Genomic DNA, 115,343 nt, shown 5'->3' on the forward strand with positions numbered 1-115,343 from the left:
GTAATAAGGTGTATCAGATAATGATACTTGTGATTGGCGAGATTGAGTCATAATAAACTACCTCCTAAATGCAAAAACACGCATTTATAAAAGATAGTTTAACGATGGCAATTATTCAAATAGATGGCTGTCCAGATCTTCTTCTAACCGTAGTTTAAAGATGAAAAGAAAAGGCTCACGCCAACCAGAATGAAACCAGCAAAGGACACGAACTTATAGTTCGCTTGGTTGTATTTTTTATCATTGGTATTCTGGTTCGCAACTCATCAGGAGCATGGTTTTAATCCATAGCTCGAATATATGTCAGAACGGTTTATTCAATAAACCCATTGAGTCAGTCATCGCAAGCGAGTTAATGAGGAGTATTTAAGGTTATAAAGTCTGACGAATATGAAACTATTTTCGTGTTCTGTATTAACTCGTCTTGACTACGAGAGAGCGTCCATATATGTCCAGATCTTACTTATATATCCAGTTTCACTCCATTGAGAAATATTAAGAAAAAGTCAAATCACCTAGTAAATGTACCTTACCTCCTAAATTTTTAAATTGAGTAACAGAAATAACATTGACCTGAAAAGCTTCTTCAAACGGTTCGAATATATCTTCATATACAGCAATTGGCTTTGCAAAATCTTTTAGAAAAGCCTGAAACCCCATTTTCACATCAATTTTTTTTTCTTCAAACCTAAGTATCTTAAGAATAATTAGATCTGTAACTCCTGTTTGAATAACCGCTCTTTTTTTTACAGCATCAACAAGTAGTGTATTTTTAGATATTTCACATTCTTTGTCATTCATTTCTATAATAAATAAATTTTTTGGATTACTACGTTGAACAAAACAAAACAGTCCATAGGTATCTTCATCTGATTCTCCAACAAATTCAAAATCAAAAAAAATGTTAGAGTTTAGTTTAGATTCTATCTTACGGATTTCACCATCTATTATTTTCATATCAATATTTTACCAGGTTTGGATTAAATAAGATCACATTTACACCGCCATCAGCTTGAGTTGCAGGTGCAATAATACCATTATAACCACTTTTTTCAGCATATATCCCAAGAGGATTAGTGACTTCATACCTCCACTCGACGGTCCCCCCTGTTCTAACTAAATCATCTAACGAGACGCCTAATTCATTCCGAACTAAAGGATTTGTTAAATCTAATAACCCATCAATTTTCACATCATAATAATTATTTACTAAACCTTCAATTGAAGAGCCATTTCCGATAAACTCAGAATTTACGATTCGTTGAGATGAGCCCAAATATAATCCGCCTTGACCAGCACCTGTGTATCGGTGAACAGCCTTTTCGACATTAAAAATGGGGTGAATTTCAAGAGGGTCTCTTCCTAGCGGCACAGAGCGATATAATCCACCTTCAAAAGTCGAAATAGTTTTACTTAAACTTCTAGCAGGTAATGAAGCAACACCACCAACCCCGGCTAAAACATAATCACTACCAACCTCTCCTGCTTTAACAAATTCATTTACATCAGCAGTTTCCCATGCATTTGATAATAATTCATTATGTTGAGCCCAATCGCTACTTACTCCGTCTGCTACCCCATTAATCCGAGCGTTCATTTCACCCGCTGAACCTATACTTATGCCAAGTGGTGTTAGTATTAATGCATCTGGGAAGTAATTAACAGCATCAACAACCACATCAAATGCACTTCCTATTGCACTATCTACGGCATATAAAGCCTGTTGAGGATTAGCAATTGAATATTCAACTGCCCCCGTAATAGTATCACCCGCTTTTTTAGTGACGCCTCCGATATATCCAAACGATGCGTATAACCTATCACCTGCAGTAACATCTTCTTTAGCGCACAACCCTAAAGGATCGACCCAGTTCACTGGGTTTGGTGCATATTGGTAATGATTTATCCCACCTGCTAATCCAATTGGATCTTGATGGATAAATCGTCCTTGTTTCGGGCAGTAATATCTAAAATGGTTATAGTGTAAACCTGACTCGCTATCAAAGTATTGACCCTGAAAGCGTAATGGGTTTTCTATATTATTTTTCTTTTCTGGCTCAAGGCTATCTTGCTCTGTTTTAGCTTTAGCTTCATCACCAAACAAGTCACCTTGGTTTTTCCAAACTATCTGTTCGTTTTTATCAGTTAAACAAACTGGCGTGCCTAATTGGTCAAGGTGGTAATAATAGATCTCATTACCTTTGATTAAAGCGACAGGTAAGAAACTATTGGGTAAGTAGATATACCAAGTGTATTCACCGTTACTGACTTCACCAATAAGTTGATTACCATCCCAAATAAAATCAGTACGGCCTGTCTCGGTTATTTTAGCGCTACGTCTTCCTAGTGCATCGTATTGGTACTGGTAGAGCTTATCATTACTGTTAATTTGACGTAGTTGGTTCAATCCATCAAAACTACGTTTTTGAATCAGGCCAGTAGCAATACTGCTAATTTGGTTGCCTGATTTGTCATAGCGATAATCAACACCTGCGGAACATAATAGGCGATCATTTTCTATGCGCGTATCACGCTCTGCTTTTGCAACGGTTTGATCCACTTCTGGGTTACCAAAAGCATCCCATTTATAGTGTTCTGTTTGTTGTTTTGAAGGTTGTGAGGATTCACATACACTACCGACTAGCTGACTTAATTTATTATAAGTAAACGTACGCACGGTTTGCGGTGCGGTTTTCTGTTCAGTGTTAGTATCCAGCTCACTCTGAGTGTGTTGTGCTTTTTCATTGCACTGCGCACTTTCATCAGACTGTGTACTTTCATTACATTTAATTAACTGGTTTTGTTTATCGTATTGATAATCGCGCTGTTGCTGATAACCCTTTTTACCAACCCAAGACTGTCGTGTTAATCGCGACTGTACATCATAGTGTTGCTCAAGTGTTATGCCATTACCTAGCGCTTGTTGAGTTATTTGGCCCACTGCGCTGTATTCTAATGCAAGTAATGCAGTTTCCTGTGACTCACTTTGTACGTTTAAATGGCTGAGTTGCCCTAACTCGTTATATTGATAATCAAGCTGCTTACCATCAGGTAAGGTTAATTGGCTACGCTGCCCTTTATTATTGAACTGATAATCAAGGATCCAATCACCTTGCTTGCTTTGACTCACCTGTCCATTAAGGTGGTATTGCTGTTGCACAACGCGGTCACTGTTATGCGCTAATGTAATGCGTCCGATAGCATCATATTGGTAAAAATTGTGGCTATTAAAATTGAGTTGTTTGTTGCCATGCGTGGTAAAGCTATGTTGGTCTACAATGTTGCCTAAGCTATCACGTTTAAGCTGAATGATACGTTCGTCAGCATCATTCACTGCAATCAGTTTATCGTTATTATCATATTGATAAGTTTGTGCTCTTCCATCGAACCCAACGAGCTTAGTCGGTTTCTCAGTGGGACTGTATTCAATTTTGTAAGTCGCTTCATCGCTGCGTTCAATACCGATTAAATTACGCTCTTTATCGTATTGATAGTTTAACCAACTACCATCAGCAAAGGTTTTTTTAGTGGGTTGAGCAAGGCCACCGTAACCATAATGGGTACTGTCACCATTTGGGCTCACGATACTTGTTAAACGACCGGCATTGTCGTAAACATAACGCGTAATAACCGCACTGTCGGGGAAGGTTTTAGCCGCTGTTGCTTCTGCTTGTGGGTAAGACAATTGTTGCGTGATTTGCCCTTGTTCATTACGTTGGTATTCTGTAATTAAATCTTGTGCATCACAAATGGCATTGAGGTGACCCAGTTTGTCATAACTGTAACGAGTTAAAGCTTCGCCTGTTTTCTCAGCCAATAATTCGCCGCTATCATTCCACTGATATAAGGTGCGTTGACCATCAGGCATTATTTTTTCACTAAGATGCCCTTTGTCATTATATTTATATTCGGTGATTTGACCGTCAGGTTCAGTTTCACTCAGTAAACGCCCCGTTGCATTAAAGTGGCGTTTAAATTGGCGACCAAGCGCATCAATAGTAACAATTCGTTTACCGAAGGCATTATAAATATATCGAGTGATACTATCATCGGCAGCAATCTGTTGGACGAGTTGTCCCGCTTGATTGTAACCAAAGGCCATCGTTTGTCCCATGGCATCAGTAGTACTCACTTTTCGGCCTAAGTGATCGTATTGATGCTCCGTTTTATTGCCGTTAGCATCAATGAATAACGTTAATAGTTTTTGCTCATTATGAAAATACTGCTCTGTATTGCCTAGGCTATCAGTACTGGTGCTTTTATTGCTTTCAAACGTAAAGTGATAATCATAAGTGTCGTCATCACCCCATTGGCGGCAACATTTTGCATGTTCATCATCACCATTCCAATCAAAGTAATGGCTAAAGCCTGAAGCTCTAATACGTTGCTTTAACAATGCGCAAGCGGTGTATTTATATTGTTCAGCTAGTCCGTTGTTATCAATAGCAGCAATTAAGGATTGTTGATCATTATATTGATAGCTAGCTAACACCTTGGATTGAACCGATAACTTACCTTCGGCCCCCATTAAATAAGGGACTATTTTAGTAATATTGTTATCACTGTTGTAGCGTATCATCACCCCTCTTTCAGGCGTGATCATGATACTAATTAAACGTTTTTTATGATCGTAAACAAGACTGAGACCATGCCCGAACTCATTATTAATACTGGTTAGTAGCCACACATCATCTTCTTTAGTAAAACACCAATGGCTCCCATCAGGACGAATTAATATTTGTTTTAACTCACCATCATGCAGTAATGCAAGGCCAGCACTTGGCTGATAACTGGTTTGTCCTCTTTTTACTTTATTGAAGTGATGGGTCGTTCCCTCTTCATCAACCAGCTCAAACCAATAGGTGCCTGGTTGTTTTGGTCCAACTTTAGGGGGAGCTTGATAACAATCAATTAACTGCAAACTAAAACTATGTCGCCAACCGTAACCAAGTCCTGTATTTACTTTTATTTTTGAAGAGCGGTATAAACGTCGCCAAATTAATGGGAATAAACCTGGTAATTCAACATCTTGTAAAGACAGAATCTCTTCACCCGATAACATGGAAACTGGGTCACCACAGGTTGCATGCCCTTCTGTTGGTACATCAGATGTTTCTTTGCTGACAGCATTACCTTCAACTTTTTTTTCTTCTGTTTCTTTACCTTCATTGGATACACCAGCAGCAGCCACCATAGCGGCTCCAACTATTTGGCTCCAAGTATCAGTTGACTGAGGCGTATTATCTTTTGCAATCTCTTTAAACACGGTAATATTTTTTTGTTTAATAGCACTTTGTAATGCCCCACCCAACACCCTCATTTCAACGGGGTAAGGCATATTAACCAATGACTTTGCATAGCTCAGTAAACTAGGTGATGCATAGAGAGGAGCAACCAAGCTTTCGACAAGTGCTTTTATATCGCTATCACTGGTTAATGATAAAGCGCTATAACCATTAGGAACTGCGCTGCCTTTTAAGTTTAAAAGATAGCGACCATTGCCTACGATATTAAATATATTCATTTGAGCCATTAATGTTTAATCCTTGCCTGTCCATGAATACAAATTAACTGCTTGGTACAACCTTTCTGAGATTGTGAGCTGTAATGTATTGCCAGTGATATAGCCATGCTGATAAGCATGATAAAGGTGCATAAAATGATAAAGACCGGAGACACAGCCGACTTCTCCAGAAAGTAATCCAATTTGCTTTAATTGTGTTGTTCGTGACATGTGGCCTGAAAGCCGGCCGTACGCGTCAATCCAAGCGTCTGAAGTATTATCTAAACCATTTGAAGGTGTATAAAATTGATTAATAACACCATTATTCATGCTCGATTTTAAATAATTAGCAATATCATAAAATAATGCGTCCACCGATTTATTCAATTGCCAAACGGTAGCGCGATCGCTTTTAGCATATTCAATATTGAGACCTTGTGAAGATTGACTAATGCAAGTGAGAGCAACAGCCTCAGAAGGCATTATTCCTCTTCCTGTTTCAGGTGTAATACATACATTACTTTCTAATAAAGTATCAAGTTCATGAAAGTAACTGTCTACCGCTATAAAGCACACTGTAGTGACATCAGATGACGCAATTATCGTTTGCATTGCGCCAAGCGCCATCACGATGGCACTGCTGCCAAAGGGGAAAAACTGTGTTTTTGCGTGACCAAATAATTCAGGGAAATGCGTTTTTAACTGACCTGCCCACTCAATTAACTGTTGGTTATCTTCAATCGCGAGCTCAGGTAATAACCAAAATATGGGCGTGATATTAAAATCGATCTTAGATTCAGCTAATATTTGTTCGATAACAGGTTTGAGTAGCTTAATAATGCGATCTAATTTGTTATCGCTTTGCAGCTCAGCAAAAGCGGCAGGGATCTGCAAACCACTTTCGGTAGTGTAAATAGGTAAACTAATCGGTAGCAAGTCAATAGCAAGTGCACTATCACTGTCTGGCGTTATGCCAAGCTTTAATACCGAATGAGACAAAACAAAACTCACAATACCACCTCAGGTTGCGCATAATATTCAACATTATTATGTAGAAGTAATTGATTTTTACTTTGTGGTTCTTGATGAGTAAAGTGCAATGATGCAACACGGCGATGTACTTGGCTACCAAAATGAAATACATGCGCTAAGTGACGTTCGCTGATACTTTGTCCCATTAAAATTCGGGAACCAAGTGAATTGATAAGCGATGACTCATAAAGGTGCAGTATTTTAGCGCCATAATAGGTTAAGTCCTCAATACGCTCAGATTGGTTACTATTAGATTCAACTTTATCAGGGATAATCAACGCTAATTGGTCGCCTAATAAAATGTTCAAACTCTTATACGCATCTTCTGTATAGTTTTTATCTTGTAAATAACGGGCTAACAATGGAATAAATTGACTATAACCACTCAACGCCATCACCTTTATGATTAATTTAGTATGCTGAGTATCAACTGATAATAACTCAACGACCTTTCCAATCTGTTCAACAGACAAACGCACTACATATAATTCAAATAACTCGCTGTTCAGATAATCTAATTTGATAAAATCAGTAATAAAGTCAGTCGTCAGTTGACTCTCATTTTGCAGCGTTTCCTGTAATACAGCGATATAAAGCTGAGTAAGCGAAGATACTTTATTATTAGATATTTGAAAGCGATGAAGTGTTGGCCACTGTTGTCGGTAATAACAAGTAAGCAATTGATTATTAAGTGTTAACTCAGAGTGTTCAAGACTTAAGGGTAGATCATCCACTTTCATGAGCAATGCAAATTTAGAGGCCAATGGGTGAAATTCGCTTGTTTCACATTGATATAACCACTCAAGAGTTAGCCCTGCGTTATTATGAATAGTCGCATTCAACTGCAACAGTAAAAACAGTTGATTAATGGAATATGAATTATCTTGTTGCAGTGCTAACAATGCAGTTTTTGGTTGAGCCTCAGCAAAGAATGCATGATTTTTTTTAGCAAGCAAACGCGCACAGGCTAATAACTGTAATCGGTTTTTATCAACGTTACTTTTGTATGCATAATCGGCGTTAATATATTGCTCACGTTGCGCAAGCAATTCAGTTAATAAGCTCATTGAAAGCACATCCAAACAACAGGCGTCCAACAAATAGAGGTATGTTGGGAGGTATCAGTAGTCATCATTTAGCTTAACCCACCAATACGGTTGGATTGCCTTCCATTATTTTACCGCCATGTACAGTGGCATCACCTAAACGCGCGATGCCTTTACCATTAACAGTGACAGTGGCTGAGCCTGCAGCAATTGCATCAGGGGGTCCTTCACATAAACATTTATCGCCAATTAATGCCACTGGTAAACCACCAATGAATACATTAGCCGCCCCCGCGACAATAGGCCCACCGACATGCGGCTTTTTAGCCGTTTTGTTGGGGCACATGTGATAACTTGAAATAGTTGCTGCTGGTTTACCCATTATTATCAACTCCTTGCTTCATGTATTTATGCTCATAAAGCATTTTAAATAGCCAAATTTCTTATATTAAAATAAAGCCAAATCATTATTGAAAAATAGGTTCATCTTGTACATATTCAACATCACTAGGAAGCCTATCAATGACAATTTGAATGATTTGTTCAAAATTTTCTTTAGTACAGAATAACGCGCAAGTGAAAGCAGGGTGGTATGCTTTTAAATATACAATCCGGCGTTTTTTACAAATATTGACTTTAGTTATATGTCGCTCATCATCTGCTCTATCGTCATGCCAATAAAAAGGTCTATACAGTACCTTTTCACCGTCATCGACCCAGGGCTTCATGAAACTTAAAAGCAATACAGAGCCAGCACCCAAAAGATATAAAGGGTTAATGACAAGAGCAACAATCACTAAAATAACCGCAATGACTCTCATAAAGGCCATAAATTTTCTCGGATCTTGTCTACCATAACGAAAGCGAGGATAAACTTTTAAATTATCGCTTAGAATACCGGATTTAGTTAATTTATATGCCACATGATGATATTGACTGCGAGAGATATAATAAATCGGGGCAAACATCATAAAAGCAAAGATCGAAAAGCTTAACGTCATAAAGCTAAAACCAGTACAAAGAATAATAAATATAGGGACTGCTAATATTTTAAGATGAAAAGCCCAAGGCCCAGTTTTCCACATAAAAGCGTTTTTAACTTCCCATTGTGCCAATGCCTCTTCTGACTCTAACTTATCAACATCTTCTTGGGTCCATTGACCATAAGCTAAAAAATCATCATAGCTTATATAGTCAGGGCGGTTAATTATTTTACTCATTTAATACCTTTTAAAATCACACTAAAATTACGTAGGCAATGTAGCGTTCATACTTATGACAAACATTGCCTTATGTTACTAAACTATGCTAATAAATTATGTTAATAATCTATGCTAATAATCCATCGTAAAAAAACGTAGAATCACTCTCTTCGATGATATCGCTAACTGAAGGTAATATCCTAATAGGGTTGATAGCTTTGTTCCAGGAAGTGTTTTTCCCGCTGTAACCACATTCAATATTTTTACCTAACGAACTTGCAGGTAAATCGATATCAAAACTCCAGCACATATTTTTATCTGGATTGATAATTTTAAGCCTAAATTTTGCAAGACTCGTTGAATATTTGGCTAATGGTAGAGGTAATAATCCCATAAGCGATGCTTGGGGGTGTTGTTTAGCCGAATTGTTCTCTATATTTTCTAAAAATTTAGCATCCTTTTTATTAGGTAGGCCTTGTTCTAGCAGAGTGTTGTAATCAGCGCTACTTAACCAAATTACATCTATATCTTCCAATTGTTCATTTACTTTTTGGTGTGGAAGGTACCCCATCGTATCGGATATTTGAGCGACTTCGACGCTACAATCAAGTTGTGGTAACTTAATTAAGAGGTAATATCCCGTTACACGTTTATAAATTGATGGTGTGTTAAAATTTATCACCTCTTCTTCAATAAACGTTGGTCTAGCAAAAACATTAGGAGCATACAGTAAAAATAAAAGTTGCTGATATTCCTCGTCGACACTCCAACCTTTTGAGCTGTCTCCGTAGCGACTATAGTCGAGCCATATTTCAATATCACTTCGTCGAAAATAATCTAATGCAATCGTACTTACTATATAAACAGCACCTAACACAGCAAATACAGGCACAGCCCAAGCAAACCCAGCTATTGCACCTACACCTAATAGCGTCGAATAAATACCACTAACAGTAGATGCTGCAAGTGTTGAAATTTTAATAACGGAAAGTGTTTTCTCAAGTTTATTAAGCTTTTCACTCCTCCCGCCAAATGTATCATGCCAAAGTGGCACAAACTCAGTCATGGTTGCGATGATGGTAAAAACACCTAAGACGGAATAAAATATTTTAGTGCGTTGTAACAAGGTAGTTAACTTCTTATTGTTAAAATATTCTTTAGCATCGGCTGTGGAGATTTGAAGTATTCCTCTAGTGTTTACACCCACAGATAACCTGATTTTATTGAAATAAGTTTCATTCTTAGGGTTAAAAACCTTTGAGTCCATCACTAAATCAACTAATTGACTGCTTGAAGAAGCCATTAATAAACTTAATGCTTGCCCTAAATAAGCCACTGCGCTTATACCTGCGTAGGTGGCGCGTACGCTATCAGTATCTTTAGTTAAAGATAACTCTAACTCTTCTGGTAAACAGCTTAAAAAATATTCTGTATTAATAATATTTAGTATAATGAAACCGACTGTTAAGCCTTTTCCAATTTTTCTTACAGAAGCTTCGTCCATTTTACTTGTAATCAATTTTTGAGTGGCTGCTTGAACAGCAGCGTTATTGTCTGATTTACTAGGTAAATATCTCGCAGGAAGAAAACCTAACAGAGCCATTCTTTTATCTTGGAAAGCATTGACTTTGAGGCTAAAGCGTCGATATCTCTTACCCTCAGCCTTTATTTTTTCATGAAGTTCTTTTTTACTCGGAGCAGCCTCAGAAACTTCAGTCCAATGACTCTTCATTTGAGCCTCATATGCCTTTATGTTTTCTAAAACCTCTAGCTTTAAGTTTTTATATTTATTAATATTATTAGTTATTGCCTGTCTTTTTGAGAGCCATCTATTCATTTGTTTATAAAATTTACTATTTTGATTTAATCCTTTCGAGTCAATCATTGCATTGAGTAAATATAATTTTTTAGTGGCAAATATATCTGTGCTGGATCCTGTCTGAATGGCTATACCTTGTAATAAAGATAATCCAAGAGATTTCCACTGTTTATTAGCCGAAAGTAATGCTTTATGTACAAGACTACCTCTACTAGTCAATTTAGAATGCCAATCATTAATAAGTTTTTTGGCTTCCCCAGCTGCTTCCATTGCATCATTAGTGACTAATAACACATCAGCAGAACCTTTTATGAATTGACTTTGTTTTACTTCTGATGTTGATTTATCTGTCTCTTTTATTTTATTTGATATTTCATTTTTATGTATTAACGCTTCATCATCTATTAATTTTTGGTGAGTTTCTAATTGTTCATTTAAAACACTTCTCAGTTCCAGCTCAAACCCTGTTAAAAATACAGACAATATACAAACAGGTGAATAATTAAGAGCGAAAATTTCCTTCTTAAGTAGACTCATTTTTTTTGTATCTAAATGTGGAAGGACAACCTCAAAACAATTATTAAAGCATTGAGTAGCTAGATATTGATCAAAAGCAATAGTGGTATCAAGTCCAAACTTTACGATTCCATCGACTGGAATGGCAAAGAGGCTGTTGTATAATTCATTAACTCTGGGTTCAATTAAGTCAATTAAAAATTGATCATGCTGCAGGTGTTCCGCAAGTTCTTTTTGTGCCCTGTTTCTGTCTGCATAACGTCTTGCATTTGCGTTTAGAGAGCTCTGACTTGCCCACTTTTCGTAAGCAGTTTGATCACGGAAAAACTTTCTTTCAAACATTTCTTCTTTTTCTTTGCTTAGCTGACTGCTATATTTTTCACCATTTGGTAAACGAAGATATTTTTCCATGAAAAACTGTTCTTGTGCTTCAAAAATACCAGTAATAAATTTTATGTTAGCTAATTGATCTTTCTCGTCTGCGTGTGAAAGTTCAAAGTTTTTCTTACCGGATATGTAATTCTTTTTGTTTGAATAGTAATTAGTTAAATCTTTATTAAATTCTTGAACTAATACGTCGTTCCCACGGATATGCTCAGGAAGTAAAGTATCATCTACGGTGCCGCTACAAAAATCAATAACCGCTTGAGCTGTCGCCCTCCATTCCATTTCACCTTCTAGTGTTGTTTCATAAAGGTGTGACTCTAAATATTTAATTTGAGATGTCATATCATTGATATCAGACCAAATATCATCTAATGCGACGACTCTTACCGTTTCAGTTTCTGCAAGCTTGTCTAAATAGCTTGCTGTAGATTTAATTGGTTGGCCAATGATGGATACGTCACCTGCGACACGCGTTTTAACTGAGGGTGTAGCTAAAGGGAATAAAGCTTTATCTTTATCGCCAATATCAGCAACAGATTCTAAAACCTCGGTAGCTAATCCAGTATCAGAACCGGTAAGTGTTGAACAAGTAACTTTACGTGCACCTACTACCTCTCGTCGTTTTTTACCTGATTTAGTATTCCCTCTAAACTCTTCAAGTAATCGCCAACTCCAGCGAACTTGTGAAAACATTAAATGTAGTACAGAGCTTTTAGGAAACTCTATATAAGGTAATGGAGAAGTTGGTTCTCCTCGATCTTCATTGGCTTTTTCAGCTACTTTACTGCCAAATATATAACGTATGAACTGACTACCTTTAACTTCATATTCATACATTGTTTCTCCAACTTCATCCCAAACGTATAACCAACCATCCGTTAATTGTCTTAAAGTGTAACTATTTTCTGATAATGCTTTTTTAAAATAGCCACCATTGAAGTTACCACTTGTAGGTAGGTTATGTTTATCTTTACATTCTCCTTCATTTTTTACTAATGAATGCTCTGTATCACCTTTTTTAAGCATCAATTGAAATTCATCTAATGCGTATCTTACGGGGATTAACTGTACTAAATCAGGAATATCGTCATCTGTTATTTGCTTTGATAACACTAAGACAGAGCTTTTAACCTCCTGTAATTTTTTTACTGCAGGATTATTAAAAACTCTAATTTGGGACACGAGCAAAGAACTCATCTCTAATGATACTGCAATAGTGTCCATCATATCAGTTGGTGACACACAAGTTGGGTGGTCATTAACGTAGGAATATAATCTTTCTATTGTCCCATCATCTAAACCTTCTACAAACTGATCTCCAGTACTACTATTTGGCCTAAAATCTTTTAATGGAGGTTCTAAAAACGGGTCATCCGGTTTATGCTCTGCTTTATAAACGAGATAATACTGTCCTCCTTTATATAGAATAAGGCCTCGACAACTATTTCCGGATTGATTAACACCTTTAAGATTAAAAAAATCCATCATTAATTCAACGAAATAGCGGCGGCTTTTAGCGAAATAGCCGTGCCGTTAACAGTGATATTAGTGCCTTTAATATCAATAGCACCACTACTGCTCATGGTTATAGATGCACCACCTGCTGTTAACACAATTTCTGTGCCTGCTGTAATATTGAGTGTTTTACCTACATCAATCGTTTGATTATTAGCAATGGTTGAAGTGTCATCATTATTAACTTGCGTAATGCGGTTGTTACCGACTGTATCGGTCTGGTTATTTTTAACGTTTAGTTCGTGATCTTTTTCTGCTTGAAAAAATAGCAGCTCTTTGCCTTTTTCATCTTCAAAACGTAATTCATTAAAGTTACTCGCCGCACCTTGTTTAGTGCTATGCGATTTGATGCCACTTTGTGTTTTTTTATCAGGCAGCGTATAAGGAGGCATTAAATCCGCATTGTAAATTGCACCACTAATGATAGGTTGATCTGGGTCGCCATTAATAAAATCAACTAAGACTTCTTGGCCGACTCTCGGGAAGAAGAAAGCGCCCCATTTATTACCAGCCCAGTTTTGCGCTACACGTATCCAACAAGAACTTTTAGAGTCATTTTGACCTTCTCTATCCCAGTGAAACTGTACTTTTACGCGACCGTATTTGTCGACGAGAATTTCATCACCCGCATCACCCGTCACAACAGCAGTTTGTACGCCGTTAATAAGAGGTTTATTTCTTAATGCGGTTGGTCTGTATGGTGTATCGCTAGGTACACATTCAAAACTGTTACGGTAGACATCACCACCAAACTGGCTCGCACCCGTTTGATTTGATTGTGTTGCTTCTGTTCGCATTCCTGTAATGAGGAAGCTTTGTCCTATGTAGCGGGAATCTTCATGCTTAGTAAACGTAAAAGTTTTACCGACGCCAAAACTTCTACAGTCACTTTGGCCTGAGGATTTGAGCATATCTTTTTGTAATGCTTCTAAGCGTATGTCGGCAGCAGGTTTTGCACGTTTATTATATTCTGATTCACCAATGTAATCGTAAATTTCATATTTTTCTTGCGATGGCATTGATGCTTTTGCATTGTCACCAGACGGGAATTTTTTGGGTTGTTTAAAGTCATAACCTTTTTGTAAGAAAGCACCATTGACCATACTTAACCCACCTTGCCAGCTAGCGACATGTGGAACAGACAAAGAACCTGAATTGCACTCTACTAAACTCTGCTCACATTTTTCGTAAGCTGTTGCAGAGTCGACCAATAATAAGGTATGAGAAGCGTCAGTATGTTCAAAATAATAGAAGATGCCTTCGAGTTGTAATAATCGACTTACAAAATCGAGGTCTGACTCTTGATATTGAACACAGTAATCATATTTAGGATAAGAAGAAGTCGTTAAATCTTTGAATTCAACGTTATGTTGACCGAATAAATCAGTCACAATTTCAATCACAGATTTATTTTGGTAAATACGACAGTTACTGCGTTTTTTCATAAAAGCAGCAGTCGGTTGAATCGTTAAGTAGTAATCTAGGTAATCTTCATCATCGCCAGCCGCCGCGGTACGAGCACCACTACACTCAACATAACTCACTACACCGTGAAAATATCTATCTGATAATGAAAACAGTAGTCCTTCTCCACCTTTCAGTTTAATACTGACAGGTTGACCAATAAGGTCATCTAAAGAAATTCGGGTACCGATGGTGTACATGGAGGCAGAAATAGAAAACAGTTGAGAGATTGCTTCCTGAGCTGAAAAACGAGTTAAATAAAGTACATCTTCACCGAGTGGTGTTGAGATGCTGATGGTATTGTTTAATTGTGTCGCTTTTTGCATTCTTGGCCCTAACGATAAAAATCTGACAAGTCTCTAAGAGCAACAATAGTGTTGCTCTTAGAGTCTTAAATCAACAAAATTACATTTGTTGACCTTTAACACCGCTGTAACCGTAAACTAACGGTGCAGTAATGTTATTTTGATCGTCTGTTGGAGTAACAGTCATCATCATTTCAGTGTAGCTGATTGTGATGTGTTCAACTGGACGGTCGCCTTGAACAGATACGCTGTAGCTTGAAATCATTGCATCTGTTAATTCGATTTTCATGATTTCTTCAATTTTATCACCTTGTTTAGTGATATGAAAAACAGCTGATTTACCTTTACCAATTGTTGCTTCTTTAAAAAGGTCTGGTGACGCACTGTCTTGTAGTTTAGTGATTGTTACATCGCCTAAACGAGTAGAACTTGCTTCACGGTCTTGTGCAGTACCAGTGAATGAAGATAGTTCACGGCTAACATTCCAATCTAAAGAAAGAACAGTAATTAAATCTGCATATTCCTCAGCAGTTGTTTCGCCTTTGATTCCTTCATAATTTAAATAAGTATTTGCTTGCATTCAAATGTCCCTTATACATAGGTTTTATAAAATATTTTAAAGAAGTAGTTGAGTACATTTAAAGCATAAATTTACTGTAAATGTTTTAACAACAAATGACTTCAAACAAAAACATTAACGTCTAGTTTGAAGAGCAAACAGTATACAAAAACAGCAAAAAATGACAATGAAATTTTGAATTAAATTTGATATTTAATGCAATATAATCATTATAAAAACAATGTATTAACATATTCCATGAAAGTCATCCCTTCAACTACTCTCAATTAGTTAGACGCTTTTTGATTACACTTTAAAAGTAAATTCATCTTTGCTAACACCTACTTTAATAGCGGTTATCTTTTTACCTTCTGATAACTTTTCAAGTGTTTTAACAGACAGTTGTGGCAATAAAGACTTTTGTAAAATGTTATAAATATTTCTTGCACCTGATCCACTATCGTCACACATCGATGTTATTTTTTCTACCACTTTTTCTGAATACTCAAATTTTGCTTGATAATTTTTATCAAATCTCTTTCCTATTCTTTCGAGTTGCAATCTTGCTATTTCATTGATAACTTCTTTAGATAAAGGAAGATAAGGCACAACATTAACTCGGCCTAAAAACGCAGGCTTAAATATATCTAAAAGATCATTTTTTAATGCTTTTTGCAACCCTAAGAAAGAAGGTGCTGTTTCTTCATCTTCAAATAACTCCATGGTTGTGTCCGTGCCTACATTAGATGTCATAATGATAATGGTATTTTTGAAATCAATATCTCGGCCTTCGCCGTCTTTAATAATTCCTTTATCAAAAACTTGATAAAATACATCTTGTACGCCAGGGTGTGCTTTTTCCATTTCATCTAGCAAAATAACACTATAAGGTTTACGACGAACGGCTTCTGTTAATACGCCGCCTTCTCCATAACCAACATAACCAGGAGGAGCACCAACTAACATTGATACTTTATGCTCTTCTTTAAACTCTGACATGTTAATAACGGTGACATTCTCTTCACTACCATAAACTTGTTCAGCTAGCGTTAATGCGGTTTCTGTTTTACCCACTCCACTTGGACCTGTTAGTAAAAAGATTCCATTTGGTCTTGTTTCGTCACTTAAATGTGCACGAGATGTTTGTACTGTTTTAGCAATGATATCTAATGCATCGTTTTGGCCAATAATGCGTTTAGCCATTGTTTCTTGTAGTGATAAAATATTTTTTATTTCATCACTTTTCATTTTACCTACCGGGATACCAGTCCAATCAGCAATGACTTCTGCCACTAATTGTTCATCCACTTCCCAATGCACCATTGGAGATGGATTACTTAGCATCTCTTTTTTGATTTTTGTTAATTCTTCAAGTTTTTCTTTTTGGTCTTCAACTTTATCTTGTTGTAGTGCGGTAATTAATACTGAAATTTGTTTTACAAGCTGTAACTCTTTTTGCCATTGCTCGTTTAATGGGATGAGTTCTTTCTGAGCTTGCTTCAATGTTTTGTTTAACGCGAGTAATTGTTTTTTATGAATAACGCCTGTTTTTTGCTCGTTTTCTAACAGTTTTATTTGAGCCGTCACTTGTTGCTCTTTGCGTTGCAATGCTTCTACTGCACCTGGTGTTGAAGCTTGGCTCATTGCAACTCGAGCACATGCTGTATCTAATAAACTCACTGCTTTGTCTGGCAGTTGTCGACCATTAATATAACGTTTAGACAATGAAACAGATGCTTTTAATGCTTGATCTGAAATAAGTACATTATGATGATTTGCCATGATAGGTAATAAACCACGCATCATGATAATAGCGGTTTCTTCGCTTGGTTCTTCCACTTTCACAACTTGAAAGCGACGAGCTAAAGCCGCATCTTTTTCGAAGTATTTTTTATATTCAGCCCACGTTGTTGCAGCTATTGTACGAAGCTCTCCACGAGCTAAAGCTGGCTTTAATAGATTAGCGGCATCATTTTGCCCTGCCTGACCACCGCTGCCGATCATGGTGTGCGCTTCATCGATAAATAAGATGATTGGGTTGATTGATGCTTTTATTTCATTTATTAATGCTTTTAAGCGATTTTCAAATTCCCCTTTCATGCCTGCACCAGCTTGCAATAACGCTAAATCAAGTACTCGTACTGATACATTTTGAAGCACTAAAGGGACATCTTTTTCTACAATTCTTAATGCTAACCCTTCAACGACTGCGGTTTTACCTACGCCAGCTTCACCCGTTAAGATTGGATTGTTTTGACGACGGCGCGTTAATATATCAATCATTTGACGTATTTCGTTATCACGCCCTAAAATTGGGTCTAATTTATTTGCTCTCGCTTGAGCGGTTAAGTCTTGTGTGAATTGGTCAAGGCTAGGTGTTTTGGTTATTGCACCGCTAGTTTGTGTAGCTGCTTCACTTTCATTTGAAGCCGATCCTGGCTGCTCTTGAGATTGTGCTGAGATTTGTGGCCATGCATGCAAGAGTTGTGAAGCATCAATTTCTAATAATTGTTTAGCTGAACGAGAGATAAGTGAACACAATGACTCATCTTTCAATAATGTGTAAATAATATAAGCCGATCGTATTTTAGCGTCGTTAAATTCAATTGTTGTATTTAACCAAGTTTGACGTAATAAATTAACAATATGCGGAGATAAACTTGGTGATGCACTATTACCTGTTTTTAGTTTTTCTAAACCGATGCGTAATTCAGAGATGAGTTGGTCACTATCTAAATCAAATGTTGATGCAATAAGCTTTAAATCACCAATGTCATTTTCTAACATTGCTTGTAACCAATGTTCAATTTCAACTGTAAATTGACTTCTTCCATTACAAATAGACGCTGCTTTTTCTAATGATTCTTTACATTCGGCATTGAGTTTTTCAACTAGTTTATTCAGAGTCATTGCTGACATATCGTTATCCTTTGATTTATTAACTTATTCATATTTACAGATATATTATTGTTTTTTTCTTTAAATTTTTTCTGTGAATTGCAAGTCCTCCACCTTTACCTAGTGGTATTGCATTTTTAGACAATTGCGAAATGGCGACCTGCTCATTAAGCAACTCAAGTTGTAATTTGTGTTGGATAGATGTGCCTAAATATTTGTTAATGATGTCTTTAACACCATGATTAATACTGCCGCCATTTAAAAAGTCTTTCACGTTCGATTTAGAATTAACTTTAATAGTAATATTGATACTTGAATTGATATCCCATACTTTACTGCCAATACATGAATCATGCCCTAAACAAGCAAACTGGCCTTCGGGTTGTGAACGTTTACCTAATCTAGTTTGATCTGCTTCTGCCAGTTGTTGCCATTTCCCTTGAAATTGTGCAATTTCAATTTCACAACCAGTAAAGTCATTAAGGACTTGCTTTAGCCCTTGCACATTACGAATTTTACGATTGAAAAAACCTGCGTAATATTTACCTGAGCTAGATGTATTACCGGTAAGTTGATTTAGTACGTTTGAGAAAGCATCAGGTTTATCTTCGCTATAATTTTCAAAGCCTATTGGAAAGCGATACTTTTCCCATGCGCGATAATATAATGATAGTAAGCGGTGATTAAACAGATCAAAAAAGTCACGCATGCCAGTGTCTTTGTATCTAACTCTCTCTAGTACTAACTCTGTATAATGCTGAGGTAAGACGCCATTTGAGCCAGTAACTCCCATAAAAGAAACGTGCATATCATAAGCAGTATTATTTTTAGAAGCAGTACGCTGTTCTACTTTGCTTAGTGGCGCCCCCGGAAAACCTAACGTTTGATCTGATTTAAAACGGATCAATTCATTTTTAGGAATGCTGTCGTGACCAACTTTTTGTTGTTGATCTTTACCTACCGCTAACTGTCTCTCAATGGTATACACCGCTTGAAAAAAATCGTATTCCGTTGGATTATCTAGGAGATCTTTTATGTTCATAGCAATTTAATATTTCCCGCACGGCTAGGCCACTGATGATAAATATTATCTTGCCCTTTAAATTTAATACTTAAGCGAGTGAAGCTATTAATGGCTGCAAATTGTGAGAAGAAATGATCTAGAATTGCGGAGAAGAAGAAAATACCACTACCAGCAAAGTGATCTGTAGCGAAGGTTAATAATATTTCAGTGCCACTACAAAAGCTAATACGTCCTTTTTGATTAACTCTCGCGGTAGCGCTTTTCAGCTCAATACCTTCGATGTTTTCAATCAATGTTTTATTTTCTGGCGTATTTTTGAAGTCGTATAGTTTTAAAGTCTCTTTTAACGTTGAAAGCGCATTATCACCGTGGAAATGATCAAGCGTTAAATGATTAATCAACTGCCAACGTGTCGCGTCACCTAATTCAGCTCTAACCGGTGTTGTTGGTGTTAATAAACATTTTACCTGGGTGATAATATCGGCATGTTCAGCAACGGTCATTGCAACCTGATCACTACCAAATGGAAGGTAGGTAGGTAAATTACGATTACTACATAATGCTGAAGTACGTAAAATCCATCGGCTATACTCATCTTCTAAATGGAAACCTTTAAATTCATGATCAATTAACGATAAATAAAGCTCTGTTCCATTTTCAGCACTGCCACCTGCCCAACTAGATGCTTCTCTTCGAGCATGCCAAAAAGCTCTGTCTTGGTCTTCATACGATGGATGTGTTTCTCCATAGAATGGCGTCACTTTAATTGAGTTCTGTTTCTGATCGTATGCTTCTACTTTCTTTATTTGAATGATTTCAGAGACATCAGAATCCATATATTTAACGGCTAATTTGTATTCATGCTGAGAAGGCTCAATACGAATAGGCTCTAACTCTTGCTCAAATAAATTGATAATGGGTGTGCACCCAAGCATGAATGTTTCAGCCGTCACTTGTTTTTCTAGATCTTCAGAGACTTGATCTAGGTAAATGTAAATATCGAATTTATCCTCAATATTTGGCCATTTTTGGTTAAAGTTTTCTATTTCAAAAAATAAAAACTTTTCAGGAAAAACAAAATTTTCAATCAGTGTTTGATAAGCTGAAAAAGAGCGCTTGCTATAGGGAACGACTTGTTGATCATCGTCAAATCCTAGAGGTTTTATATTTCTAGGCTCTAAATATTGTATATTGTTAAATTCACCAGGTTTACAGATACCTAACCCAATACAATGAGCAGAAAGTAACTCGTATAACAAAAAAGATTGTTGAGGTTGACCATGTAAATAAAAACGTAGTTTATCAATACCGAGTGTTGGCATGCTTACATCTTTAAAATCAGTGCTAAAGCTTAATTTAATAACAGACCGTGCTGGCTGACTCCATATTGACTTAGGTGCATTAAAAGGCGCATTTTGAAACTTACCGTCAGTAATACTTAAAGGCCATAATTTTGTGTCATAGCACGTTTGAAAATAACAGGTTTTAAGACCTTGTGCTTGACTCTCAACTTTTGTTCCACGAGGTAGTACAACACCAGTAGTAGAAACATTTTCAGTTTCCATTTTTATCACTGACATCGATGGAATTGGGGCTTGATAGTCTGGGTATAGTTGACCTAATAATGCATCGGTTAATTCTGGAAAACTATCATCAAGCTTCTGCCTAACTTGGGCTGTCAACAAAGAAAAAGCTTCAATCAACCTTGAAACATGAGGATCCTCAATATTTTCTTCACTTAGTTTTAAGCGTCCGGCCAGCTTAGGGTAGTTTTTTGCAAACTCCGCTCCCATGTTTCTAATGAAAGACAGCTCTTTGTTGTAATATCTTAATAGTTCATCATTCATTATAAAGACTCCACTACTTTCATTCCTAAGTGAACAGGTTCAACTTCAGAATCAAAAGCAATAAACTCAGAATCGTTATGAAGAAGTGCGTTAATACGTAGGTTTAAGATTCTGTCTAAAGGTTGGTCGTTATCAACCGTTTCGACATATACCTCAACAAAGCGAGGTTCAAAGCGTTTTATAGACTCAGTTACTTTGTCACACAGTAACTGACGACCTTCCATGCTGCCAATCGCCATGCTTGAAAAGTCGGACATACCGTAATTAGCCAAAGATTGGTCTAATTCTTTATAATAATCAGGCCAAGTATTCCATTGCACTTTTGCATTAAGTAAGTTCTCAAGATCTCTTGCTACATAGCGGCGCAATTTAGATAAACTAATACCTCGGTAACTTTCAGTTTCATATCTATCCTGAGGAGAGTCATCGATTAGCTTATCGAGCAAAGAAGCATTATTCCTAGTCTGTTTAGTAACTTTCATCTCAACCTATCTATAATTAACTAGCTGATTCTAAGCGAATAAAGTCAGAAAATGGTACTGCAGCATCATCAACAAACCACATTTTTTGACCCACTCCAACCATAAAATCAGTGCTGAATTCTTTCCAATCCGTTTCACGCCCTAACTTTTCAGCATCAGTTTCACTTTGTGCATAAACAAGCGGAATATGCGCTTCGCCTGAAGGCCCATCTTTAATACTTAAGTCAACACGACGCCATACTTGTTCAATAATTGATTCAGCAGGTTTAAATGTAATAAAGTCAATTTGTGATAACTCAGCAAGATAGAACTTTCCATCAGTACCAAATATTTCGATAAAACCACCTAATGTATCGTCAAGGTCTCGCATTTCGGCAACAACATTATCATTAAGTTTTATCGATAATTCAGGACGAATTTCTTCTAAACTTTCAGCTTTTAATTTCATTGAGGCAGCATCGCCGTTATGCAACTCAACACTTAATTGTAATAAGGCTTCACTGTGTGGTGTCGTACCATTAAATAACTCAGGCACAGACACTCCATTAGCAAAGTCTTTCCTTGCTTGTTCTGCGCGAATTAATTGGCGTAAATTAGTTGCGCCAATGATAAAATCAGGATGTTTTTGTACCATTAAATTTAATTGTTTATCTGCACGTTCAAGATCACCTTTAATACATAACAATTCAATTAACGAGCTGCGATATTCGACATTCATTGGATCATCTTTTAACTGAGTTTCTAAAAATTGAATCGCTTCAGTTAACTTTCCTGCTTGTAACATTTCTTTAATTTTTTTCATCTCTCTTCCATTAATGTTGAGGTGTAAATTCTGTAACCAACCTGATACTTGAAATCATCTGATCTAGTTGAAAATGTGGTTGTAATTGGATAATTGAATAATAAGAACCAGGCTTACTCGCTATCTCTTTAACTTTGACCTGACCACTATATAAAGGGTATTTACAACGCACTGAATCAGATGTTGAATCACCACTTGCTGTGTATTGGTGTAGCCATTTTTGTAAGTCACGCTCACAAAGTTCAGCTGAACTATAAGTACCTAACTTTTCACGCCCTAGTATTTTGAGATAATGGGCAAAACGAGAAACACAAAAAATATACTGCAACATAGTCGATAATTTAGAATTCACTGTTGCAGCTAATGAATTATATTGTTTCGCTTTTTGAACTGATGCGTTACTGAAAAAGACTAAATGTTCACAGCCTTTCACTGGAATAATTGGAATAAAACCATTATCAGAGAGTATTTTTTCTGATTTATCACCAATCTGCAGATTAACTGATGGTTTGCTATTTTTTTGGTATTTTTCATTCTCAAATTGAGCGGCTGGTAAATCACACACTAACCCTTTGGTCCTAAAGCCAGGCTCCATCCCTCTGATTTGCCCAAACCAACCTGATTCAGAAAATGCGCGCAATAAAACACCAGAGAAAGCATAAGCGGCATTTCCCCACAAATGATCTTTTTGTGGATCTTTGATTGATTCTTTAAATTTGAAACCTTCTTTTCTTGTGCCATCTTCTTTATAAGGCTTTCGCATTAATATATTGGGTACGGTGATGCCAATAAAACGGGATTCATCCATATCTCTTAGAGCACGCCACTTACTGTATTCAGGCTGTTCAAAGTTTTTAGACCAATTGATATAAGAGCCTAAACCAGAATAATCATCAACGGAAAAAAGTGATGAATCAGCAGAGGTAATAAATGGAGAAAAAGAGGCAGCCGCAACACGTGAGATATCTTTTAAGGTATCGATATCATTTGTTTTTAGCCCTTTTTGCGGCTTATGTGAGACTTGGTAATCACCAATAATAACGCCAAATGGTTCACCGCCAGAAGTATCGTATTCATTGCTGTGTACTAGCTTATAAAAAGCACTTTGATCAAACTCAATTGACTTATCAAAGTCTTTACTGAGTGTTTTCCAGCTACAATTAAGGACTTTTATTTTTGATTTGTCCTCTTTATCTTGCGTTTCCTTTTGATCAATTATGTAAGCTAAACCACGCCAGCTTGCCTCTAATGCTTGGAATTGTTTGTGATGCAATATGGAATTGATCTGCTTTTCAATCATGACATCAAGCTCGCTAATTGTTTTTAATAATAACGGCTCAAGGCTTTTTCGTGTGAGGTTTTTATTTGGAATCGAGAAGTTTTCTAGCCAAAGTAAAATCGATTTAACATCGTCAGACTCATAGAGAAAACGTTCCATCTTTGCACGTTTGCTTAGCGACTTTTTTACAGAAGTGTCCGAAGGAATCGACACATTTTCCTGCTGAACAAATAATGTTTCTGTATCTAAAAAAGATACTTCGCTGAACAATGACAAATTCGATCCTTTTTTAATTTGCTTATAAAAATAAAAAATAGTGGAAAATGCGTTTTGCCCATCGCTGATGCAAAACGTATATCCCACTGATGTTTATTGGATAAATAAAACAATAATTTTTTCTAGCCAATACGCATAGAAAAAAAGGTTTAATTAACCAATCGTTGGTATTTTTGCAACCAAACGTAAAGATGATGTTAATTCTTCCATTTGTAACCATGGCTTTAACCATGCAATTGCGTTGTATGCACCTGGCTGACCGGGAATCTCTTTAACTTGTACTTTAGCGTCAGCTAATGGGTATTTAGCACGTATTTCTTGACCACCACCTTCAGCTGCATTTACATAAGACAGGATCCAACGGTTTAACCACGTTTCAACATCTTCAGCTTCCATGAAAGAACCAATTTTATCGCGCGCCATTACTTTTAAGTAATGAGCAAAACGTGAAGTGGCCATCATGTAAGGCAGTCTTGCTGAAATGGCTGCATTGGCAGTCGCATCTGGATTGTCATAAATTCTTGGTTGTTGACATGTTTGACCACCAAAGAACACTGCAAAATCAGTATTTTTATAATGACATAACGGTAAGAAACCTAATTTACTTAGCTCTGCTTCACGACGGTCTGTGATGCCAATTTCTGTAGGGCATTTAATATCTGGATCGCCATCATCACTAGTAAACACATGAGTCGGTAAACCTTCAACTTTACCGCCGCCTTCAGCACCGCGAATTGCAGTACAAAAACCGTAAGAAGCAAACGCTTTCGCCATGTTTGTCGCCATTGGATATGCAGCATTCATCCAGCAGTATTCGTCTGAAGAGGTTGTTGCTGAGCGCATGCCTTTTTCATCTAATTCGAATTCTTCATAACTAAACGCTTCTACAGGTTTAGTTGCTTCACCGTAAGGTAAGCGTGCTAATACACGAGGCATTGTTAGCGTTACAAAACGAGAATCATCGCTTTCACGGAATGAATTCCATTTTGTGTATTCTAATGATTCGAATACTTTTTCTAGGTCACGCGGCTTAGTTAACTCTTCCCAGTTTTCAAAACCAAAAAGTGATGGTGAAGAAGCTGAAATAAACGGACAGAAACCCGCAGCTGCTACATTTGACATTAATGATAATGTTTCGATATCAGCAGGGTGATTAGTAAACTCATAATCACCGACTAATGCGCCATAAGGTTCACCACCTGGTGTACCAAATTCAGCTTCATAGATTTTTTTGAAGGTTTGGCTTTGGTCAAACTCAACGGCTTTACTTAGATCTTTATGCAGTTCAGATTTGCTTAAACTCATAATTCTAATTTTTAACGTTTTGCTTGTTTCACAGTTGTTCACCATGTGGTGAACACCACGCCAACTCCCTTCTAACTTCTGTAGTTCTTTATTGTGCATGATCACAGAAAGTTGTTTAGAAATAGTCATATCAAGTGCAGCAATGGCTTCTCTAAATGTAACCGTTAAGTTTTTGTTCCATTTAACGGTTCCTTTTAATGCTTCTTCAGTTAATGAACGGATCAACTCTTCAGAACGTGAGCTTTCAGTTTGCTTAGTGGCACCAATCGCTTGTTCTAAAATAGATAAACTAACCGTTTCTTCTGCTGCGGCATTCTCTAAAATTTGCTCTTCAGTACTCATTATTGATTTCCTTCAATTTTTAGTTCCGATGCTAATTTATCTAGACTTGATGTATTATTAAGTACTTCTTCTAAGATGTTTTCAAGATCTTCTGAGCGATCCACTTTAGTCATCAAATCACGTAATTTATTACGTGTTTCCATTAATTGCTTTAATGGTTCAACTTGATTCACTATCGCAGCAGGCTCAAAGTCATCTAATGATTTAAATGATAAATTAACCGCAATTTCAGAATCGTCATCTGATAATGTATTCTCAACTTGGATATCTAATTTCGGATTCATACGTTTTAAAATGTCGTTGTAATTATCACGATCAATTTGAATAAAACGACGATCTTTAAGCGGTTTTAAGTCTTGTGTATTGTGCCCAGAAAAGTCACCTGTTACACCGATTACAAAAGGTAGTTCTTTTTTTACTGCTGCCCCTTCTGTTTCTACGTCATAGGTAATATGAACTCTAGGCTTTCTTACTTTTTTTAATTTACTATGTATACTCAAGTTAAACTCCTTAACATTGAAAATGACGCATTTAAATAAAGGGATTATTTAGATGCGTCTTCAGTTTTTATACCCGATAACTTAAAGAAACCATTTCGAGCATCTCCATCAACAATAAGCTCCTGAAGTAATTCAGGTAAACTTAATTCGCTCCAACGAACAACTTGCTCAATGGCATAGGACATAGGTGAATGAGGCTCAGTTTTTCTAAAAAAACTAGCAATTTCATCCAACTTACGTAGTGCTTGTTCGCGAGTTTCTACTTGTGCCTGCAAAGCAGACTCAGGTAATTCATTCACTTCCTGTTCAACTTCTTCAGGAATAGCTTCTTGTTCTTCTTCAATTGCTTTTTTTTCAATTAAAATATCTTTGGCAACATGACTAACCGTATGTAAACAAGACTCTAATGCCTTACGTACATAACTTGTTGGTTGCGGATCCCCTTTCATTGCTTTATCCATCGCTTCAGATAACAATAAAAAAGCATTTAAAGCGGATTCAACATCATTATGTAATTCGATATAAAAAGAGTTGGTACTTTCTTTAATACTTTGTGTTACATCTTCAAATGAAATCGCACCACCCGATATTTTCTTTTGTTGCTTATCAGAATCTAACCGTTGAATTTCACATGCTTGCTCGTATTGCCAAGTTGAGAAAACATCTATGCCATCAGTGATTGCAATAGATTTTATAGGAGCAACCAAGGCTCCAGGACCGTCAATACCATTAAGGCCGATTAACGGTGCTATACGCTCTTGCATATCACCGTCATCAGGCATTGGATAAATATCATCCCAATATAGTTCAATGAGTTTTGTTGTTAATTCAAAACCAAAGGCCAGTCCTTTAAATCCAAACTTGCGACATAGTGCTTCTATGTACCAAGCGATGTATTCTAAATCTTTACTATCTTCAATTAAGATTTTTGGTAATTGATCAAGTATTGGTTGCCATTCAATGACAACAGATCCCATGCTTTCTTCATCTATTAATGCTTTACGCTCACTGGTGCGCGCATTATTACGTACGTCTTTCAGTAAGTAGTAAGTCGACGTTGGAGAAATATCTGATCTTGGATCGGCGCCTGTTGTTGATTCTTCTGATATAGGCAAACACAGTTCTTCAACTGTAAAATCAAATAAACTCATATAAACTCATGTCTCTTACGTATCTAGGTGACGACTTTATGTGTAAAGTCACTATAAAAATTCACTAAAAAATAACATCGAAAAATAAAATAAAAATAAAGTGAAATATATTCTAAAGCCAACAAACATGTCAATACCAAGTTCGGATAGCTTTTTAAGTAAACACTAAATATCTTTATTACTTTAAATAATTAATCGTTAGCTTAAGGCCCTAAAAAAGGGAATCGTAATATCATCATTTATCAACGGTGTTGTTACTAGTTGTTGTTTTTGTTGATGCTTAATCAAAACACAAGTGACATTATCACGCGCATTACGCACTAAAGAGGTATGGAGTAATGCCATGCCAGAGTCAATAATTGAACTCGATTGTAATGCTTGCTCTATTTCTGTATCACTTACTTCTTTATTTAAGCCATCACTGCAAAGTAAAAAAACATCATTGTGTTTTAAATAAACTTCTTTTATTTCAATCTCGAGCTCTTTATCTACTCCTACAGCTCTAGTGATGACATTAGCAAGGGGATGAGCTTCTGCTTCTTCTTTTTTCAGAATACCTTCATCAACCATGTCATTAACTTGGCTATGATCTTTTGTTACTTGAGATAGTTTTTGATCGCGTAATAAATAACCACGACTATCCCCAGCCCATAACATATGACAACGTTGTTCTTTAATAAATAAAACTACTACCGTGCTTCCAGCAAGCTTTCCTTTGAGTTGGCTTTTACTAATATAAAGTAGTTCTTCATTGGCTTTTTTAAGTGCATTGACGAGCACTTCACAAGTTAATGCTTGAGACTCCGTAGATTCAACAACACGTTGTATTGTATCGATAATTAATTGGCTCGCGACATCGCCTGCACTGTGCCCTCCCATCCCATCAGCAACAACCCAAACGCCATTATGCGGAAGCTCAAGAAATGCATCTTCATTAATTTTACGTACTGCACCACGATGACTTTGTGCGTGACTAGTTTGTGACATACAATCCCCTTTACCCTAGCTCGCAAATATTCCAGTCACGCTTTTTCCACTGACCATCTAACATTGATACAAATTGGCTAACCTGAGGTAAACCATCTGTAACGATGAAACAGGGTTCAATCAAATCTGAACCTGTTGTCCACCAAATACTGTAATCGTTAAAATGTAAATTATATTGCTGATGAAGTAGGTCCAATACCGTCGGACTATGTTTACCTTTAATCACCCAGCCTTTTTTGATCGTATCTAAGGATTCGACATCATTAACTTTGATACATTCAACCTGTAAAAGCTCCGTTTGTTCAGACAACTTTTCAAACCACGTATCGATATCAAGATCGTCTTCTAACACTTCTAATATTTTGTTTTCAAAGTTGACATCCCATTCATTCTCATGCCAAGCCTGAACGGCTGTTAGATTATGCTTAGCAACCACTGTAAAAGGGAAGTAACGACTGACTCTATCGACACTTGGAATAACGGTACCAATAAAAGCAGACTCACCACACACATTAGGCGATAAAGAAAAGTGCCATACAGGACTAGTCAGATAACAATCTAACCAATTTTGCTCTAGCTGTTCTTTACTCACAGCAATCACTGATTGTAGCCATTCGCTCCAAATGCTTAAGAAATCAAAATCAAAATCACTTTGAATAAAATCGCCTTTAGAAGGAATCTTCCCACAGTACCCAGTCTTCAAGATTATAGATTGCTCGGACATCTAAACCTCGCTAGATCTCTTTTCCAAAATGGGTTGTTGGCACTTCTTGCTGTTAATAACACCTTCGCTTCACTACCACTTAAAGAAATATTAAGTTGGTCATCTTTCTTCGTTTCTGGTCGTTGATAAGCCAAAGCATCTAAGAACCTAAATAAAGACCAATCACCAAAATATTGTTTAGTAATAGAACGTCCGCCGTTTGGAGGTGTAAATACCACACGCGTTTCTGCATTACCGCTACCAGGCCAAACAAACTGCGTTGAACGGATAGGGTCATGGCGATAATTAAGCTCTTGTTCATTAACAATCAATTTAAAATGGCTTGTATTGCGATCTAAATACAGTGGTTTTAGAGCGAAACTAACTTGTACTTTTTTCATGCCGCTTTCGAAGAAGTTTTCACGAATAACTTCACCTCGTTGAAACACACTCAAAATGCTTTGGTTTAAGCCAATATTTTCAGAGAATACCCATGGATTTCGTTTGGTATCTACATATTCACTTAAATGTCTATCGAAGAAGGTATCCAACGTTCCGCCATAGCCGAAGAATTGGCTAAAGTCTTGAATACTAACTTCTCTTGTTGCTGAATTATCAAAAGGATAACGACCAACAATGGCGCGACGGCATTCATTTAAGACTTCTTTACGCCATAGCGTATTGAGATCTTTTTTCGCTTCAGACAATCTATTTTTATTTTCTACTGCAACGCGACGTTCTAACCACACTAAAATGCTGTCATACCAACCAGAAACAGGGAAAGGTAACTCCCCTGCTTGCTCATTTAAGTCTCGGCCGACTTGCGCATAGTCGATTTGAAATTCATCTTTAGAGAAACCGTATACTCGATTTACTGCTAAGTTCTTTTTCTCAATATTGCGGTCTAGATTTCTTAAAATATCTCCTGCTTTATCAAGATCTGCAGCATTAATGTTAAGTAAGTCTTCAAAAGCATATTCAACCTCTTTACCTGGAAGCTGTATTTCTAAATCAAGATCGTCTTTTGGTAATAAGCGACTAATGCGTGATTTTTTAGCACGTAATAATTCATCCGATGCACTTTCAGCAACGGATAACGCTGCCTTTGCATTTTTAGAAACAGGTACTTTAGTTAACTCGACATTTTTTTGAACGGCTAAAATAATATTCTTCAAGGGCGCATCTGAATTCGCTAACTCATGAATAATATGATTCGCATTAACTTCATTATCAAAGGGTTGCAGTACTAAGTCATTCAAGAAACCATTCCAATAATAGATATAATCCTGAAAGTATTTATTTTCTAATTGTTTAATAATTTGATCTTCACTTGAAGCAGTGAGCGCATCTTTGCCTTCGCCATATACCCAGCGGTCTTCAACAAGACTTTTAACAATACGTTTTTTTTCTATATTAAATATGCCGTGGAAACCATTAAAGGTGTACAGCCCAGGAATAGGTTGAGTTAAATCTTTACCACTTTGGTAACGAAATGCATTTAAGCTATCTAAACTGATAATATTAACGAGTTTGAAATCAGGTATATTACTTGGAATATAGTCCGATTGCAGACGTTGGTATGCACGCTCTACTAGCGTGAGTCTACTCAGCTTTTTACGTGCATCTTTAATCGCAGGGTTATCAACTTTTTGATTACGACCACCTAATTCAAGCATTGTCTCTACGTGCAGATTAAGCTGTTCACGAACCGTTGCGTTAATTTCACCTGTTATTTTTCGATCAAAATACACTTCAAACCAAGCTTTAACATCTTCTTCTTTATAATGCTCTGGTTGATAAAGCATTAAATACGTTTTTAGTGTGAGGTATAAATAATTAAGGTTGTCGTTATTTTCAGCCATTTCTTGTAATAAAACAGAACTTAAATAAGGTGCAAGATAGGCATTTAATGCACGTTTATAAGCTCCAATACCAGGCTGTTTCAGTTTATCCCCTTGATATAAGCCCCACGTTTGTATGTCATCACTCGATGGTTCATTGACAAAACCAACGGGTAGATCTCTCAGTACACTTAAGCCTTTAGTGATTTTTATGATGTCATTTGTGTCTTTTAATCCACCTTCTGTAATGTCTTTATAAGTGGTTAAAGCAGACTCTGTTTTATCAACTAGATCGCTATTCCAATTATAGCTTTGCCACCAGGCAGCAGAAAAACCAATGGTTAATAATGATGCGATAATAAGTACTGAACGCTTTAAAATTAAATGTTGTTTATCATGATGCTTATTTGTCGTTGCAAGATCTTTTTCAGGAAAAATAACATCTTCTAGCAAGTGCTTAATAAAATAACTGCGAGATGGATGACTATTACTGGTATTTAAATGAGCACGATTAGAAGTCAACAAATCCGAAGGTAGCTTATCAATCGGAGCCCCTTCTTGCGTCGCGCTGGTTAAATAAACACCACGGAGCATAGGTGCAACTTCGTATGAATTAGGCGAGAATATTTCTTTTAAGAAATCATCCGCTGCACTTTGTAATAGACGTAATTGCTTAGGAAACTCGTAAATAACACGTTTACGTTCTTGATTACGTTCATTTTTAAGCTTTGAATTTACTTTATCGTTAAGGTTTTTTAATAAAGCATGAAACTCTTTATTAAACCCACTTACAATACTGTCTCCATTTTCCGCTTCTAATGGAAAAGTAACGCCCCAAATTTGCTCACAATCTTCTTTTTCAAATGAATCAAAAAATTCATTAAAACCAGCAATCAAATCACATTTTGATAGTAAAACATAAACAGGAAATGTCATGCCAAGCTGGTTTTGTAATTCTTGTAAACGTTGTTTAATTGCACGTGCATGTAAGTTACGTTCGGTTTTAGTTTGACTCAGTAAGTCACTTAACCCCATGCTAATAATTATGCCGTTAATAGGGCGAATAGGACGGTATTTTTTAAGTAAACCAAGAAATCCCTGCCACGCACGAGAATCTTGTTTTTTATTACTATCATGAGTTGTATAACGACCAGCAGTATCAATAAGCACAGCTTTATTAGTAAACCACCAGTCACAATTACGAGTGCCACCAACACCTTGAATCATATCAACACCCATTTTTTCTTTTAATGGGTACTCTAATCCTGAATGTTGAATTGCAGTGGTTTTCCCTGAGCCAGGTGGACCAATCATGATATACCATGGCAACTCATAGACACTTTTATTCTTACTTAATTTTGCAGTCTTTAAGATGTCATGTGCTTGAACCATACGCTGTTGTAACGTATCGATTTCTTTTTTTATCGCTTCGTCACTGACGTTTTTAATGTTGTCATCACCATTAATCATGGTGTTGACCATCGCATCGTTATTTTTTTTCTCTTTGATGCCTTTAATAAAATGAAATCCACCCCAACATACAGCAATCATTAACAATGCTACCAGACGTGATGTAGTTGAGAGTAAAGGTTCATAACCAGCAATGGCAATCAATGGCCCACCAAACCAAATAAGTAGAGCTAAACAAATTAAACCAATGGCCGTTATTACCGCTTTTGATTTCAGTTTAAACATTATTTTTTTTAACACAGATTTAAATGACACGTAAAATACCTTTGCTTATCAACTAATATAATAAATCGATTTCAATTCTTCGATTCATTGCTCGATGTTCTTTACTGTCATTTTCAACAATAGGTTCATCTGCACCGCGACCTTCAGGCCAGAGACGTCCGCTTAACGAGCCATTACGCGCAAGTACATCTGCAATAGACGTCGCACGCGCAAGTGAGAGGTGCCAATTAGATGGAAAACGAGTGGTAAATATTCTTTCATTATCGGTATGGCCTGTAATTAAGATTTTCCCTTGTGTACTTTCTAAAGTACGCGCTATTTTACTTAGCACCACTTCGAAATCTTGACGCGGGCCTGCACTACCAGATGCGAATAAATAACGCGCATTAATAGAGATTCGAATACGATCATTAAGTTCAGTGACACTAATAAGATCACGTTGTATTTCAGTTTGAAGGTGTTGTTGAAGTAAGGTGAATTCATCACTGTTTTTCGATGTTTCCACTAACGTTGAATCTTCCCACGGGACAAGCTGAGTAAGTTGGTCGTAAACGGATGAAGAATATTCATTTATTTTATAACTGAATGTCATATAAACAAACATCATGACCGCAGCAAAAAAAGTCACCGCAACCCATACTGGAAAAGTTTGTTGTAGCTCAGTGCCCTTTGCTATTTTAGTCTGCCAACCTGGCGATAGTTCGCGATGACTATCAGGTTTATTATCTTTTATTACTAGGTAAGCAGCTTCACGATAATTTTCTAGTTTAGTTTCACCCTGCTCTTCAAAACGCATTTTTCCGATAAAACCAAGTGATAAACAAAGATACATTAATTCGATAAGTTGACATTTAGTCGTTGGTGATTGCATGGCATTATCGAGTAAAGTGTAAAAGTACTCTCCACCAAAAGTTTCATTATGGAATGTCGATAATAAGCTTTCTGCAGCCCAGCTACTATTTTCGCCCCACTTGGTATTTAGTACCGTTTCATCGAGGAAACAACAGATACAATAACGTGCAGATTCAATAATGTCCGCACTGATACTTTCACCTCTAAGCTCTTGTTCATAATTTTTGATTAATTCGATGCATTGATAACGTAATCCGCTAATATCATTGTGACTCTCAATAATGCGTAATTGACAACAAAGTGAAAGTAAATGTTCTGCACGGTCAACGACTGGGTTCTCTGAAATAGTTAAAATAGGCTTGCTAACTGGTCTATAGTTTGCATTTTCAAATATAACTGTTTTGTCGCTATCATCCCCTAGTGTTGGCTCTGGTGCGTTAGCCTGCTTACCAGGACTAGGCATTGCATTTCTCTTACCAGGTGTCGGTTTTACAATCGTTTTATCATTCACGTTCTTCGGTCCTTGATGAATGCTTTAATTATTACCTAAAGCATTATTCATATGCATATGCCGATGATTGCCAGCATATAAATGCATCAAACAATATCGTTCAAAAATCTACTCTAAATTTGATTGCTTAACGCAACCTTCAGAATCATTAACTATTAACAGCCCATAGTTCGAGTTGTAAGCCCGGATAATGACCTGAAAAATGCAAAGCAATGCCACCACTGGTACGCAATTTAGTCCAATGAATACTTGATTTATCGAGTTGAAAATAATGGTAGCCTGAATGGAAAGGAACTTGGCGAGGTGCAACAGGTAAACTGGTTAAACCAATCCCTGTTAGCTGGTTATTAACCAAATCTCGAATCGTATCAACAGAACCAATTTTGATTTGTGAAGGTAAATGTTGACGAATTTCTTCGTTTGAAACGTCAGCTTTTACAGCCAAGATAAGGTCTGCACGGTCGATTAATTTTTTATCATTTAATGGGGCTACATGAATACCAAACTGTCTTTCTTTTAAAGGTAATTGCGTTGCTGTTTGTTCTAATACACTGCTTAACCCATGATTAATAACGGACATGCAATAACCAAAAGTAACCGTCAACTCATCATGCTTATATATTGGCATCTTTTTAACGCGTTTCTCTGGCGTTGAAAATGTAGCTAACTCTCCAGCAAAACTAATCAACGTAGTGTAAAGCTTCTCAGGGTGTAGCCCTGTAATAGAATGATAATGCTCAAAAATTGGCTGATACTTGTTAAGCAATTGCAGCATTAAGAAGTCTGCGATTGAATTCGATACGCCTTGACCTTGATTAAGCCTTGCTGCCAATACATCGGCACGTTGTTTGACCATGCCCGATATTTCTTGAATCAGGTTAAATAATATCGGGAAATTATGAACACTAAAACAAGGAGGAATATATTTACTATCTAACAAAACACCTCCTTCTTCAGTTACTTCAACAATACGCGCAATAGCAAATGAAATATAACCAGAGCGGTCTTCACTTTGTAATTTCAGTTGACAATTTAACTGTGCTACTTGCAATGTTTCAAGCGCATCACTACCAATACTCACGTCCATAATATTTTGATCATGAAATTTAAAGCGTGTAATGACGGCTTCTGATGGGTCTGAGATATTTAAACTAGTACTTTTATTAACTGGAATAGTAATATAAATAAGTTGGTCAACCACCCCTTCTGCAATACTGATTGAGTTAGGTAATGGTGCATGCTCTGGCAATAATGCAATAGTGTTGTCTTGAAAAACACACTGCAAATTATTTAAACCGAATTGCCCAAGCGATAATAAGTTTTTATCAATCTCAATATCAAAAAGCCCCCAATGATATGGAGTACAAGTTTTATTCATATAGGCGCTTTGGAATTCTAAATAACGCTCTTGTTGTTGAAAATGTTGAGGTCGAAGGAACATTCCTTCAGACCAAACAGTTGAATTTATATCACTCATAAGTTTCCTATTAGGTTAAAAGCTTAGTCTTTAATGTAAACCGCTAATTTTTCGATATTAATATCAATATCGTCATACCCAGTAGGAGAAACTTCAACAACACCACGCCAGCGAGAATTATCAACATCTCGATAAGCAACAACAATGCCGACGTAATTTGCATTTTTATTTAATTTCAATGTTTGAGTTATTTCTTGTTCAGGTTGAAGCTCTAACTCTTGTTTAGTTAATAAGTCAGGTCCTAATATTGCTTGTGCGTTTTCATATAAAGAAAAGAAATCTTGATTATCAAAAATGGTACGTGAAGATAATTGATAGATTGTCACAACGACAGGTGATGGTCGTTCATTCAAGTCAGGATTAACATCCTCGGCAACATGAAATATAAGGTCTGTTGATGGAGAAACTAATGCATTAGCCGCTGAAGAAAAAATATTTGAACTAGAACAAGCAGATAACATCAGTACGCTCGTCAAAATCGCTAATGTGCTGATATGCTTCATAAATAATTTCATTTTATATCCTGTAATTTAGATTGCTTTATAATGATTTAATTTTTTCGTCATACGCTTTAACAAACTCGTCCGTCAAAGCACTGCTCCCATGAGTAGAAATTTCATTTTTTAGGTCATCATGTAATTGAGTGTATAAATCCCAATTTCTTGCATGTTTATTTGCTCGAATCAATTTATCGAAATAATGATCTTGATTATTTTTAAGATTAATTTGCTCTGGTGCTAGTTGATTCAATACACCTAACAACGCTCCCATATTGCCTGCTGATAATGCTTTATCATGTTTTTCAGTATCATTAAAAGCTGATTTAATAGCCATTTCAGAAGATAGAAAGCTACTACCACCATGTAAAAATAAATTGTTAAATACATCGTCAATAGTTGCTGAAAACTTTAATGGGTTATTTTCTTGCGGCTGGAAAGTGGTTTGATTTATTTTAAATTCACTTTTTAAAGAAGCACGATGTCTTAATAATTTGATTAAGCCCATAAACATTAAATTCATCGATTGACCAAGTTCAAAAATAACGTCTTCTGAAATAAGATCTGTATTAACATTATCCGAAAGACCTAACCCTTTAAAAAACATAGATAAATCATTATTGGTAGTGTTTTCTACTTTCGATGCATTAACAATTTTTTTGTTTGGTATCGTTACATTTTTTTCATTTCGCATTGCTTGCTTGGGTGCAATATAAGCGGCTTTAATCGTAGGAGGGATAGTAGATTTAGCACTCGGGTTATCTTCTACACTATTGTGTACATCACCCAATGCAATATCAGCTGTATTGATATTCGTTATCGCCGTTTTTCTAATAGCAACAGGTTCAACAACATGCAAATCTGGCGCTTCAATTGGCTCCTCAAGAACAACAGGAGACTCTTCAATGATAAATGACTCTTCTTCAACAATAGCCAATGGTTTTTTAACAAAAATTGATTCTTCTTCAACAATAGTCGATGATTCTTTATCAATAACCAATTCTTCTTCAACAATCGCTGATGGCTCTTTATCAATAACCAATTTTTCTTCAACAATCGCTGATGGCTCTTTATCAATAACCAATTCTTCTTCAACAATCGCTGATGGCTCTTTATCAATAACCAATTTTGCTTCAACAATCGCTGATGGTTCTTCAAGAAGATCTTCTTTTTCTTCAGAAGTCGTCAATTCATCATCATCTAATAGATTAAAATCCCACTCTTCTGGAATCGCACTAGTCGATGTAGATTTAGGCGCTACGAAATTATCATTAAGATCGTTATTAATACTAGGCAATGCGGTTAATTTATCATCTGCAAGTAAATCTTGGGCAAGAAACTCAACAGGCTCATTCTGAATAGAATCAGGTATCTTAACATGGCTTGAAGTAGGAGATTTTATAAGTTCTTTATCGTTTTGACTTACTTTTTGTACATCATCTTTTATCTCGACCGCAATTTCATAATCTCCAATCGAAAGAAGATCACCATTGCATAAATGATGTTTTGAATGATTACCTAGCGGCTCAACGCTTCTATTAATAAAAACGCCATTAGTAGAAGTATCGTGGACATAAAATCCATCAGCTTCTTTTTCTATTTTCAAGTGAGAACCTGAAACTACTTTTTCTGGGTCAGGTAAACACCAATCAGATGCATTAGAACGACCAAATACTGCATTTTCTTCGACAGAAAAATCAGAAACCTGCTCTGGCGATAAACGATGATAACTTACTATTTTAAAATCAACTCGCATGCGAAACTTTAACCTCAATGAATTATTTAGAAAAATTAGCTAAATATCACTATTAATAAATTTAATTCAGAAGAGTATAAATATTTTTATACGAGTGTAAATCATAATTAGTAGATATAAATTTTAATAACGCGCCTTTAGTAAAAAAAATGTAACTGCCATACAAAATCATAATTACATCAAGAAACGACCTAATCCCATCAAAAAATATCATATATTTTAATGGCTATAAACATCAATCCCCATTTGTGAATAATTTTCATTTCTTTTTTATTTTAAATAACACATATCTATATTTTCCACCAAAAAACATAAACAATATATAAACTAAATGACGCTAAAAATACCTACCTTAGGTTAAAAACAAGCAAGATATTTTATTATCCTTTGTTTTAATAGGACATTAATTCCAATATCACTAAAATAAAAATAATTTTAAATTAATAATGATTTTATAAAGCGAGTTAAACTAACTTGCTTTGTTGGCAAAGATCAGTAGCATATCGATGAAATTAGTCAAATACTAATGATCTAAGCAAGTAATAAACAAATGGATTTATTAAATTATTATGAAGAACTCTGAGCACTCATCAAATGATGACAAAACGATCATTACCAAAAAAAACATTATCACTCCAAAAAATATATCAAATTCTAATTTGATTAATAAATGTTTTAATGAACGTTATCTAATTGAAAGTCAAATTGGTACAGGTGGTATGAGTGATGTTTACCGTGCTGTTGATTTACATTTAAAACAAGCAGGAGTCACTGAACCTTTTGTTGCGATAAAAGTATTACAAACACAATTTTCTGACATGCCTGATGCTCAACAAATTTTGATTAATGAGGCTTTGCAGACTCAAAAATTATCACATCCTAATATTATTCGAGTTTATGATGTCAATTCGGATGGTGATTACCATTTTATGGTAATGGAATGGTTAGATGGTGAGTCGTTAGATCAAGTGGTCAATAGTTCAAAGCCGCTTGGTATCTCCTTTGAAAAAACAAAAACGATCATTACTCAGATAGCAAGTGCATTAAGTTATGCACACCAAGAAGGGCTAATTCATACAGACCTTAAGCCCTCTAATATCTTTTTAACTCGATCAGGTAATATAAAAATATTTGATTTTGGTGTTGCTCGCTCTTTGAACCTAGAAGATGAATATGCCATTCAAGACAACGCGTCGAATACAGGGCTAAATGGGCATACTCCAGCTTACGCTAGTTTAGAACAATTAAACGAAGAAACGACTTGCGAACAAGATGACATTTTTGCCTTCTCTTGTATCATCTATGAGTTACTAAGTAGCAAGCACCCTTATAATCGAATCGCTGCAAATAAAGTCAATTTACAAACGTCTAAATTGGTTAAACCAAAAAACATTAGTTTGTACCATTGGTCATCACTTAAAAAAGGACTAGCGCTCAAAAAGGCAGATCGAATTGAAAAAGTTGATGAATTAATATCTATGCTTTCAAAACGTTTATTTCCTAAATTAACTATAACCTTTGCAATTATTGCAGTGAGTGTTTTAGCAGGAAAAACGTATTATCAACAACATGAAAACATTAAACTGCTAACCAATGAACTACAAATTAATAATCAACAGGCGATAGAAGTAGATAGTTTATTAGTGTTAGATGCATCTGAATTACTGACCAAGATAGATCAAATAAAATTGGAAAATAATTTAATTGCACAAGCATTATTACGACAACGCCAACAAGAGTTAATTAGTGTATTTGAACAAAAAATTGAAGATGCACCGACCGTTGGTCACGGAAAATATAAAAATCATGCTGCTGTAAATAAAATATTAAAACAAGGGTTGGAATACTATCCTGACTCTTTGCGATTACAAGAAATACAAGAGCAACAGGAAACAAGCAGACAAGCCATCATCACTGCACTTATTGAAAAATTAGATAGATTACTTATTCAAGGTCGATACGATGAAATAGGTGATAATAGTGTTACAACATTATTAAGCGATTTATCTCTATTAATTCCAAATGAACAATATATAGCGACTAGCGAAGCCTTTAATTTATTCGAAAAGAAATTTAATACCGCTTTGACCAATAAAAATTATAATGAGCTCAATGAGCTAATAAAAACAGGTGAACTCGTATTTTATAACTACAAAGGTGCAAAAGAAATTATCGCCTTTAGTAAGCAAATGACTTCAGCGGTTAGTGAACTATCGAAATATGCAGAAGATGTGAAAAACTCACCTGACAAAGCTATCTTCCCTAAGGCATCAGCCGCTATTTTTTACAAAAAAGATATTGAAAGCTTAGAGAAACAACTTTCAGAAGCAAGAAGCTTTAACACTTATATCGCGATTGATAAGAAAATAGCGCAATTTGCAAAGCAATTCCCTGTCAATTTTGAACCTCTTGTTGCATTACAAAGGCAGGTAGCAAGTAATCTGTTCACCTATGCAAATAAGTTAATGGAAATTAAATCTTTTACTAAAGCAAAGTTTTTAATTAAACGTGGTAATACGTTATTACGAGATTTATAAAATACAATGCAGTTATAAAAACGATTATTTCAAAGCACAACAACACATAAAAAGGAAAATTTAATGAAACTTAAAATAGCTACGCTTGTTTCTGGTATTACATTATTAAGTGCTTGTAGCACTGTACCTGAACCTATCGCACCACAAGAAATTGTTTCAACTAGCACTTTTTTTCAAACAAATATTGATAGCGTAGCAACCATTGTAGTGCCCAATGAATGTATTCCATACCTTGTAATAGAGGACGTTAAATTAACAGGTTTTACACCACGTTATTTTGATTTTAATATGGATACGCCTATTGCAGTTTCTAATCTACAACAGTTATGTGTTGTAGGTGTATTAAAAGCTTACCCAGTAAAAGTTGAGCTTCAAGGATATACAGACAATGTTGGTCGTAAATCTTACAACCAAAAATTAGCTAAACGACGTTCACAATCAGTTGAGCAAGAGCTTGTTAATTTAGGTGTTGACCGTCAACAAGTAACACTTGTGGAAAATGCTAAAATAATGAAAAACCAAACAGATTCTTCGCTTAGCCGTCGCGTTAGTTTGACATTAAAATAGTTTACGTTAATAGTATTTCGTTTTATTCTGAACGAAATACTATGCTGCTCTTTCCACTATTAATATAATTTATATCCTATCCAATCCCCCTTACTAACATACTAAAATAAAAAACTTTCGACACGCCCCCCTACACTTAAATAACCCTTATAGATGCCAGTAAATTAAGTGTATTTTCTCTGATTTATATATACCGTCACTACTGATAACTCAATGATTGAAAACCTGTTATGACCTTTTTTTATTTATCCTAAATTATGGTTAATGGAAGTGGAGTTATATTTAAATATCAGAGGTTATACTTTTCACTAGTCAGTGCAGTTAGTTTTGCATCGTTTAAGCGATAATAGAGGGAAGCGTAATGAGATGTGTTTTAAAGGAATCTAAAATAAGATAGGCATCTACAAGGCTATCACTTGTAAACATTCTAAGATTATTGTGTAAGCAGTAATACAAGGTGTTATCACCACATCGTCGTACTTAAATTCAAATAACAAGAACATAGAGCTATTTAAAAATGAATGTATGAAGTGAAAACAAACACTTTGCTAACAGGTATTTTGTTAGCCTTTGTACCTTATCTTTATAACGTACAATGTTTGCTCACTTCATTTAATTATTATCTTACTCTGCAACTTCAGGCGGTTTTAAGAAGTATGACTCTGCAAGCTCATTGTGAATATCCGCTAACTTAATTTGTATTTTATCTACATAATCATGCAGGTCACCGTTTTTAAGCGCTCTCACATCTTCATTTTTTAAGTTTTCAGTTACTTCATCAATTAATTTAATTAACCCTATCGAATTAGGAAGCGACTTCATTAGCTGCTTTAATTCGTATAAACAAAATAGGATAGACCGAGGGAAAACGTCACTGTGCATAATAAACTCTATAACATCAGCACGTTGTACGCGAACGCCCATTTGTTGGCGATACATTTGGTATGCACTCATTGAGCGTAATAAACTAATCCATTGGATATTTTCATAGGGTTTAGCTTCGTCACTGGTAATTAATGTCGCAGAACGAATATCCAGAATACGAGAAGTCATATCGGCACGTTCGATCATTAAACCAAATCGAATAAAATCGTAACCTTGATCATGGTTGATGGTGGCATCTAATGTACCAAATATCATATGAGTAGATTCAATGATCTTTTTTAAATAAGCAAATCGTCCACGCTTACTTAACCCTTCGCTCTGATTATCTTTAACATAATAATAAAGAGAGTTTATCTCTTCCCACACGTCTCTTGGGATAACATCACGAATAGTGCGCGCATTTTCACGAGCTGAAATAATTGAGTTAAGGATTGAAGAGCTATTATCGTGCCCAACTAACAAGTAGCGTAATGCTTTCGCTTCAGAAAAATCCGTATGCCCTTCTTGGTATGCTTGTCGCACACCAATGATGTCAATTAAAGGCTCCCACCCTGTGCTCACACCTTTAGGTAAATCCATAATCAACATGTTATTAACATTAATTAAACGCGCTACATTTTCCGCACGTTCAATATAACGAGACACCCAATATAAAGTTTCACATACTCTTGATAACATATTATTTCGCCTCTTCGTCAACAATCCAAGTATCTTTACTACCACCACCCTGTGATGAATTCACCACTAAAGAACCTTTCACCATCGCAACACGCGTTAAACCGCCCGTTGTCACTTGAGTGTCTTTACCCGATGATAAAATAAAAGGCCTTAAGTCCGCATGACGACCATCAGGTTCAATGCCGTCTAGCGTCGGCACCGTCGATAAATCTAATGTAGGTTGGGCAACCCAATTTCTTGGATCTGCTTTAATTTGTGCAATCGTTTCTTGTTGTTGTTTTTTAGTCGATTTAGGCCCAATTAATAAACCATAACCACCTGATTCATTAGCAGGTTTAATGACTAATTTATCGATGTTTTTAATCACATGATCGCATTCTTTAGGGTCCATGCATTTAAATGTCGGTACATTAGGCAGTTTTGCATCTTCACCAAGATAATACTTAATCATCTCAGGAACATAAGCGTAAACGACTTTGTCATCAGCAACGCCTGCACCAGGCGCATTAACTAAAGCAACATTACCTTTAGACCATGCTCGCATTAAACCAGGGACCCCTAATTGAGAGTCAGGTAAAAAGGCTTCTGGATCTAAAAACAGATCATCAATTCGGCGATAAATGACATCGACACGTTGTAAGCCAGTGATTGTTCTCATGTACACACAATCATCTTTTTCTACCACTAAGTCTCTGCCTTCGACCAATTCACAGCCCATTTCTTGAGCTAGATAACAATGTTCAAAGTAAGCAGAATTGAAGACGCCAGGTGTTAACACAACCACTTCTGGTTTGTCTTGAGGACGAGGTGACATTGCGGCTAACATATCAAATAGCTGGGAAGGATAATCATCAACAGGTAGGATTGATACTTGCTCAAATAACTCAGGGAAAACGCGCTTCATTACTGAACGGTTTTCAAGCATGTAAGAAACACCGGAAGGAACACGTAAGTTATCTTCCAATACATACATAGTCCCATTGCCATCTCGCACTAAATCAGAACCACAGATATGAGCCCATATTTTATTCGGCGGATTAATGCCGACACATTGTGTGCGAAAGTTAACTGATTTTTCTAATAAGCCTTTTGGAAAGACACCATCTTTTATGATTTTTTGATCGTGATAAAGGTCATCAATGAATAGATTCAACGCTTCAACGCGCTGCTTCAAACCAACTTCAATACCTTGCCATTCTTTTTTTCCGATAGTACGAGGTATGATATCAAAAGGCCATGCTCTATCTATCATGTTCCCTTCATCGTATACCGTAAAACTAATACCCATTTCTTTAATCGCTAAATCTGCAACCGCTCTTGCTTTTGTTAATTCTTCTCCTGATAAGCTAGAAAAAAATTGAGCTAATTGTTTCCCGTGTAATCTGACGTTTCCTTTTCCATCAATTAATTCATCAAAAAACCCATTTGTGTTATACGCTTTCCAATCAATTCCCATACACTGTTCCGCCTTTTTCATTATTAACTTATATAAAAATATAAAGTTGTAAAAATTACTCTAATCGAATCATATCTACTGCTACATCTAATTGCTGAGAACCACCACCAAACACAACGCCTTTCAAAGGAGTGACATCAGAAAAGTCTCGTCCAACTGCTAAGGTAATATGTTGGTCAGTGGGTAAAACATTGTTAGTCGGATCGAAATCAACCCAGCCTACACCAGGGAAAAACACAGCGAACCAAGCATGAGTGGCATCGGCTCCTTCTAATTTTTCTTCGCCTTCTGGCGGCATTGTTTCAATGTATCCACTAACATATCTTCCAGCCAATCCAATGCTGCGCAAGCAAGCTAGCGCAAAGTGTGCAAAATCTTGGCAAACGCCCCTTTTTTGTGCAAAAACAACACTTAAAGGCGTGCTAATCGTAGTAAAACCAGGATCATAGTAGAACTCATGAAAAATTCGTGCCATTAAATGATTACACGCATCAATTAGATTAGCCTTAGGCGTAAATGACACTAATGCATAATCTTTAATCCCTTCAACTAGAGGAGTCAGCTGCGAAGGTAAGGTAAATTCAGCCGCTTTTAATAGCTCTGTAGTATTGGGTTTTGCTAATAAATCCCGAGCTTCCCCCCAAGGGATATCAAGATCATTTAAATTGTTATTCGCGCCGGTTAATAGCTCGACTTCACTGACCATAGTCACGGTGAGCGTTTTATGTTGAGTGGCGATTTCAAAAACGGTCACATTGTTATTAAAATAATCCGTAAACTGGCGTAAGTAGTTTGTCGGAGGCGATATTTCAATTCGACTATGGTGACATATTTGTCCACGATCCGTTTTCGGTGTTAAGCGAGCTTGGTTTTGACACAAGCTCACAAAGTCCGTGTAATGGTATGTGGTGGTATGTTTTATTTTATATTTCACGATTGAGCTTGTTCAATGTTAGTCCAATTTAATTTATTAGCGGTTTGCGTATGAGAGAAGTATTGTAGTAGCAATACATCACAAAAAGTATCTAAGTTCATACGAATATTATGGCTAAATTCTATTAATTGTTGGCGTTGACCCTCTACACTTTTTTGTAGGTAGTCTTTTTCAGTTAAGTAACAAGTTGTTTTAGATAACAAAATGGCTTTTTCATGTGCAGCAATGAGCCCAGGTCGACGCTTAGTGGGAAGATGTTGGCAAAGCTGATTAATTTGCTCTAATTGAAAAAGCAACGATCGTGGGTATTCTGCATCCAGTAACAGTAACTCTAATCCTGTACCAATACTTTGATACATACGATAACGACGTTTATGTGTCACCAAGCTAACTTGGCAGCTCAATACAGCTTCTATTAAGCCAATCTCTTCAGGTGCTTCTAGCTCTTCTATCAGTAACGCTGAACTTAATGAGGTAATTTGGATGCTACGCTCAATTCGGCGGCCTATTTCTAATAAGAACCAACCATTACTATTAGGCATACAGTCAGTAATTGAACCATTAAAGGCCATGATGGAACCGATCACTCTATCCAACATCCCCTGCATCGCACGAGTAGAGATGTTGATGTTAATACTTTTTAATAATTTAACTTGTGCATTAATATCATTAATCATTCTTCGACTATCATGAGATAACAACTCGCGAGTTTGCACCGCCGCATTAGATAAATATTTAAGGGTATTAATAATACTGCCAGCGCATTGTTCATCAGCTAATAATTGAAAAGCTACTTGCTTAGATAATAACGGATCAAAGTCGTCTAATTTTGCATCTTGCTCTATGTAAGGAAATACAATATGTTGCATTCGAATCGCATTTGAGAATCGGCCTACAATATTACGTCGAGTTGAATCAGGAGAAATAGCCAGCTCGGTATATCTGTCTATGAAAATACGTAAAATACGTACGGTATTTTCAGATCGCTCTAAGTACCGTCCTAACCAAAATAAATGCTCAGCAGTACGGCTAGAAATAACGCCTTCGAGCAACGTTACATCCATTCTTTTCTTAATTGGATTCGGCACATTATGTACATCTAAATCTGTATCATCTGCTGTATTTATCCAAGTGTCTTTAATCCATCCTGATACATTGGGATCATTACTTATTTCATTGGAAAAACATAAAGCAGAAGGTAATACTTCCACGCCATTTGCAGTTGTCAAAGCGTAGCATCTAAAAATAACTGGCTTCGCAATGAGTTTTCCATCATCCCAGAAAGGAGCCGTACTAAAAATAGGCTTTTCCTGAAAATAATAATCACCCGGTTTTTCAGCAATAAGTAGTGTGATTTTATCTGCGTCTGCTACACCATCTAACTTATTGTGTTTATTTTTATAACTGACTAGCTCAAGTAAACCCCAATCTAATGTTTTAGCTTGCTCTACATTGTAATAATTAGGTTCATCAATGATCAGTGGCTTATTTAAAAGCTGCTCTGAAAGCTTAGCTAAATTACATTGAATAACAGGTGACGACAGCACCCCACTACCAAAAGGATTCAAGACTTTAACCGTGCCTTCTCGCACAGCTTGTAACAAGCCTGGGATACCATGTAATGAATATTCAGTTTGCTCTAAGGAATCGATAAAGCGGTCTGCAACCCAGCGAATAATGACATTAATTTTGCCTAAACCTTGTAATGATTTTAAGCAAACTTCCCCATTACGAACCGTTAAATCGGCACTTTGCACTAAGGTATAACCAAAGTAGGCAGATAAAAAAGCATGCTCATTATAATTAGGATCATCACTACCTTGAGTCAATATAACGACTCGAGGATCATCCATATATTGGGTATATTCGTTAATGCCTTCTTGGAAGTGTTTTAGAAAACCTTTAATTTGCTGAACATTACACTCTGCAAACTCTTCAGCCATTATACGTCGAGCAATGATACGGCTTTCAACCAACAACCCCATTCCTAATGGACATTGGCAATGATCCGCCAATACTTTAAATTCACCAGAAGGGGTTCGATAGACATCAAGCGCAGTAAAAAATAGTTTTAATTCTTCAGCGGGAAGGCTAAAACCTTCACGAAGGTAATTACTATCTTGATATAATTGTTGCGCTGAAATGTGACCATCAAGTAATAACTTTTGTTCTCCGTAAATATCTTGTTGAATCTTGTTTAAGAGAATAGTTCTTTGTTTGATGCCCTCTTCTAGCAAAGTCCACTCTGATTTAGAGAACATAAAAGGTAAGGGATCAAAATGCCATTGCGATCGGTTTTCAAGATTGGTATTACCATTTTGTAGTAACTGACTAATTTCAATTGCACGACTACTAATATCTTCAGCGGTTAAACTATCTAATCGTTTAAATAAGGTATCCCATTGTTCAGGTGAATCACCGCCATGATTAGCCAGTTCGTCATGAACATGAGGGGTTTTCAAATATAAGGACAGCCATTTAGGCAATGCTGACATAGAGTGGTTTTTAATATACAAGCTGAAAGTGCTCCATTTGATAGCCAATAGCCATCATCATATAACGGAAGTAATACCAAAAGAATTAATAAGGTGATCATTCTTGCTGGTTAAAATCACCCCTAACTGCGTTCTGCGTTTTGAAGTGAGAACAACTATCTTCTACAACTCACGCCTTATTAGTGTTAATTTTTCCTGTGCAATGTCTGATCACTTATTTAATTCCATTAGTATAAGCAGTCATTTAATCACTCTACCTTAAATAAATTAAAGGTAGAGTGATTTGACGCTAGATCTTTATTTAAAGGTCGGTTGTCTACGTAAATCTAATGTATTTGGATAGTCTTCATTGACACTTTCTTCTTCAGGAATAACAAAGTCAGTCACTGCCTCAGCAGATTGAAAACTATGCTTAACAGCCGATGGGGTCCAAGCAGCTTCATCTGAGGCTAATAAAGATGGTGTATGTCCATGCTCCCAGAAACGTGCAACTCGACGCCCTTCTGCTTCAAAAGCATTGACCGGTAAGGTTTCTGGATTACGCCCGCCAGCATGGCTAACATGATAAACAAATCCCCCTATCGAACGTCCCACCCAAGTATCGATTAAATCAATGACTAATGGTGCATGTACACCAATGGTTGGATGCAATGCCGTTGGTGGTTGCCAAGCACGGTAACGAATACCTGCGACCATTTCATCTTTCGATTTACCTTTAACCGATTTCAGAGGTACACGACGCCCGTTACACGTAATAATATAGCGGTCACTGATCATACCTTTAACTTTGATTTGGGCTCTTTCTAATGACGAATCAACATAACGCGCCGTACCAGAAGCACTCGCTTCTTCACCTAGTACATGCCAAGGTTCAATCGCGGTTCTCAACTCTAATGTAATGTTGTCTATTTCTCGCGTACCACACACTGGGAATCTAAATTCAAAGAATGGGTTTAACCAACTAAGTTGGAAGTTGAAACCAGCTTGTTGTAGGTCACGCGCAACTTCCCCTAAATCATTTTCAACATATTGCGGCAATAAGAATTTATCATGCAATTCAGTGCCCCAACGTATTAATGGTTTATGGTAAGGCGTTTTCCAAAACCAAGCTAATAACGTACGTAGCAATAGCATTTGTACCAAACTCATTTGTGAATGAGGTGGCATTTCAAAGCCCCTAAACTCAACAATACCTAAACGGCCCGTTGCAGAGTCAGGCGAATATAACTTATCGATACAGAACTCAGCACGATGCGTATTACCGGTTAAATCAACCAATAAGTTACGCAATAACCGGTCAACTAACCAAGGTTCAGGTACTTCACCCATTGGCATGTGCGAGAAAGCAATCTCTAGCTCATATAAGACTTCGTCTCTGGCTTCATCGACTCGCGGTGCTTGGCTTGTTGGGCCAATAAATAAACCAGAAAACAAATAAGATAAGCCAGGATGATGCTGCCAAAAAGTAATAAAACTTCTTAAAATGTCAGGGCGACGTAAGAAAGGGCTTTGATCTGGTGTTTCACCACCTAAGGTTACATGGTTACCACCACCGGTACCGGTATGACGGCCGTCAGCCATAAACTTATCAGTACCCAAACGGCACTGTTTTGCTAAACCATACAAAGTTGTCGTTCTTTCAACTAACTGCTTCCAAGAAATTGAAGGATGGATATTCACTTCTATCACACCAGGGTCAGGTGTGACTGCATATTTTTCAACACGGCTATCTTTTGGTGGCGTATATCCTTCAATAACGACAGGAATAGTTAAGCCTTTAGCGACTTTTTCAATGGCATTTAATAAGCCCATGTATTGTTCGAAGTGACTAGTAGGCGGCATAAATATATACATACGCCCTTCTCTTACTTCTAAGACAAGTGCGGTTTTCACCATTTCTTTACCGATAAAACCTTTTTTAGCTCGACCTGGCTTTTCAAAATCAGCTGGGATGTCAAAGGGGTCGCGATCGATTATATTGTCAGTCCAATCAAGGCTGTCTAACGGTAAACGGTAGCCTAATGGAGATTCACCTGGTAATAAGAAACAATGACCACGTTTAAATTCCCAAGTGCATGATTGCCAACATTTTTTGCCATCATTCCATTTTAAAGGTAGTGCATAACCAACCGGTTTTTCAATCCCTTTTTCCATTTTAGCTAAGAAACCTTTACGGCTCATTGCATCCAATAATTCGGGTTGTTCTGGTTTTAGCTCAACAGGTAAAGACGCTTCTTGCCACATGTGATAGAGAATGTCTTCATAAGCGGTAGTTAACGCTTTATCGCTAAGCCCTAATGCCCCACACAATTTTTCTGCAAATTTTTGGGTATCAGTATGGTCTAATTTATAATCTTTATTTGGGTCAGCTAACAGTTTGGCATCTTTCCATAACGGCACGCCATCTTTACGCCAATAACAAGCATATTGCCAACGCGGTAAAGGTTCGCCGGGATACCATTTACCTTGTCCATAATGCGTAAAGCCACCTACCGTAAAGACTTTATTCATTTCTACAAATAAATCTTGGGCTAATTCTCGTTTTTGCTTGCCGTCAGCTTCAGTGTTCCATTGTGGATGTTCCATATCATCAATAGAGATGAAAGTAGGCTCTCCACCCATGGTTAAATGAATACCTTCTTCATCGTAAATATTATCAACTTGTTGACCTAATCGATTAATAGCAGCCCATTGCACTTCAGAATAAGGCTTGGTGACACGAGGGTCTTCATGAACGCGTGTCACTTTATTGAAGAAACTAAATTCAGATTCACAGTCGTCAATACCACCTGTTACAGGTGCTGCTGAGCTTGGTTCTGGTGTACAGGCTAATGGAATATGGCCTTCGCCAGCGAATAAACCAGAAGTAGGGTCAAGTCCAATCCAACCAGCACCTGGAATATAAACCTCAGTCCAAGCATGTAAATCAGTAAAGTCTTCTTCAGGACCACTTGGCCCATCGAGAGATTTTTGATCAGACGTTAACTGCACTAAATAACCTGATACAAATCGAGATGCTAAGCCAAGGTGACGGAATAATTGTACTAATAACCAAGCCGAGTCACGACATGACCCCGTTGCTTTAGTAATCGTTTCATTAGCGGTTTGTACGCCCGGTTCTAAACGAATACCGTAACCGACTAGTTCATAGATAACCTGATTCACTGCAACTAAAAAGTCCACACTACGAATTGGTTCTTTAGGGCGCAAAGAAGCGATCAACTCTAGAAATTTAGGGCTGGCTTTACGTTTTTTTAAATAAGGGGCGAGTTCTGCTTTTGATATTGCGTCATAAACAAATGGAAATTCTTCGGCATATTCTTCTAAAAAGAAATCAAAAGGATTGATAACGGTCAGTTCTGCGACTAAATCAACGGTAAAGCTGAATTCTGTGGTGGGTTTATTAAATACAACTCTTGCTTGATAATTACCGAAGGGATCTTGTTGCCAATTTATATAATGATCTTCGGGTACAATTTTTAAAGAATAACTTTTAATTTTAGTGCGGCTGTGGGGTGCAGGACGTAAACGAAATATATGCGGCCCCATCTTAACTGAACGGTCATATTTATATTCAGTATGGTGTGTAATACCAACAGTAATGGTCATCAACTAATCCCCTTTAATAATACGCAGCTATATAAATAACATGAAAATGTCATTTAGTGTTGATTTTATTTTGTGCAATATTTATTCCATTTACTTCAAACATAACAAAATAAGAGTTTGGCCTTGAGTAATCCTCTAAATCAATCAATTTACAGAATAAATCGATTAAAAATACCATCGAAAAATAACGTTTTATATAAAAAATGGTGCAATAGATGCACTAAAATAGTACTAAAAACAGCAAGGTAATTGTCTAGTGTAAACTTAATGCTCAATAAATAATGAAAGATAGAGCAAGAAAACAACCTCTCCCTTTTAATTAGGATTGGCGAAAAAATTGATAATTAACCCCACCGTTCTATTATTAATATTAATGATTAAATGACGGAAGCGAATGTAAGAATAAATGCCATACAAAGCACCTTGTTTTGTGTATACCCGTTACCATTCAAGACGCAAAAATCAGCAAATCATGTGGGTTGCCAACTTGAAAACCAATAATGTGTTGTAACACTCGATAAGGACTCGTCATTGTCATCATGTTACGCCTTATTTTGGTGTCTGAGTTAGCGACTGAATAATACACCTAGATCGGTAACCGTTATAGATACTCAATTACGCTACTTTGATCACTGAAACGTAACTGGTATTAGCGGTATTTAATTAATTAAAATCCTAAAAAAATTAACACTTAATAGTATAAGTACTTATTAAAAAAAGAGATTAATTTTGTTTAGCTAACATCTTAACTCGTGTCAAAAAAAGTTAACGATAAACCTGCTAGAAAGGTTAATAAAGATGCTATGATAGAACATCTTTTGAGCACTGTCGTAATAGTAAAATGAACAAATTTGATTAAGCTAAAATAAACCATGTTAAGTGACATTTATTCACATATTTTACCTATGTATCATAATGTTCAAAAAGATTAATGATTAACACTAAATAATGCACACCAAACGGCCCGTTTTCTTCGGTTCAACAACATCAAACTAATTTACCTAATAGGATAATTTCGTATGCAAAAGCTAACAGATATTGGTGAAAATTTCGTCAATGATATAGCATCACGTTATGGCTTAAGCCACGATGCAGTCGTCCACATGTTAGTTGCTGTGAACAATGGTGGATGCTCCATGGCACAATTTAACTGCCCTGAATTAGGCGGTTCTGGCCAATGGATGCGTGGTGGTATGACAATGGTTGGTGACATGTTTAATAATGGTCTGAAAACGACTGTTGATAATATATGTAATGAACTATCAAACATACTCAGTAATAACCAAATATTTCCAATGATACCTGCAGGAACACCTGGTAGTAGCCAATGGTGGCCAACAAACTTAGGTACTCCATTTAGTAGTGGCGCGCAGAACAATAGTCGCTATGCCGTATTCCCTAACCGATTAGCGGTTGAGTTAAATGGGCAAGTTTCTGTATATGACACTCTAAACCATAATATTGGTGGTGTGAGTCAACAACAAGGCAGCAATGATTCTCTCTCTTTTAGTAGTCAATTTGGCACACTGAGTGTGAATAGCTTGCCTTTAGTGTCTGGCCAAATAATACCACCTGCGCCTCAAACTAATTTTGCACAACCAGCGAACTTCACAGAATCAAACTCTTTTACGGAACAAAGTAATTTTACAGAAAAAAATACCGTACCTGAATTTGTTCAAACAGATTCTAATGTTAATGGCACTGTAAAAAATAATCCAAATACAGAGACAACACATCAAACATTAGAAATAATCGCAAAACTAGCTGAGTTACGTGATTTAGGCGCGATAACGGATGATGAGTTTAATATAAAGAAATCTGATTTATTACAACGAATCTAACTGAACACACCAATTCAAATAATAAAATACCACTATTGTAGTGTTGTCATTTAATGATGTGCAAAACAAACAATAATGGTATTAATTTTAATCTCTTCATTAATTTTTAAACTACATCATTATTTTTTAAATAGTATGGCGACTTTAAAGTACATAATAATTTTAAAACGCTATAGCCGCAGCAAAATATTCTTGGTATTTTTTATGTTCAAGACGATACTTAGTAATAAGTAGAGCCTGTTCGACCCTTTATTCATCCGGTATTAATATGAAAACATTTCAATGTAATTGCAAAGACCAACCTATTCTATTTTTTGAAAGTACTCACTGTATCGCTTGTTCAAGAACCGTTGGACTGGATGATCAATTTGACCAAGTAGAGCCTTATGAGCTTGACTCAAAAACAGGGTTATTTTTTAAAGCAATAGCACCAAAAATTCATTATAAAAAATGTGATAATAATGAACAGTTTCATGCCTGTAATGGCATGGTTAATTTAAGCACTTTTGTACCTGATCCTGATAACGAAGAAATGCTGTGCTTTGGCTGTCGTTTTAATGAAACTGTTCCCGACTTAAGCGTTGTTAAACATATTCCTTTATGGAAAAAAATGGAAACGGCTAAACGTCGTGCTCTTTACACTTTAAAAGCATTACCTATCCCGTTACAAACTATCAGTGAAAATACTGAAACAGGTTTAAGTTTTGATTTTATTGCTGACCGTGATGTGAACGACCATTTTACTAGTCCATTAGCTGGGCATGAAACAGTATTCACAGGGCATGATTGTGGGCATATTACGATTAATTTAGCCGAAGCTGATGATGTTGCAAGATCTCAAACAAAACATGCGATGGGTGAGCGATACCGTACGCTACTTGGGCATTTCCGTCATGAATTAGGGCACTATTATTTTGACCAACTGATTACGCATTCACCAGATAAACATGCTTTATGTAAACAATATTTTGGTGATGACCAATTAGACTATCAAGAAGCACTTAAACAACATTATGAACACGGCGCGCCAAAAAATTGGCGAGATACCTTTATCAGCGAATATGCGACGATGCATCCTTATGAAGACTGGGCTGAAACGTGGGCTCACTATATGCATATAATAGATACCTTAGAAACGGCACAAAACTTTTCAATGGCAGGCTCTACTTCTGGCGTTGAAGCCGATACAGAAGAACTGGGAGAATTAAATTTACCTCAGGATACTTCTTATTTTCGAGGGCAAACGGACATTAACAGTATTTTAGATACGTGGATGGATTTTTCAGTGATGCTTAATTCATTAAATAGAAGCATGGGATTATCAGATGCTTACCCGTTTGTATTAACGCAAGCGGTACGTACTAAATTGTCTTTTATTCACCACGCAATACATAATAAATTACACCTTTTGCCACCTATCAAAGTAACAGTGCAGAATAAGAAAAAAACCAATAACAAAAAAACTAAGTAGCTTTATTATTTAATAAAAATTTAAAATTATGATATCTAATCTAAGACGATAACTTACAAAAGAATGATTGAGTCAGCTTTTAGATAATAAATAGCATAGATAATGACTCATTCACTATGCTATTAACTTGAACTCACTACTACTTAGTTCGTTTTAATCACTAATAGTTGGTTCACAAATTCAGCAAAACCATAACCACCAGATTCAGTCATCACAAATTCTGGATGATGCTGAAGCTTATCCCAATACTTCTTAATATTAGCCACTCCAACACTTTTAGGTAATGTAGCGAACATGAATTCATCATTTAACGAATCACCAACATAACAAGCTTGAGATGTTATTTGAGATTCTGATAAGCCTTTTTCATGCAAGAATGCTAATGAAGTGGTTTTTTTAGAGTGTTCTCCATACCAACTATTAATATGAATGGAGCTTGCCGTCGCACTTGCCCCTAACTGTTTAATTTTAGAGACAACTTCAGCGATTATTTCTGGTGATATCGGTTCTCGGTTTTGCCCGATATCAATAGCCACTTCACACAAGCGATATGATTGATCTAAGGTTAGATTCAAATCAGGATAAGCCAACAAAAGCTCAACAATTTGCTGCTTTAACTTAGTTTGATTATCGACGATAGTTGACATCGGCGCACCGGAACGAAGTGTTAAGTACCCTTCCTTTTTCTCCATAATGAATGCACCGTTTTCTCCAATTACCGCATCAACAGGCCAAAGTTGTGCAATATGGTCACACCACCCTGCACATGCACCTGTCACAGCAACCACTTTAAGACCTGCTTGTTGTAATGCAGACAAGGCGATTAAGGTTTCTGGTGGTAACTGACCGTTCCAAGTTAACGTATCGTCAACATCGGTCAATACCCACTGCACCTCTTTCCATTCATTAGTTAATGTATTTTTTGGTAGTTTCATCATATCTCTTAATATCTATGGTACTTGCTCGTTTGTATTTATTAACCTATCGATTTATTAACCTATCGACTACTAATCTATCGACTTCCAAACCTATCGATTTATAAGCAATCGGCTTATAACAAGTTAGGTAAGAACATCACTAAACCTTCTGAATAAGTTAACAGCATTAATACAACTAATAATGCGAATAAAAGAGGCAGTACCTCACGAACAAAGTCCACCAGTTTTACTTTAAGTATCGAGCAAACTGTAAACATCATCGAGCCAAATGGCGGTGTGACTCCACCAATCATAATATTAACAATCACGATAATACCGAAGTGAACAGGGTTAACACCAAGGTTCAATACAGCAGGTAGTAATAGCGGCGTTAAGATGATCATTGCCGCCCCACCTTCAATGAACATACCAACAATCAATAACAATAAATTGATTAGCATTAATAAGACGAGCTTGTTATCAGTGACTAAAATCAAGGCAGAAGCCACATTCTGAGGGATCTGCTCCAACGTCATGTAATAACCAAAAATCATCGCACCAATGATAATGAACATCACGCTGCTAGTGCCTTGAATTGTCTCTTTGAAGATGGCAGGGAAATGGCTAACTTTTAATTCACGGTAAATAAACAACCCAATAATGGCACACAACAAAACAGCAATAGCACCCGCTTCAGTCGGTGTAAATAAGCCAAAACGCATCCCTAAAATAATGCCAAATGGAATTAATAAAGCAGGAATTGCTTTACCTAAATAATGTAGACGTTCTTTAGCAGGTGCTGCTTCTGTTCTTGAAGGGGCGTATTTTCTACGTCTCGCAATGATAGCAATAGTGACCATCAAAGATAACGCCATCATGAAGGCAGGCACATAACCCGCAATGAACATTTCGTGTACTGACACATTAGCTAATAACGCGTAAATAATAAGATTAATACCAGGTGGAATCACAGGGCTAATACTTGATGATGCTGCGGTTATTGCCGCCGTAAAAGGTAAGTCATAACCACGTTTAGTCATTTCAGGTGCAAGTATTTTAGATTGCATTGCCGCATCCGCATTAGCAGAGCCAGAAATGCCGCCCATTAACGTACTTAATGCGACGTTCACATGTGCAAGACCACCGGTTTTATGCCCAATCAATGAATCTGCAAGTGACAGTAAACTGCGACTTATTCCAGAATAATTCATGACCGAACCCACCATAATAAAGAAGGGTATCGCCAATAACGGAAATGATGAAGCTGATGAAATAAAACGTTGCATCACTAAGCTGACTGGAATCGAGGTATTAATAAATAAAAAATAAACCAACGAAGAAGCGATTAATGAAAATGCGATGGGAACGTTTAATAAAAATAAAACGAACAACATAATAATTGGAAGATAGATTTCCACGGTGTCACCTATATAGTATTGGGTTGCTTTTTGAATAGCTGTTTTAAATCACTTCGAATGAAGTTTACGGTATGGATCGTCATCAAAGAGAAACACAAAAACAACACACCGTTAATCGTAAAGTAAGACATGCCCATCACAGGAGACACTTTATTAGATAGCATCATGTAGTCGTAACTTAAGTAAGCAAGGATCAAATTGATTACTAATAAGAATGATAAAACCACAAGATTAAACGGGACTTTTGCTTTTTCAGGTAATAATGCGATAACAACATCAACCCCCATGTGTAGCTTATGTTTGTAGCATGAGCTAATACCGAAATAGACAGACCAAATAAAACAGATAACGGCTAGCTCCTCGCTCCATGGCACAACAAAACCAAATCCATAACGAAGGATTACATTAATAATGACCATCAAAATGGTAATCGATATTGCAATGGATGCGAATATCTCTTCAAAATTTTTAACTAAGAAGCCCATGACTTCTCCTACTTATTAACTAATTGATATAATGATTGTTAATTAACATTTATTATTGATACCAATCACACTCACTTCAACATAAACCGTCATAAAATGGTCTTCGTAAACCTTCAAAAAAAATGGTTCGAGACTAATTATTGAAGTAATCGCTAATGGTATGAATGAAATTTCAGTAATAATTATCTAACGTTAAAAAAATAACTGCCTTATTGAAAATACAATAAAGCAGTTACCTAATAATACTTTTTTAAAACTTGTTTTTTTAGCTTATTCAGCAGCACGAATTTTTTCAAGTTCGGCACCAATTCGGCTACGGATATCATCACTCCAAGCTGGGAATTGGTTATAAACATCAGCGGTTAATTTACTGAATTCAGCGCTATCAACTTCATTAAATTTAACGCCTAGATCTTGTAGTTTTTGAGTGTACTCACTGTCTAACTTAACTAATTCAGTGGTATTTGAAATCGCACCAGCCGCTAGCTCTTCATTAATGATTTGCTGTTGCTCAGGTGTAAATTTATCCCAAACTTTAGGTGAGATATAAAGACCGACAGTGCCTAAGAAATGTTTAGTTAATGACATGTTTTTAGCCACTTCATACATTTTAGTTGAGTACATAGTCAAAATTGAACCTTCAAGCCCATCAACAACACCTTGTTGAACACCTGCGTAGGTTTCAGGGAAAGGTAATGATGCAGGCGCAGCGCCCATCGACGTTAATGTGCTAATGAATAACTGGCTACCAGGAACACGAATACGCATGCCTGCCATATCTGCAGAGCTTTTAATTTCTTTATTCGTGATCATATGACGGAAACCAAACATGTAATCAGCGTTTAACACTTTAATCCCTTTCTTTTCAACTTCAGCTGTTAAATCAGCGACTAGCTTAGTGTCCATCATTGCTAGGTATTCATCGTAAGAGTTATATAACATTGGGCCAGCTAACGCAGCGAAATCAGGAACATAATCACCAAGGTAACTTAAATCTTCTACAGCAATCCAATCGGCGCCATTAACAACTTGCTCAAGGTTATCTTTATAGACTGGTAATTGCCCACCAGGATAAACTTTGATATTCACACCACCGTCAGTACGTTCACGAATTTTATCAGTCGCTTTGATTAGCTCTTGCGTTAATAATTCGTTTTGAGTAAATACCAAACTCATGTTGATATCGATTGGCTCAACTGTTTTTGCAACGTCTGCGCCTTTCGTTGTGTCAGCAGGTTTTTCGCCACAACCAACAAGCAATGCAACAGCTGTTAATACGGTTCCGATTACCTTTATCATAAATAGTACCTTTGTTTGTAAAATTAGTTTTAATAAATCAGTTCGTTTATTAAAACAAAAAAATAGTGAGATAAGTTGTATGTGCTTTTTTGTTAATCCATACAACATTATTCATATGAACATTTGTAGAATCATATGAAAATCATTATCGTGCAAATAGTAGGTTACAAAAATGTAGACCAGAACGTATAAATACCATTGAATTGTTAAGTTAATATGACAGTCTGTTGTATTTTTAAGCCTTTTATATTTTCTAAAATACATTATTATTAACCTAGCTACTAACAAGTCATTAACGTTCAAATGAACATTACAGGTGGATTTATGATTGCAGGTCATCGTGGTGCAGCTTCACTGGCGCCAGAAAATACGTTATCAGGTTTTAAAAAAGCACTGCAATCTGGTGCTAAATGGATTGAGTTAGATACGCAACTTAGCGCAGATAAAACACCTATCATCTTCCATGATGAAACGGTTAACCGTTGCACAAACGGTGAAGGCTTAGTGGCTGATTTAACGTTTAGTCAACTACAAGCATTAGATGCCGGAAGTTGGTTCTCAGAAGCGTTTATTGGTGAACAGATTATCTCGCTTGAACGTACTTTATTGTTCTTCATGGAGAATGATTTAAGTATGAATCTTGAAATTAAGATTCATCACCCACATCAAGCTGAACCGCTAGTGAATGAGATCGCAAAGGTATTAACTAACGTAAACTTTCCAAATGAAAAGCTCATCTTGTCTAGCTTCTCTGAATTAGCACTAGAGCATTGTCATCAAGTCATGCCAGATATTCGATTAGGCTATATTACTGAACATAACCCACTAGCTACGTTAGAAAAATTAAAGCCTCTGAACCTGTATAGCGTACATCTTGATCATAAAATATTAAATCAAACGATGGCAAAAACAATCACAGATGCAGGACTTAAACTAGTTATTTGGACACTTAACGATGTAACACAAGCAGATAAATTTAGATCTTGGGGCGTCGATATTATTATTACTGACAAACCAGATGTATTTGTTAACACATGATAAAACTTAACGCTCGTCAGCAAAATATTTTACTGCGCTTACGTAAGAAGGAAGATATTCAGATAGAAACCATGTCTGAACACTTTCAAGTGACAACGCAAACTATTCGCCGAGACGTTAATCAACTTTGTAAAGCAGGTTATGCTCGCCGTATCCATGGCGGTGTAGGATTACCTGCACAATTGACCAATAGCAGTTATCAATATCGTAGTGATATACAGTTTGATGTAAAAGATCAAATAGCCAAAAAAGTCGCCAATGCTATTCCTGATGGTTCAACCATCATTATGGGGATCGGCACAACAGTGACACGTATTGCCTATTATTTAAAAACCAAACACCGTGTGATCACCAATAACTTACAGGTTGTTCGCATTCTAGAAATGAACCCTGATATTGAGGTCTATATTGCAGGTGGGTTATTTCGATCACAACAACAAGATGTGGTTGGTAATAATGTCACAGAGTTCTTCAATGATTTTGAAGCAGACATCGGCATATTAGGCTGCGCAGCGGTGACGAGTAGTCATTCAGCAATGGAACATGAAACCGCTGAAGCAGAGATTTCGAGATGTATTGTAAAAAACTCACGACAAACTTGGTTAGTAGCCGATGCCACTAAATGGACGATTTCCGCTTCGGTGAAAGTCGCTTCATTGTCTGAGTTTGATAAAATTTATAGTAATCACACTAACCTTCCCTCAGATCTTCCACTGGTATCTGTTAATAAAACAGCTTAATGCAGAGCTTACTTGATATAAGGCTAATTAGCGTAAAGTACCCACTGTCAATTCGTGGGTTTACCGCACGTAATAGCCGAAGAATAGCTAAAAATAAAGTTAAAAATTAAATTAAAAACAGAATGAGTATAAGAACAGAATTATAAATCAGGTTAGAAGTAGGAAGAGTTTTTAATAGATTATTACAGGATGGTGTATTGTTGCAGAGTGTTATTGCAGAGTCTCGTTATCACAATTATTTATTGAAGCTAATTTACTTGTTAAAATAATCGCTATAACCATTATGATTGAGGCTACAATCAAACGAACATTAGGAAAGTAATACGAACATTACTTTCCTAAATAAACACCACTTACTTCATTATATTTTCACTAGATATACATTAGTAAATAATGAATAAGCGGCGTTAACGGTTAAATGCGGTTAAAATTAGTTCGACCACGGAATTCATCCATTTTTTGTTGTGCATCATCACCGAACAAACGTTTACTTATCGCTTCCAGCCCTTCTGCATTGTCTAATAGCTCTTTACGAATCACTAATGTTGCTTTTGAACGTCGACGAAGTAAATCATCAAGGTTAACAATCATTTCATTCTCGGCAACCCAGTCAATTTCAGCCCAAGTAAATTCAGTATGTTCAAGCGCAAGATTTGCTTTAGCTGGATTCTGTTTAATCGCTTCAACTAGTACAAATGCATCTTCGCCATAACGACGCCAGAAACGGCTAGATAAAGGCTCAAGTGCGTCTTTTGGTGTTAACTTATCAATATTAAATTCTTCAATCTCACCCATAAATTTAGCTTTAACTTGATCAGCAGGTTCGCCGTACCAAAGTGCATCAGAACGGTTCATTGAAATTTCTAAATCTTCAATAATATCAGCAACTTCATCGCCAACATTAATACAGTCTGTTAGTTTTCCACCAAAAATACTGATGTGTTTATCTGCCTTATTAACATCAATCGCATGCTTACGAGATAACGCAACCCAGTCAGCAACACCTTCTTCAGCTTCAATGGCTAACGGACGGACGCCGCATCGTTCAGCAATAATGTCATCTTTAGTTAATGGCTTATCTAACTCTAATAAAGTATTCGCATTATCAAGAATGAATTGGCGATCTTCATCCGTAACTGATGTTTGATGGCTTTCAACTTGGTTATCTGTTGTACCAATACACGTTTTAGAGCCCATTGGTAACACAAAGAACAAACGTCCATCACTAGCAAAGAAGGCTAGTACGCGATGTTCTTTCGAAATGCGATCAACCGTTAAATGTACACCCTTAGAAAATAAGTGATGATGCGATGTCTTCTGTTTAGTGCCTTTATTAACTTGGTCAACTAACGGGCCACAAGCATTTATTAGCGTTTTTGCTTTAATAGTAAATGCTTGATCGTTGGTTTTATCTTTTGCTTGTATCACCCATTGGTCATTTTCACGTACCGCGTTAACCGACTCGACATAGTTTGCAACGATAGCTGATTTTTTTGCCGCAGCAGTAATAAAGTTGAATACAAAGCGCGAATCATTATCTTTTAAGAAAGCATCTGAGTATTCGAAACCTGCTTGCGCGCCGGTGATTTTAATACTTGGTTCAAGTTGTTTAATGGTATTACGTGTTAAATATTTAGGCGCCATAGTGAATAGACGACCGAATAACCAATAAGCTAGCGTGCCCATGAACACAAACCACACAGGGAAACGGAAACCTTTTTGAATAGTCGTTAAGAAACGAACCTCTGTCACTGATGAGGGGTAATGTTTCATTAAATTATTACGGCTTTTACAAAGTTTATTCACTAAACGATATTCATGGCTTTCTAGGTATTTAATACCACCCCATGCGAGATTCGAAGAATTAGAGCTGGTTGCGCCTGCAAAATCTCCTTTATCGATGAGTCCAACTTTAACGCCTTTAGCAGCCAAAGATGCAGCAGCAACAGCACCATTGATACCACCACCTAAAATAAGGACATCTAACTCTTCTTCAGCTAGCTGTTTAATATTGTCTGTTCTATTGAGGCTCATTTCGTAATCCTTGATATAAATGTTCGATAACGCACTTTAATGTTCACATTAGAGCATATTGTTTTTCTAATTAATACGATCATTCGCACTTTACTTATAAAAAATATGACTAATTGATAACCAAAAAGAAAAAATGATTAATAATACTCATTAAATAAAAACTGCTTGAAATGATTCAGTGAGTGATTAACGTTTAATTATGGTGCATGTTGAATAAGCCCTTCATCTCAAATGATCAGTAAATTGTATTCTCTCAGTCTTAATACTGAAGGCATGGCATTAAGGTTTAATTAGACAGACATAATATTTTGTAAAATAAACATAATAATGATGATTAAAGACGCTAATGTGCAGAGATAAGTTTAATGGAATGAAAGACCGTGATTATTTTTTTAACTGAAAATAGCTTATTTTTTAATACTTACAAAAGCACATCCACACAATTGCCACACAATTGCCACACAATTACATAAAAAATAAAAATAGCACTTTAAATACAATCACTTAATTTTATTTTCATCTTCATTCTTTACCTATATTTGTTGCTTATACTTACCCTAATCGCTTTCATTGAAGCATTTTCACTTTTACTAATAAGATTGGGTCGGTCATGAATAAAAAAATAAAGTACATAACGATATTAATATTGTTCGTTGTTGGAGTTGTTTTCTCGATTCAGTACTACTTTGCAGAAAATGAACAAAATCTTGTTTTTACCACTGACTTTGTAAAAAAGGGCAATATAGAAAATGTAGTCTTAACAAATGGCGTACTTTATCCCTATACCCTCGTTGATGTAGGTTCTCAGGCATCAGGACAAATAGACAATATTGCAGTTAATCTCGGCGATCAGGTTAAAAAAGGTGATTTAATTGCCCAAATAGACAATTTGACGCAAAAAAATACGTTAAAAGAAGCGCAAGCGTCACTTACTATTATCAATGCTCAATACCGAGCAAAACAAGCACAAATACATGAAGCAACAGCAGAATTTAAACGCCAACAAAAAATGTTTAAAAATGGCGTGAGCTCTCAGTCCATTTTCGACACGGCGCAGGCAACGTTAACGGTATATAGCGCAGAACTAGAACAAATCGAAGCACAGAAAGAACAAGCACTGATCAGTGTCGATAACGCCAAATTAGCATTAGGTTATACGACAATCGTTGCGCCTATCGATGGCACTGTTATTTATATTTCTGCACAACAAGGTCAAACTATCAGCAACAATCAAGAAACACCTAGTATTGTTGAACTGGCGCAGCTAACAACCATGACCATTAAAGCTGAAGTATCAGAAGCAGACGTTATCCATATAAACCCAGGACAACAAGTTTACTTTTCAATTCTTGGTGATGCTAAACAAAAATACACGGCAGTATTACGTGCAATTGAGCCTGGCCCTACAATATTGACTGGCGATGATAGTCAGCTGAGCATAGGTGACAGTGATGCTATTTATTACAATGCATTATTTGATGTCGACAACCCTGAACAGCTATTACGTATTGGCATGACTGCTCAAGTATCTATTATTCTAGAAAGTGCGGAAGATGCATTGCAAGTTCCTTCTCAAGTGCTTATAGCTAAATCAAGCGGAGCAACAAACCAAGCAAATAGTTATCAAGTGCCAGTCAAAGTAGATAATAAAGTCGAGTACCGAGATGTTGAAGTTGGCATCAATAACAGTGTTAATGCACAAATATTATCAGGACTTGAGGAAGGTGACGAAATTATTATCGGCCAATCTTCTGCAAATCAAACCACTACCTCTAGCCGTCAGGCGGGTGGCCGTCAAAACCTAGCGGGGCTTTAATCTATGAGTGAAGTGCTACTTGAAATTGCAGGTGTCAGCCGAACATTTAGCGCTGGAGAACAAGATCTTACCGTGTTAAATAACGTGAGTTTAAAAGTTCACAGAGGCGAAATGATCGCTATTGTTGGCGCATCCGGTTCAGGCAAGTCAACCTTAATGAATATTTTAGGCTGTTTGGACAAGCCTTCGGCAGGCCAGTATCTGATTAATGGTCAAGATACTTCTACAATGGATGAAGACCAATTAGCAGCACTGCGCCGTGAATATTTTGGTTTTATATTTCAGCGTTATCATCTACTGGGAGATCTTTCCGCCGTCGCGAATGTAGAAGTACCAGCGTTATATGCCAGTGAAGATAAAGCAACTCGTCGAGCAAGGGCTGAAGCATTATTATCACGTTTAGGGTTAAGCGATCGATTAGATCATAAGCCAAGTCAATTGAGCGGAGGTCAGCAGCAACGAGTCAGTGTTGCTAGAGCACTAATTAATGGCGGAGATGTTATTTTAGCTGATGAGCCAACGGGTGCACTCGATAGTAGCAGCGGTGAAGAGATGATGAAGCTCTTACAGGAATTACATAAAGATGGTCACACTATTATCTTAGTCACTCATGATTTAGAAGTTGCACAGTTTGCTGACCGTATTATAGAAATAAAAGATGGCAAAATAAAAAGTGACCGAATAACTAAAACTCAAACTAAAGCCATCGATATCCCTATTTTAAAAAAGGCAAATGCAACTCCTCCACAAAAACATCATTTACTTGATTGGCTACGTTATATTGAAGCGCTTAAAATGGCGTTAATTGCTATGTCTAGCCATAAATTACGTACTTTTTTAACCATGCTAGGCATTATTATTGGGATTGCATCAGTAGTTTCTGTTGTCGCACTTGGCAATGGGTCTCAACAAGCAGTACTAGAAAACATGTCATCAATGGGCACTAATACTATTGAAATTAAACCCGGTAATGGACTGGGTGATCGCCGTTCTGGGCGAATACGCACGTTAACAGCCAGTGATGCAGAGATTCTCAAAACATTACCATTTGTTGATAGTGTTACACCAACAGTAAGAGCAGATGTGGCGATTCGCTATAGCAGCCAAGCTCTCACCGGTGAAGTACAAGGTGTAGGTTCTGAGTACTTTAGAGTAAACGGTTACACTTTAGCGCAAGGCCAATATTTTGATGAAAATAGTGTTGATGAACTGGCTCAAGTGGCAGTAATTGACTCAAACACTGTCGCCTCTTTGTTCCCGAAAGAATCACCAATCGGTAAAGTGATATTTCTCGGTCAACTACCAGTACGTGTGATTGGCGTGACAGAACCAAGAGAGAGTGCCTTTGGTAACACTGAGGCATTAAATGTATGGATCCCTTACACCACTGTATCAGCACGTATTTTTAGACAAAATGATGTTAATGATATTACTGTACGAATTAATGACAGCGTGTCTAGCACCGCTGCTGAACAGGGCATTATTAAGCTAATTAAAATGCGTCATGGTGTTGAAGACTTTTTTACCGTTAACACCGATACTATTCGAGAAAATATTGAAAAAACGTCAGCGACTATGACGATGCTTATTTCAACCATAGCGTTTATCTCTCTGATTGTAGGGGGCATTGGTGTTATGAATATTATGTTAGTGTCAGTAACTGAACGTACTCGAGAGATTGGTATACGTATGGCAGTGGGTGCTCGCCAACAAGATATTTTACGACAGTTTTTAATTGAAGCCGTTTTAGTGTGTATTTGCGGCGGTATTCTAGGCATCTCATTAGCTTTTGTCATTGGGCTTATCTTTGCTTCAAGTAATAGCGACTTTCAAATGATTTATTCAATGAACTCGATTATTACAGCCTTTGCGTGCTCGACCTTAATTGGAGTGTTATTTGGTTATTTACCCGCAAGAAATGCAGCTAAACTTAACCCAGTAGAAGCTTTATCACGCGATTAGTCCCGTCAATAAAAAAACGATCTCAGTGGATAATACTGAGATCGAATTAAAATATAATCAGTTACTTTGATTGTCATAAAGGAATCACATTGCGGTTATTTTATAAGTTTTTCTTCGCATTTTGTTTAACCAGCTTTGTAGCGGTAGGCTTAATGCTGTTACTAATAACTATCAATTTATCCACCAGCTTCAATGACTTTGTAAATGAAGCTGAACATAAAAAAATTGTAGATTTAAAAAGCCGAATAACAGCTTACTACCAAGAAAATGACAGTTGGGATGAATTAAAAGGAAATGAACCTCTTTGGAAAGCCATGCTGGGGCCAAAAGCAAAAAATGGGAATAATAAGTCACAATCAAAGGATGATATTGAGGCTGATGATAACCTGTCTGCACTAAGTAATTTATTACAAACACAACAAAGATTAAGCCTATACGATGTTGATAAAAAAGTAGTTATTGGCAAACCATTAATAACTGATAACTCATACAGCGAAGTGATTGAGTTAAATGGGCAAACTATTGGATGGATTAGCTTAATTCCCTCTGAATTGGCTAAAGGTAGCCCTGGCAGTCAATTTTTAGCACAGCAATATAAAAGTTATTACGTAATCGCTTTGATTGTTATTGTGCTGTCATTCTTTACTGCTTGGTTATTTTCAAGGCATTTAGTCGCGCCAATCAGTTCGCTTATTGAAGGTACTTACACCTTAATTAAAGGTGATTATCGTATTCGAATTGAAAATAAAACCAACGACGAATTGTCATTGTTATCGGACAACGTCAATGTACTAGCTGATACCTTAGACAAAAATCAACATAGCCGTTTTAAATGGATGTCAGACGTAACACATGAATTGAAGACACCATTAACCGTATTAAGAGGCCAACTTATTGGTGTGCAAGACGGTATATTTGTAGCAGATGAACAGCGTGTTCAACTATTCATAGACCAAATAGATAGCATGAGCCATATTGTTAATGACCTTTATCAGCTCTCTATTACCGACGTAGGTGGGCTCACTTATAAAAAAGAATCGCTCAACCCTATTCAAATACTATTGCAAGTAGCCGATAGTTTTACAGCTCAGTTTAGTCAAAAAGAACTTCGAGTCGATTGCTCACAAGTCGCTCAATTAATGGCAGATAAAAAATGTATCGTACTGGCCGATAAAGATAGGATCAGACAATTATTCGTTAACCTTTTCGAGAACTGCTGCCGTTATACTGACGCCCTTGGAGAAATCCAAATATCAGCACAAATCATTGCTAAGCAAGTGCATATTCAAATACAAGATTCAGCCCCAGGTGTGCCGGTAAATGTCCAAGATAAATTGTTTGAGCGCTTTTATCGCGTAGAGCCTTCACGTAACCGAGGTTATGGTGGTTCCGGCTTAGGCTTAGCGTTATGTAAACAAATTGTCGATGCTCACCAAGGTACTATCACTACTGCCGAATCATCATTAGGTGGACTAAGTATTCATATTACATTACCAGAGCACAGGAATTATAGGCCATGAAAAAACAGACTATTCTCATTGTTGAAGACGAAGCCCATATAGCCGAAATATTGATCGCCTATTGTCAAAATGCAGGTTACTTAGTCGAACACCACAGTAGCGGTAAAGAGGTGGTTGGTTTTGTTGAAAATAATAGCATTGACCTGATGTTGCTTGACTTAATGTTACCCGATATTGACGGTTTGGAAATCTGCAAAAAAATCAGATCTTTTTCAGAACTACCTATCATTATGATCACTGCAAAAGGCGAAGAAATAGATAAACTACTCGGCTTAGAATTTGGCGCAGATGATTATATTTGTAAACCATTTAGTCCAAGGGAAGTGATGGCGAGAGTTAAAACCGTATTACGCCGAGCGGGCAATAATAATGAGATTGATACGACACAAGTCATTAAACACTCTGGATTCGAAATGAAAATAAACGCCTTTGAAGTGACCTTTAAAGGACAGTTTTTAGATTTAACACCAAGGGAGTTTTTAATCGTTCGACTTTTTTTAGAAAACAGCGGTCGAGTATTCAGCCGAGAAGAAATATTAGTGTATGCCTACAGTGACACCTTTGATATATCCGACCGTAACATCGATACTCATATTAAAAATATTCGTAAAAAAATTAATAATATCGCACCTGAAGTAGACCCAATAAACTCAGTATATGGCATTGGTTATAAGTTTAATAAATTATCCTAATAAGTGACTATGTTAACGATTACAGTGGCGTTAACAGCTACGTAATTAAAAATTAGCCTACAAAATAATATGTAGGCTAATCTTGAAATAACTTAATAAGTTCTATACTTCGTTTATGTCTGTTAATTATTTATTCAGTTCGGCATAAGCACGCCAACTACCTAAATCACTAATATCGGTCGCGTCCTTAATTGCATAACCTTCACAAATAAAACTAGTGACCCAACTGCCATCTTCTAGCTCGACTTTTCCAAGTCCTAACGGTTGTCCTATGCCCTGTAAAAAACTGCCTACCGTACTTGCAGGTAAACGCCAGACTTCAACTTCAATTGCGACACCTTGTTCAGCCACACGAATTAAACCCGGACGAAAAGGAGGACCACCAGCCAATGCATAGAAGCGATAATCAGCAGTCGTTTTAGTATTTTTTACTAAATAACCGCCGCGCTCTGTTAACTGAAGATTAAGTGGAAAACCTGAAAGATGTGCGCCACAAACAGCAATGTCGATTTCAGCAGCGGATGCGTTGGCTTGCACTTTATTAGCACTTGCCTTACTTAACGTTTGCCCAGTTGCCCCTAAGGTAAAGTTATTCAGTTGTTGTAATTTTGCGCCAGTATTCAGTAATAAACGATCGCTAAAAGCAGGGCCAAAAAAGGTCACACCAAAAGGTAGTCCTGATGCTAAGAAACCAGCAGGTACAGCAATTGCGGCATAATCTAATAAGTTCATAAAGTTGGTGTAATAACCCAAGTTAGAATTTAACTGGATTGGGTTAGCTTCAAGTTCAGCGATACTATAAATCGTGCCAGCAGTTGGTGTCACAACACAATCTAACTCCGCCAGAATCGCATCACACTGCACTTTAAACGCTTGTAATTTATACATAGCTTTAAAAGCACTCACCGCCGAATGTGCGGTTGCCCCGCCGATAATAGTTTCAATCACTGGTAGGCATTGTTTAGGATCTTTAATAAAGAACTCTTCAATAGCGGCGTAACGTTCGGCTACCCAAGGTCCTTCATAAAGCAATGTGGCAGCATCTAAAAAAGGCTGAAAATTGATAGTCACTAATTCTGCGCCAGCTTGTTTTAATTGCTCAACCGTATTAGTAAATAAAGCTTGTGCACTTTTATCGCCAAAGAAGGCCAATTGGTCTTGTTCTGGCACGCCAATTTTTAACGATTCAAAACTTGTCTCAGGTTGGTATGGCGCATCAGCACCAAGGTTTGCTCGTGAGTAACAATCATTGTCATCTTGCTTGGCAGTAATATCTAACAACTGATTAAGCTCATCAACCGTATTCGCCAATAAAGTCACACAATCTAAACTTTTACATGCCGGTACAACACCTGTACAACTCAATAACCCTTTGGTCGCTTTTAAGCCTACAATATTATTCAGTGCCGCAGGTACTCGTCCTGACCCTGCCGTATCCGTACCTAATGAGAAACTCACGTTGCCATTAGCAACAGCAACCGCGCTACCTGAGCTTGAACCACCAGAAATATAGTCAGGATCAAAACTATTTTTAACCGCACCCCATGGGCTACGCACACCAACAAGTCCAGTAGCAAATTGGTCTAAATTAGTTTTACCTAATGGAATCGCCCCTGCTTCTATTAATAATTGCACGACTTGCGCTGATTGATCAGGTTGAAAACGATATGCTTCGCAACCTGCTGTAGTCGGTAATAGGCTTAAATCAATATTATCTTTGATAGCAAAAGGTACGCCATATAACGGTAAATCATCCATTGATTTCGTGCTTAGCTTATTGCTTAATGACGTTAGCATCTCGGTTAACTGAATTTCAGAAAGCGTACTTAACCAGACGTTATTTTGATCGTCTTTGGCTTGTTGTAATTTAGCGACTAAAAATGTTTCTACTATTAATTCGCCACTACGGTAAGCTGCTTGTAAGGCACTGATCGTCATGTTTTGTGTTGTCATTTTCTTAGCCTCACTTGTTTGTTTATTAGTAACCTGTTTATTATCAATGTTATCTTTCTTATTAATAGTCTGCTTAATCTCAGTCATTAGCTTTTCTCCAAAATTAATAATCGTTGCCCTGCATGCACTTGTGCACCTTCTTTTTGTACAAGGCTTGAAACAATGCCTGCGGCTGGGGCAACCACTTCAATTTCCATTTTCATCGCTTCAAGTATCAATAACGGCTGCCCTGCAATCACTTCTTCGCCTGGTTTTACTAATATTTTCCAAATGTTACCTGCTACATGGCTATCAACACTACGTTGCTCCGCCGTTAAGCTGATCACATCTGTTTCTACTTGCGTCATTTCATCAGCAACAAAGTTAGCTTGTCCTGTTTCTTGCCAACGTTGACGTTCTGCTTCAAAGGCTTTTTGTTGCTTCTCTTTGAAGGTCACTATCGAGTCTTGGGCATCACATAAACTTTGTTGGTACTCCGCTAAGCTGAATGTTGTTTCTTCTATTTTCAGAGGGTAATCACCACGAGGAAAATCATGACGAATTTGAGTTAGCTCTTCACTACTGACAGGGTAGAATTTAATTTGGTCAAAGAAGCGTAATAGCCATGGTTTCTCAAATTCAGCTGTTTTACGGTAACGGTTCCACATTTGTAAGGTACGTCCAACAAACTGATAACCACCAGGCCCTTCCATTCCGTAAACACATAAATAAGCACCACCAATTCCCACGGCATTTTCAGGTGTCCAAGTACGAGCAGGATTATATTTTGTGGTCACTAAACGGTGGCGAGGATCAAGCGGCGTAGCGACCGGCGCGCCTAAATACACATCTCCTAAGCCCATCACCAAGTAACTCGCATTGAAGACAATCTCTTTCACTTCTTCAACGGAATCTAACCCATTAATACGACGAATAAACTCAATGTTGTCAGGACACCATGGAGCATCTTTACGGACTAATTCATCGTATTTTTTAATCGCTAACCGTGTTGCATAATCATCCCAAGATAAAGGAATATGCACGATACGTGATGGCACGGTTAATTGGCTAATATCGCCTAACGCTTGTTCAGCTTCGGCTAATAGAGTTAATAATTGAGCAAGCGGAAGTTGTAAATTATCGTAATGGACTTGCAGTGAGCGGATCCCCGGCGTTAACTCTTCAATGCCAACAATGTTCATATCTTGTAGCTTTAACATCAAAGCATGGACACGGAAACGCAATGCAACATCCAACACTTGCTGGCCGTATTCAACTAATAGGTAATCTTCACCACTTGCGCGGTAAACCACTTGTTCGTTATGTTCTGTTTTATCAATCTTTTTGATAATCGCAGTTTCAGGTAATTCTGTTGGTGCTTTCTGTTCAGTAAACTGCCCTGATTGTAATTGTTGAATTTGTTGTATTTCTAACTGTTGTGCATCAAGGATTGATACCGGTTGAAAACGAATGCTTGCACCTGCTTTCAGCTGACCAACTTTCCATAAGTCCGCTTTAATAATAGTGACAGGACAAACAAAGCCTCCTAAACTTGGACCGTCTGGACCTAAAATAACAGGCATGTCACCAGTAAAATCAATCGTACCTACCGCATAAGCATTATCGTGAATATTTGAAGGGTGTAAACCCGCTTCACCACCGTCATTACGTGCCCATTTAGGTTTTGGTCCCATTAAACGAACACCTGTACGACTGGAGTTAAAGTGTACTTTCCACGTTGCATCAAAGAAGGCATCAATATCTTCAGGACAGAAGAAATCGGGTGCACCATGTGGTCCATAAATAACGCGGATAGTCCAATCATCGGTAATCTCAGGTAATAATGCAGCCTGTTTCGGTTCAGTGCATTCAGTCACCTCTTCAATATGTAATACATCACCCGTACGTAAAGCACGACCGGCATGTCCACCAAATTGGCCTAAAGTGAAAGTTGATTTACTGCCTAAGTAATCAGGACATTGAATGCCACCTTGTACAGATAAATAACAGCGAGAACCCGATCCTTTAATATTGCCTAAGGTTAACGTTTGTCCTGCTTGTACATTAATAACCATACCATTACTAACACTTACATCATCTAACAACGCGTCGATTATTGAACCGGTTAATACAATGCGTGTTGCGCTGTTAAAGCGTAATGTTGGACCACTCACCGTAATTTCTAAACCAGCGACCTCATCACTATTACCTAATAATGTATTGGCTAAACGAAAGCTAACGCTGTCCATTGGACCTGAAGGTGGTACACCAATATTCCAGTAGCCTTTACGACCGGGGTAATCTTGGATGGTGGTTTGTGTTCCACCGTTTAATACGTCAATAGAACAAGGTGAATAGACAAATTGATTGAGGGTTTGTGTTAATAACTTCGCCTCTTCAACTACTTTGCTACTTAATAGTTGATGTAAGTAATCTTTGTTAGTTTCAATACCGTAAATTTCACTGTTTATAAGCGCTTGTTTTAGCCCCGTTAATGCTTGTTCACGAGACTCACTGTGACAAATAACTTTGGCTAACATCGGGTCAAAAAAGGGAGAGACTTCAGTGCCACTTTCTAACCAATGATCAATGCGTAATGTGCCCTGATCAACCTCTGTCGCCCATTTAACATGGCTAATTAATCCCGCACTTGGTTGGAAAGATTTGTTCGCATCTTCTGCATATAAACGCACTTGAATGGCATGCCCTTTGGCGACTAAATCTTGTTCAAGTTCAACTAATGGTGCTAATTGTTTTGCCGCTAAGCTGACCATCCAATTAACCAAGTCAACGTTATACACTAACTCAGTTACACCATGCTCTACTTGTAAGCGGGTATTCACTTCTAAAAAGTAAAATTGCTGTGCTTGTTGGTCAAATACAAATTCCACTGTGCCTGCACTACGATAGTTTACTGAGGCCGCTAAGCGTGTTGCTGTGCTGTGTAACTCTTTGCGTAAAGCGTCGTCTAAATTTGGAGCTGGACATTCTTCAATTACTTTTTGGTTACGACGTTGTGCAGAACAATCTCGCTCTCCTAACGCAATCGCATGGCCTTCACCATCACCGAAGACTTGTACTTCAATATGACGTGCTTGAACGATGAATTTTTCTAAAAAAAGTGCACTGTTACTAAAGTTGTTTTCACTTAACCTTTTGACTGAATCATAAGCTTGATTTAATTCTTCTGCGCTATTACAACGCTGCATACCAATACCGCCGCCACCAGCAGTGCTTTTTAACATCACTGGGTAACCAATTTTTTCTGCGCACCTTAACGCATCATCGATATCTGCTAATAAATCACTGCCAGGTAATAGCGGTACGTTGGCTTTTTCTGCAATTTCACGGGCACGATGTTTAAGACCAAACTCCAACATTTGTTGCGAGGTTGGCCCTAAAAAGATCACCTCATTTTCTTCACAGGCTTGTACAAAATCAACATTTTCACTTAAGAATCCATAACCAGGATGAATCGCTTGTGCACCACACTGTTTTGCAATGGCGATCACTTTTTTAATATCAAGATAAGTTTGTTTTGCGCCCCCTTCCCCTAATGAGAAAGCTTCGTCAGCTTGGGAAACATGAAGGCTATCGGCATCAGCTAGGCTATAAATGGACACACTTTTAATGCCCATGGCTGATAATGTACGAATAATACGACAAGCAATAGCACCACGATTAGCAATCAAGACTTTAGTAAATATTTGAGGTGTTGCTTTAGTAGGCGTAATAGTTGGTGTTGTTATGGGTGTAGTAAGCATAATCTTGACCTTTAACAGGTCGGGTCGTCCCGAAATAATCTGAGCATTTTAACAAGGTCGTCCTTGTTAGCCCCTTAACGTATTACTAAATCATATTGTTATGATTTATCACCTCAAATTTAATCCCAGATAATCATTTCTACTGGTGTTGGATTGTAAGCATTACAAGGATTATTCAATTGTGGACAATTAGAAAGCAGTACAATGACATCCATTTTTGCGGTTAACTCAACATACTTTCCGGCGCCACTAATACCATCAGCAAAACTTAAACCGCCCTCTTTATTAACCGGTACATTCATAAAAAAGTTAATATTATGGGTAATATCTTGTTTGCTTAAACCATACTGTGGGTTTTCAGCGACAGCGAGCAACCAACTATCACGGCAAGCATGCATACACTTTTTTTCAATCGCGTAACGCACGGTATTACTTTCTGTTGAGCAAGCACCACCTAAGGTATCGTGACGACCACAGGTATCAGCAGTAATTTCTAGCATTTCGTTACCGTCATTAGACAATAACTTGGTACCCGCCGTTAAATAAACATTACCTTGTTCGCGAATGGTATCCATGCAGCTATAACGTTCACTTGGATCATTTGCATTATAAAATAAAGTATCTGCAGCTTGGTTACCCTCAAGATCTAAAATACGTAATGTTTGCCCTGCTTTAAGTACTTGCATGTAATAATCACCTGCAGGCACAGTATCGCTTCGTGTCGCATTTTCAGCTTTTAATTGGCTTGAAGTAATCATGGTTATGCTCCTTGTTTCGCAGTATGGCTATGGTGTGAATGAGTATGTGCATGCTGACAGTTATGCTGTTGATTAAATGTTTGATGAGCAGATTGAAAGTTATAGCGACGATTGTTTTCAAAACCACGTCCATTTTCATCACTAGAATTTAGGCATTTATCATCAGCGCTCATTTCAGGAGCAGTCCGTAAAGCAAGTTGTACGGAGCGATTTGGGTAGTCTGCTACAGGGTTCATTGGATGAGGACAGGTGGTAAAGACCACTAAGGTTTCCATTTCAAAACGTAATTCAACAACATCACCTGCTTTACTATGGTCAGTCACAAAACTTAAATCGCCTTCGTCAATAGTCTTAACTTGGCTAAAAATATTGATATTCGCCGCTAAATCTCGTTTACCTAGACCATATTTAGCCACTTCTACTAACAAACTATCGTATCCATTTTGTAACCAAGCATTACGATCGCCCTGGTAGTTTCTTACGCCCCATTTATCAGCCACTTTTTGTTTATTGGCGACTCCACCGACACTATCAATCCACTGGGTATCATCTCGTACAATAGAACAAAAAATACGTCCCATATCAGAATACAAACAATGTCCATGGGTTAATTTAAAGGTGTGCTGGCACTTTAAAGTGTCTGGCGCGTTATAACGCTCTAATAAATTTTTTGGGTTATAAAACAACATAGAAACATTAGCACCACCTTCGATATCGGTTAGTGACAATATTTGCCCAGCAGGAATAACCATTGACCAATGACTTGCACCTGGAATGGTATCTTCATAAATGATGCTTGATTGCTGTTGTGATAGTAACTGCTCTTGTGACAGTGATGTATTACTCATGAGTATTCTCCTGAACAGCATCTTTTGCTGTTGCTTGTTTGTCGATTAAAGATTGAATGGATGTAGGTATAACATGCTCTGAATTGAGCGCTATATCGTAAACAATTTGTGCCCCAAAACGCTCCGGCTGATGAGGGTCAATACGCGGTTTGTCTAAGACTAAAATACGCGAACCTAAACTAAATCCTTCGGATAAGTCATGAGTGATCATAAACACGGTCAAACCGCGCTTTTTCCATAGCTCACTAATTAACTTATGCATATCTTTACGGATACCTGGATCTAATGCCCCAAAAGGTTCATCAAGTAATAAAATACGCGGTTCTTTGATCAACGCTTGTGCAATCGCTAGACGTTGTTGCATGCCACCCGATAGTTCATTGGGGTAGCGCATCGCAGCGTCAGCAAGACCGACAGCGGTTAACATATCCAATGCTTTTTCACGTAAGCTTTCGCGTTGCTTTCCAAACACTTTACCCAGTAAAGGCGAGGCTGAAAATTCACCGCCTAACATGACATTTTCTAACGCATTAAGGTGTGGAAAAGCAGAGTATTTTTGAAACACAATACCGCGCGTTTCATTCGGTTCGGCGGGCATCGGTTGTCCATCTAGCAGAATCGTTCCACGGCTAGGCGACTCGGTGCCTAACAACATATCTAAGAAGGTTGTTTTACCACACCCAGAGGCGCCAACAATACTCACAAATTCGCCCGGTTGTACTGATAAATTAAGTTTTTCTAGTACGATATGGTCGCCATACTCTTTCCATACTTGTTTAATTTCAATAATGGGTTGAGACGTTTTTTTAACAGATGAATCATTCATTATTCTTCTCCTCTTTTACCGTGATACCAAGGAAAAGCACGTTTAGAAATCAATCGTAAAATGGTGTCCATTAAGAAAGCTAATACCGCAATCCAAAGTACATAAGGTAAAATCACATCCATTGCTAAATAACGACGAATTAAAAAGATGCGATATCCTAACCCTTCCGTTGCCGCAATCGCTTCACCAGCAATCAAGAACAACCATGCACTGCCTAACGTTAAACGTACGGCATTCAACAATGGAGGTAATACCTGTGGCAACACCACTCGAAGCATAATTTGCCACGTATTGGCGCCTAAAGTTTGCGCTTTTAATAGCTGCTCAACGGGTAATGATTGAGTGCGTAGCTGCAAATCACGTATTAAAATCGGACAGATACCAATAATAATAAGCATGACTTTAGATAACTCACCTAAACCAAACACAATAAATAATATAGGTAATATCGCCATCGGGGGAATTAAAGAAATAGCTGTCACTAAAGGTGATAACGTTGCACGAAACAAAGGCAACATACCATTAGCAACACCAATAACTAAACCAATCAAGGCACTGATACCAACCCCTAGCAATAAACGTTGCAAGCTTGAAATAGTATCAACCCATAACAGATATTCACCAGTACGTTTACTCGGTTCAAATGCCATACGCTGTATCGCATCGGCAAAGCTTGACCATGAAGGTAATAGTTTGTCACTTGGGTTTTCTAATAAGCGAGCATCTGAGGCCAGCGTATAGATAATTAACAAGATAACAAAAGGTAATAGATTTAAAGCAAGTCGCATTAAGCGACTTGGCTTACTATTCATCAGACGCATAGTGGTCAGCCTTATAGTTTTTTATCGATAGCCATTTGCATATATAAAGGATCAAAACGTAACTTTATATTTTGCTTATCACCATAAATACCACTGGGTGTTTCAATACCAATAAATTTTGCATCGGCAGCGCCTTCACCTAATAAACCGTGGTCAAACGAAAATTCTGCTACTTTACCCATGGTATTAATTAGGTCTGCACTGTTGTTAAATGCCACTGCATCTTCAGCATTGAAAAACATTTTTGTAGAAGCAAGTTGAGCATCATATCCAGCTAAATCAGTGCCTGAAGCTTCAGCCATCAATGTTCTCGCATCAATCGCTTGTTGGCTGCTACCTTGCATAGTGCCCATGATCTCATACCACGCACCAGTTAAGGCTTTAGCCAATTTAGGGTTATCGGCCAATGTTTTGGTGTTGATCATCAGCAGGTCAATAATTTCACCAGGGACCATTGAAGAGTCAAATACTTTGCTTGTATTTGGCATTGCAGTGATTTCACTTAACAGAGGGTTCCAAGTAGTAACTGAAGTCACATCATCAGTGGTAAATGCAGCAACAAGGTCTGCATCTGACGTATTAACAACACGTACATCACGTTCAGTTAGTGACACTGAGTCCAAGGCGCGCGCTAATAAATAATGGGAAACACTTAACTCGACTAAGTTAACGTTTTGACCTTTAATATCTGCCAGTGTTTTATCGCCCTTAAGCACAACACCATCATTACCATTTGAAAAATCACCAATGATAACGGCAGTAGAGTCAACACCACTCGCAGCAGGAATGGTTAATGCATCCATATTGGTCATAACCGTTGCATCAAAGCCACCTGCGGTATATTGATTAATTGATTCGACATAATCATTAACTTGTACCACTTCGATATCAATATCGTATTTATCAGCCCACTTTTTAACAATGCCCGATGCATTACCATAATCCCAAGGCATCCAACCGACATAAATAGTCCAAGCTAAGCGAAATGTTGATTTTGTTTCTGCAACTGCAGTAGAAGGGGTAAGAATGACAGCACAACATAGTGTGCCGATAGTGAGTAATTTTGTAGCAGAGTGACGTAAGTATTTAGTAAGTTCCATATATTTATCCTTAATTACACTGAAAAAGCATGAGAGACATTGCTCTAATCTTCTCCCGGGCTTTTATCCCTCCGTGTAACCTTTAGATAATAAAGGTCGACAACTCTCGGTCCAGTCGCTTAAAAAGCCGGAACCCTAGATGTCTATTACCAAATTGTAGATACGGCAACGTTAATTGCCAATATCTCTCATACGAGAATTTAAAATACAGCAAATATAATGCCAATTAACAATAATCAATAATTACAATGAGATAGATATATTCAGGAATTCTTATTGATCTAATTGGTGCACCATAAAGGATCATAAAAAGTAAATTGCACCAAAACGTTCTATTTTAATTAAACTTACGTAGTGCTTTTTCAAATAAGAATTATCAATTATTCATTTAGTTATCAACTAATATAACCTCAATTCTGGTTAATGAAAGCGGAATTACACTTAAAATCATAAGGTTATATTTTTTACTCTACAGTGCCGTTAGTTTTGTGTAGTTCAAGGCGAATTATTGAAGCAATAACGGGTTATTGAGAAATAATTTAACGCAGAAATCCGCGGAAATAGCGGTGTTGTATAGCTTTGCTTATCCAGAACTGAGGTTAATATAAGTATCTAAAGAAATATTTAGGATTTAAAGACTGCAGTAGATTTATAGATTTTTGAAATGTAGAAAGATATAGCCATTATTTCATATAAAAACCAAATTTATTAATCGACATTAACATCTTAACCTTAGTAACTGGCAGTTTAAAAATTGAAATAATCCACCTCACTATCGCTTAATAACATAAAATTTTAAAAGGCTTTATCGCCTTTTAAAATTTTAATCTAAATAATCAAACACGCTACAGCCTTTTAATGACTGCTGAAAACTGTTCCTGTCATCGCTTTCTTGCTTCCCATGTTAATGGATTTATTTCTCCGTTCTCATAGATTGGTAGCTTCAGCGGTTTATCATCAGGTAAGAATTGAGCCCATGTTCTATTTAAGGCACATACCCCATACTCTCTAACCTTCCTAACTTCGTCTGTGTTTATAACATCCGTTAAGATAAAATCTGAGACACCTGGTGATTTTGCCCTAATATTACCTTCAGGATCAATAATAATACTTTCCCCCGTTCCCGCTGGAGCGGATGCATTAACACTGGCAATATAAACCTGATTCATAATCGCTTGTGCTTGCAACAAGATAAGTTCTTTACTACGGTCGCATGTTGACGTTTGAACTAAATTTAGAATCAAATCAGCTCCCATCCATGATAGCTGACGGATAACTTCAGGAAACCAAATGTCATAACAGACACAAAGCCCAACCCTGCCAAAACCAGGGATATCGAATACATTTAATTCATTACCTGGTTTAAATGGTTCAAACGGACGCCATGGAAAACATTTACGATAACTCGTAACTAATTCTCCTTCTGGTGAATACACTACTGCTGTACAGTAAATATCATCCCCTTCCCCCTTTTCAATAACAGTGCCTGGAATTAGCCAAATATTATTTTCTTTGGCTATTTTAGCAAGTCTCTGACCTCTCGGCCCATCAAGCGGTTCAGCTGCTTCATAGTACATTTTTTTTCGTTCTGCCCGAGTGCCTTCGGCTCGGCACAAATGAATTTCAGGGTAAACGATCATTTTTGTCTTTTCGAAATCAGACTTAAGCTCTATTATTTCGGCTTCAAACTCGTCTAAGCTTTGAGCAGTAGGTAAACGAGATGGAGATTGCATCAATAATATAGGTAAATGGTGAAACATTTTTTAAGATTCCTCAAAATGAAGAGTAGGAGTCGGTTGGGTGAATCCTTTTGTTAAATAAACTAAATAGATAAAACCTAAACCCAGCCAAATTGATCCAACAGTCAACGCATTAAGATCTAGCTTAGTCATAAGGAAAAAAGTCACAATGGTTCCAATTGCAGGGAAAACTAAGTTAAGAATTTTAGAACCTGTCGTAACCCCTTTTTTAGTATCTTTAACAAAAGTAAAGATGACAGACATATTAACAAATATAAATGCAACAAATGCACCGAAGTTAATCAAAGATGCAGCTTGCATAACATCAAAAAACAAAGCGAGGCTGGCAGCAATAGCAGATAAAAGAACACCACCAATTGGCGTTAAGTATTTAGGGTGTAAAAAACCAAATATTTTTTTAGGTAAAACACCATCTCTTCCCATTGCAAAGAGTAATCTTGACACACTTGCCTGAGCAGAAATACCAGACATAAATTGTGCTGTAATCATCGCAGCTAAGAAAATAGCAGCGAAGAAATTTCCACCTATTTTAGCTGCAATTTCAAAAGCAGCTGAATCAGTATCATTAAAAATAAACCCAGGATGAACTAATTGTGTTGTATACCCAACACCGACGTAAATAACACCAGCAAAAAGAGTACAAAGCATAATTGCTTTTGGAACTGTTTTTTCTGGTTCAATCGTTTCTTCTGTAAAAGTCGTGATCGCATCAAAACCAAGAAAAGCATATGCCGCAATACTAGAGCCCGCTAATACAATAGACAAGCTACTAGACTCATTAAAGAAGGGAGTTAAACTAAATAGACTGGTAATTCCGCCATTTCCATAAATATCACCTAGTGATAAAGCCACGAATATCACCATTGCTGCTAATTGAAATATCATTAATACTGAATTTAATTTTGCAGCTGCTTTAACACCTACATAGTTAATACAAGTAGTTAACACTACAAAACCAATTAAAAATAACCATTGTGGGACTTCAGGGAATTGAGCGCCTAAATAAGCAGCACCAATTAACCATATCACCATTGGTAAGAAAAAATAGTCTAATAAAATAGTCCAACCAACCATAAAGCCAACTCGACTATCGATACTCTTAGTTGCAAAAGTATATGCAGATCCTGCAATGGGATACCTACGGGCCATAATTCCATAGCTATTTGCAGTAAAAAGCATTGCAAAAGTAGTAATTAAAAAAGCCATTGGTACAGTGCCGTTACTTGCTTCTGCAATTATTCCAAATGTTCCTAGAACAATTAACGGGGTCATATAAGCCAATCCCATTATAATTAGTGGCCATAGTGTTAAGGTTCTAGTTAATTTCAAACTTGTCATTTTATATCTCCATATATTTTAAATTAAAGTGTTTTTAATAAAATTACTGAACGAGGATATTTCTAGTTACAAGAACAGAGTTACTGTTTACACCTCAAAATGGATGCTGTAATAACCAATAATCAAAGTACTTTTATTCTTATTTTTTCTGTATTTATATTTTAAAACTCCATAAATACAACCAAAAAATAACCCGCTAATTGAAGTTTTATAATAAAATCGACATGAGAAGGGGTATATAACCCCAGTGTGGTATAGTTGATAAAAATGAGATGTAGATGTTTTTTTATACAACTAGGAAATGTATTTAATGCCAAATAAAGAACAAGATAAAGCACTAAGTGAAGTCGTTCGAGCGCTTGGCGGTGCTAATTTCCCAGAGGCCTTAGCTCACTTTGTAAAAAAGATAATAGGCTTCGATAACTTAATTATCATTGCGTATCACAAAGATATTAACCCTGAAGAACTATATCGAGAATACAATGCGCCTATTGTGTATAACAATATGCAAAGCCATTATTTAAAAGCAGCTTATTTACTTGATCCTTTTTACCACGCTATCAACAATGGAATCCAAAAAGGTATACATTGCATTTTTGACTTAGCACCAGATCAATTTAAACAAACAAGTTATTTTAATGAGTATTATCAAGAAACGACATTAGTTGATGAATTTTGTTTGTTCGTAAATCTCGGTCACGACACAACTTTAACAGCCTGTTTTGGACGAGATAAAACGAGCGGGATGCGATTTGGTAAGACAGAATTGAAAAAGATAAAATCATATGAAAATGTATTATCTGCTTTATGTCAGCAACATTGGCGAAGCTATCAACCAAAAGAGGGTAAAAATATTGTTTTACCTCCTATTAAACAAAGATTAAGAACAACAATGAAAGAGCAACATGATATATCTCTTAGTCCACGACAAGCAGAAGTAGCCCTTTATATACTACAAGGCCATTCTTCTTTATCAATTTCACTTAATCTCAACATTAGTAAAGAAACCGTTAAAGTATTTCGTAAGCAGCTTTATTCAAAATGTAACATTAGTTCACAAGCAGAGTTATTTGCTTTATTAATGCCTATTTTTTCGATGTTATAATGAAGATAACCTTCATTTCAAAAAGAGAAATCTAGCAACATCAGATAGATTTCTCTTTATATCTTCTATTTAATACGATTAAAAAATTATATTAACATAACGATTTAAACAGTTTAGTAAATTGTTCTAATCCTTCTTCAACGATCTCATTACTTGCTGTCAACGCAGGTAAAAAACGGATCACATTACCATAAAATCCACAGGCTAATAACACCAAACCATACTTAGCTGCATTGGCGATAATGGCTTGTGTTAATGCACTATTTGGCTGTTCAATATCACCATCAGTCATTAACTCTATAGCAATCATTGCCCCTTTATTTCTCACATCTGAAATAAGTTCTGGATGTTGATTTTTTAATAAAGTTAATTTCTCGTTGAAAATAGCTCCGATTTCATTTGAACGTTGAACTAAGTTTTCTTCTTCAATCACTTCTAGTACAGCTAAAGCAGCGGCACAGGCAACAGGAGAACCGCCATAAGTGCCTCCTAATCCGCCTGGTAATGGCGCATCCATGATCTCACTTTTGCCGACAACGGCGGAAATTGGAAAGCCACCAGCGATCCCTTTTGCCATGGTAATTAAATCGGGTTCAACATTAGAATATTCCATATTAAACATTTTACCTGTACGTCCAAAACCCGTTTGAATTTCATCTGCAATTAAAACAATTCCATGCTCATCGCACAGCTTGCGTAAAGCAACTAAGAACTCAGTAGGAGCAGAATAAAAACCGCCTTCGCCTTGTACTGGTTCAACAATAATAGCAGCAACATCCGTTGGAGATATATCCACTTTAAATAAATTAGCGATCGCTTTCAGAGAGTCATTAACAGAAATGCCATGAGACTCTATTGGAAAAGGGGCATGGAAAATGTCCCCAGGAAATGGACCAAACAGATGTTTGTAAGGCGTTATTTTCCCAGTTAATGCCATGGTTAAATTAGTACGACCATGAAACCCACCATTAAATGCAATAACACCTCTACGCCCTGTATGTGCTCGTGCGATTTTCACACAATTTTCTACGGCTTCAGCCCCTGTTGTAACAAAAATCGCTTTTTTATCTGACCCACCAGGCGCTATTTCAATTAATTTTTCAGCTAATTCAACGGCACTTTCATAAGGGTTTACCATGACACAAGTATGACTAAATTTATCTATTTGATTTTTAACAGCATCAATCACTTTAGGATGGCTATGACCGGTATTACAGACAGCAATACCAGTACCAAAATCAATATAACGATTACCTTCAACGTCCCAAATTTCAGCGTTCTTCGCTCGCTCAACATACACTGGATAAACGTTACCTTGGCCACGTGCAATTACTTTTACTTTTCTGTTTTGTAAGTCCGTATTGTTCATTTTATTCACCTAATATTATTATTTTCATGATCAAAGTATTTCGATTAACTCATCATGTTTATTTATCTAAACCACCCAAACATAAATATTTAATTTCTAAGTAATCGTCTAATCCATATTTTGAACCTTCACGTCCATTACCAGATTGTTTTACACCACCAAATGGTGCAGCTGCATTGGAAATTGCACCTTCATTGATACCTACCATGCCATACTCTAGGTTTTCAGCCACTCGCCAAATTAACCCAATATCGCGAGCGTAAAAGTAAGCAGCCAAGCCATACTCAGTATCATTTGCCATCGCGATCACTTCGTCTTCATCTTCAAAACTAATAATTGGTGACACTGGACCAAATATTTCATTGCTTGCAATGGGCATATCGTTAGTCACGTTAGTTAAAATAGTAGGTTGATAAAAAGCATCTCCAGCTTTATCAATTTTCCCACCCAATACGACTTTAGCCCCAGCAGCAACAGACTCTTTTACTAACTTATCAACCCCCTCCACAGCTTGACTTGAAATCATCGGACCAATATTAATACCATCAATTAGGCCATCACCAATCGTTAATGCAGATACAGCGGCAGTAAATTTTTCAGTAAAGTCTTCAAGCACTTTGCTTTGTACAAAAATACGATTCGTACAGACACAGGTTTGACCCGCATTACGATATTTAGACATTAACGCCCCTTTTACTGCGGCATCAATATCTGCATCATTAAATACAATAAAAGGCGCATTACCTCCTAACTCCATCGATACTTTTTTTACCGATGTTGCGCATTGGCTGATCAAGGACTTACCCACCGCAGTTGAACCAGTAAAAGTAAATTTATCAACATCAGGATGCTGGGTTAAGACTTCACCCATCCCTCTTGCATCATCACCTACAACTACATTAAAAACACCTGCCGGTATACCTGCTCGCTCTGCTAATTCAGCCATAGCCAACGCAGAAAGTGGCGTTTGTGTTGCTGGACGCACAACAAAAGTACAACCAGCCGCTAATGCAGCTGCTGCTTTGCGTGAGATCATTGCATTAGGGAAATTCCATGGGGTAATCGATGCGACGACACCAACGGGTTGTTTGATCACAATAATACGTTTATCGTTAGAAGGACCTGGGATAGTATCACCATAAATACGCTTCCCTTCTTCAGCAAACCATTCAATAAATGCAGCACCGTAGGCGATTTCACCTTTTGCTTCTGCAATTGGTTTACCTTGCTCTAACGTTAATATTCGCGCTAAATCGTCTTGATGTTGGATCATTAAATCAAACCAGTTTTTCATAATGACAGCACGTTCATTTGCTGATTTTGATGACCACATTTTAAATGCATCATTTGCCGATTTGATGGCTAATTCAGTTTCAACAACCCCCGCATTAGCAACTCGAGCAATCACTTCTCCATTCGCAGGGTTAATCACATCAATTTGTGATTCACTACTGTGCCAACTGCCATTGATATAAGAAAAATGTTTAATTAATTGTTTATCTTGTAAACCTAAGTCTTGATGATTCAGCATAAATAACCTCTACGATTTAATGTTTGGCTATTGAATACTAAATTTAATTCATGTTAAATATAAAACTATCAACCTAAAGGTTTAACTAAATAAAACATTAGAGAGTTTATGAACACTCATTCGATCATTCCCAAACCCATCGCTGAATATGATTTACGGTTATTACGTATTTTTGTTTCAGTTGTAGAGCACGGTGGTTTTTCTGCTGCTGAAAAAGCGCTTGGAATTACCCGCTCGACGATTAGTGTTCATATGTCTAACCTTGAAACACGAATGAAATTAAAACTTTGTATGCGTGGACGAGGTGGTTTCTCATTAACCGAAGAAGGTCAATTAGTCTATCGAGCGGTTATTAATTTATTTGACTCATTAAATGATTTCTCATTAATAGTGGGCACATTAGGTAAAGAGCTTAGTGGTGAAATAGTTATTTTATGTGCAGATCAACTAGATAAAAATAAGCAAAAAAAATTAGCTAATATGATTGAAATTGTTCATTGCAAAGCGCCTAATTTACATATTACGTTAGATGGAGATTCTATTTCTAACATTGAAAAATTATTACTTAAAGATAAAGCACATATTGGTATATTTCCTGGTTACCAAAAGATTGAAGGCTTGAGTTACACACCTTTAACTAGTGAACCTATTTATCTTTGTTGTGGTAAAAAGCACCCTTTCTTTAACAAGGTTGATACTCAGATTACACCTGAAGATTTAGCCTCTGCTTCCACTATTCATCCAGGTATTGATGTTGAAGAAAATGGACGTAAGCAGTTAAGTAAATTAAATTTAAATGCTAAAGCGTACCAGTTTGATATGCGTAAAACGGTAATATTATCAGGCCAATACTTAGGGTATATGCCGCAAAGTTATATTCAACAAGAATTAAACATGGGTGAAATCAGGATCATTCAACCAAGTACACTGACTTATCAATTTAATTTATCTTTAGTGCATAAAAAAGTGTCAATAGAACCGAATAAAGTTGAATTATTGCAAAGTGCTTTTAAGGTAGCGTTTGATTTGGAAATAAAAAAGATCTGAACTTTTAAGTGGGATCCTTCTAAATCAAACACTCAAATCTAGCACTACATTAATAGCTCTAATTTTAAATTAGAACATATTTTTATGCATAAAAGCTAATACTATGAAGCTTAATTTTTGAGATATTTTCGACTCAAAGACTATAATTAATATAAAAATTTGATATTTTATTCACGATGGTTTCAATATGTTTGATACACCACAGAAAATAAAAGTAATAGTTTAGAAGGAGGAATTAAGTCTTTCTATTCTCGATACAAAGATCTTGTAGAGCTTAACACTAGTTTAGGTATTTGATACAGATAACACATTATCAGAGCATTGATAGGGTTAAAAGTGTTTTTAGAAAGCTAGCCAAGCATAATAACTTGGCTTTAAGTTAGTTCTTTATAAGAGGCTTGGAGCGGACAGCTGAATTTAAAGCACGAATTATCAGATTAGGAGAATTTCTAGCTAAACATTTGAAATTTAATTAAAAATTTTAAAAAACGATAAATTAAAAGTAACCACAATAATATAATAGCGCAGCTAACCTTCTACCTTGGAGTACGAAAAAGACTATTCCATTCTACAAAATGAAATACATGTAAGCTTTTTGATTAATACCGATAATAGTTGGATATGACAACTTATTGGGCAAAGCCAACTAAACGCCTTAACCGAAGTTTAATATGCAATTAAATCAGTCCCATTCTATAAATGAGTTATCACTGGCAAACCTATAATATTGAGTTTGTATAAAATGCTGATCAACTCGAAGTAAATCACCCAACATGCACTAAAAGCTCATTAGGTTACCCGTAGGATTAGAACAACGTCATTTACTTTTGTTATTTCTGTATGAATTGATACGATAACTTACATCGATTAAGGCCTTTGTTTACGGTTATTTACAGTAAAGCAAAAACGAACTATTTATCGTCAGGGTTTTGTTGTAAATAGGCTTTTTTAGCCAAATGTTGGTTTTGGGTACTATCAGTCATTTTTACTTTGTAATGTAAACCTGCCTTCCCTAACATATGGGCAGCAACGGGTGCGGTGATCAACAAAAACATAGTAATTAATACTTCTTTTAAGTTTACGTGACCAAGTTGAACGCTGAAAAATATCATTGATGCCACTAAAATACAGGCAACGCCTAGCGTACTGGCTTTAGTTGGTGCATGTAACCGAGTAAAGTAATCAGGGAGTTTTGCTAAGCCAATAGACCCAATTAGCATAACAATGGCACCAAATACTAATAAAACACTTACCACTACTTCTAAAAATACAGTCATCTTTTTTCCTTATTCGATAATATCGCCACGTAATAAGTACTTACAAAAAGCGGAAGTACTTACAAAACCAAGCAGCGCAATCAATAATGCACTTTCATAATAAATGGCAGAGCCTTGATGAATCCCTAATAGAATAATCAGCGCAATACTATTAATGTACATAGTATCAACGGCAATAATTCTGTCTGGTGTCGTGGGGCCAATGATTAAACGCCAAGCATTTAAGGCCAAAGCACAACAAATTAACGCACAAGCAATTAGTATAGCGACACTTAACATCCGAAAATCTCCTTTAAAGGCGCTTCATAACGATCTTTGATAAGCTTAATTAATGCCTGTTCGTCTTCAAGGTGCAGCACATGCACGTATAACCATTTTCTGTCATCAGACAACTCAACACTCACCGTACCCGGTGTTAATGAAACACTACTGGTAAAAATAGTGAGTGGCACAGGATCTTTAATATCTAAAGGCACTACAATAAAAGCAGGCTTTAAACTTCGATTACTTTGTAATACACGCTTCGCTACATCGTAATTAGAAACAGCAATATCAATTAACAAACGAAACGTATACATCAATGCCTTAATAGGTTTTTTTGCGACTGCAGCTTCTTCACTCAAAGGGGCGACAATCCAAGGAATAATAATCGCAAACACTGCACCTAACACCATATGCCCACGACTAAAATCATGTAATATTTGCCACACCAACCATAATAATACGCTATGGTAAGGCGTAGGAAACCAAACGAATTTACGTAATTTGTCCATTATTTAGCGACCTCGTTAAGTTGTTGCAAACTTAGACCTGCTTTAAGTTGTTCTGCAGCCAATTGCGTATAGTCACTTACTGGTCCTCCAAAAATAACCATCAAAGGTAGTATCACGACCAATAAGCCAATGGCTAAATATTGAAGTGGATGACCTTTTAGTGCACTAGTGTTTTCACCATTGGTTCGCCAAAACAATGAGGTACCAGCACGTGATAAGGCGATTAAAGCAATCAATCCTCCCACTAGTATAATTGGGAAAACCCACATTGCCTCACTTGCGTTGGTGACTGACTGTAAAATCAATGCTTTACCAACAAACCCTGATAGTGGCGGCATACCAATTAAAGCGATGGCTAATAAAGCAAAAATAAAGCCCAAAATACCTGCTTGTGGCATTGCTCTAGCGGCAACAAAACGGTCTTCTGCTTGACCACGTTGTTGTTGGATTAATCCTGCTAACAAGAACATCGCAGCACAAGCAATTGTACTATGTAATAAGTAATAAATTCCTGCTGAAGTGGCCTGTACTGTGTTCAAGCTAATGGTCACCAATAGCGTACCGACGGATACGATGACCAAGTTACTACAAAGCACCCGCAAACTTTTACTCGCGAGTACTGCAATAGCACCAATAGCAATAGTTAATAAAGCAATCGGCCACAACCACGGTAAAGCGATATTCGCGAGTTCGCCGGCTTGGTCACCAAATATCACACCATGTACCCGCCAAATACTATAGATACCCACTTTGGTCATAATCGCAAATAATGCAGCGACTGGAGTACTTGTCGTCGAGTAAGCTTTGGGTAACCAAAAGTGTAAGGGAAGCATCGCCGCTTTCAAGCCAAAAACAGCCAATAACAATAAGGCCCCTGACTTGGCAATCAGTAATTCGTTGCTGGAGAGCAATGGAATTCTATCAGCCATATCAGCAAAATTAAGTGTCCCTAACGTGCCGTACAACGTGCCTAGTGCAAATAAAAATAGCGATGAACCAATTAGGTTAAGAAATACATAATGAATATTAGCTTGTGTCCGTTGCTTGCCCCCTCCGTGTATCATGAGAGAGTAAGACGCTATTAATAATACTTCGAAAAATACAAATAAGTTAAACGCATCACCGGTTAAAAATGCCCCGTTAATCCCCATCAGTTGGAACATAATGAGTGTGTGAAAAAAGGCGCCTGTTTTATCTTCTCCGGCACTCGCGTACATGGTGACCGCTAAGCCTAAAATAGCACTTAAACAAACCATTAATACTGAGAATAGATCAGCAACTAATACAATGCCAAAAGGAGCTGACCAATCACCAAGTGCATACACTTGAATACCTTGAGCCTCAACTTTGAATAGTAGCGAAAAGGCAACCACGACCATTAAAATATTAGCGGTGATACTCACTACACGTTGTTTGCTTAAGGAGTTACTTAAACCAGGAAAAAGCAGAGCAACAGCTACAAAAAAAGGTATTAATACTGGGAAAATAACTAAGTGGTCAAACAAGCTCATTGGGATTTATCCTCAGCTAAAGGGTCAAAAGGTTCTATGCCATCGACGTGGTCACTGCCTAAGTCTGCGCGTCCTCGCATGGCTAAAATCACAGCAAAAGCGGTCATAGCAAAGCCAATAACAATCGCAGTCAGTACTAACGCCTGTGGTAGAGGATCTGCGTAATTTTCACTGCTGCTGAGTACTGCAGGTGCGCCGATGGTTAATCCGCCACTGGCAAATAAAAACAAGTTAACCGCGTAAGACAATAAAGTAAGCCCAATAACTAACGTAAAGGTATGGCCACGCAGCATTAAAAAGATGCCACAGGTACTCATGAAGCCGACACAAACTGCATAGACTAATTCCATTATCTTTCTCCTACTGTGAGTCGTTCTTTGGTTGTTAACTTGCCTAAGCTCGCTAATATAAGCAGTGTCGCACCGATCACGGTGAAGTAAACTCCAATATCAAATACTAATGCACTAGCAAGCTCAAATTTACCTATCCAAGGTAACGAAACATATTCAAACCAAGAGGTTAAGAACGGTCTATCAAAGATCCAACTACCTAAACCAGTTAATCCAGCGATCGTTAGTCCAATCGCGATCATATAGTGATAACTCACACTGACTCTTTTAGCCATCCAATCAACACCGTGTGCTAGATATTGTTGAATTAGCGCAATCGAAGTAATCAGACCAGCAATGAAACCACCGCCAGGTAAGTTGTGCCCGCGCATAAATATATAAGCTGAAATAAGCAAAAATAATGGCAACAAGCTTTGCGAGACAACCGATAATAATACAGGGTATTTATCTTTGGCCCATAGTCGCCCAGCGTAATCTTTAGTACGCACTGATAAACGCATGCGAGCAATTAGCTTGTGAATACCTAATGCAGCAATCCCGAGTACCGTTATCTCGCCAAAAGTATCAAAACCACGGAAATCAACCAGAATAACGTTCACCACATTGGTTCCGCCACCGCCGATTTTGGCATTAGCTAAGAAGAATGCAGAAATACTATCCAAAGGATGGGTCATTAAAGCAAAACAAATACTACCAATAATACAGCCTATGAATGATGCAACGGTCAAGTCGCGTACAAAATGACTAGGACGACTTTTACTCGTTGGGGTTTGCTGAGGGAAAAAGTAAAGCGCCAGTAATAACAAAATAACCGTTACAATTTCTACCGAGAGCTGAGTAAGCGCTAGGTCGGGAGCAGAGAAGTAAGCAAAGGTTATCGATACCACTAAGCCCACTAGCGACAACATTAATAACGCAATGAGACGGTAATGACTCCAAATAATGGTGGCGAGCGAACCTGCAATAATCAAGATAGCAGCAACAAGCACAGCACCATTGATAGGCGTACCAGGCACACTTCCTCTCGTTGTATCGAGTTCAAACAAAGGCGGTGCGATCAGCAATAAAGCGAAGAAGCAAAGACAAAAAGCATAACGCTGTAAAGAACCGTTTTCTAATATCATGGTTATTTTTTGCGCCCACGTTACACAGGCCTGAATGCAACCTTCAAATACTAATTTTGCATCAATATCTGGGAACATCCCTGCAAATTTAAATAAATGTTTACGGTTCAAGTAAATCGCAACACCACCCATAATCGCCACCCCACTCATTAGCAATGGGAGATTCAATCCATGCCAAATGGCTAAACTATATTCAGGTAGCGGATGGTTAAGCACCGCCAATGAAGTACTTTGTAACAATGGGCCAATAGTGTAGTTAGGAAAAATACCAACCAACAAACAAATCGTCACTAAAATTTCCACAGGAACACGCATATAACGTGGTGGTTCGTGCGGGGTTTTAGTTAAGCCTTTCGGCTCACCGTTAAAGAACACATCATGAATAAAACGCAGTGAATAAGCGACAGAAAAGGCAGCAGCAATCGTCGCTAATACAGGAATTAACCAAGACATAGAGCCTAAAATGCTTTGTTCTAAGGTTTCAGTAAAGAACATTTCTTTAGATAAAAACCCATTCAGCAAAGGCACACCAGCCATCGATGCAGAGGCAACCATCGCTAACGTCGCGGTAATAGGCATGTATTTCCATAGCCCATTAATTTTACGCATATCTCGCGAACCGGATTCATGGTCAATAATACCTGCAGCCATAAATAATGACGCTTTAAAAACGGCATGATTCATAATATGAAATATTGCAGCAATCGCAGCGAGTTCAGTATTTAAACCAAGTAACAATACGATCAAACCAAGATGACTGATAGTAGAATAAGCTAACAGCCCTTTTAAATCATGTTTAAATAATGCAGTGTAAGCCCCCAATAACATAGTGAATAAACCGGTTAAAGAGACCACCACAAACCACACTTCCGTGCCGGCTAATACTGGGTAAAAACGTGCTAATAAGAAAATACCTGCTTTTACCATAGTCGCCGAGTGCAAATAAGCACTGACTGGCGTAGGGGCTGCCATTGCGTGAGGCAACCAAAAGTGAAATGGGAATTGGGCAGACTTAGTAAATGCACCAATTAAAAAGAGGCTTAAAATAGCTAAATAATAAGGGCTTTGTTTTACCAACTCACCACTGTTGAGGACAATATCTAATTCGTAGCTACCAACGACTTGACCTAATAGGATAATCCCAGCTAATAGCGCTAAACCACCAGCACCAGTGATAGTAAGCGCCATTCGAGCGCCTTTACGTGCATCACTATTGTGTGACCAAAAACCAATTAGCAAGAACGAGCTAATACTGGTTAACTCCCAATAAAACCAGAGTTGTAGCATGTTGTTTGACATAACAATGCCGAGCATGGCTGTCATAAACATAATCAAATAACAGTAAAAACGCCCCATATGGTCTTTTTCAGACAAATAGTAACGCGCATATAAAATAACCAGTAGACCAATCCCCAAGATCAATATACTGAATAATGCAGCTAAACCATCAAGGCGAAATGATAACGACAAACCTAATTGAGGGATCCATTCAATGCTCTTGCTAAAAGACTCCCCAGCCAATACCGCTGGTAAATCGAGAAAAATCAAGCAAAGCGCTAAAGCAGGTAACAAGGCTGTAGCCAGCGTACATGCGCTACGATTAAGTTTATTGGCGAGTAAGGGAACGATAATCCCGAACATGGGTAAAAATGGCACCCAGAAATAATGCATTTAAGCGAAGCTCCGTTAGCTAAGTGGTTGGTATTCCCGACCACGATAATGATTAATTAGATAAAAATCAACGCCTTATTATGTCAAACACAACTAAAGCACTGATTATAAAGGCTTTCTATTTTCGCACTTAATTTGCCATGCAAATAACATTTTTATTACGATTATTTGTTGGGTTGAACTAGTGCTTACTTTATCTTGATAAAATACAATAAAGCGCACTTATCTCAAGACAGCTATTTGAATTATTATTAAAGTTAAAAAAATTATCAGCTTGGATTGTTTATTTAAATTTTTAAATAAGAAAAGCTCATCATATTGAATTGAGTATTTAATATAAGTTTTCTTAACGAGCTTACCATTCAACTAAATATACCAATAATTGTATTAATTTTGAAACACTAGTATTGTTATGTAATGACTTGAATTGTAGTGCTGGAGAATTACTTGAAGTTTATTACGAATCAAAAAATAATTTACAAAGACGTAAAATAGGCTTGCTCTACAAGTAGGCTAATTTTGGTCTTTCAACCATTTTATCAAACAGGTGTTGTCAACTTATGTACTCGGTTAGATTAAAGGCTATAAAATCAGCTTTAATCTAAATTTTGGACACAACTAGCCCTATCTCATTCAACAAAGGAACGATCGTGGAAAAGACGATAATGTTTCGCTTGCATTAAATGATGGCCAAGTCGAAACAAGCTATTAATCACACCATGGCAACTCAAAAACCGTTGAGTTTTCCCTTGCGATTTGAACTTATGCATTTTCCTTTCCTGCTGCCGAATGGCTTGATGCACTTTACTTCGGAATACTGGTCACATCCATGGTTTTCATACTGAGCTGTTGAATGTTCGACACTTGGTATTAATTTTTTTTTAGCAGCTGAATAACTTGCTAATTTATCTGTCACAATTTTCAGTAGATTGATCCATACTTTTTGCACCACTGACGAATCGTTTCATAACTGACTACGCCCCCTAGCAGCAAGTAATTCTTCGATATCATGAAAACTGAGCGTAAAACGATGATAAAGCCAAACTGCATGACTAATAATTTGTGCAGGATAACGATAATCAGCGTAGATGTTTGAATTTGTCATCAGAAAATTATCGCACAATTGGTTGAGGGGTTAACTGACTGTACCGCCCTTGACAATACCCTCCCACAACAATTATAAATAGTTTAAATATTGATGCTCTTGCTTCACCTGCACCCTGGTTAGAATGAATCACCATCACCACTCAATATATCGCGCAAAACACTCTTACTCTTAGGAATCAAGCCAAGCTCAAGACCAAAAGGTTTAAACACCTTATTGATAACTTCAACACTTGGCACCTTAGTACCATTCTCTATATCAGAAATCGTCTTGCGAGATACACTTACCATATTGGCATAATCTTGTTGTTTCAGATTAAGCACCTCTAAGCGTAACTGCCTTAAAGCACCGCCATAAGAAATATCCCCTAGCAACAAGCTTTTAATAATTGCCCGGGTGGTGAGCTTAAGCATATCCTTTTGAGTTTCTTTACCTGCTACGACTTTCTTAGCCACCCTGCGCTTAGTAGAATCAATAATGGGATCGTAATCTCGACGTACCACCACCGGCTCACCCGTTTTACTAAAGTCAAACACAGCATGCCTTAGATTGTCCTTACCCGAATCACCAGGCAACTTTTTTACAGCCTGCTCCCTTTCAGCTACTCGATTAACCAACATCATTGTATGTTTATTTTTCATAACAGCCCCCATCTTTTCAATTTATCTTCAACATAGTTAAAGCCAATGCCAGGATGATTTAAAATCGCTGGAGGCACTCCACGAACAGCAAGGCGCTCTTTAATAGTAAGTAAATCTTTAGCAGTATTTTGTAATTCCACCATTAACTTTGCCGGAGCAACATAAACTTCCAAAGACTGGGCGATAGCCCCAAAATCATATTCCCCCCCCTTTTCCATAGGAGAAGCCCACTTAGTCAGCCGTGTAATCCCCTCCGGATCAGCTTTCATGGGCGCAAAATCATATATAGGCGAAAACCTAATACTCTTTTCATCCCTCAAGAAAGAAGTGTTACGCCCATGATTATCACTGTTACCAAATATAATATTTAATAAGTCGCGCTTTACCCACTCCGTCACAAACGCGGCTACATCAAAATTAAAGTCAGAATTTTGAAGAAGCATGTCACTCCCTAAAATCTTACGGAGCACCTCATCAATAGCATCGTTGTGATCAAGATAAGCACTCGAACGCTGCTTCAAGATTGAGTAAAGAGACTCCATACCATAGCGTTTAGCAACTCCGATACTATCCATTTCTATATCAAAACGAGGTAGCCACAAAGATGGTACATGCACACCTTCTTCAAGCCTCATATCTGCTATAGGGATAGTATCAAAGCCCATGGCATGCAACTCATGGTAGAAATGGTATTCAGCCCTTAAAATATCACTATCAATACTCATTTTTCCTCTAGGGAACTTCACCAAATAATGAATATCTGTAGAGTTGTTTAATTGAAGGTTATCAATCCACACCTCATTAGTATCGCTTAGGCGCACAAGTAACTTAGGTGCAGCGCCACCAGCGCCAGTTGCACCACCACAGGCAGCTCCCCTTTCTTGTGCATACTCTAAAAAATCAGATGACTTTTCTATCACATGCTCAATAGTAAAATGCTGAGCAACTAGTTCTCCATCATCTACGTTACATAATAAAGATTCTTTAATCCTCAAGTTACCAATAGGGGCATTAGTGCTAGTGCTAAGAAGTACAAAGTGTTGAGCATCAATCGAGTAATCTGAGATGCCCAAATGACGAACCAAGAAGTCTCGGCTTGAGCCACTAGGTATAATGTCATCTATAAAGGTAAGTAATCCATTAGAATGAATATACTTCTCAAGCATAACTACTGGGTGATTAATAGAAACAGCATGGTGGTCATCACAGTTCGGGTTTACAGCAGTGTAAGTAAATTCATACTCAAGCAGTGTCCCCTTATATGGAACACCATCTGTATGCCTAAACGAAAGAGTCGCAATATCAATCCATTTTCTACTCAAGAAAGCTTGGATTGTTAGGTTATCTTGATTCATTCTGTCACCATCACCCATTATCTTCAATTAATAATGTATATAACTTTACTCATTAACAGTAAGTTAATCAATTAATGTAACTTAATTTGATACATTAACTTATATTTTTAAAGTTAATGTAACTAAATTTTACACATTAACTTAGGTTGGTGAAAGAATTAGCTGATGATGTAAATGAAGAAATCGAGGAAGATAAATAATATTATTTTTCTTGATTGAACTCATGATTTGAATCCAAGGACTTTGGATTCAAATACAGATAAATATTAAAAACATAAAAAAATGATGCTCAAGTTGATTTTGTAGTCCAAATTATCTTTGTCTACAAATGGTCCATATTTGGTCTACATTGATATTTTTGGAACTACAGAAACAAAAAAACCAAGCACAAGTGCTTGGTTTTAAAGTATAAATAGTTGGAGCGGGCAGCGGGAATCGAACCCGCATTATCAGCTTGGAAGGCTGGAGTAATAGCCATTATACGATGCCCGCAAATCTTGCATCAAGTAGCGTAAGCTACAAAGCAAAAAACAATGCTGTGCATTGTTATTTACTGTCTCACTGTGACAAGTGAGAAAAAATATGGTGGAGGGAGGTGGATTCGAACCACCGAAGCTTTCGCGACAGATTTACAATCTGTTCCCTTTGGCCACTCGGGAACCCCTCCAGTACTTAGATGGTGCCGACTACCGGAGTCGAACTGGTGACCTACTGATTACAAGTCAGTTGCTCTACCTACTGAGCTAAGTCGGCGCTGTCTAAGTGCCGCGAATATTAAAGAACTTGAGGACTCCTTGCAAGCCTTTCTTAGAAAAAAATAGCAGTTTTTTGATTGTTTGCTTAAAAAAAAATCAATTCCCTGTTTTTCGACTAATTATTCGCCAAACGTAAGGATATTTCACCACCTATATACGGTTTTATTTCATTATCGATTTCTAACAATAAAGCGCCTTGCTCATTAATACCTCTGCAAATGCCCGTTTGTACATTATCAGCAACAATTAAATTAACTTGTTTATTAAGAAAGTAATCCAATTCAAACCAACGATCTAAAAATGGGGCTAAGCCTTTTTCTTCATAATCACTTAATAAAGAGTGTAGTTCTTTAATAAGCAAGCCTGACAACTGATTACGGTCAACAGGCTGTGTACTGATATTATTTAAGTCTATCCAAGGTTGGTCAATTAATTTACCTTGCTGCTCAGGCATTCTCACATTAATACCAATACCAATGACACTATGACAAACGTCCGATGCTTGTGCGTTTAACTCTATCAAGATGCCTGCAAGCTTTTTCCCTTGATAATAAAGATCATTAGGCCACTTTAAGCCTACACCATGTAATCCTAGCTTTTCTAATGCATTAACCGTTGCAATGCCCACCAGCAAGCTTAAACCCGAAGCTTTCTCTATGCCGGCTTCTAAACGCCAGTACATTGAAAAATATAAATGAGAAGCAAAAGGAGAAACCCATTCTCTGCCTCTGCGGCCACGCCCTGCAGCTTGGTATTCTGCTATACAGGTTTGGCCGTTGCTGATGTTCGGTAATTTATCCAATAAATATTGATTAGTGGATTCAAGAATTTGCTCTACATGGACATTATCAACGCCACTCACTTGTTGGATGATGTGTTGATTTAGTAAGGTTAGAGGAACGGCACTGCAATAACCTTTACCAGTGACTTTATAAATATCTAAACCGATTTCCTGCAACGCTTTTATATAGTTATTAACAGAGGTTCTTGATACACCTAACAGTTCACCAATTTTTTCACCAGAGTGAAACTCTCCATCAGCGAGTAAAGCAATGAGTTGATTACCTTTTTCATTTAATTCAGACATTTTCTATTACCTGTAGCAAATTGGTTTCACCTTGCGCATCAATAAATCGAACTTCATGCTCTAACAACACGGCGAACTTATGTAAGACTTGCTCTCTAACATGCCATGCTAATTGAATAACATCGGATGCCGTTGCTTTACCATCTTCGTTAATAAGTACTAATGCTTGTTGCAAATGAACGGCGGCGCCACCTATTTTTTTACCTTTTAAACCGCATTGGTCAATTAACCAACCTGCGGCCAATTTTACCGAACCGTCATGCTGTGGGTAATGTGGCATATCAGGATGATGAGATAACAGTTGTTCACTCAAGTTGTCACTAACAATAGGATTTTTAAAGAAGCTACCCGCATTACCTAGCACTTTAGGATCGGGTAATTTTTCGCTGCGAATACGACACACACTATCAAAAATTTGTTGTGCGCTCACTGATGACTCAGTTTCATCAAGCCCTTGTAATAAACCATATCGGCAATGTGCTTGCCATTGCTTAGGCAATTTAAGTGAAACTGACGTAATTAATGCACGAGCTTTTAATTCACCTTTAAAAATACTGTCTCGGTAAGCAAACAAACAACCTTCATTGCTAAGGGTTTTAAGTGTGCCCTCTTCTAAATCAATATAGTCTACGCTAGTACAGAAGTCTTTAAATTCAACACCATAAGCACCAATATTCTGTACTGGTGCAGCGCCTACAACACCTGGAATCAATGCAAGGTTTTCTAAACCATCAATACCCTGTGCAACCGTATCTTCTACAAGCTCATGCCAATCCTCACCGGCAGCCACTTCTAACAAGTAATCTTGATTATTTTCGCTTTGAGTTATGCCCATTAATTCAACTTTAATCACCAAGCCGCTAAAATCATTACAAAATAACGTATTGCTTCCACCACCTAATACTAAAATAGGTTTGTTCGCTGCTCGCGTCTTTTTAATTAATGCCAATAATTGAGGTAATTCAGATAATTGCTGAAAATGAAAAAGGAGATGCGCATGAGCATCAATTGAAAAGCTATTAAAAGCCTTGAGCGAGCTGTTTTTTTCAATCATGATAAAACCTTATGGCGTTAATATGGCTGCACTAATTTTTTAATGAGAAAGTATTGCTAAGTCAGTGACGAATAACTAGTTTACCTTATCAAGCACCTGAAACAAACGACCGGACTTTAAATGGATCTTAACTCACTGCAATTTAGCCAGTTACAAAAAGAACACATTCCTTTGGTAAATCAATTTTATAAGCAGGTTTATAAGAAGGGCCTTGCGAATAAAAGCGAGCAAGTGTTTGTATTGAAAACAACCCAAATACTGTGTGCAGCACGTTTAAAAGAAGTACAAGGTAGTTTGCTATTAACTGGAGTGGCTTGTTTAGAGGAACATCGTAAACAAGGCCTAGCAAGCTTGTTGATTACTCATTTATTAACAACACAGCAACAGAATATTTATTGCTTTCCTTATCCACATCTACAAGTATTTTATGAAAAACTTGGTTTTACACTTTACGAGCCTGAGCAGTTACCCGAAAGATTAGGTAGTCAATATCAAAATTATAATAGTCGTAAACATTTGTTATGCATGGTTCATAAGCATTAGTATTCAAACCTATGTTGGATACTAATGCGCTACACAATACTTCAATTCACTAAAATAAGTTAAAAACGATTTGAATAGGCTTAGCAATTATTCAAATAAACTTAATAAGTCTGCATAACCTTGTTCTGCCATTTTATCTTTTTCAATAAAACGTAATGAAGCAGAGTTGATACAATAACGTAAGCCTGTCGGTGCTGGCCCGTCATCAAATACATGTCCGAGATGAGAATCTGCGCCTATGCTTCTTACTTCAGTGCGTTGTGAAAATAGCTTAGTATCTATTTTTTCCGTCAGCTCTGCTTGTGCAATAGGCTGCGTAAAACTTGGCCAACCACAATGCGCATCAAACTTATCTAACGAACTGAATAATGGCTCACCTGACACAATATCAACATAAATACCTGGTGTAGTGTTGTCCCAATATAAATTATTAAAAGGAGGCTCTGTTCCCTCTTCTTGCGTCACTTGATATTGAAGATCGTTTAATTGTTGCTTTAATTCTTCTTGCGATGGTTTTTTAAATTCGCTCATTACTTTTCCTCTTTATTTTATGTACTCGATAATACGACTTTATGAGCAGGAATAAAACGCCAAAAACACTGCGGTCTTTCTCTCGGTTGTCAGAATAAGCACTTGACGCATAATTTTAAAAACGTAACTATTAATCTATGATTAAAGAATGTTTCATTATTAGCAATGTAACTCACTATCAAAAAATTTAGGTAATTCGATGACGCTATTACACTCACTACTGCCAAGTTTACTCCTGACGCATAAAGCGTATGGGTAACGAGTCGCTGAAGAAACCTAGCTGAGACTCCGAAACCCGTACATTGTGCGGGTTTTTTTATACCTATCAAAAATGAATACCACTAAAAGGAATGCTTTATGTCTGAACAAGTTATTATTTTCGACACCACTTTACGTGACGGTGAACAGGCCTTAAGCGCGAGCCTGACAGTGAAAGAAAAACTTAAGATTGCCTTTGCACTAGAACGTTTAGGCGTCGATATTATGGAAGTCGGTTTTCCTATTTCATCTCCTGGTGACTTTGAATCAGTGCAAACTATTGCACGCGAAATCAAAAACAGCCGTGTATGTGCTTTATCTCGTGCATTACCAAAAGATATTGATGCTGCCGCTGAAGCGTTAAAAGTCGCAGATGCTTTTCGCATTCATACCTTCATTTCCACATCAACCATCCATGTAGAAAGTAAATTAAAACGTACTTTTGATGATGTACTAGAAATGGCCGTAAATGCAGTTAAGTATGCTCGTAACTTTACTGATGATGTTGAATTCTCTTGTGAAGATGCAGGCCGTACACCCATTGACAATTTATGTAGAATGGTTGAGCAAGCGATTAAAGCAGGTGCGAGTACCATTAATATCCCAGATACTGTTGGTTACACTTACCCAAGTGAATTTGGCGGTATTATTAAAACGTTATTTGACCGAGTCCCTAATATTGACCAAGCAGTAATCTCAGTTCATTGTCATGATGATTTGGGCATGTCGGTTGCAAACTCGATCACCGCAGTTGAAAATGGTGCACGCCAAATTGAATGTACAATGAATGGTATTGGAGAACGCGCAGGTAACTGCTCGCTTGAAGAAGTGGCGATGATCTTACATACACGCCAAGCTAAAATGGGTTATAAAACGAATATTAATCCCATTGAAATAGCCCGTACGAGTCAATTAGTTAGTCAAATTTGTAATATGCCGATTCAGTCCAATAAAGCAATTGTGGGCGCCAATGCCTTTTCTCATTCATCGGGTATTCATCAAGATGGTGTATTAAAAGCGCAAAATACTTACGAAATCATCACACCAGAAAGTGTTGGTATTTTAACGAATAAATTAAACTTAACGTCTCGATCTGGCCGTCATGTTATTCAACATCGCATGCAAGAATTAGGTTACCGCGATACGGATTATGATTTAGAAGCTTTATACACAAGCTTCTTAGCGTTAGCTGACAAAAAAGGCCAAGTATTTGATTACGACTTAGAAGCGTTAATGTTTTTTAATCAAATTGAAAATCAGCCTGAATATTACAAACTATCCAGCATCAACGTACAATCAGGTACCAGCGTGGTAGCAACGGCCACGGTTGTGATGGAAATAGGTAAAGATAAACGTGTAGTAGAGGCAGCAACAGGTAACGGCCCTATCGATGCAACTTATCAATGTTTAATGCGTATTTCAGGGTTAGATATCGATATGAGCTCTTATAAAATCACCAGTAAAGGTGAAGGTAAAGATGCACTTGGACAAGTGGATATTGTTGCGTCTTATAATGGACAAAAGTTTCATGGTATTGGTTTATCAACCGATATTATCGAATCATCAGCAAAAGCATTAGTCCATGTAATGAATCATATTCATCTTGCTAAAGCCGTTGAAGTTAAAAAGAAAAACCTAACTCAAGTTTAAACGAAATAGCACTCTCTATTTTAGAGTCATAACTTAAGAATAAATAATTTAAGAATAAACAGCTTAATGATAAATAGCTTAATAACAAGGCAACCCAGTGTTGCCTTTGGTCTTTTTTGAGGATTAAAAATGAAAATAGTGGTTATCCCCGTCACCCCTTATCAACAAAACTGCAGTTTAGTAATTTGTGAAGCAACAAAAAAAGCAGCGATCGTCGATCCGGGTGGGGAAGTAGAACGCATTTTAAGCGCGGTTAAAAACCATAATGTAACCGTCGATAAAATCATATTAACTCATGGCCATTTAGATCATGTTGGTGGCACTGAAGCATTAGCAGAAACATTAAATATTCCGATTATTGGCCCAGAAAAAGAAGATGCGTTTTGGTTAAATGAATTAGAGCAACAAAGCAAAATGTTTGGTTTTCCTAAGGCAACGAGCTTTTTACCGACGCAATGGTTAGAAGAAGGAGATCACGTTGAAGTGGGTAATATAAAACTCAGCGTATTGCATATTCCAGGTCATACACCAGGCCACATCACGCTTTTTGATGCAGTGAGTAAGCAGATTATTGTTGGTGACATCTTATTTAATGGTGCTGTTGGTCGTTCTGATTTTCCACGCGGTAATCATCAACAACTCATATCAGGTATTAAACAGAAGTTATTAACATTGCCTGAAGAAACGGTTGTATTTCCCGGTCACGGTCCAACAACCACCATTGGCAGAGAGAAAATTAGCAATCCTTATTTACGTTAGTTTTTGAACTCAGTTCTTAACAGTAGCGAGACACATTGATGTTTATACCAATGGAATTAAATAAGTGATCAGAAATTGCGCAGGAAAAATTAACACGAATAAGGCGTGAGTTGTAGGAGATAGTTGTTCTCACTTCAAAACCCACAACGCAGTTAGGGGTAATTTTAACCAGCAAGAATGATCACCTTATTAATTCTTTTGGTATTATAGTTAAAGTGACTCGCTATTGATTTGATGACAACTTATTACGCTAAGCTCAAACTCTACAGGGGAAGGACATTACCATTCACTGTTAACTCGCCTCTGTCTAAACTCGATTCTAAAACAAGCGCTTCATCTTGCTCTTTCAGTACCCCTGTTAGAATACCCACTTGTAATAGTCCGCTAACATCTGTTTGCTCTGATAGCTTTTTCGGTAAGCTTAAATTTAATTCACCATTAGTGTAATCAATCAAAACTAATGGGTTACTCAGTACTTCATCACTAGCAACACCAGCCTGAATGTTCATTTTCAATTGGCTATTCACCTCACCCCAAGGGGTTTCAGAATAGAATGTTTTTAAATCAACAATCGCACCTAAACTCACTAAGTGACCCAATGCTTTACGCATTAGTGTTGTATCTTCAAGATTTGATTTAAGTTTAGTTAAAGCGACTAAATTAAGCTCTGATAATACAAGATCAATATGATTATTAGAAAAGGTATCAGTACCATTTTGAAACTCTTCTATTTTCCAATTAGTATCCGTATTCACGGTTAATTTGTCTGCGCTTATTTCACTTGTTCCTTGTAGCGAAATAGCGCTCATAGACAAGCGATGTAATGCTTTGATAAACGCTAATTGGCTAACTTTAAAATCATATTGGTAATCAACTAACTCACTATTATTTACTTGAGTAAAAGAAGCTTGTAACGATAGGTCCTTAACTGAAAATGTTTCATCGTAAATATTTCCATCCATCCCAGCCCAATCAATATCAAACGCCCCTTGTTTTTCATCAACGTTATATTCATACGCTAAGTTCAATGGCGCAGTATTAAAACGTTCGGCTTTACTAATAAACTCACCTTTCGCTAAAGCAATTTTTCCGCTCATATTACCTAACAAGTTAATTTCTTCTTGTGAGATCAACCAATCTTTAGTTTGAAAGAACGTCACTACCTTTTTCTCTAATACAGGGTCGACAAGATTGATGTGATTAACCAATAAAGCTTTATAAGGATAATGACTAATATCTGAATGAACCAATAGCTGTAATGGTGCTTGCCCTTCCAACTCGATGGATATTTTCATTTCAGCTTTCGCTGAGAAAAAAGATTTTTGATAACTTAACAATTCCATTGTTAGTAATGAGTTATTAGATTGATTTATTTCTTTTTGTATTTCTGTTTTGGCCATTTCGCCAACAAAATAAACACCTGAGAATAAAATGCAAAAAACAGCGACGAATACAATTATTAATTTTTTCATTATAACCTTACAAGGAAAATTGCTTTTTTGATGAGAGCTTAAATCAGACCGATCTAAGTGAGATTTACTTCATTATTTATTGAAAACATTGTAGATTACAACCGTTAGATCACAAACTTTAGTGGATATGACTGAAATAAATTTAAACTAAATTGGCATTTTAATGAGTTCACACAAATGGCATTGGTTGCATAGTCAGATTATCGGTGGTGTTTTATTCGTTATCGCAGCAGTCACTGCAAGACTTTGGGCAAATATCGTTCCTGATCATTACCACCATGTATGGCACAATACTATTTGGCAAGTTTCAACTGGATTCAGTGATAATATTCATCAAATAAATTTTACTTACCTTTAATTAACGTCATTTATATTTCGTTAATTAAGTCATAAAGCCTACCAACGTAGATTTTATATTGTTAATGGGGACAAAGAACATGGCTACAGATAGAAATTCAGAAGAAAAACATTTAAAGAGAATGAAAGCGGTTAAAGAAAAACAAGACCAAAAAATTGCAGCTGCAACAGAAGTGCGTGGTGTAAGTATCCTTCTTGCTGGCCCAGGAAAAGGCAAAAGTAGTTCTGCATTTGGTATGTTAGCGCGCTCTTTAGGTCATGGTCATAAAGTAGCTGTTGTACAATTTCTGAAAGGTGCAATGTCAACGGGCGAAGAAAAGTTCTTTAATAGCCATGACAATGTTGATTGGTACACGATGGGCGATGGGTTTACTTGGGAAACTCAAAATAGACAAAATGACATCGATAGTGCACAAAAAGCATGGGATAAAGCGGCTGAATTAATGGCTGATGAAAAATATAATCTGATTATTTTAGATGAAATCACTTATATGTTTAAATATGAGTATCTTCAGATCCAACCCACTTTAGATGCATTAAAAAATCGCCCTAAAAATATGAACGTTGTATTAACAGGTCGTGGTCCTAAGCAAGAGTTAATTGATGCAGTAGATACTTACAGCCTTATTCTCGCTGAAAAGCATGCCTTTAAAGACGGCATAAAAGCCCAAGCCGGTATTGAATGGTAGACGTGAAGTAATATAACGAAGAAACTACTCTCGTAAAAAAGAGCTTGAAGTGATTAACTTCAAGCTCTTTTTTATTTATATAAAATTACCTACATAAAGTATTTTAACGTTATTTAATACCTGAGTGACGTAATAACGCATCGATTGATGGTTCACGTCCCATAAAGGCTTTAAATAATGTCATTGGCGCTTCACTACCCCCTTTTTCAAGGATATTAGTTAAGAATGAGCGTCCTGTTTCCGCATTGAAAATACCCGTTTCTTCAAAACGAGAAAAAGCATCTGCCGATAACACTTCAGCCCATTTATAACTGTAATAACCGGCGGCATAACCACCAGCAAAAATATGGCTAAAGCTATGCTGAAAACGATTAAATTCAGGGGCTTCTATCACTGCAACTTTAGCGCGTACTTCAGCGAGTACACGTTGTACTTGACCTTCTTCACCGACCTTGTAGTCATGATGTAAAATGAAATCAAACAGTGAAAACTCAAGTTGACGCATCATTTGTAACGCACTGTTATAGTTTTTAGCTTCTAGCATTTTTTTCAGTAAATCAGCGGGTAATATATCGCCAGTATCAACATGTCCAGAAATCAACGCTAATGCTTCAGGTTCCCAGCACCAGTTCTCTAAGAACTGACTTGGTAATTCCACTGCATCCCAAGGTACACCACTAATACCAGACACACCTGACGATTCAACTTTAGTTAACATGTGGTGAATACCATGACCGAACTCATGGAATAACGTGACCACTTCATTATGTGTAAATAACGCTTCTTGATCACCAACCGGTTTATTGAAGTTACACGTTAAATAAGCAACAGGTAATTGTAAGCTTCCATCCACTTGACGACGGCGTGTTCGGCAATCTTGCATCCAAGCACCACCGCGTTTGTGGGCACGTGCATATAAGTCTAAGTAGAAGCTACCAATGTGTTCTTTTTGGCGATTATAGATTTTAAAGAAACGCGCATCTTTATGCCAAGTATCAACATCTTTAGACTCTTTGATATTTAAATCAAATAGACGGTGTACAACATCAAATAAACCCGACACGACTTTGCTTTCAGGGAAGTAAGGACGTAATTGTTCATCTGAAATATTGTAACGTTGCTGTTTTAATAATTCTGCATAGTAACTTAAGTCCCATGACTGTAAATCATCAATGCCATCTTTTTCTTTTGCAAAGGCAAGCACTTGGTCACGCTCTTGTCTCGCTTGCAGTATTGACTTATCGGCTAGTTCACTTAAAAACTCGATCACTTGAGATGGTTTTTCAGCCATTTTGGTAGCCAAACTATATTCACCAAAGTCATTAAAGTCTAATAGTTGAGCAAGTTCATGGCGTAGCGCTAATATCTGTTCAATATTGTCACTATTATCAAATTCATTAGCATTAGGACCTTGGTCAGACGCACGTGTTGCGAACGCGGTATACACTTCTTTACGCAATTCACGATTTTCTGCATATGACATAACGGCTAAATAGCTTGGAAAGTCTAATGTGAATAAATACCCTTCTAATTCTTTTTCTTCTGCGGCTTGTTTTGCTGCTGCTATCGCCGTTTTTGGTAAACCAGCTAATGTATCTAGATCAGACACTAACTTGCTCCAAGCAATCGTTGCATCCATTACATTGTTGCTAAAAGAAGATTGTAGTTGTGAAAGTTGTTGTTTAATTTCACCGTAACGCTGCTTTTTATCGTCACTTAATGCAATACCCGCTAACTTAAAGTCACGTAATGCATTCTCAATTACTTTTTGTTGCTCGCCTTTTAGCTCAGCAAATTCTGTGCTGTTAGCAATACTTAAATACGCTTCGTATAAACCTTGATGTTGTCCTACGAAGGTGCCATATTCTGAAAATAAACCAATACAAGCATCATGTGCAGCACGTAATTCATCATTACTCACTACTGCATTCATGTGTGAGATTGGAGACCATAATTTACCTAAATGATCATCTGCTTGGTCTAATACTGCGACAAAATTGTCCCACGTATAATTATCTAGTTCAGCTAACTTTTGTTCTATTAGCGCTTTATTATCTGCAATCGTTTGTTTAACGCTTGGCTCTATTTCATTAATATTGAGGTCACTAAAAAAAGGAAGGCCATCGGTTTTTGTTAAGCTTGAGTCTGTTGTCATAGTCATAGCATTCATCTTATCTGAGAAGGAACTAATAATATGCGGCTAGAAATGCTAAAATTCAAGGTGTTGGGTTAATACTAATCCATATATATTTACTTCTAGATAGTCGAGTTAGTCATAAAGTCTGCCAACTAACTGACAATCAGCTGAAAAATGTGTAAAACAATAACTATTTCTATATATAATTAGGTAATGGATTCACATCAATGCTGATAAAAAAAATGAAATCGTTAATAAAATTACAACCCTTTAGAATTAAACATAGTTTATCTATTCGTTTACTTTCTTATATTTTAATTTGTAGTTTTGCTCTCGCGATTATTATCACCTTGCTGCAACTATTATTAGATTACCAAAACGATCTCACCAAAATTGATGCCAGTATTGAACAAGTTGAATCTAGCTTTGTTGAACCGCTCGCCACCAGTCTCTGGAACTTTGATAAAGAACAAATAGAAATTCAAAGTAAAGGCATTATGAATTTGCCTTATATGCAGTATGTGAAAGTCTATGAAGTGGTTGGTAATACTGAAGTTGCTATTTCACATCAAGGTATTATTAAAGACGAATATGACATCAGTCAAAAATTTGATTTAATTCATCAGAAACAAGTAGTGGGAACATTGTTCGTTGCCGCGTCACTAGATCAGGTTTATGAGCAATTATTCGATAAGTCATTAATGATCCTAATAAACCAAACGATTAGAATCATGATTGTTTCAATCTGTATTTTATTCATTATCTATTACATGGTCATTAGACATATCAATAAAATTGCTCTCTATACACGTAATATCAAACTTTCATCTCATAATAAAAACTTAGTCTTAGATGGACGTAAACGTAATATTACCTCTACGAGTGATGAGTTAGATGAATTAGTGTATCTATTGAATAAGATGCAGAAACGTATTGTTGCGGAATTAACGGACAAAGAAATTGCGATTAATGAGTTACAACAAGAACGAGACTTTTCAGCCACTATCATTAACTCTTCAAGCACTATTATTTGTTGTCTCGATGCGGACTTTAAAATAGCCACCATCAACCCTGCTGCTGTTATTCTTACTGGTTATTCACAAGAAGAATTAAACCAAAAAAGCTGGTTAGATATTTTTGTATTAGAGAACCGCAGAGCTGAATTACAAGAAAAATTATCAGATAATGAACCTTTGTATGGCATTGAAATTAATATGCATGACCAAATGGGGGAAGTGAATACCTTATTATGGACCTTCTCTGCTTTCTATGAAGGCATGGATATTAAATACTTGATTGGTTTTGGACACGATATTACGCCGCAAAAACAAGTTGAGCAGGAAATTCTATTGCTTAATGATCAATTAGAAGAAAAAGTAACAAAAAGAACCGCAGCATTAACAGCCAGTAATACACAAATGGTACAAACCGTTGAGCAATTGAAACGCACTCAGCAAACCTTGGTTGAATCTAAGAAGATGGCATCATTAGGCAGTTTAGTCGCAGGTGTTGCTCATGAAATTAATACACCTATTGGCATTAGTGTTACAGCAGCCTCTTCATTACAAGAAGAAGTCACGACCTTAAAACAAGAATTAGAAGACGACCGACTTTCACGCGCACATTTAGATTCATTTATTTGTCAATTTACGGAATCAAGCAAACTACTCAGCCATAACTTAAAAAGAGCAGCAGATTTAATCAGCAGCTTCAAACAGGTCGCCGTTGATCAGTCTTCTGAGTCTTGTTATTCCTTTAATTTAAAAGAAAATATAGAACAAGTTGTTACTTCTTTAAAACATAAAATAAAGCAAAGTAAGACCACCATTAGTATTGTTTGCCCTAATGATTTATCTATCTATAGTTTCCCTGGGAGCTTTGTACAAATTTATTCAAATCTGATCATTAACTCTATCATTCATGGTTTTCATGAATGGTCAGGCGAACGAAATATATTTATTGATATTGAATTACATGGCGGCACCCTAGTGATTGATTATCGAGATACGGGTAAAGGTGTATCAGAAGATGTGTCAGACCGTATATTTGACCCTTTTGTTACTTCAAAGAAAGGCGCGGGTGGCAGTGGATTAGGCACTCATATTGTTTACAATATTGTTAGTCAGCTATTTAAAGGTGATATTCAATATGTCATTGAAACAAAAGGCGCACATTTTATAATGAAAATACCTTACCGAGCTTGTATGAATTCATAATGATACGTTCATTTTATTAATGATTTTTGAATCGCATTATTGATAGGTAATATTGATAGGTAATATTGATAGGCAAAATTATTCATCAATAATGTTACTTAGATTCAAATAATAAATGAGATCATTAGTAGATAAGAGTCGTTTATGAAAAACACTAAAATATAAGTCAGAGTAGATTAAATCAGGGTGGGGATGTAAACATACTGCCGCAAGCACTCATACGGCAGCATTAACTAATGACTAACTAAACTACTCGTTAGTTTCTGTTGTCTCTTCTTCAGTACTTTCTTCAGCCGTTTCAGCATCTAGTAAATCATGCTCTCCGTACCACTGCGCTATTTTTCGTTCCAAAATATCAACACCGAACCCTTTTAAAGATGAGAACAATTCAACTTGTACGTCACCTTCAAAGTTCTCAGCTTCTTCACGCATTTGCAACAAAGTCGCTTTACGTGCGCCTTGCTTTAATTTATCTGCTTTTGTTAACAAAGCTAAAACAGGAATATTGGCATCAATAGCCCAAAAAATTAACTGTTGGTCGAGATCTTTAAAAGGATGACGAATATCCATCAACACAACCAGTCCTTTTAATGACTCTCGTTCTTGCAAGTATTCACCTAATGATTTTTGCCATTTCAATTTCATTGCTAACGGTACTTTTGCAAAGCCATAACCCGGTAAATCGATGAGTCTTTTCCCTTCTTCCACTTCAAACACATTGATTAGCTGAGTACGCCCTGGTGTCTTACTGGTTCTCGCTAAACTTTTTTGACGAGTAAGGCGATTTAATGCACTTGATTTGCCCGCATTAGATCGTCCAGCAAAGGCAACTTCAATACCACTTTCTACTGGTAAATGCTTATCTAGATGGCGAATATCTGGTGCACTAATTAAAAAATGCGCTTTTTGAAAATGTATTTTTGGAAATTCCACGATATGCCTCATATGTTTGCGTAGCAAAATTGTTATTTTTCTGAAAACCTGTGTAAACTACACAAGCTTTATTTACGCATATTGTAACATAATGTAGCCCCCCTAAAATAACAACTTTAAGAATTAGATTGGATAGTTATGAATAAATTATTAGTAGCAATAATCGCAGTATTGAGCTTTATGAATATCGCTCAGGCACAAGGCGATATAGATGCAGGGAAAACTAAATCAGTGGTATGTGCAGCTTGTCACGGCCCTGACGGTAACAGTCCATCAGATCTATATCCAAAATTAGCAGGTCAGCATTCATCATACCTTGTAAAACAATTGCAAGAATTTAAAAGTGGTGAACGTGAAAATGCAATTATGTTAGGCATGGTAGCAGCGCTTTCAGAGCAAGATATGAAAGATTTAGCTGCCTATTACGCTTCACAAACAAGCACCCCAGAAACTGTTTCAGAAGAAGTTGCGAAAGCAGGTAAAAACTTCTACATGGGTGGCGATAAAGAACGTGCAATCCCTGGTTGTACAGCTTGTCACGGACCACGTGGTAACGGTTTAGAGTTAGCTAAATTTCCTAAAATATCAGGTCAACACCCTGCATATATCAAAGCTCAACTTATCGGTTTCCGTGATAGCCTACGTCATAACTCACCAAATAATATGATGTCGGATATTTCAGGTAAGTTAACTGATGAAGATATCGATTTACTTTCTAAATATATTTCAGCGTTACATTAATCCTTAACGATTAATTAACCATAAAAAGGCATGCTTAATAAAGTGTGCCTTTTTTATTTACGCTAACCCCCTCTTTTAAAAAGTATTACCGCGACTAAGCACTTTATTCCCCATTTATTAAGCCATCATGAGATAACTTTCTCCTTCAATAAATTAATGATGGAATAAATCTGCTTGATTGCTAACGGGCATATAAACCTGTTATTCTGCGCAGCATTAACATCCCAAATTATGGTGTACATACACCGCCCTTATTAATGCCCATAAATACTATCAATAGTAGTGGCATGATAATGATACAAAAGGTAACTAAAATAATGTCTCGTACTAAAAAAAGCCGTACTGCTGGTAACTCAGAACCTAAATTTGACGGCAATAGAAAAGAAACGTCTTCACAAGCACAAGAAGCACGTGATAAAAAACGCAAAGATAAATTAAAAGGCAACAAAGCGGGTAACCGTAATGCGATTGAGTCAAAACAAAGCGCACAAAAAAACCAACGCCAAGCTCAAAATGATAAACGTCATGGCAGTAAAAAACCAATTGCGTTAACAGCAAATGACAAGCCTCAAGAAGCTGTTAAACCTAAAATAAATATGCAGCCAAAAGCGAAAGTTATTAAAAGTGCTTTAGCTCAACCTGGTTTAAATCAAGCAAATGTTGCTCAGCCAAAAGTGACAGCAAAAATATCACCAGAAAAAGAACTGGCTAATATTGAAAATGATGAACGCTTGAATGATTTATTAGAGCAAGTTGAAGCTGAGCAATCATTATCAAAAGACGACCAAATTTGGGTAGATAAACAAATGAAACGTCATCAAGAACTAATGAAGCAGTTAGGCTGGATTGATGAAGAAGGCGAAGAAGATTTATTGCAGCAGTTTGAAGATGCAAGCTCAGCATTGGACGAATTTAGATAAGTTATTAATAGTTTATAGATAGGTTATAAATATGAATATGGATACGATATTAGCAATTTCAGCAGTTTTCATAATACTTGCTCTCGCGTTTTACGCAGGAATGTTGATCAATAAAATTAAAATGCAAAAAGCACAAGCATTACAAATTGAGAAAGCTCAAGAGCAAATAAAACAACAGAAAATTCAAGATAGAAACAATAATATCGTAGAAAGTATTCGTTTTATTGCAAAAGCGACCATGCAAAAGCAATGTAATGTATCGGAAGCGGCTATTCGTTTAACCGTGTTATTAGAAACATTACAACTTAAAGAAGCTATCGATATAGCAGGTACTTATCCTGCTTTAACGGCTATGTTTGAAAAAGTAAAAGATATGCCGACACATGAAGAGCGTAAAGCTCGACCTGTTAAAGAAATAAAAATGTTAGATATAAGACGCGAAGTATTCGAAGCAGAAATGGAAGAGAATATAATTAAAGAAAGTGCGCTACTGGCAGAGTTCTCCATCTAATCACACATTATTATATTGGTTATATTACTACGGATTATTATTAGAGGTAGTATGTGTATTTATCATGCATGCTAATCCTACAATCGCTGATTTAGCGCAATAAAACGTAATAATCGAAGTGCTAATATTGCACTTCATACCAATAAAATAAAGAGAGTTAGCATGCAAAAGCTTGTTTGGGATCAGGCCTTAATTGAAAAATATAATTACAGCGGCCCCCGTTACACTTCATACCCAACTGCGCTAGAGTTTGCAGAAAGCTTTCAACATAGTGATTTGATCAAAGCGACACACACCTATCCAGACCGCCCTTTATCTCTCTATATTCATATCCCATTTTGCCATAAACTTTGTTATTTTTGTGGTTGTAATAAAGTCATTACTCGTCACCAAGAAAAAGCTGATAAGTACCTAGATTTTTTAGAAAAAGAGATAGTACAACAAGCTGTTCATTTTAAAGATCGTACCGTTAGCCAGTTGCATTGGGGAGGCGGAACACCTACTTTTTTATTACCTCCACAAATAACACGCTTGATGACACTATTACGTGCTCACTTTAATTTTTCTGAGCAAGCAGAATTAAGTATTGAAGTTGATCCTCGTGAAATAGAATTAAGTACGATTGATCACCTAGCAAAAGAAGGCTTTAATCGTCTGAGCTTAGGCGTACAAGATTTTAATAAAGATGTGCAAAAAGCAGTTAATCGCGAACAAGATGAAGACTTTATCAAACAACTTTTAACACGCGCAAAAGAGCAAGGCTTTCATTCAACTAATCTAGATATGATTTATGGTTTACCATTACAGACGAAAGAAAGTTTTGCCTTTACATTAGAGAAGGTGTTGGCACTCGATCCTGCACGTTTGTCTATTTTCAATTATGCACATATGCCGAGCTTATTCGCAGCACAGCGCAAAATTAACGAAGACGATATGGCAAAACCCGCTGAAAAGTTAGCAATGTTACAACACACCATCGAATTTTTAACGGAATCAGGTTATCAATTTATCGGAATGGATCATTTTGCAAAACCAAATGATGAATTGGCATTAGCTCAACAACAAGGTATTTTACATCGCAACTTCCAAGGTTACACTACTCAACAAGATGCAGATTTATTAGGGTTAGGTGTTTCAGCGATCAGCCAAATCGGTCATTGCTACTCTCAAAACCAGAAAAAACTTAGCGATTATTACCAACAAGTTGAAAATGTAGGTCACGCACAATGGCGAGGAGTCGCATTAGATAAAGATGATTTAATTCGCCGAGAAGTGATTAAACAATTAATCTGTAACTTCACATTAAATAAAAAAGACATTGAACAGCAATTCGACTTAAATTTTGATCAATACTTTGCTGAAGACATTAACTTATTAACCCCCTTTATTAAGGACCAATTAGTGACAATTGATAGCAACAAAGTGCAAGTATTATTAACAGGAAAATTATTGATTCGTAATATTTGCATGTGTTTCGATGTTTATTTACGTAAGCAAGCTCGCCAACAGCAGTTTTCTCGTGTCATCTAAGCCTTTAGCACATCTAAGTGATGAGTCAGCGAATACTCATGCATATTATATCGGGTTAATGTCTGGTACGAGCTTGGATGCCATTGATGTCGCCTTGTGTCAGCGTAATGCGGCAGGGTTCGTACAAAAATCAGGGATAGCAATCGACTTAGCGCCATCACTTCGCCAACAGCTATTAACTATTTGTAATGAAAAACAGGTCACTTTGCAAACCTTAGGTGAAATAGACCATCAGTTTGCCTTAGCGTGCGCTCAAGCAGTCAATGACCTATTAAAGAATGAAAATATCAGTGCAAATGAGGTGACTGCAATCGGTAGTCACGGACAAACGATCTATCACTCTCCTGAGACGCAATACCCATTCACACAACAAATTGGTGATGCCAACTTAATCGCAGCAAAAACACATATACCCTGCGTGGCAGACTTTAGAAGAATGGACATGGCTTATGGAGGCCAAGGGGCGCCTTTAGTGCCTGCATTCCATCAAGCTTTATTTGCACAACACAAGACTCAACGTGTGATATTGAATATTGGCGGCATTGCCAATATTAGTGTTTTAAATGGGTTAGAGCAGGCTTTTGGTTATGATACTGGCCCAGGTAACATGCTAATGGATGCCTGGATTAACTTACACCATCAACAACCTTTTGATAAAGGAGCTTGGTTTGCAACAACAGGTACAGTAAACCAAACGTTATTAACGAGTTTATTAGATGATGCTTATTTTGCTTTGAGTGCACCTAAAAGCACTGGAAGAGAAAAATTTAATTTAACTTGGTTAACGCATAAGTTAATGGCTAATGACTTTATGGCCGAAGATGTCCAACGTACCTTGTTAGAATTTACTGCTATCACTATTTGCGACCAAATAAAGCAGCAAAGTAATGCTTGTGATGTTTACGTATGTGGAGGCGGTGCACTCAACCCATTACTAATGCAACGATTGAGTGGCTTAATGCCAAATCACACAGTACAAACTACCGAGGCATTAGCCATTAACCCAATGTATGTTGAAGCGGTTGCCTTTGCTTGGTTGGCAGAACAAAGAATATTAGAAAAAACGGTTCCGTTGAAGGCAGTAACAGGCGCTAATAGAGATGCTATTTTAGGCTGTGTTTACTTACCTTAATACGTTTACTTATTTTAGATCTTAGCGTTGATGGTTGAAGGTTGAAGGTTGAGCACTGTCATTCACTCCAAAGAGATTGAGGCAGCACCTTAAAT

The 115,343-nt window shown here is 37.0% G+C and carries 82 protein-coding genes, 3 tRNA genes, 2 pseudogenes and 1 riboswitch; of the genes and pseudogenes, 23 read left to right on the forward strand and 64 right to left on the reverse strand.

Annotated elements, in window-relative coordinates:
• Positions 1–495: 495 nt before the first annotated feature.
• The 25 genes from SP041_RS02510 to tagH all read right to left on the reverse strand — a co-directional run bounded on the left by SP041_RS02510 (position 496) and on the right by tagH (position 37,573).
• On the reverse strand, positions 496–957 hold the full coding sequence (locus SP041_RS02510) for a hypothetical protein (RefSeq protein WP_137297356.1): 462 nt from the start codon (positions 955–957) through the stop codon (positions 496–498).
• Between the two features lies 1 nt (position 958).
• Positions 959–5,533 carry an RHS repeat-associated core domain-containing protein gene (locus SP041_RS02515; RefSeq protein ID WP_137297357.1) on the reverse strand — a complete coding sequence of 1,525 codons (4,575 nt, stop codon included), beginning with the start codon at positions 5,531–5,533 and terminating at the stop codon, positions 959–961.
• A gap of 6 nt (positions 5,534–5,539) precedes the next feature.
• Positions 5,540–6,514, reverse strand: a complete 975-nt coding sequence (locus SP041_RS02520) for a hypothetical protein (RefSeq protein ID WP_137297358.1) — start codon at positions 6,512–6,514, stop codon at positions 5,540–5,542.
• Positions 6,511–7,602, reverse strand: a complete 1,092-nt coding sequence (locus tag SP041_RS02525) for a hypothetical protein (RefSeq protein WP_137297359.1) — start codon at positions 7,600–7,602, stop codon at positions 6,511–6,513. Before SP041_RS02525 ends, SP041_RS02520 begins: the two co-directional genes overlap by 4 nt.
• Before the next feature lie 73 nt (positions 7,603–7,675).
• Entirely contained in the window at positions 7,676–7,963 is a 288-nt protein-coding gene (locus SP041_RS02530; RefSeq protein ID WP_137297360.1) for a PAAR domain-containing protein, read from the reverse strand.
• Positions 7,964–8,048: 85 nt separating this feature from the next.
• Positions 8,049–8,801 (reverse strand): hypothetical protein, encoded by a 753-nt coding sequence (locus SP041_RS02535; RefSeq protein ID WP_137297361.1) that lies wholly within the window; start codon positions 8,799–8,801, stop codon positions 8,049–8,051.
• Between the two features lie 109 nt (positions 8,802–8,910).
• Entirely contained in the window at positions 8,911–12,990 is a 4,080-nt protein-coding gene (locus SP041_RS02540) for a toxin VasX (RefSeq protein WP_137297362.1), read from the reverse strand.
• Positions 12,991–12,992: 2 nt separating this feature from the next.
• On the reverse strand, positions 12,993–14,810 hold the full coding sequence (gene tssI, locus SP041_RS02545; protein ID WP_137297363.1) for a type VI secretion system tip protein VgrG: 1,818 nt from the start codon (positions 14,808–14,810) through the stop codon (positions 12,993–12,995).
• A 79-nt stretch (positions 14,811–14,889) separates the two neighbouring features.
• On the reverse strand, positions 14,890–15,369 hold the full coding sequence (locus SP041_RS02550) for a type VI secretion system tube protein Hcp (RefSeq protein WP_025564954.1): 480 nt from the start codon (positions 15,367–15,369) through the stop codon (positions 14,890–14,892).
• Between the two features lie 285 nt (positions 15,370–15,654).
• Positions 15,655–18,267, reverse strand: coding sequence for a type VI secretion system ATPase TssH (tssH, locus tag SP041_RS02555; RefSeq protein WP_025564953.1), 2,613 nt, complete (start codon positions 18,265–18,267; stop codon positions 15,655–15,657).
• Positions 18,268–18,301: 34 nt separating this feature from the next.
• Entirely contained in the window at positions 18,302–19,288 is a 987-nt protein-coding gene (gene tssG / locus SP041_RS02560; RefSeq protein ID WP_025564952.1) for a type VI secretion system baseplate subunit TssG, read from the reverse strand.
• Positions 19,285–21,117: a type VI secretion system baseplate subunit TssF gene (gene tssF / locus SP041_RS02565; protein WP_025564951.1), complete on the reverse strand. Its 1,833-nt coding sequence runs from the start codon at positions 21,115–21,117 to the stop codon at positions 19,285–19,287. Before tssF ends, tssG begins: the two co-directional genes overlap by 4 nt.
• The gene (gene tssE / locus SP041_RS02570) at positions 21,117–21,599 is read right to left on the reverse strand and encodes a type VI secretion system baseplate subunit TssE (RefSeq protein WP_025564950.1); all 483 of its coding nucleotides are present in this window, start codon (positions 21,597–21,599) and stop codon (positions 21,117–21,119) included. Before tssE ends, tssF begins: the two co-directional genes overlap by 1 nt.
• Positions 21,600–21,615: 16 nt before the next feature.
• Positions 21,616–22,401 (reverse strand): type VI secretion system accessory protein TagJ, encoded by a 786-nt coding sequence (locus SP041_RS02575; RefSeq protein ID WP_025564949.1) that lies wholly within the window; start codon positions 22,399–22,401, stop codon positions 21,616–21,618.
• A 10-nt stretch (positions 22,402–22,411) separates the two neighbouring features.
• Positions 22,412–23,956 carry a type VI secretion system contractile sheath large subunit gene (tssC, locus tag SP041_RS02580; RefSeq protein ID WP_240791406.1) on the reverse strand — a complete coding sequence of 515 codons (1,545 nt, stop codon included), beginning with the start codon at positions 23,954–23,956 and terminating at the stop codon, positions 22,412–22,414.
• Between the two features lie 153 nt (positions 23,957–24,109).
• Positions 24,110–25,603 (reverse strand): type VI secretion system contractile sheath large subunit, encoded by a 1,494-nt coding sequence (gene tssC / locus SP041_RS02585; protein WP_025564947.1) that lies wholly within the window; start codon positions 25,601–25,603, stop codon positions 24,110–24,112.
• Positions 25,603–26,103, reverse strand: a complete 501-nt coding sequence (gene tssB / locus SP041_RS02590) for a type VI secretion system contractile sheath small subunit (RefSeq protein WP_025564946.1) — start codon at positions 26,101–26,103, stop codon at positions 25,603–25,605. Before tssB ends, tssC (SP041_RS02585) begins: the two co-directional genes overlap by 1 nt.
• A gap of 44 nt (positions 26,104–26,147) precedes the next feature.
• Positions 26,148–27,254 (reverse strand): type VI secretion system protein TssA, encoded by a 1,107-nt coding sequence (gene tssA, locus SP041_RS02595; RefSeq protein WP_025564945.1) that lies wholly within the window; start codon positions 27,252–27,254, stop codon positions 26,148–26,150.
• A 198-nt stretch (positions 27,255–27,452) separates the two neighbouring features.
• Entirely contained in the window at positions 27,453–28,241 is a 789-nt protein-coding gene (locus SP041_RS02600; RefSeq protein WP_025564944.1) for a protein phosphatase 2C domain-containing protein, read from the reverse strand.
• A gap of 10 nt (positions 28,242–28,251) precedes the next feature.
• The gene (tagF, locus tag SP041_RS02605) at positions 28,252–28,965 is read right to left on the reverse strand and encodes a type VI secretion system-associated protein TagF (protein ID WP_025564943.1); all 714 of its coding nucleotides are present in this window, start codon (positions 28,963–28,965) and stop codon (positions 28,252–28,254) included.
• Positions 28,947–32,510: a type VI secretion system membrane subunit TssM gene (tssM, locus tag SP041_RS02610; protein WP_025564942.1), complete on the reverse strand. Its 3,564-nt coding sequence runs from the start codon at positions 32,508–32,510 to the stop codon at positions 28,947–28,949. Before tssM ends, tagF begins: the two co-directional genes overlap by 19 nt.
• A 22-nt stretch (positions 32,511–32,532) precedes the next feature.
• Positions 32,533–33,843, reverse strand: coding sequence for a type VI secretion system protein TssL, long form (tssL, locus tag SP041_RS02615; protein ID WP_025564941.1), 1,311 nt, complete (start codon positions 33,841–33,843; stop codon positions 32,533–32,535).
• Positions 33,844–33,991: 148 nt separating this feature from the next.
• Complete coding sequence (gene tssK, locus SP041_RS02620; protein WP_025564939.1) at positions 33,992–35,320, reverse strand: type VI secretion system baseplate subunit TssK; 1,329 nt, start codon at positions 35,318–35,320, stop codon at positions 33,992–33,994.
• A gap of 23 nt (positions 35,321–35,343) precedes the next feature.
• Positions 35,344–35,835, reverse strand: a complete 492-nt coding sequence (gene tssJ / locus SP041_RS02625) for a type VI secretion system lipoprotein TssJ (RefSeq protein WP_051368581.1) — start codon at positions 35,833–35,835, stop codon at positions 35,344–35,346.
• A 25-nt stretch (positions 35,836–35,860) separates the two neighbouring features.
• Positions 35,861–37,573: a type VI secretion system-associated FHA domain protein TagH gene (gene tagH, locus SP041_RS02630; protein WP_025564936.1), complete on the reverse strand. Its 1,713-nt coding sequence runs from the start codon at positions 37,571–37,573 to the stop codon at positions 35,861–35,863.
• A 569-nt stretch (positions 37,574–38,142) separates the two neighbouring features.
• Here tagH and SP041_RS02635 point away from each other — a divergent pair.
• Both SP041_RS02635 and SP041_RS02640 read left to right on the forward strand, forming a co-directional pair.
• Positions 38,143–40,110, forward strand: coding sequence for a serine/threonine-protein kinase (locus SP041_RS02635; RefSeq protein WP_025564935.1), 1,968 nt, complete (start codon positions 38,143–38,145; stop codon positions 40,108–40,110).
• A gap of 63 nt (positions 40,111–40,173) precedes the next feature.
• Positions 40,174–40,677, forward strand: coding sequence for an OmpA family protein (locus tag SP041_RS02640; RefSeq protein WP_025564934.1), 504 nt, complete (start codon positions 40,174–40,176; stop codon positions 40,675–40,677).
• A 624-nt stretch (positions 40,678–41,301) separates the two neighbouring features.
• On the opposite strand, the gene SP041_RS02645 is transcribed toward SP041_RS02640, so the two are convergent.
• The 5 genes from SP041_RS02645 to SP041_RS02665 all read right to left on the reverse strand — a co-directional run bounded on the left by SP041_RS02645 (position 41,302) and on the right by SP041_RS02665 (position 50,734).
• On the reverse strand, positions 41,302–42,240 hold the full coding sequence (locus SP041_RS02645) for an alpha-E domain-containing protein (RefSeq protein WP_025564933.1): 939 nt from the start codon (positions 42,238–42,240) through the stop codon (positions 41,302–41,304).
• 1 nt (position 42,241) lies between these two features.
• A complete protein-coding gene (locus tag SP041_RS02650) occupies positions 42,242–43,696 on the reverse strand; it encodes a circularly permuted type 2 ATP-grasp protein (protein WP_025564932.1) in 1,455 nt (484 codons plus the stop codon).
• A gap of 55 nt (positions 43,697–43,751) precedes the next feature.
• Positions 43,752–44,630 carry a transglutaminase family protein gene (locus SP041_RS02655; RefSeq protein WP_025564931.1) on the reverse strand — a complete coding sequence of 293 codons (879 nt, stop codon included), beginning with the start codon at positions 44,628–44,630 and terminating at the stop codon, positions 43,752–43,754.
• Positions 44,627–47,146 (reverse strand): circularly permuted type 2 ATP-grasp protein, encoded by a 2,520-nt coding sequence (locus tag SP041_RS02660; RefSeq protein ID WP_051368579.1) that lies wholly within the window; start codon positions 47,144–47,146, stop codon positions 44,627–44,629. Before SP041_RS02660 ends, SP041_RS02655 begins: the two co-directional genes overlap by 4 nt.
• Positions 47,147–47,422: 276 nt before the next feature.
• Entirely contained in the window at positions 47,423–50,734 is a 3,312-nt protein-coding gene (locus SP041_RS02665; RefSeq protein WP_025563403.1) for a transglutaminase family protein, read from the reverse strand.
• A gap of 1,019 nt (positions 50,735–51,753) precedes the next feature.
• Between SP041_RS02665 and SP041_RS02670 the strand changes: the two genes are divergently transcribed.
• Together SP041_RS02670 and SP041_RS02675 are read left to right on the forward strand one after the other, a co-directional pair.
• Positions 51,754–52,575 carry an SHOCT domain-containing protein gene (locus tag SP041_RS02670; protein WP_025563402.1) on the forward strand — a complete coding sequence of 274 codons (822 nt, stop codon included), beginning with the start codon at positions 51,754–51,756 and terminating at the stop codon, positions 52,573–52,575.
• A 268-nt stretch (positions 52,576–52,843) separates the two neighbouring features.
• Entirely contained in the window at positions 52,844–54,046 is a 1,203-nt protein-coding gene (locus SP041_RS02675; RefSeq protein ID WP_025563401.1) for a putative zinc-binding metallopeptidase, read from the forward strand.
• A gap of 143 nt (positions 54,047–54,189) precedes the next feature.
• Here the strand turns inward: SP041_RS02675 and SP041_RS02680 are convergent, their stop codons facing one another.
• From SP041_RS02680 to SP041_RS02695, 4 genes are all read right to left on the reverse strand, one after another.
• Complete coding sequence (locus SP041_RS02680) at positions 54,190–54,981, reverse strand: HAD-IIB family hydrolase (RefSeq protein ID WP_025563400.1); 792 nt, start codon at positions 54,979–54,981, stop codon at positions 54,190–54,192.
• 116 nt (positions 54,982–55,097) lie between these two features.
• Complete coding sequence (locus SP041_RS02685; protein WP_025563399.1) at positions 55,098–56,381, reverse strand: TRAP transporter large permease; 1,284 nt, start codon at positions 56,379–56,381, stop codon at positions 55,098–55,100.
• 8 nt (positions 56,382–56,389) lie between these two features.
• Positions 56,390–56,866, reverse strand: coding sequence for a TRAP transporter small permease (locus SP041_RS02690; protein ID WP_025563398.1), 477 nt, complete (start codon positions 56,864–56,866; stop codon positions 56,390–56,392).
• Between the two features lie 270 nt (positions 56,867–57,136).
• Entirely contained in the window at positions 57,137–58,165 is a 1,029-nt protein-coding gene (locus SP041_RS02695; protein WP_025563397.1) for a C4-dicarboxylate TRAP transporter substrate-binding protein, read from the reverse strand.
• Between the two features lie 324 nt (positions 58,166–58,489).
• On the opposite strand from SP041_RS02695, the gene SP041_RS02700 reads away from it, so the two are divergent.
• Together SP041_RS02700 and SP041_RS02705 are read left to right on the forward strand one after the other, a co-directional pair.
• Positions 58,490–59,203 carry a glycerophosphodiester phosphodiesterase family protein gene (locus SP041_RS02700; protein ID WP_025563396.1) on the forward strand — a complete coding sequence of 238 codons (714 nt, stop codon included), beginning with the start codon at positions 58,490–58,492 and terminating at the stop codon, positions 59,201–59,203.
• Entirely contained in the window at positions 59,200–59,943 is a 744-nt protein-coding gene (locus SP041_RS02705; RefSeq protein WP_205961154.1) for a DeoR/GlpR family DNA-binding transcription regulator, read from the forward strand. The genes SP041_RS02700 and SP041_RS02705 overlap by 4 nt, the downstream gene beginning before the upstream one ends.
• A 414-nt stretch (positions 59,944–60,357) precedes the next feature.
• On the opposite strand, the gene SP041_RS02710 is transcribed toward SP041_RS02705, so the two are convergent.
• The gene (locus tag SP041_RS02710) at positions 60,358–61,977 is read right to left on the reverse strand and encodes an FAD-dependent oxidoreductase (protein ID WP_025563394.1); all 1,620 of its coding nucleotides are present in this window, start codon (positions 61,975–61,977) and stop codon (positions 60,358–60,360) included.
• A 610-nt stretch (positions 61,978–62,587) separates the two neighbouring features.
• Between SP041_RS02710 and SP041_RS02715 the strand changes: the two genes are divergently transcribed.
• The 4 genes from SP041_RS02715 to SP041_RS02730 all read left to right on the forward strand — a co-directional run bounded on the left by SP041_RS02715 (position 62,588) and on the right by SP041_RS02730 (position 67,967).
• Entirely contained in the window at positions 62,588–63,793 is a 1,206-nt protein-coding gene (locus SP041_RS02715) for an efflux RND transporter periplasmic adaptor subunit (protein WP_025563393.1), read from the forward strand.
• 3 nt (positions 63,794–63,796) lie between these two features.
• The gene (locus SP041_RS02720; protein ID WP_025563392.1) at positions 63,797–65,755 is read left to right on the forward strand and encodes a MacB family efflux pump subunit; all 1,959 of its coding nucleotides are present in this window, start codon (positions 63,797–63,799) and stop codon (positions 65,753–65,755) included.
• 89 nt (positions 65,756–65,844) lie between these two features.
• Positions 65,845–67,275 (forward strand): ATP-binding protein, encoded by a 1,431-nt coding sequence (locus SP041_RS02725; RefSeq protein WP_025563391.1) that lies wholly within the window; start codon positions 65,845–65,847, stop codon positions 67,273–67,275.
• A complete protein-coding gene (locus tag SP041_RS02730) occupies positions 67,272–67,967 on the forward strand; it encodes a response regulator (RefSeq protein ID WP_025563390.1) in 696 nt (231 codons plus the stop codon). The genes SP041_RS02725 and SP041_RS02730 overlap by 4 nt, the downstream gene beginning before the upstream one ends.
• A gap of 126 nt (positions 67,968–68,093) precedes the next feature.
• Here SP041_RS02730 and atzF read toward each other — a convergent pair whose 3' ends face one another.
• From atzF to SP041_RS02775, 9 genes are all read right to left on the reverse strand, one after another.
• A complete protein-coding gene (gene atzF / locus SP041_RS02735; protein ID WP_240791407.1) occupies positions 68,094–70,007 on the reverse strand; it encodes an allophanate hydrolase in 1,914 nt (637 codons plus the stop codon).
• Positions 70,007–73,663, reverse strand: a complete 3,657-nt coding sequence (uca, locus tag SP041_RS02740) for an urea carboxylase (protein ID WP_205961155.1) — start codon at positions 73,661–73,663, stop codon at positions 70,007–70,009. Before uca ends, atzF begins: the two co-directional genes overlap by 1 nt.
• A gap of 119 nt (positions 73,664–73,782) precedes the next feature.
• On the reverse strand, positions 73,783–74,421 hold the full coding sequence (locus SP041_RS02745; RefSeq protein WP_025563387.1) for an urea amidolyase associated protein UAAP2: 639 nt from the start codon (positions 74,419–74,421) through the stop codon (positions 73,783–73,785).
• 2 nt (positions 74,422–74,423) lie between these two features.
• Positions 74,424–75,269, reverse strand: coding sequence for an urea amidolyase associated protein UAAP1 (locus tag SP041_RS02750; RefSeq protein ID WP_025563386.1), 846 nt, complete (start codon positions 75,267–75,269; stop codon positions 74,424–74,426).
• Complete coding sequence (locus tag SP041_RS02755) at positions 75,262–76,095, reverse strand: ABC transporter ATP-binding protein (RefSeq protein ID WP_051368468.1); 834 nt, start codon at positions 76,093–76,095, stop codon at positions 75,262–75,264. The genes SP041_RS02750 and SP041_RS02755 overlap by 8 nt, the downstream gene beginning before the upstream one ends.
• A complete protein-coding gene (locus SP041_RS02760) occupies positions 76,095–76,916 on the reverse strand; it encodes an ABC transporter permease (RefSeq protein WP_025563384.1) in 822 nt (273 codons plus the stop codon). Before SP041_RS02760 ends, SP041_RS02755 begins: the two co-directional genes overlap by 1 nt.
• An 11-nt stretch (positions 76,917–76,927) precedes the next feature.
• The gene (locus SP041_RS02765) at positions 76,928–78,016 is read right to left on the reverse strand and encodes a putative urea ABC transporter substrate-binding protein (protein WP_025563383.1); all 1,089 of its coding nucleotides are present in this window, start codon (positions 78,014–78,016) and stop codon (positions 76,928–76,930) included.
• Between the two features lie 50 nt (positions 78,017–78,066).
• Positions 78,067–78,166, reverse strand: a riboswitch (guanidine-I (ykkC/yxkD leader).
• 731 nt (positions 78,167–78,897) lie between these two features.
• Positions 78,898–79,776: a carbon-nitrogen hydrolase family protein gene (locus tag SP041_RS02770; RefSeq protein ID WP_025563318.1), complete on the reverse strand. Its 879-nt coding sequence runs from the start codon at positions 79,774–79,776 to the stop codon at positions 78,898–78,900.
• 3 nt (positions 79,777–79,779) lie between these two features.
• Positions 79,780–81,114, reverse strand: a complete 1,335-nt coding sequence (locus tag SP041_RS02775; RefSeq protein ID WP_025563319.1) for an amino acid permease — start codon at positions 81,112–81,114, stop codon at positions 79,780–79,782.
• Between the two features lie 310 nt (positions 81,115–81,424).
• Here SP041_RS02775 and SP041_RS02780 point away from each other — a divergent pair, with 310 nt between their 5' ends.
• On the forward strand, positions 81,425–82,219 hold the full coding sequence (locus SP041_RS02780; protein WP_025563320.1) for a helix-turn-helix transcriptional regulator: 795 nt from the start codon (positions 81,425–81,427) through the stop codon (positions 82,217–82,219).
• A gap of 91 nt (positions 82,220–82,310) precedes the next feature.
• Here the strand turns inward: SP041_RS02780 and gabT are convergent, their stop codons facing one another.
• Entirely contained in the window at positions 82,311–83,588 is a 1,278-nt protein-coding gene (gabT, locus tag SP041_RS02785) for a 4-aminobutyrate--2-oxoglutarate transaminase (RefSeq protein WP_025563321.1), read from the reverse strand.
• 58 nt (positions 83,589–83,646) lie between these two features.
• Positions 83,647–85,119: an NAD-dependent succinate-semialdehyde dehydrogenase gene (locus SP041_RS02790; protein WP_025563322.1), complete on the reverse strand. Its 1,473-nt coding sequence runs from the start codon at positions 85,117–85,119 to the stop codon at positions 83,647–83,649.
• A gap of 108 nt (positions 85,120–85,227) precedes the next feature.
• On the opposite strand from SP041_RS02790, the gene SP041_RS02795 reads away from it, so the two are divergent.
• On the forward strand, positions 85,228–86,166 hold the full coding sequence (locus SP041_RS02795) for a LysR family transcriptional regulator (protein WP_025563323.1): 939 nt from the start codon (positions 85,228–85,230) through the stop codon (positions 86,164–86,166).
• 911 nt (positions 86,167–87,077) lie between these two features.
• Here the strand turns inward: SP041_RS02795 and SP041_RS02800 are convergent.
• From SP041_RS02800 to murB, 14 genes and pseudogenes are all read right to left on the reverse strand, one after another.
• Positions 87,078–87,443, reverse strand: coding sequence for a Na+/H+ antiporter subunit G (locus SP041_RS02800; RefSeq protein ID WP_025563324.1), 366 nt, complete (start codon positions 87,441–87,443; stop codon positions 87,078–87,080).
• A gap of 9 nt (positions 87,444–87,452) precedes the next feature.
• Entirely contained in the window at positions 87,453–87,722 is a 270-nt protein-coding gene (locus SP041_RS02805) for a K+/H+ antiporter subunit F (RefSeq protein ID WP_025563325.1), read from the reverse strand.
• Positions 87,716–88,216, reverse strand: a complete 501-nt coding sequence (locus SP041_RS02810) for a Na+/H+ antiporter subunit E (protein ID WP_025563326.1) — start codon at positions 88,214–88,216, stop codon at positions 87,716–87,718. The genes SP041_RS02805 and SP041_RS02810 overlap by 7 nt, the downstream gene beginning before the upstream one ends.
• The gene (locus SP041_RS02815; RefSeq protein WP_037048260.1) at positions 88,216–89,727 is read right to left on the reverse strand and encodes a monovalent cation/H+ antiporter subunit D; all 1,512 of its coding nucleotides are present in this window, start codon (positions 89,725–89,727) and stop codon (positions 88,216–88,218) included. The genes SP041_RS02810 and SP041_RS02815 overlap by 1 nt, the downstream gene beginning before the upstream one ends.
• Positions 89,724–90,077 (reverse strand): Na+/H+ antiporter subunit C, encoded by a 354-nt coding sequence (locus SP041_RS02820; protein ID WP_025563328.1) that lies wholly within the window; start codon positions 90,075–90,077, stop codon positions 89,724–89,726. The genes SP041_RS02815 and SP041_RS02820 overlap by 4 nt, the downstream gene beginning before the upstream one ends.
• A complete protein-coding gene (locus SP041_RS02825) occupies positions 90,077–92,872 on the reverse strand; it encodes a monovalent cation/H+ antiporter subunit A (RefSeq protein ID WP_025563329.1) in 2,796 nt (931 codons plus the stop codon). The genes SP041_RS02820 and SP041_RS02825 overlap by 1 nt, the downstream gene beginning before the upstream one ends.
• Positions 92,873–93,805: 933 nt before the next feature.
• Positions 93,806–93,977 (reverse strand): annotated as a pseudogene (locus tag SP041_RS21135) (IS6 family transposase); the annotation flags it as partial.
• Between the two features lie 119 nt (positions 93,978–94,096).
• The gene (locus SP041_RS20975) at positions 94,097–94,618 is read right to left on the reverse strand and encodes a helix-turn-helix transcriptional regulator (RefSeq protein ID WP_025563331.1); all 522 of its coding nucleotides are present in this window, start codon (positions 94,616–94,618) and stop codon (positions 94,097–94,099) included.
• Positions 94,615–95,973, reverse strand: a complete 1,359-nt coding sequence (locus SP041_RS02840; RefSeq protein ID WP_025563332.1) for a HipA domain-containing protein — start codon at positions 95,971–95,973, stop codon at positions 94,615–94,617. Before SP041_RS02840 ends, SP041_RS20975 begins: the two co-directional genes overlap by 4 nt.
• Before the next feature lie 417 nt (positions 95,974–96,390).
• Positions 96,391–96,465: transfer RNA gene (locus SP041_RS02845), tRNA-Gly, on the reverse strand.
• A gap of 91 nt (positions 96,466–96,556) precedes the next feature.
• Positions 96,557–96,640 (reverse strand) — tRNA-Tyr (locus SP041_RS02850).
• A gap of 10 nt (positions 96,641–96,650) precedes the next feature.
• Positions 96,651–96,726, reverse strand: a tRNA-Thr gene (locus SP041_RS02855).
• Positions 96,727–96,843: 117 nt separating this feature from the next.
• Entirely contained in the window at positions 96,844–97,815 is a 972-nt protein-coding gene (gene birA / locus SP041_RS02860; protein ID WP_025563333.1) for a bifunctional biotin--[acetyl-CoA-carboxylase] ligase/biotin operon repressor BirA, read from the reverse strand.
• On the reverse strand, positions 97,808–98,869 hold the full coding sequence (gene murB, locus SP041_RS02865; protein WP_025563334.1) for a UDP-N-acetylmuramate dehydrogenase: 1,062 nt from the start codon (positions 98,867–98,869) through the stop codon (positions 97,808–97,810). Before murB ends, birA begins: the two co-directional genes overlap by 8 nt.
• A 120-nt stretch (positions 98,870–98,989) precedes the next feature.
• On the opposite strand from murB, the gene SP041_RS02870 reads away from it, so the two are divergent.
• A complete protein-coding gene (locus SP041_RS02870) occupies positions 98,990–99,412 on the forward strand; it encodes a GNAT family N-acetyltransferase (protein WP_025563335.1) in 423 nt (140 codons plus the stop codon).
• Between the two features lie 87 nt (positions 99,413–99,499).
• On the opposite strand, the pseudogene msrB reads toward SP041_RS02870, so the two are convergent.
• Positions 99,500–99,934 (reverse strand): annotated as a pseudogene (gene msrB, locus SP041_RS02875) (peptide-methionine (R)-S-oxide reductase MsrB); the annotation flags it as partial.
• Positions 99,935–100,300: 366 nt separating this feature from the next.
• Here msrB and leuA point away from each other — a divergent pair.
• Complete coding sequence (leuA, locus tag SP041_RS02880; RefSeq protein ID WP_025563337.1) at positions 100,301–101,851, forward strand: 2-isopropylmalate synthase; 1,551 nt, start codon at positions 100,301–100,303, stop codon at positions 101,849–101,851.
• A gap of 129 nt (positions 101,852–101,980) precedes the next feature.
• Entirely contained in the window at positions 101,981–102,610 is a 630-nt protein-coding gene (locus SP041_RS02885) for an MBL fold metallo-hydrolase (protein WP_025563338.1), read from the forward strand.
• Positions 102,611–102,873: 263 nt separating this feature from the next.
• Here SP041_RS02885 and SP041_RS02890 read toward each other — a convergent pair whose 3' ends face one another.
• A complete protein-coding gene (locus SP041_RS02890) occupies positions 102,874–104,082 on the reverse strand; it encodes a DUF945 family protein (protein ID WP_025565527.1) in 1,209 nt (402 codons plus the stop codon).
• Between the two features lie 163 nt (positions 104,083–104,245).
• On the opposite strand from SP041_RS02890, the gene SP041_RS02895 reads away from it, so the two are divergent.
• Both SP041_RS02895 and cobO read left to right on the forward strand, forming a co-directional pair.
• On the forward strand, positions 104,246–104,440 hold the full coding sequence (locus SP041_RS02895; RefSeq protein WP_025565526.1) for a hypothetical protein: 195 nt from the start codon (positions 104,246–104,248) through the stop codon (positions 104,438–104,440).
• Positions 104,441–104,519: 79 nt separating this feature from the next.
• Positions 104,520–105,128 (forward strand): cob(I)yrinic acid a,c-diamide adenosyltransferase, encoded by a 609-nt coding sequence (gene cobO, locus SP041_RS02900; RefSeq protein WP_025565525.1) that lies wholly within the window; start codon positions 104,520–104,522, stop codon positions 105,126–105,128.
• 109 nt (positions 105,129–105,237) lie between these two features.
• On the opposite strand, the gene prlC is transcribed toward cobO, so the two are convergent.
• A complete protein-coding gene (gene prlC / locus SP041_RS02905; protein ID WP_025565523.1) occupies positions 105,238–107,289 on the reverse strand; it encodes an oligopeptidase A in 2,052 nt (683 codons plus the stop codon).
• Between the two features lie 203 nt (positions 107,290–107,492).
• Between prlC and SP041_RS02910 the strand changes: the two genes are divergently transcribed.
• Positions 107,493–109,481, forward strand: coding sequence for an ATP-binding protein (locus SP041_RS02910; protein WP_081695420.1), 1,989 nt, complete (start codon positions 107,493–107,495; stop codon positions 109,479–109,481).
• Between the two features lie 249 nt (positions 109,482–109,730).
• On the opposite strand, the gene yihA is transcribed toward SP041_RS02910, so the two are convergent.
• Positions 109,731–110,414 (reverse strand): ribosome biogenesis GTP-binding protein YihA/YsxC, encoded by a 684-nt coding sequence (yihA, locus tag SP041_RS02915; protein WP_025565521.1) that lies wholly within the window; start codon positions 110,412–110,414, stop codon positions 109,731–109,733.
• A gap of 138 nt (positions 110,415–110,552) precedes the next feature.
• On the opposite strand from yihA, the gene SP041_RS02920 reads away from it, so the two are divergent.
• From SP041_RS02920 to SP041_RS02940, 5 genes are all read left to right on the forward strand, one after another.
• Positions 110,553–111,155: a c-type cytochrome gene (locus tag SP041_RS02920; protein WP_025565520.1), complete on the forward strand. Its 603-nt coding sequence runs from the start codon at positions 110,553–110,555 to the stop codon at positions 111,153–111,155.
• A 317-nt stretch (positions 111,156–111,472) separates the two neighbouring features.
• Positions 111,473–112,075 (forward strand): Der GTPase-activating protein YihI, encoded by a 603-nt coding sequence (gene yihI, locus SP041_RS02925; RefSeq protein WP_025565519.1) that lies wholly within the window; start codon positions 111,473–111,475, stop codon positions 112,073–112,075.
• Between the two features lie 31 nt (positions 112,076–112,106).
• Positions 112,107–112,586, forward strand: a complete 480-nt coding sequence (locus SP041_RS02930; protein ID WP_051368621.1) for a DUF2489 domain-containing protein — start codon at positions 112,107–112,109, stop codon at positions 112,584–112,586.
• Between the two features lie 162 nt (positions 112,587–112,748).
• On the forward strand, positions 112,749–114,116 hold the full coding sequence (gene hemN, locus SP041_RS02935; protein ID WP_025565517.1) for an oxygen-independent coproporphyrinogen III oxidase: 1,368 nt from the start codon (positions 112,749–112,751) through the stop codon (positions 114,114–114,116).
• A complete protein-coding gene (locus tag SP041_RS02940) occupies positions 114,106–115,248 on the forward strand; it encodes an anhydro-N-acetylmuramic acid kinase (RefSeq protein WP_025565515.1) in 1,143 nt (380 codons plus the stop codon). The genes hemN and SP041_RS02940 overlap by 11 nt, the downstream gene beginning before the upstream one ends.
• The last annotated feature ends 95 nt before the right edge of the window (positions 115,249–115,343 follow it).

Origin of the sequence: Psychromonas sp. SP041 (assembly GCF_000470315.2) — a bacterium.
In the GTDB taxonomy this organism is placed as follows: domain Bacteria; phylum Pseudomonadota; class Gammaproteobacteria; order Enterobacterales; family Psychromonadaceae; genus Psychromonas.

Bases quoted from the DNA above. Each gene is read 5' to 3' on its own strand.
- SP041_RS02510 (WP_137297356.1), bottom strand. From the start codon at position 957: ATGAAAATAATAGATGGTGAAATCCGTAAGATAGAATCTAAACTAAAC.
- SP041_RS02515 (WP_137297357.1), bottom strand. From the start codon at position 5,533: ATGGCTCAAATGAATATATTTAATATCGTAGGCAATGGTCGCTATCTT.
- SP041_RS02525 (WP_137297359.1), bottom strand. From the start codon at position 7,602: ATGAGCTTATTAACTGAATTGCTTGCGCAACGTGAGCAATATATTAAC.
- SP041_RS02530 (WP_137297360.1), bottom strand. From the start codon at position 7,963: ATGGGTAAACCAGCAGCAACTATTTCAAGTTATCACATGTGCCCCAAC.
- SP041_RS02535 (WP_137297361.1), bottom strand. From the start codon at position 8,801: ATGAGTAAAATAATTAACCGCCCTGACTATATAAGCTATGATGATTTT.
- SP041_RS02540 (WP_137297362.1), bottom strand. From the start codon at position 12,990: ATGGATTTTTTTAATCTTAAAGGTGTTAATCAATCCGGAAATAGTTGT.
- tssI (WP_137297363.1), bottom strand. From the start codon at position 14,810: ATGCAAAAAGCGACACAATTAAACAATACCATCAGCATCTCAACACCA.
- SP041_RS02550 (WP_025564954.1), bottom strand. From the start codon at position 15,369: ATGCAAGCAAATACTTATTTAAATTATGAAGGAATCAAAGGCGAAACA.
- tssH (WP_025564953.1), bottom strand. From the start codon at position 18,267: ATGTCAGCAATGACTCTGAATAAACTAGTTGAAAAACTCAATGCCGAA.
- tssG (WP_025564952.1), bottom strand. From the start codon at position 19,288: ATGAACATAAAAGATCTCCTAGATAATCCAACGGAATACGATTTTTTT.
- tssF (WP_025564951.1), bottom strand. From the start codon at position 21,117: ATGAATGATGAACTATTAAGATATTACAACAAAGAGCTGTCTTTCATT.
- tssE (WP_025564950.1), bottom strand. From the start codon at position 21,599: ATGAAAGTTACTAAACAGACTAGGAATAATGCTTCTTTGCTCGATAAG.
- SP041_RS02575 (WP_025564949.1), bottom strand. From the start codon at position 22,401: ATGAAAAAAATTAAAGAAATGTTACAAGCAGGAAAGTTAACTGAAGCG.
- tssC (WP_025564947.1), bottom strand. From the start codon at position 25,603: ATGAGTACTGAAGAGCAAATTTTAGAGAATGCCGCAGCAGAAGAAACG.
- tssA (WP_025564945.1), bottom strand. From the start codon at position 27,254: ATGAGTTTATTTGATTTTACAGTTGAAGAACTGTGTTTGCCTATATCA.
- SP041_RS02600 (WP_025564944.1), bottom strand. From the start codon at position 28,241: ATGTCACAAACTAGTCACGCACAAAGTCATCGTGGTGCAGTACGTAAA.
- tagF (WP_025564943.1), bottom strand. From the start codon at position 28,965: ATGTCCGAGCAATCTATAATCTTGAAGACTGGGTACTGTGGGAAGATT.
- tssK (WP_025564939.1), bottom strand. From the start codon at position 35,320: ATGAGTGATATAAATTCAACTGTTTGGTCTGAAGGAATGTTCCTTCGA.
- tssJ (WP_051368581.1), bottom strand. From the start codon at position 35,835: ATGAAATTATTTATGAAGCATATCAGCACATTAGCGATTTTGACGAGC.
- tagH (WP_025564936.1), bottom strand. From the start codon at position 37,573: ATGCGAGTTGATTTTAAAATAGTAAGTTATCATCGTTTATCGCCAGAG.
- SP041_RS02635 (WP_025564935.1), top strand. From the start codon at position 38,143: ATGAAGAACTCTGAGCACTCATCAAATGATGACAAAACGATCATTACC.
- SP041_RS02640 (WP_025564934.1), top strand. From the start codon at position 40,174: ATGAAACTTAAAATAGCTACGCTTGTTTCTGGTATTACATTATTAAGT.
- SP041_RS02645 (WP_025564933.1), bottom strand. From the start codon at position 42,240: ATGTTATCAAGAGTATGTGAAACTTTATATTGGGTGTCTCGTTATATT.
- SP041_RS02650 (WP_025564932.1), bottom strand. From the start codon at position 43,696: ATGGGAATTGATTGGAAAGCGTATAACACAAATGGGTTTTTTGATGAA.
- SP041_RS02665 (WP_025563403.1), bottom strand. From the start codon at position 50,734: ATGACCATTACTGTTGGTATTACACACCATACTGAATATAAATATGAC.
- SP041_RS02670 (WP_025563402.1), top strand. From the start codon at position 51,754: ATGCAAAAGCTAACAGATATTGGTGAAAATTTCGTCAATGATATAGCA.
- SP041_RS02675 (WP_025563401.1), top strand. From the start codon at position 52,844: ATGAAAACATTTCAATGTAATTGCAAAGACCAACCTATTCTATTTTTT.
- SP041_RS02680 (WP_025563400.1), bottom strand. From the start codon at position 54,981: ATGAAACTACCAAAAAATACATTAACTAATGAATGGAAAGAGGTGCAG.
- SP041_RS02690 (WP_025563398.1), bottom strand. From the start codon at position 56,866: ATGGGCTTCTTAGTTAAAAATTTTGAAGAGATATTCGCATCCATTGCA.
- SP041_RS02695 (WP_025563397.1), bottom strand. From the start codon at position 58,165: ATGATAAAGGTAATCGGAACCGTATTAACAGCTGTTGCATTGCTTGTT.
- SP041_RS02700 (WP_025563396.1), top strand. From the start codon at position 58,490: ATGATTGCAGGTCATCGTGGTGCAGCTTCACTGGCGCCAGAAAATACG.
- SP041_RS02705 (WP_205961154.1), top strand. From the start codon at position 59,200: ATGATAAAACTTAACGCTCGTCAGCAAAATATTTTACTGCGCTTACGT.
- SP041_RS02710 (WP_025563394.1), bottom strand. From the start codon at position 61,977: ATGAGCCTCAATAGAACAGACAATATTAAACAGCTAGCTGAAGAAGAG.
- SP041_RS02715 (WP_025563393.1), top strand. From the start codon at position 62,588: ATGAATAAAAAAATAAAGTACATAACGATATTAATATTGTTCGTTGTT.
- SP041_RS02720 (WP_025563392.1), top strand. From the start codon at position 63,797: ATGAGTGAAGTGCTACTTGAAATTGCAGGTGTCAGCCGAACATTTAGC.
- SP041_RS02730 (WP_025563390.1), top strand. From the start codon at position 67,272: ATGAAAAAACAGACTATTCTCATTGTTGAAGACGAAGCCCATATAGCC.
- atzF (WP_240791407.1), bottom strand. From the start codon at position 70,007: ATGACTGAGATTAAGCAGACTATTAATAAGAAAGATAACATTGATAAT.
- uca (WP_205961155.1), bottom strand. From the start codon at position 73,663: ATGCTTACTACACCCATAACAACACCAACTATTACGCCTACTAAAGCA.
- SP041_RS02745 (WP_025563387.1), bottom strand. From the start codon at position 74,421: ATGATTACTTCAAGCCAATTAAAAGCTGAAAATGCGACACGAAGCGAT.
- SP041_RS02750 (WP_025563386.1), bottom strand. From the start codon at position 75,269: ATGAGTAATACATCACTGTCACAAGAGCAGTTACTATCACAACAGCAA.
- SP041_RS02755 (WP_051368468.1), bottom strand. From the start codon at position 76,095: ATGAATGATTCATCTGTTAAAAAAACGTCTCAACCCATTATTGAAATT.
- SP041_RS02760 (WP_025563384.1), bottom strand. From the start codon at position 76,916: ATGCGTCTGATGAATAGTAAGCCAAGTCGCTTAATGCGACTTGCTTTA.
- SP041_RS02765 (WP_025563383.1), bottom strand. From the start codon at position 78,016: ATGGAACTTACTAAATACTTACGTCACTCTGCTACAAAATTACTCACT.
- SP041_RS02770 (WP_025563318.1), bottom strand. From the start codon at position 79,776: ATGTTTCACCATTTACCTATATTATTGATGCAATCTCCATCTCGTTTA.
- SP041_RS02775 (WP_025563319.1), bottom strand. From the start codon at position 81,114: ATGACAAGTTTGAAATTAACTAGAACCTTAACACTATGGCCACTAATT.
- SP041_RS02780 (WP_025563320.1), top strand. From the start codon at position 81,425: ATGCCAAATAAAGAACAAGATAAAGCACTAAGTGAAGTCGTTCGAGCG.
- gabT (WP_025563321.1), bottom strand. From the start codon at position 83,588: ATGAACAATACGGACTTACAAAACAGAAAAGTAAAAGTAATTGCACGT.
- SP041_RS02790 (WP_025563322.1), bottom strand. From the start codon at position 85,119: ATGCTGAATCATCAAGACTTAGGTTTACAAGATAAACAATTAATTAAA.
- SP041_RS02795 (WP_025563323.1), top strand. From the start codon at position 85,228: ATGAACACTCATTCGATCATTCCCAAACCCATCGCTGAATATGATTTA.
- SP041_RS02800 (WP_025563324.1), bottom strand. From the start codon at position 87,443: ATGACTGTATTTTTAGAAGTAGTGGTAAGTGTTTTATTAGTATTTGGT.
- SP041_RS02805 (WP_025563325.1), bottom strand. From the start codon at position 87,722: ATGTTAAGTGTCGCTATACTAATTGCTTGTGCGTTAATTTGTTGTGCT.
- SP041_RS02810 (WP_025563326.1), bottom strand. From the start codon at position 88,216: ATGGACAAATTACGTAAATTCGTTTGGTTTCCTACGCCTTACCATAGC.
- SP041_RS02815 (WP_037048260.1), bottom strand. From the start codon at position 89,727: ATGAGCTTGTTTGACCACTTAGTTATTTTCCCAGTATTAATACCTTTT.
- SP041_RS02820 (WP_025563328.1), bottom strand. From the start codon at position 90,077: ATGGAATTAGTCTATGCAGTTTGTGTCGGCTTCATGAGTACCTGTGGC.
- SP041_RS02825 (WP_025563329.1), bottom strand. From the start codon at position 92,872: ATGCATTATTTCTGGGTGCCATTTTTACCCATGTTCGGGATTATCGTT.
- SP041_RS20975 (WP_025563331.1), bottom strand. From the start codon at position 94,618: ATGAAAAATAAACATACAATGATGTTGGTTAATCGAGTAGCTGAAAGG.
- SP041_RS02840 (WP_025563332.1), bottom strand. From the start codon at position 95,973: ATGAATCAAGATAACCTAACAATCCAAGCTTTCTTGAGTAGAAAATGG.
- birA (WP_025563333.1), bottom strand. From the start codon at position 97,815: ATGTCTGAATTAAATGAAAAAGGTAATCAACTCATTGCTTTACTCGCT.
- murB (WP_025563334.1), bottom strand. From the start codon at position 98,869: ATGATTGAAAAAAACAGCTCGCTCAAGGCTTTTAATAGCTTTTCAATT.
- SP041_RS02870 (WP_025563335.1), top strand. From the start codon at position 98,990: ATGGATCTTAACTCACTGCAATTTAGCCAGTTACAAAAAGAACACATT.
- leuA (WP_025563337.1), top strand. From the start codon at position 100,301: ATGTCTGAACAAGTTATTATTTTCGACACCACTTTACGTGACGGTGAA.
- SP041_RS02885 (WP_025563338.1), top strand. From the start codon at position 101,981: ATGAAAATAGTGGTTATCCCCGTCACCCCTTATCAACAAAACTGCAGT.
- SP041_RS02890 (WP_025565527.1), bottom strand. From the start codon at position 104,082: ATGAAAAAATTAATAATTGTATTCGTCGCTGTTTTTTGCATTTTATTC.
- SP041_RS02895 (WP_025565526.1), top strand. From the start codon at position 104,246: ATGAGTTCACACAAATGGCATTGGTTGCATAGTCAGATTATCGGTGGT.
- cobO (WP_025565525.1), top strand. From the start codon at position 104,520: ATGGCTACAGATAGAAATTCAGAAGAAAAACATTTAAAGAGAATGAAA.
- prlC (WP_025565523.1), bottom strand. From the start codon at position 107,289: ATGACTATGACAACAGACTCAAGCTTAACAAAAACCGATGGCCTTCCT.
- SP041_RS02910 (WP_081695420.1), top strand. From the start codon at position 107,493: ATGCTGATAAAAAAAATGAAATCGTTAATAAAATTACAACCCTTTAGA.
- SP041_RS02920 (WP_025565520.1), top strand. From the start codon at position 110,553: ATGAATAAATTATTAGTAGCAATAATCGCAGTATTGAGCTTTATGAAT.
- yihI (WP_025565519.1), top strand. From the start codon at position 111,473: ATGTCTCGTACTAAAAAAAGCCGTACTGCTGGTAACTCAGAACCTAAA.
- SP041_RS02930 (WP_051368621.1), top strand. From the start codon at position 112,107: ATGAATATGGATACGATATTAGCAATTTCAGCAGTTTTCATAATACTT.
- hemN (WP_025565517.1), top strand. From the start codon at position 112,749: ATGCAAAAGCTTGTTTGGGATCAGGCCTTAATTGAAAAATATAATTAC.